Genomic DNA, 115,343 nt, shown 5'->3' with positions numbered 1-115,343 from the left:
GCCAATACTAACAAGGATATTTTTCTTTAGAAGGAACTCCTTTACTAAAACTTCAACAAAGCCCTTGACCCTAAAATTGTTTTATTGTTATAGTCAATAACGATACGTAATAAATCATTTTATAATTAATGTGATTTGTAGCAACCTATGAATTTTTAATCCTCCTCATAACTATAAAGATACCGTTACGCGGTAGTCTCGCAAACAAGATAAGGATATCTTATGCACCACGTTCAGCAGCTCATCAATGGTCAATTTGTTGATTCTAATACCAGCGAATGGATTGATATCACCGATCCTGCCACCCAAGAAGTCATTGCCAAAGTCCCTCAGACCACAGATGATGAAATCAATCAAGCCGTTGCTGCTGCCCAAGCGGCTTTTCAGACTTGGCGCAAAACACCGATTACCACTCGTGCTCGTATCTTTTTAAGATACCAAGCGTTGATACGCGAGCATATGGATGAATTGGCAGCAATCTTGACCGCGGAACAAGGCAAAACGATTGCAGACGCGCGCGGTGATGTATTCCGTGGTTTAGAAGTCGTTGAGCATGCCGCAGGTATTGCGAATTTACAGGTTGGCGATTTCGTTGAAAACGTGGCCTCAGATGTGGATACCTACAGTATTTGGCAGCCACTTGGTGTCTGTGCAGGCATTACACCCTTTAATTTCCCAGCGATGATTCCGCTTTGGATGTTCCCAATGGCGATTGCCACGGGCAATACTTTTATTTTAAAGCCTTCTGAGCAAGATCCAATGGTCACCATGCGTTTGGTTGAGCTGGCAGTCGAAGCGGGCGTACCCGAAGGCGTGCTAAACGTGGTACATGGCGGCAAAGCGACCGTTGATGCTATTTGTGACCATCCCGATATCAAGGCGGTTTCTTTTGTTGGATCAACCAACGTCGGCAAACACGTCTACGAGCGTGCCAGCAAATCAGGCAAGCGTGCCCAGTGCATGATGGGTGCCAAAAACCATGGCGTTATCTTACCTGATGCCAATAAAGAGCAAACGCTCAATCAACTAGCGGGTGCCGCCTTTGGTGCTGCTGGTCAACGTTGTATGGCGCTGTCAGTCGTGGTGTTAGTCGGTGCTGCGGGTGAGTGGATTGATGACATTAAAGCCAAAGCAGAAGGCTTAATCGTCTCAGCTGGTAAGCATGATAAAGACTTAGGCCCGCTGATTTCTCCTGCCGCCAAGGCTCGTGTTGAGCATTTGATTGGTACGGGCGTAGAAGAAGGCGCTAGTCTGTTGCTTGATGGTCGCGGTATCACCGTCGAAGGCTATGAAAAAGGCAACTTCGTCGGGCCAACTATCTTTGATAATGTCACAAGCGATATGCAGATTTATAAAGAAGAAATTTTTGGTCCAGTGCTTTGTATTATGCGTGCCGCCAGCCTTGATGAAGCGATTGAGCTGCTTAATGCCAATCCACATGGTAATGGTACGGCTATCTTTACCCAGTCAGGCGCTGCTGCACATAAATTCCAGCAAGACATTCAGGTCGGTCAAATCGGTATCAACTTGCCGATTCCTGTGCCACTACCGATGTTCTCATTCTCAGGCTCACGTGCCAGCAAACTTGGTGATCTCGGTCCTTATGGTAAGCAAGCCGTTCAGTTTTATACTCAGACCAAGACGGTAACTGCACGTTGGTTTGATGATGAGGCGAGCCGCGGCGTCAATACCACTATTTCAATTTAATCGTTAATCCGCTATACGTGTGGTATAGCGCCACTCATGTTTAGTATGTTTTTTAATATCAAAGCATAATTTTGTGATGGTCGTTATGCCACTGCTATACTGTATAAACGATATTAAACGAATGACTCATCAAACCTGAGTCACCATATTTGCTTTGCAAGCACAAGGATGATCTTATGGATTTCTCATTGACAGACGACCAAATTGCCTTCCGCCAAACTGCCAGACAGTTTGCGCAAAAAGAGCTAAAGCCAAATGCCGCTGAGTGGGATCGCACCTCACATTTCCCAGTCGATGTTATCAAAAAATCAGGTGAGCTTGGGTTTTTAGGTCTCTATACCAATCCAGACTATGACGGTTTAGGGTTGCCACGTCTCGACTCTGCAATGGTTTTTGAAGAGTTGGCATGGGGTGATACGTCTGTGGCGGCTTATATGAGTATTCATAATATGGCAAGTTGGATGATCGGTGAATATGGTAGCGATGTCCTATGCAAGAAATATTTGCCGAAGATGGTCAGCGGTGAATGGCTTGGCAGCTACTGCTTGACAGAAGCTAATGCTGGTTCTGATGCGGCCTCATTGCGTACCAAGGCTGATAAGCAAGGCGACCATTATGTGCTTAATGGGGAAAAAGCCTTTATCTCCGGTGCTGGTGAGACTGATGTACTAGTAGTGATGGCACGGACAGGTGGCGCAGGGCCAAAGGGCATCTCAGCATTTGTTATCGATGCGCATAGCGCTGGTATTGAATATGGCAAAAATGAGCATAAGATGGGCTGGAAAGCGCAGCCAACGCGAACCATTAGCTTTAAAGACGTCAAAGTGCCAGCAGAAAACTTAATAGGCGAGGAAGGTCAAGGCTTTCGTATCGCTATGAAAGGCTTAGATGGTGGACGTATCAATATCGGTATCTGTGCAGTTGGTACGGCACAGTCAGCGCTAGAGACCGCAACCAATTATGTGCAGGAGCGTAGTCAATTTGGTAGCCAGCTTGCCAGCTTGCAATCAGTACAGTTCAAGCTTGCTGACATGCTGACGCAAACCATTACTGCACGGCAAATGCTGTATTTGGCGGCTAGTAAAGTCGATAACAATGATGGGCAAGCGTCTACCTACTGCGCCATGGCAAAGCGTCTCTCGACTGACCTTTGTTTTGATGTCGCCAATGAAGCACTACAGCTACACGGTGGTTATGGCTATCTAAATGAGTATCCACTTGAGCGCCATGTACGAGATTTGCGTGTGCATCAGATTTTGGAAGGTACTAATGAGATTATGCGAGTAATTGTCTCGCGTCAGCTATTACAGGACGATGCGTTGGATCAATTACGTTAACTGCATTAGTCAGCTAATCTGGCTTAGCTATGATGAGCTGCAGCTTTTGTACCTAGCGCCTAACCAATAAACCATACCAAATTCAGATAAAATAAAGGACTATTTATGACGGATTATACCAATCTCAAGTTATCGATTGACGGTCATACTGCTACTGTGACATTGAATAACCCGCCAGCCCATACATGGACAATGGATAGTCTGCCGGCGCTAAAGCAGCTGGTGACTGATCTTAACGCCAATGATGATGTTTATGCCTTGATTATTCATGGCGATGGTGAGAAATTCTTTTCAGCGGGTGCGGATTTAAATAATTTCTCGGATGGTGACAAGGGTCGAGCAATTAGCATGGCCATCGCTTTTGGCGACGCGTTTGAAGCGCTATCAGCGTATCGCGGTGTCAGTATCGCGGTCATCAACGGCTATGCCATGGGCGGCGGACTTGAGTGTGCATTGGCATGTGACATTCGTATCGCAGAAGCACATGCGCAGATGGCCTTACCAGAAGCTGGTGTTGGTTTATTGCCATGCGCGGGTGGCACACAGAATCTAACAGCTTTAGTGGGTGAAGGCTGGGCAAAGCGCATGATATTGTGCGGCGAGCGCGTTGATGCAGAGACAGCGTTACGTATCGGCTTGGTTGAAGAACTCGCTGCTAAAGGGGAAGGGCTACAAGCAGCACAAAAGCTTGCGCAAAAAGTCGCTAAGCAATCACCCGTTGCCGTTAGTTATTCTAAAACACTTATTCAAGCTGCTAGAAATACCCCGCCTGCGCAAAACCTTATCCATGAGCGTGAAGCTTTCGTGAAATTGTTTGACACCAACGATCAGCGCGAAGGGGTACAAGCATTTTTAGAGAAGCGCAAACCTACGTGGCAAAATAAATAGTCTGTAGGCATGTCTTGATATTTACTTTACTCATTTTAATTTTGGTAGGTCTCTTTTATGACAGCAGCAACAGAAAACACAGAACAAGAAGCGCCTGTATTGTTTAATACTGAACCGACAGAGTGTGGCCATCTTATTGGTATCATGACGTTAAATACCCCAAAATCACTCAATGCCTTAAGTGTTGAGATGTGTCAATTGTTATCACAACAGTTAGAGCAATGGAAAAGTGATGGGCACGTAGTGGCGATACTATTAAAAGGGGCAGGCGATAAGGCGTTTTGTGCTGGCGGGGATATCCGCAAGCTTTATGACAGTATGTCGGAAACTGCGCCAATGCCAAACCCTTATGCGACTGAGTTTTTCAGCCATGAATATCGTCTATACCGCCAAATGCACTTTTATACTAAGCCATTAATACTATGGGGTGACGGCATTATTATGGGCGGTGGCATGGGATTGATGTCAGGTTGCAGCCATCGTCTGGTCACCGAGCGTACCCGCTTTGCGATGCCAGAAGTGACTATTGGGCTGTTCCCTGATGCTTCTGGCAGTTGGTTTTTGCAGCGTATGCCAGCTAAAGCAGGTTTGTTCTTGGGACTAACGGGTGCGATGTGTAATGGCAACGACGCAATGTTGGCTAACCTTGCAGAGTATGCTGTCGCCAGTAGTGATTATGATGCCGTCATACAAAGTTTAAGACAGAGCGATTGGCAGGTTGCAGCTAGTAGTACGGATAAATGCGATAACAATAGCGCCTACAGTATCGTTAGCCGCGCACTGGCAGCACAGCCTGTTGCCGAGTTGCCTGCTAGTAAGCTAGCAACATACTGGCAGCCTATCCAGGAGTTGATGAATAGCGGCGGTCTAGGCGATATTGATGCGCTCCTACAAAGCGACGAGGCATTGGTAAATCTAGATGCAGATTTTGCTGATGATAGCTGGACGCAGCGAGCAGTGACCACTTATCGCCAAGGTTGCCCAGTGACCGTTGCTTTGACCTATGCGCTTTATCATAAAGTCACAGATTTATCGATAGAGCAGGTTCTATATTTAGAGACCAATGTGGCGGTACATTGTGCGGCCAATCCTGACTTTAGAGAAGGCGTACGTGCACTATTGATTGATAAAGATCGCAATCCGCAATGGTCGCGTTCATTAGCCGACTGTCTCAGTACCGAAGGTCAGAATTACATTCATCAGCACTTTGTGAACCCTTATTCTAGAGGCGAGCATCCCTTGGGCGATTGGTTGGGTGATGAGGCAGCAGGCAATCAGCTGGTGCGTTAAAGACTGGATGTGTCAATTCAATATAAATTAAACTCAAATAAACAGCGTACAACTATATATGTAGCATTATATGTAGCAAGCAATGCCTGCACGTATGATCAATACTTAACCATCAAGGAATGATGAGATGAATACAAAGGATGTAAATGCCACCGGTAGTGATACTACTAAGCCAAATATCGCCTTTATTGGGCTTGGTAATATGGGCGCACCAATGGCGGAAAATTTATTAAAAGCAGGTTATGCACTATCTGTCTATGATTTGTCTGAGGACGCGACGCAGCGTTTACAGCAAGCGGGTGCTAGCGTGGCGGATAGCCCGAAGGATGCTGCAAACAATGCCCAAGTCGTCATTAGTATGTTACCAGCTGGCAAGCACGTCCATTCTGTCTATCTTGGAGATAGTGGTCTGCTGGCGAATTTACCAAAAGGCACCTTGGTCATCGATAGCAGTACGATAGCCGCAGCTGATGCAAGGACAGTGGCAGAGGCGGCAAGTGAGCTTGGCATCGATTTCCTAGATGCGCCAGTCTCCGGTGGTACGGGCGGCGCTATTGCAGGCAGTTTGACTTTCATAGTTGGTGGCAGCGACGATGCATTTGCCAAAGCAGAGCCAATACTAGCAGTGATGGGCAAAAACATCTTTCATGCAGGTGACCACGGTGCCGGACAAGTCGCGAAAATCTGTAATAATATGCTGTTAGGTATTCTCATGGCAGGGACAGCAGAGGCAATCAATTTGGGTGTCAAAAACGGCTTAGATCCAAAAGTGCTGTCAGATATTATGCTACAAAGCTCAGGTCGTAACTGGACACTAGAAGTCTATAACCCTTATCCGCAAGTGATGGAAAATGTCCCATCCAGTAATGGTTATAAAGGCGGCTTTATGAGTAAGCTGATGCAAAAAGATCTGAATCTTGCGATGCAAACCGCTCAGGACACCAATGTTGAGACACCAATGGGTGCCAAAGCGACAGAGCTGTATGAAGCTCACACAGTAGAGAATGGTGATAGGGATTTTTCTAGCATCATGGGTCGTCATGACGCATCGTTGCTGTCTTAGAAATACCAAGACTTATAGATAAAAAAAGGTCTGCGCTATAATACTAGCGCAGACCTTTTTTTGAGTTTGGTTTTGATTGTCAATGTTGTTAACTTTGCAGGTCATATACTAGCGTCTGTACGTCCTGCGCGGCTTTTCGCAGTCGTGGTACATGGGTCAACAGCTCGTCTAGCGACACGCGTATGGTTGGTGCATGCAAATAGAGAGAAGCCAGATAGCGTGACTTCTTGTCCAATATAGGCACAGCGACTGCCACCATCTCAGAGATAAACTCCTCATTGTCGATGCCGATACCAGTATCAGCGATACGATCAAGCTCAGCATTCAATGCATCAATATCGGTGATAGTGTTTTTGGTGAACTTATCTAGTGGCAAACCTTGCAATATTTTATGACGGCTAGTATGAGACAACTGGCTCAAATATAGCTTACCTGTCGCTGTACACCACATGGGTGATTTTGCCCCTACAGGGAGGTAAATCTGCAATGGTAAGGTCGTTTGTGCACGGTTGGTATAAATCATATCCATATGATAGGGAATACCAATCCCGCAACTTTCTTTAATTTCGTTAACCAGCTTTTGCAGGATCATCTGCCTTTCATTAAAGAACAGTCGTTGTTGCCAGAGCTCAACACTCAGATTACGTACCCGCTTACCAGGAATAATACCGCCACCAATATCAACGGTCAAAAAACCATCATCAACTAAGTTTTGAATTAATCTATGGATGGTCGGTTTAGGAATGTCTAGTTCCTGTGAGAGCTCAAGTGGAGAAAGCGGTTTTGAAGCATAGGACACCGCTTCTATGATTTCTAGTACACGGGTAATCGACGATACTTTAGGCATATGTATGGCTCAGTAGGAGTAAAGAAATAAAGCAGACAGCATCACAAGATTTTCATAAATAAGATAAATAGTGACATTACTGACGTTCTATAACAAATCTATCATAACAACTAATTTAGCATAATATTCGGTTGAGGCAAGCGTTAGTCTCGTTATATGAGATCATTTATATCGTTTTATTTGTTAGCGTGAATTTTTATATAAGTAACAAAAGATACGTCAACTCACAAATCACAACAAACGGTAGTAATAAGCTAACTAACTACTATTGAGTTGGTTCAGCGGCTCATTCATCATAATGACATATTTTGTAATACCATCACATGAATATTAAGCCAGCTGATATTCATGTCTGTGCTCTTGAGTTACTTTGAGAGCGTTGTGTAACAGGAACATGAAGTTTTGCGGGTTAGTGTAGTAATTATTACAATTTCTATGCAATCTTTACATAATGGCAAATAAAAAGCGCGTCAATAGGGGTGACTTTTTGAGTCAAAATTGTTTTAATCTGCTCAACAAAATGGTGGTTTAAAAAAAGCTAAATTATCATTTTTTACGGGCGAGTTATTTCACACTTTAGGAGAGTAATTATGAAACTTATTAAATTATCTGCAATCTCTGCTGCTATCTTAGCATCAACTGCGGCTCTAGCTGCTGAACCTGTTATCGTTGTTGATAGTGCTGATGCCGTCGTATACGAAGCTGAGCCTGTAGCTGTTGCTTACCAAGCTGAGCCTGCTTATGCATACAATGCTGATGCTGGCATAGTACGCAACACGACTGGTGCAGTTGTTGGTGGTACTAAAACTTTCTTTCAAACAGCTGTTAATCCAGCCGCTGTTAGTGCTGAAGTTGGTACACTAGGTTATGGCGCTAACGTTGCTTGGGCAATGAATGACAAAACTGAACTACAAGCCGGTTGGGCAGGTGGTGATGTAGCTGACCTTTTCGGCGGTGATTTTGACGCTGACGACGTAAACTATGAAGTTGATGCAGATTTCAGCAACCCGTACCTAGGTGTTCAATACCGTCCTGTAGCTAACTGGTTCACTATGGGTGCTGGTATCATCGTTCCTGACAACGATATCGACGTAACTGCTAATGCTGATGGTGACTTCTTCGAGCTTGACGGTATTCAATACAATGCTGCTCAAACTGGTAACTTAGAAGGTAGCTTAGAGCATCGTAACAAGCTAGCACCTTATGGTACTATCGGCTTCCGTCCTAACATCGGCAACAACTGGGGTGTATTCGGCGAAATCGGTGCAGCATATATGGGTAAAACAGATGCTAAGGTTCGTTCAACTAACCCAGATGCAGACGTAAATTACACAGATGAGCAAGGCGTTACTCAAACCATCAAAGGCAGCGAAGTTGCTAATATCGCTGAGCAAGAACTTGAAGATAAAGATTGGTTAGAGTGGTTCCCAATTGTTAAACTTGGTGCAACTTACCGTTTCTAATCTAATCACAGTCTAAGCACTGTATTTAGATTAAGCGTAAAAAAAGGCGACCTTCGGGTCGCTTTTTTTCGTTTAAAATAAAGAGGAAGTCTTATCTGTGGAGATTGTTGCAAATATTATTTAAAAAACAATAACAGTTTGCTGAGAGGGCAAAACGACAATATGATAGTTAGCCTTATTATCGCTGATAACAGATAAAGCAGCGTTTTCATTGATGATGTTGATCAGGCTAGGTATTAAGTAGGAATAATTTATTCCTAAGCCTTGTGCCAACTTATACTGATAAACCTTGATAAAACTTTCTTTTATTTGCCATAGCAGTTTAGTGAGAGCATTACGCTCACTTTTGGGTAATGCTTGTAATGCAGCAGTTTCATGAGGATGATAAAAACGCTGCGCCACATGCCATGCAACCTCATTGGTCTCTATATCGATCCCCACGGCATGGTGACGACTGATGACTACTGCGATATAATTGCTTGGGGTTCTACTGTTGTTATGCTCAGAATCTTTACCGATATCACTTCGATGACCCATATCTGTATGACTGAAACATACATAATGTTGACTCTCAACCAGTCGATAGGGGAAGCTTGATTCATTTAAGATATCAGTGATTTCTAACTTATTGAGTAAGGCTTTTAGCAGTAACCGAACGCCTTTACGCTGCCGTTGACGTTGGTTGTGAGCAACTTCTTTTACGGATAACTGGCTTTGCAAGGGATAGTAATACCAGTTAATACGAGGTATCTTATGAAAATCCGTATCTAAGGTATGGGAAACTGATAAGCGTGTCGATTTACCCCATATAGCTTTAGTGTTTACATACAGCGGTTCGCTCACCTGTGCGGTTGCGCACCATGTCATCGGATCGAGCTGGGTGTACTGAATATGAGTTAACGGTAAGGTTGGCATTGTTTATATTTAATAATCATTAATGGGTTAGCTATTTTTAGCACAAAAAGCTTGGAAATGAGTGATTCCATTATTTTAGCGCAATAAAAACTCAAAAGCCCAGCAATATTAATATTACTGGGCTTTTATAAAGCGAATGACGCTTTATTGATTGTTATCAGTTGTACCGGTCTTAGTAAGACAATTCAGCACGGCGATTCTGTGCATAGGCGTCTTCAGTATTGCCGGCAGCAGCAGGACGCTCTTCACCATAACTGATGACACGGATATTGTTAACAGCAACACCTTGAGCAGCAAGGTAGTTACGTGCTGCTTGGGCACGACGTTCACCAAGGGCGATATTGTATTCACGACTACCGCGCTCATCGGTATGACCAGCGATAACAACACCAGCGGCTGGGTTTGAGCTCAACAAGCCTGCGTGTTGGTTCAAGACGCTTGCCGCTTGTGAGGTGATTTCACTGCTGTCAAAGCCAAAGTAAACAACCGCTTGCAGATTCTCAGCACCGGTAATAACCGCGCTTGAATTATCTACAATCACGGCACCGTTGTAGCCGACTTGGCCACCTGGGATGCCTAATGGTGCAACCACGACTTCAGAGGTAGTACGTTTAGTCGCACAACCAGTGGTTATTGCAACGGCGCTTGAGAGTACAGCGAGGACAGCGATCTTAGAAAAACTGATTGACATGATGAGCTCCTGAAATTTTAATAAAATTTGTTGTTTTGAACTGCTAATGATAAAAATTAGGCAATTATCATCTATCATATACTAAATGTTACTTTATGTAAGTAGTATTACTGTAAACAATCTATAAATTACATAACCGGCTCTACAGTATTCAAATAACCTTTCGACTTCTACCAGCGATGCTTGCCCCAATTTTCAGGATTGGCCCAGTAGTCAGCGTTCAGCCAGTTGGGTAATTGCTTATAATCGTATAGATTAAACTGCCATAGTGTTGGTAAAGAGTCAGTTGAAGAAGAGGTATGAATAGCACGTCTACCAGCGTCTTTCAAAGAAGGTTCGCTTAAAATATCAAATGGTGTAAAACCATAAGCTTTTAAGTCTAGGGTGCTATCGAGTGCAATCAGTAGGTGCGCGGCATAAAGATCACGATAGCGCATAAGCAATGGGATATATTGGGGTAGCAGCTCTGCTGATAAGGTGGGTAGCCAAAAGCAAGCGAGCTCATAACGTTCAGGGAATTGCTGCTGGGTGAGTTCTGACAACGTTGATAAATGTGTTTTCCCTTTTTTATTATCGAGATTTTTTAGGGATGTCTGTAGTGCCAAACGTTCAGTTTTATCTTGCACAACCCATAACAGCTCGGAGCTACCATCAGAGCTATCACTAGTCTGTCTAATAGCAGTTTGCTCAGGTTTTTCTGGTGTGGCTACCTGTATTGCTAACGATGGCAATAGTACATCAATGTAATCCATCAAAAGTGGTAAGGTAATGGTTGCGTGACTAGTAGGTTGCGTTGTCATAAAATAGGCCGTTTATCGATTGTTGGTGATCAGTGCCTCTATTAAATCATTTTCATTAATACTATCCAATTGATGATTGACGTTTTTGATCTTTGTTTTGGATGATAGGCGTAATAACCTGAAGGGTGGCTCTTGAAATTTGGTTGTTTAGGTCAATGTAGCTAGGGTGTGTCATCATTTAGGTTGTGAGGCTTAAACTGAGGAAAATTGCAGTCAAACAAGAAAGGAATTGCCGTAAATATGAATATATCGACAAGATTGCTGACAATGTTTGGCAAAATCTAGCCATTTTAAGACCACTAAATGTATCAATGTGCTAATTGATGATACGTTCTAAATGTCGCTATCATTCTAACAATCATAAAAATTGTGCTAATTGATTACCCGTTACAATGTAATTTATCATGCTTTTTACCATAAATAATAATAGGAATCCCTATGTCCACTGCTGAAACCGATGCTCAAATTATCAATCCTGACATGCCAGATGTGCCGCCGCATGCACCAAGTAAAATCAACTTAAAAGATTATAAAAAACCAAGCTTTGATGTGGAAACGGTTGATTTAGATATTAAGCTGTTCGAAGATCATGCGCAGGTAGACAGCACCCTAAAGATGGTACGTCAAACAGCAGGAGATCTCGTATTATTCGGTGAGGAGTTGGATCTAATCGCCGTTACGATGAATGGTAAGCCATTAACGGTTGAAGATTATCAACAGCAAGCAGGCACGTTGACGATTGCTAATGTACCTGATGAGCTTGTTTTAGAGATTCAAGTACGCATCTGCCCGCAGACCAATACCGCCCTAGAAGGACTTTATATGGCGGGTAGCGGCGACGACACCATGTTTGTGACTCAATGCGAGCCAGAAGGCTTTCGTAAGATTACTTTTTATCCAGATCGCCCTGATGTGCTCGCGATATTCACCACCCGTCTTGAGGCGGATAAGCGCTATCCGACACTACTAGCCAATGGTAATTTGGTTGAAGCAGGCGAGGTCGCAGATGCGCCAGACCGTCATTATGCAATTTGGCACGATCCGACTAATAAACCAAGCTATCTGTTTGCCTGTGTCGTCGCTGATTTGGATGTATTGACGGATTCTTATACTACCAGCGAAGGTCGAGACGTTTTGCTGGAAATATACGCTAAGTCTGCCGATATCGATAAGTGTGATGTCGGTATGCAAGCCCTAAAAGATTCAATGAAATGGGATGAGGTCAATTATGGTCGAGCTTATGATTTAGACCGCTATATGATTGTTGCCGTTAGTCAGTTTAATATGGGCGCGATGGAAAACAAGGGTCTCAATATTTTTAACACCGCTTGTGTGTTGTCTAGCCCTGAGACCACGACGGACTCGCGTAGCTTTAGTGTGAAAGCCATCATCGCGCATGAGTACTTTCATAACTGGACAGGCAATCGCATCACATGCCGCGATTGGTTCCAGCTGTGCTTGAAGGAAGGCTTTACCGTCTACCGTGATCAATCTTTTTCAGCCGATCAACAGTCAAGTGCGGTACAGCGTATTGATGATGTCGCGACTTTGCGTGCACATCAGTTTGCTGAGGACGCAGGGCCGCTTGCACATCCTGTACGCCCTGAAAGTTTCGTCGAGATTAATAACTTTTACACGACGACCGTCTATGAAAAAGGCGCTGAAATCGTCCGTATGATTGCGAATACCTTGGGGGCAGATAACTTCCGTAAAGGTACGGATGAGTATTTCCGTCGTTACGATGGGCAAGCGGTTACCGTTGAGGACTTCTTGTCTGCGCTCAGTATTACTGATGATAAAATTGAAGACTTTATTGATTGGTATCGTCAGCCCGGTACGCCAGTGGTGTCTGGTCATCAAGATTACGATAGCACCACGCAAACGTTAACCATTACTTTAAGTCAGCAAACCCGTCATGTTAGTGGTTTTGATGCGCCTAAACCTTTACCTATTCCCGTAGCGACCGCGTTATTTGACAAAGATTCTGGTGACATCATTACCGAGCGTATGCTGCTGCTCGATCAAGCAAAGCAAACCTTTGTCTTTGAAAATGTGGCTGGTGAGCCAGTCGTATCGCTGCTACGTGATTTCAGTGCGCCAGTCCAGCTTAATTATGATTATCAAGATGAAGATTTGGCATTTTTGCTTAAGCATGAAACCAATGGTTTTAACCGCTGGCAAGTGACACAAATGCTGGTAAATCGCATTTTACTACAGGGACAAGGCTCGAAAAGCAGTCCTGACGTCTATCTGCAAGCAGTCGCCAAGACATTACCTGCATTGGCTACTGACGATGCAATGTTGGCGGCGCGTTTGCTCGATATCCCATCAGCGCCAGAGCTGGCATCTGCCATTCATACAGATTACGACCCAGAATTGGTTAAACAACAGCGCGAAGGCTTATATCAACAGCTGGCAGATGCTTTAAAAAACCAATGGGCAACACTTTATAAACAGCTGCCCATGCAGTCTTATGAAGATAGCGCCGAAGCTCGCGGTATGCGTGCCTTGCGCAATGTGGTATTAGACATGGCATTGACGGCTAACGTTGATGGTGCCAATGAATGGGCACAGCAGCAGTATAATAATGCCAGCTGTATGACAGAGCGTTTTGGTGCATTAAAAGTGATGGTCAATCATCAATTGGCAGATGCAGATGCCTATTTGGCAGACTTTTATAATCGCTTCCAAGCAAATGACTTGGTCATCGATTTATGGTTTAGCGTGCAAGCATCAGCTGATACGGTCACTACTGAAGCTATCCAATCGCTGCTCACTCATACTGATTTTGATTGGAATACGCCCAATCGTGTGCGCTCAGTCATCAGTGCCTTTACCTCGCAGCCGACCGTCTTATGGACGGCAGAGGGTTTAGATATCTATATTGCTGTGATTAAAAAGTTGGATGATGCCAACCCTGTCTTAGCATCGCGTTTGTTGCAAGTGCTGGCACGCTGGAATACCTTGGCTGAGCCACGTCGTCAGATGGCGCATGATAAGCTGTTAGATTTACAGCAAGCCGTGTCTTCTAAACATGTGCTTGAAAGCTTAACGAGCGTACTAGGTGCCGCGAATAAGTAGGGTGGCTAGCTTAGGGCATATCCTCAATTTATCTCGTTTTCAAAGTGAGGACACGCCCTAAAAAAGCACATGATTTTATAAGTTAAAGCATAAAAAAGCCCGTTTGACACTAATTATGTCAAACGGGCTTTTTGCTGAGTGGCTTAATAATGATTCATTATGGCCAATCGCCATTAACGGTTAGGCAATACATCTTTTACCATGTCACGTAGACTGTATAACGCAGTGACTGTGCTATCCCAATCTAAGCAACCATCGGTGATAGATTTACCATACTCAAGCTGGCTCAAATCAGCAGTAAGCTTTTGACTGCCGCCTTTTAGGTGACTCTCAATCATCATACCGATAATGGATTTGTTGCCATTTTGAATTTGCTCGGCGACGTTATTAATAACCATCGGCTGCAAGTACGGGTCTTTACCCGAGTTGGCATGGCTTGAATCAATCATAATCTTGCTATTGGTTTTGCCTTTTGCCAGCTCGTTTTCAACTTGCGCAACGGCTGTCTCATCATAGTTGGGCTTGCCATTACCACCGCGAAGTACCACGTGAGCGTAAGGGTTGCCTTTAGATTTGATGATAGAGACTTTGCCATCTGATGATAGCCCTAAGAAGCTATGGCCTTCTTTAACCGCTTGCATGGCGTTAACTGCGACTGTCATACCGCCATCCGTACCGTTTTTGAAGCCAACTGGGCATGATAAGCCAGAGCTCATTTCGCGATGCGTTTGGCTTTCAGTGGTACGAGCGCCAATTGCTGACCAGCTGATCAAATCTTGCATGTACTGCGGGGTGTTTGGATCCAATGCTTCAGTCGCGCAAGGTAAGCCTTTCTCATTCAAATCAAGCAGTAACTTACGAGCGGTACGCAGACCCTTTTCGATATCAAAGCTGTCATTCATGTCAGGGTCGTTGATCATACCCTTCCAGCCGACCGTGGTACGTGGTTTTTCAAAATACACGCGCATCACAACAAATATGCTGTCTTCGATCTCTTTTGCCAATATAGCTAAGCGGTCGGCATATTCGTGGGCGGCTTTGATATCGTGGATAGAGCAGGGGCCAATGACTACAAATAGACGCTTGTCTTTACCGTCCAAAATATCTTGGATAGTGTTACGACCTTTTAAAACGGTTTTGTAGGCTTCTTCTGATAAAGGCAGCTCAGTTTTTAGCTCATCGGGAGTGATCAAGGGAATAAATTTTTCAATATTCACGTCGTCAATATCTGCATTATGGGTAGCTGTAGTTGTCATGATTATATATCGTCTAGCTGATTTATAGGAATAATCATTATGAGGACAAAAGTGCTGGTTGACAAGGGCAGTCGTGCAGTTAATTGACTGATAACTGGAATGTCCAAACCAAAACTTAGTTATACTTGTATACACTTAGCGCTATATTTGAATTTTCAAATGCACGTTTAGCCTTTCGTTTTTCCGTCTATTAATAACGGTCAGTTAGATTTATAGGTGCTTAACGCTCAGCTTTTATGCGTGAATTTAGCTATTTGTATCATCGTCACGTATGATAGCAACATCAACGATAGAAGGTTAAAGCCATGCAGGATAATAATGTGTATCGATCAAAAGGCAGTATCGCTGATTTGTTACGTTATATTTTATAATAACGGTTCATTTATTTTATTTGTATATTTCTAATATTGAGAGCTTGTCATGACAGATTCTGCTACGTCTCATCGCCAGACTGACCTTATTCATCAAACAGAGACGGATTCTCAGGTACCTAATATAAATGCTGCGCCGCTGGTGATAGCCATCGTTGCAGGTGAGGTATCTGGTGACAGTTTGGGTGCAGATTTTATGCAGCAGATGAACAACCTGCGTGATGATATCGTCTGGGTAGGTGTAGGTGGTACAAAAATGCAAGCGCAAGGATTGCAAAGTATTTTTCCATTAGAACGTCTAGCAGTGATGGGCTTGGTGGAAGTCATGGCACAGCTGCCAGATTTGCTGAAAGCACGGCGCGAGCTATTGAGCGCATTTAAGACGGCCAATATTGACTGGTTTATCGGTATTGATGCGCCTGATTTTAATCTACGAGTCTCTAAAAAGTTAAAACCAAAAGGCGTCTTCTGTGTACAGTATGTGAGCCCTTCTATTTGGGCGTGGCGCGAGTCACGTATTCATAATATCAAAGCAGCGACCGACCTTGTGCTCTGCCTATTTCCGTTTGAGCTACCAGTATATGAGCGCCATAATCATCCAGCGATATGTGTGGGTCATCCTTTATTACGCACCATTGATCAGGCATTGATAGAGACGCCCATCAATCAGAGGCGCAGTGAGTTGGTCTGGCACAACGATGGTTTGCAGCAGTTTTTTATCGAGCGGTTCGATGACGTTAGCCAGCTTATTTGTGTGATGCCAGGCTCTCGTCGCGGTGAGATAACGGCTATTTTACCTCTTATGCTGGATGGTATTCAAAAGCTCATATTGTTAGATCCAAAGCTGTGCTTTATCATTCCGACGGTCGATCAAAATCATCAATATATTGTCCAAGACGTCATTGACCAGCGCTCAGAGCAGCTGCGTGCCGCGATCGTTGTGGTCTATGATGACAGTCAACCAGCATTCAGTCAGCAGGCCATGGCTGCATCGGATATCGTGATGCTGGCGTCAGGTACGGCAACGTTAGAGGCGATGCTGCTTGAGCGTCCAATGGTGGTGGTGTATCAATTAAATCAGCTAACCTATCAGATCGCCAAGCGTCTGGTCAAAGTTCCTTATGTGGCGCTACCCAATATTCTAGCCGACACTGCCATCGTACCTGAGCTGATACAAGAGCAGGCGAGTGGCGATAATATCTGTCGTACCGTCATGCGTCTCTTGCAACCGCGTGCTTACGCAGAGCAATTGAAAGCGCTTGTCGCAACCAAACAGCTATTACAGCAGCAAAGCAATCATTACCCTGCTGATAGCGTAATTGAGCAATGGTTTGTGCAAGAAAAGACCAGCATAAGCAGTAAGGGATAATTGCTCATCATCTATCTTAACCACTCTAGTGCGTGTCTTCAATTCACTTGATAGTCATCTAAATGGGCTAAATCTTGCACAAACACCGTCAAATAGCTGGTTAATATCCCGATATTATCTGCGCTATTTTTCTTGTTTGACGGCAATTTATCTCATTTTTATCACCATTTTTGAAATGAAGACACGCCCTAATCAATAAGACAGCAAAAAATCATGAGCATTCAGAACGAAGTCAAAGATCTTATTATTCCGATTGACAGAAAAATTCAACAGATTGATATAAAATCTCAGTACATTGATTTAGCCGAACCTATCCATTTATATGGGCAAGTCAATGTGACTAAGCTGCTCGCTGAATATGGGATAAATAAAGAGCCACACTTAAATACCCAACAGCATGTAGAACGCTCAACGCTACAAATAGGTGTGGATGAGGCAGGGCGTGGTCCACTGTTGGGTAGTGTCAATGTTGCGGCGGCAATACTGCCTATGACTTGGGCAGGACTGATTGAGGCGCAACCGTTAAAAGACACGCCTTTATCTATATTGACGGATTCTAAGCAGCTAAGCGAAAAAAAACGCGATATTCTTTATCCGTTGGTGCAGCAGCATGCCATAGGTTTCATCATCGCTGACATTCCAGCAGCAGTCATTGATCAGGTCAATATTTTACAAGCAACGATGCTCGGTATGCGCTTATGCACGGAAGTGTTGTTAGAAATTATTGCCAAACATATGGCTACCTCTATGATGCAATTCGAGGTTTTGTTTGATGGTAATCGCTGCCCTAATATAGACTATGTGATGCTGGCCAAGTTAGGTATAGAAACCTCTGCAATTGACTGTCAAGCATGGGTAAAAGGAGACGCACGTCATACCAGCATTGCTGCAGCCAGTATATTGGCAAAAGTTAGCCGTGATACTGCCATGTATATGCTTGATACTGAGCATCCAGAGTATGGTATTGCCAAGCATAAAGGCTATCCGACCAAAGCGCATATGGAAGCAATTGAAAAATATGGTGTGTTGCCAGCTCATAGACGTAGCTTTGCACCAGTGCGAAAAGCGCTAGACAATTGATATTAATCAAGAATAGCAAGTTATTAAAATAGTCTAAGTGTAAAAGACTAATGGAATCTAAAAATAGAAACTGCTTACTGTGCTGGTAAGTAGACGGGTTTTTGATAAAATAACGAGCGAAAGTTTATAAATTGTAATACAATATATCTTTGTTAATATAAAATCCTTTTAAATCAATAACTAATATTTAATTCTGGGTTTTATTTTTGCTAGTAAGTTATATAAATATTACTATTTTATAGGATAAGAGATGACGGCTAATACTCCTCAAAAAAACCTTGCTGCAGTGCTTTTCTTGGCAGTGTTTTTAACGGCCTGTGGCGGTGGTAGCGACTCTGACAGCAGTGCTACGTCCAATGATTCACCAAGCCAATCACAAGAAGTCATTTCAGAACCAATAACTTCGGCACCAGTAACTTCGGCACCAGTAACGGCGACGCCTGATGATCAGGACAATGAACCAACCAATAATGTCTCTGTCAATACAAGCGACGAGCCTACTGAAAATAACGCGCAAGCAGCATTAAGTGCTAATAACCAATTTAGTCTCGCAAGAACCAGCTGTGGTCTAGGCGGTTTGTCTATGGATACTGCGCTTGATGACATTGCTATTCAGCATGCAAACTATATTAAATATGTATTTGCCAATAGCTCACCAACCAGTTTTAATGCACATGTTGAAAATAAAATAAGTGATATTGCTAGTGTGACAGGTAGCAATAATCCGTTTTTTGGTGGGCTAAGCTTTACTGATCGCTTATTGAATGCAAACTATCGTAATGCACAATATGGTGCTACTGAAAATATTGCTCAGTCTGACTATTACAGCTCAGCAGGTAATTTTTTGAGCGTAGATACAGTAGCTACCTCCATGGCCAAATCATTGTTAGCAGCACCTTATCATCTACGTTCTTTGATGCTTCCAACTTCAAGTTTGGTAGGCACGGGAATGGTTACTTATAAACCTAATGGTAAAAGTACAGCTAATAACCAAGGTTATGTCTTGGTCAGCCATGCTTCAGCGACACAAACGACCAAAGACAAATCAGTTTCAGGTATTTTTACCTATCCATGTCAGGGTATGACTGGAACAGTGACCGCACTATACAACGAGACACCAAACCCTGTTAAAGGTACTGGACGCAATTTGCGCACTGATCCTATCGGACAACCCGTTTATATTAGTATGCCGTCAGCTAAAAATATTAAGGTCAGTAACATCAATTTTAGAGATACGCAGCGCAACGCAGATATGCCGATTCAGTTAATTGATTTTGATAACGATCCGTATGCCAATACCAATTACGCGCTACCAGCGAACGAAGCTTTTATCTTACCGCTGACCGATGCACTAAAAAGCTGTGAAACCAAGCGCGCGGCAAATCAAAGCCAGCAATGTGGTCTTTATGGCAATACTAAGTATCAAGTGAGCTTTGATATTCTAGTCGATAATAAAACCTTACAAAATAAGTCATTTACTTTTACTACGGGTGAAGTGAATTACTAGTTAATCTGATTGACTGATATTGTAAAACAAGGGCTGAATCAGGTAACTGCTTCAACCCTTGTCATATAAAAAACCTGTAAGACTATTAAAAGGTATAAAAACCTAAAAATAATCTCTCTTAGAATGATGAGTTCGGCTGTTTTAAAAATACTTTTTCGTCACTAGTTGTTTCTCTACCTAGCGTTTCATTACGATGCGGATAACGACCGAACTGATCGATAACGTCTTTATGATGATGTTCAAAGTCTAAAGTAGTCGCGTCATTTAGTTGCTCAAACAACGTTAAATAGCGCTCATGGATAACGGCTGATTCAGAATGCATAAACGGTATAATCGTAAATCGACGCCACTCTATCGGTAACGTGTCAAAATGCGGCTGTTGAATGGCTTCTTGTGCTAATACCACTGCCATACTGTCTTGGGCAAAAGCGCACGCTTGCCCGCGGCATAGATTTCGTGAAAACTGATCTAAGACGATAATTTCTGCCAGACGTCCTGCCAAATTGGTCATTGAGCTATTCACATCATTTTGATTTTCAGACCATCGCCAAGGCGCACATTCACCGTGTTTCGCTGCCTGCCAGATTTTGCCAAACTTATCGTGAATACGCTGATCAAAATCATCATTTTTTGCAAACCAATGCTGCTCATTATTTTTATCAAACCAAAAATCCAACACTGCACGTGCATTAGGGTCGAGATGGGTCAAATCAATATTTTTGGATTCAAGTTTGGATAAGTTGGTTTGGCTGGCAGCGCTGGAATAATCGGTTGATAGTGACATAAGATATTCTAATTATGATGGATTTAGTCTACTATAGCGCACTTAATTAGCGATGTCACAATGCTAAGAAAGCACAGTACTAAAAAACGCTCATACTACAAACAAGCATTGTTATCACAAGCTTTACTACCGCATATACAAGCCATTAGGTTGTCTCTTATGAACTCAACAAAAAATACCAAACCAGTTTCGATGCCCACTTCGATACCAACGCCTTATTATCTGCTCGATGAAGCAGCAATCGTCGCCAATATGCAGATAATTGCGCGACTTTGTGAGTTGTCTGGTGCAAAAGCGTTGTTGGCGCTCAAATGCTTTGCTACGTGGGGCGTGTTTGATGTCATGCAGCCTTACTTACATGGCACTACTTCGTCGTCACTCAATGAAGTGCGCTTGGGCTACGAGACCTTTGGCAATAATAGCGCTGATAAGAATGATGAAGATAAAAAAGAAACCCATGCCTATAGCGTTGCCTATAGCGCTGATGAAATCGATGAAGTATTGAGCTATGCCGATAAAATTATCTTTAATTCTATCTCGCAACTCAATGCGTTTAAAGGTCAAGCTGGCGCAAAAAATATTCCAGTTGGACTACGTTTAAACCCAAAGACTAGCAACTCATCGTTTATCATCGCTGATCCTGCGCGTCCTTTTAGCCGTCTTGGTGAGCATGATAAAGATAAGATTGCAGCAGTGCTTGCTGACATCACTGGAGTCATGATTCATAACAATTGTGAAAATGACAGTTTTGAGGCCTTTAGCGAGAGTTTGGCGGATATCGAAGACAGGTTTGGTGACGTTTTAGCACAGCTTGAGTGGGTAAGTTTGGGCGGTGGCATTCACTTTATCGCGCCTGATTATCCATTAGAAAAACTCGCCATGCGATTGAAAGCGTTTAGTGAAAAATACGATGTACAAGTCTATTTAGAACCAGGTGAGGCGAGCATTCATGGTGCTGGATCATTGGTCACGACGGTCTTAGATACGATGCACAACGGAAAAAACCTAGCCGTTGTTGACGCTTCTATCGAAGCGCATATGCTGGATTTGTTGATTTACCGTGAGTCAGCACCCATTGCGGCTATTAACGAAGCGTTGATTGATATTGTACCTGCCGATATGGCTAAAACAGTGGACATTTCAGACAACACTATTATTTATGGTCGTTCTTGCTTGGCAGGTGATATCTTTGGCGAGTATGCCTTACCTAACCATTTACAGGTAGGCGATAAGATTGGCTTTGGTAATGCGGCTGGCTATACCATGGTGAAGAAAAACTGGTTCAATGGCGTCAACATGCCAGCGATTGTTATTCGTCGTTTGGATGGCAGTATTGATGTGCAGCGTGAGTTTGATTATCAAGATTATAAGGCGAGTTTGTCTTAGTATTCGCCGTTCGATGATGCTTGAGCACAACCAGATTGTATCTTAACCATTAATTATTGCCGAAAAGCCTGCAAAAATTGTTATAATCGCCACGGGCAAAACCAGCTATTTTTGCCCGACGGGTGCGTGGGTTTTCCTCGGTCTTCCTTTTTAATTCACGCATATCATTCACTCGTTTCTGTTTTGACTGGCCATTTCTTAGGCGATGACAGGGACACAAAGGAGGATTGTTGCATTGAATACCAACCAACAAGCTAAGCCCAACAAAAAAGATGTACTCATCATCGGAGCAGGCGGTGTCGCTCAAGTAGTCGCGCATAAATGTGCGATGCATAATGATGTGCTCGGCGAAATTCATATCGCCTCTCGTACTCAAGATAAGTGTGATGCTATTGCGCAAAGTGTCAAAGACAAAGGTAGTTTTAAACAAGCAGCTATTTTGCACACGCATCAAGTTGATGCCATGGACAGCCCAGCACTTATACAGTTGATACAAAGTACTGGTGTGCAAATCGTTATCAATGTCGGCTCGTCATTTATCAATATGACGGTGCTCGAAGCTTGTATTGAGACAGGTGTTGCTTATATTGATACCGCTATTCATGAAGACCCACGCAAGATTTGCGAGACACCGCCATGGTATAACAACTATGAATGGCAGCGTAAACAGCGCTGTGCGGACAACAATGTCACGGCGATTTTGGGTGCAGGCTTTGATCCCGGTATGGTCAATGCTTATGCGCGTCTTGGCTATGACATGATGGATAAAGGCTCGGTGACTGATATTGATATTATTGATATCAATGCTGGCAGCCATGGTAAGTATTTCGCTACTAATTTTGACCCTGAGATTAATTTCCGCGAATTTACCGGCACGGTCTATTCTTGGCAGGACAGCAAGTGGCAATCTAATAAAATGTTTGAAGTAAAGCGTACTGATGATCTGCCCGTCGTTGGTGTGCAAAATAGCTATTTAAGTGGTCATGATGAAGTGCACTCGTTGTCTGCTAACTTGGATGTGCCCAACATCCGCTTTTGGATGGGCTTTGGTGAGCACTATATTAATGTGTTTACGGTATTACAAAGTTTAGGTCTACTCTCTGAACAGCCAGTAATGACCGCTGAAGGACAAGAAGTCATTCCGTTGAAAGTGGTCAAAGCAGTGCTACCAGATCCAAGCTCGCTTGCGCCAAATTATACGGGCAAGACTTGCATCGGTGACAAAGTCAAAGGCACCATTAACGGCATCGATACTGAGGTATTTATTTATAATATCTCAGATCATGAAGACGCTTATAATGAAGTCGGTAGCCAAGGTATTTCTTATACCGCAGGTGTGCCACCCGTTGCTGCCGCTATGCTGGTCGCGACTGGCGAATGGGACGCTGGCAAGATGGTTAATATCGAAGAGCTAGATGCTAAGCCGTTTATCAACCTACTCAATAAGATTGGTTTGCCAACACGTATCAAAGATAGCGAAGGCGATAGAGCACTAGCGTTCGACATTTAATACGTTATCTGCATTCAAAAAAAAGCCCGTTTAACTTCTCAGTCAGAGAGTTAGACGGGTTTTTTTGTGTGGTCTGTGTCGTTTAAATTGAGATGTGTCTAAAATTGATATCAGCAATGCGTGGTGTATTGATATTACTTTTCACTGACTATATTTAATGAACGTCTCATGATTGGGAAGATTATCATTATTTGTATGGTGATTTGCCTATTTGGTCGTTGAATCTGACCACCATGTGATTTGATGTGTTAATTGGTAGCCACTCTTAATAATCATTATCATGAAGTATCTAACAGGCACAAAAAAGCTGAGACATGCTCAGCTTTTTTATTTTTCTAGATATTTAAAAACTATGAGCTAGGCTCAGTAGTTTCTGAAAAATTTAGTCATTTTCAAGGAAAGAGCGCAAGTGCTCAGAGCGTGAAGGATGACGCAATTTACGTAGTGCTTTTGCCTCGATCTGACGAATACGCTCACGTGTCACATCAAACTGCTTACCGACTTCTTCCAGCGTATGATCCGTTGGCATATCGATACCAAAACGCATTTTTAGCACACGCGCTTCACGTTCAGTCAAGTTACCCAACACGTCACGGGTAGCTTCACGTAGACCAGCAGACGTCGCATCATCGACAGGACTTGAGATAGTACCATCTTCGATGAAGTCACCTAGATGCGAATCTTCATCGTCACCGATTGGCGTCTCCATAGAGATAGGCTCTTTAGCGATTTTTAGTACTTTACGGACTTTGACTTCGTCCATCTCTAAGCGTTCGCCTAATTCCTCAGGCGTCGGCTCGCGTCCCATTTCTTGTAGTAGCTGACGTGAGACACGGTTGATTTTGTTGATAGTCTCAATCATATGCACAGGAATACGGATGGTACGCGCCTGATCCGCGATAGAGCGGGTAATCGCCTGACGAATCCACCAAGTGGCGTAGGTCGAGAACTTATAACCACGACGGTATTCAAATTTATCGACCGCTTTCATCAGACCAATATTACCTTCTTGGATAAGATCCAAGAACTGTAGGCCACGGTTGGTATATTTTTTGGCGATAGAAATAACCAGACGTAGGTTGGCTTCGACCATTTCTTTCTTAGCGCGGCGAGCTTTTGCTTCACCAACAGCCATACGGCGTGCCACATCTTTCATGTCGTGGATTTTCATGTCGAGCTGCTGCTCGTAATCCCGAATTTTACGCTGTAATAAAATCACGTCATCGGTGACTTTTTCTAGGGTGCCAGCAAATGCAGGCTTACCTTTGATACGCTCAATGAGCCAATCAACGTTGGTTTCGTTACTAGGGAAGGTCTTGCGGAACTCATCACGCGGCATACGACCACGGCGAATCACCAAACGCATGATTTGACGTTCTTGTTTACGCACATCGTCATACACGTCATGCATAATAGCCATGACTTGATCTGACAAGCGGTTGTTTAGCTTTAGCATCATAAAGCGCTCAGCAAGTAGAGCATACGCTGTGTCAGCCTGTACGCTACCACGGCCATAATCGAGCAAGGCTTGCTTGGCTTTGATAAATAGATTTTCGATCTCTTCTAGACGTAGGCGTACTTCTTCTGGATCGATGCCGCCAGTTTCTTCTTCCTCTTCCTCAGTGTCATCAATATCATCAGAGTCGTCGTCATCGAGATCGTCTTTAGCATTGGCTTTTGGCTTGACTGGTGGTGGGTTTTCTTTTTCTTCTTTGATGCGTTCTCTTTCTTCTTTTGCCGCCTCTTTGGCTTCTTGTGCGGCTATTTTGTCTTCTTCGGTTTCAGGATCCAAAAAGCCAGTAATAACATCAGAGAGCTTTTTGTCACCATCTTGTACTTTTTGATATTCATCAAGGACGAATTGTACTGTACCAGGCCAATAAGACATGGCATGCTGCACGTCACGAATACCTTCTTCGATACGCTTGGCAATAACAATCTCGCCCTCACGGGTTAGCAAATCGACCGTACCCATTTCACGCATATACATACGCACAGGGTCGGTGGTACGACCTGGATCGGTTTCAACTGCGGCTAATACGGCGGCGGCTTCGTCTGCTGCTGACTCATCATCACTCGAATCATCGTTCATCAAGATGTCATCGGCATCAGGTGCAGATTCAAAGATTTTAATACCAACGTCGGTCAGCATTTGCACAATATCTTCGATCTGATCGCTTTCGGTAATAGAGTCGGGCAGTTGGTCATTCACCTCAGCATAGGTTAAATACCCTTGCTCTTTACCCATTTGGATTAAGGTGGCCAGTTGAGATGTGGACTTAGAAACTGACTTATCGTTCATAAATACTCGCTTACTTGCATCGGACATTTTTATATTGTGACGCGCTATCGCTGGCTGGGTGCGTTGATCTTATCAATCGATTGATCAAAATATGGCGTAGAGGTTGTCAATAATATCAAAAATGAGTGGATATGAATAAAGGCTCAAAACACTACAATAACAGGGCTAAAAAACCACTAAAAAACTGTTAAAAATATATCAAAAATAGTAATACCTAAAAATAATACTTAAAATTCGTGCTTAACGATGCATGCTTATCATCATTTCGTAAGCCATGCCATAAATAGTTAGCGACACAGTTTAACACAGACCAGTGTAATCAAGCACGAGGTAGTGAATGCTCTCTACCATTTTTTACTATCTGCTTAATGATAAAGAGACGGTCTGAGCGACTGGCCATAATTATTATTAGTGGGGTCAATCATCATACTTTTAAAGGGCTGGCATTTTATAAAATATAAATAACACCAAATATTAAGACTGAACCGTGACCATCTGCGCTGATTGTTCGGCTTGCTGTGCACGTAGCCAATCATTTAATAACTGTGACTGCTTACGAACAATAGCCAGCTTAATGTGGTCAGGATTTTTAATCAAATCTTGCATCTTTTTTTGCAAATGTAGCTTAAGCAATTGCATGACTAAATTTTCGACCAATTCATCGAGGCTTAAAATATTTCTTGCCGTTAACGTTTTATAAAATCCACCCCAACTACGGCTGAGTGTCTCTTGAGTCATCGGCTGTACGTTAGACAATATAAAGTGCGCTGCTGCGTTAGCATCTGTTGGTAGATGCTTTAGGCAACGCTTGATCGTACTGACAATATCCAACAGGTCGGTATCTTGCAGGTCTTCCCAAGCAAGTGGACGCAGGGTATCGCTCGCAGCTTTCTGTTTGATATGCGCAGGCAGCTGTAAGTCACTGATACCTGCTTGTTGCCAAATCGATTCAATAGGGTCTTCGAGTAAGGCGCGCGGTTGGAATAAAAAGCACAGCTGCAACTGCTGGCTGATGGTCATGTCACCATCAAAATCTAGCAGGGCGTCTTTCGCTTCGATGTTTTGACTGCGTTTGCCACCAAGCTTTTGATAAATGTCATTATTCAGCAGGTAACGAAAGCTACTGCCTTTGGGAAGCGCCATGGTTAGTGAGCGTACCTGTGACATCAGCTTGGCTTTGCCTTCTACCAAGGTCAAATCGTAGCGTTCGCTTAAGTAGGCAAAAATATACTGTGACAGCGGCATGGCATTTTTGATTTGCTCCCGCATGGCGTCACCGCCCTGACTCTTGATAAAGGTGTCAGGGTCATGATTATTCGGTAAGGTCAAAAACCGCAGCTCTTTATCATCAGCCAGTACAGGCAGAGCAACTTCTAGCGTGCGCCAAGCGGCTTTTTGTCCAGCACTATCACCATCAAAACTCAGTGTGAGGGTTGGGTTGAGGGTCAATAGCCGTGATATTTGGCTCTCATTAATCGCTGTACCCATAGAAGCAATTGCGCCATAGATACCGGCTTGGTAAAGGGCAATCACATCCATATAACCTTCGACCACTAACCAGCTGTCTGCGCGCTGCTGGCGAGATTCATAATAGCCATACAGTACGTGCTGCTTATGAAAAACGGGCGAGTCGGAGGAGTTAATATATTTAGGCTTTACTTCATCATCTAATGCGCGACCGCCAAAGCCAATGGTGCGGCCTTGATTGTCTCGAATCGGAAAGATAACTCGATCACGTAGTAGATCATAATCGCGTCCGGATTCTGATTGGCGAACCAGACCTAATGCTTTCAGTCCTTCAATGTCCTGCGGGAACTGATGCTCAAGATGCTGCCAACCAAATGGCGCATAGCCTAGACCGAAAGTCTCAAAGATGTCTTCCGTGATACCACGCGATAAAAAGTAATGTTTGGCATGCGGGTGGGTCGTCAGACTGTGCTGATAAAACTGCTGAATTTGCTCTAACAGATCGTATAGGTTGCCGTCTTTATCAGAGACACTATTATCACTAGGTAAGCCTGCACTAGCATTGGTATCGGTCAACCATGCAGGTGGAGCACTATTATCAGCTGTGTCTTGATAGTCGGTGGGATAAGAATCTGTTGGGTAAGGCGCTGAATCGTAAGTGTCTAACGGTGGATAACCGTCGTAGCTGTTTTCATAACTGGTGTCATAACTGGTGTCATGGATACTGCTGTCATTATAAGTAGGCTGGTCTGCATAATTTTTCTGCTGATAATCAGGCGCTATGCTTGATGGTAATTGCTCATCGGCTGCTGGCTGAAATTTAACGGTTTCAGCCAGCGCACGCGTGGTAGGTTTTATAGCAGGTTGTTTTTTGGTGCGCTGATAACTGACGTTTTGCTGCTCTTCTTTTGGGACTTCAATACCGGTTTGTTTTGACAGTTCATTAACCGCTTCAATAAAGGTTAGGTTCTCATAATCACGTAAAAAACTGATGGCATTGCCGCCGACACTACAGCCAAAGCAGTGGTAGATGTTTTTTTGTGGATTGACATAAAAAGAAGGCGATTTCTCACCATGAAAAGGGCAGCAGCCCTTAAACTCACTTCCAGCACGTTTAAGCGTCGTGTGACGCCCAATAATACTGATTAAGTCAGCTTGGCTATTTAATTGTTCGAGAATGTGGTTTGGAATGCTCATAAGGACGAATATTTTACCACAAGGTCTACATACAATTCATAAATGGGGACTACCGATACCTAAAATAGTTTCAGACTAGGTGAGAAACCGCTTAATTTGTCATGAAATTCGGTGCAAGATTGTAACAGAATTGTGTTAGTGTGTTCGTTTAAACGCTCTCTCACTGCAATGAGGATTCATTTTATAGGGAAGTTATTAAGAGAGCGGTATGAGTTCAATGAGCCATGGAGTGCGCGTACTTCACGAAGATTTGCGTAAAAAAACCATGTCTGCTGATTCTGCTAGAGGTAAAGAACAGTGAAATAATCGGCGCCGTTGGTGACCGAGATCTACCCCATGATAGGTAAACATCTGGACGACAGCTAAGGCGGCAATAGCCGCAGCCAAATAGCCATAAAAACACCAACCGTAATAGGATTTGATTATGAACGTCCGTAAAGCCACAGCAGCAGGGTTGGTCACAACCTATCTCATGCTGACAGCGTGTACAACAATGCAGTCCGTGCCGCAAGCAGTACAATCCACGCCGGAAAAAGCCAAAAACGTCATTATGATCATCGGTGACGGTATGGGGCCACAACAAGTTGGTCTACTATTGGCGTATGCTAAGCAAGCGCCAAATTCGGTAATCACCGACGGCACGACAGCCTTTGACAGAATCGCCGCCAATGGCCGTATGGGTATTTCCATGACCCACGCCGACAATAACCTAGTGGTCGATTCTGCCGCTTCCGCCACACAACTGGCAACCGGTCAGCTAGCTGGCGCTGAGATGGTTGGCACAAATAAAGACGGTAATAGCGCAGAAAGCATACTGGAAAAGGCCAAAAAACTAGGAAAATCTACCGGGCTGGTGTCCGATACCCGTATTACTCATGCCACCCCAGCAGGCTTTGCCGCACATCAGAGCCATCGCAGTCTGGAAAATGAAATTGCGGTTGATCTGCTGAACAATAACGTAGATGTCATGTTGTCCGGCGGTCTGCGTTACTGGATTCCTGAATCCGCTAATGACGAGCAATCAGCTGTCCGCCAAGAATTGGAAGTGCTATCAGAAGGTAGCGTCGTTATTAAATCTAAGCGTAAAGACAACCGAAACTTGATCGCCGAAGCACAGCAGAAGAACTATGACCTAGCATTCAACCGCTCACAGATGGAAAAGGCCAACGGCAAGATACTCGGCCTGTTTGCTTACTCAGCGTTGCCAAACGGTATTACCGAGCACCAAACTAAGAATGACCCCGCACGCACTATACCAACACTGAAAGAAATGTCAGAAAAAGCGATTAATTCGTTGTCCAAAAACGATAAAGGCTTTTTCCTGATGATCGAAGCTGGGCAAATCGATTGGGCAGGGCATTACAACGACACTGGCACTATGCTGCATGAAATGCTGCGGTTGAACGAAACACTTAATTACGTATTGGATTGGGCGGAAGGCCGTGACGATACCCTTGTTGTGGTGACTGCCGATCACGAAACAGGTGGCTTTGGCTTCAGCTATTCTGCTAACGATCTACCCCATGGACGTGATCTACCGGGCAATGTATTCAAAGAGCAACAGTTTCAACCACTCTTCAACTTCGGCGACGTAGCAACCCTCGATAAACTGTACGAGCAGAAGTCCTCCTACGGCGATATCTTCTATAGCCAGTTCGATGCATTAGAAGCAGACCAGCAAACACCTGCTAGCTTAGCCCGTATTGTAAACGCTGAAACTGGCTTCGATATCACTGAAGCTCAGGCCAAGCGAGTGCTCGCAACCGAAGACAATCCTTTTTATACCGAAGGCCATCCTTATCTGAGCACCAAAACTGTCCCGAAAATGAACGCTAACGGCGCCTTTTTCGCTTACCAAACTGACGACAATCGCCAGAATCTGCTGGCTCGCGAAGTGGCAGAACAGCAAAATGTAGTCTGGGCTACCGGCACCCACACCAATACACCGGTACTAGTATTCACCCAAGGCCCGGGAGACACTACCGCACCCTTTGGTAAGGTGCTGCATCACACAGAAGTAGGTCAACACGCTATTGAAGCATTAGAAGACTAATGTACTAATAACCGCCTGAAGACCTTTTAAATATCTTACCGGCCCTCGATACTTATCGGGGGCCGGTCTACTTTTAATATCTTTCTTATCTTCTGCGAACTAAGGATATAGACTCGCTGCGGTTCATGTTGCCCATGTCCTCGATTTCTATAATATTATGCCACTACAGTATGATTGACTTTAAGAAATAAAAAAGTCACGCGATTACATGATGAGGGTTGGAAACGTTGGGCATAAAATGAGGGGACACGTAGAGAGTTTCTAGGCTGAGCTTGTAAGTGTCGTTATCGGTGCAATGAGATGCGATCATCATGCGAGTGGAAATGCTGTGATCAATATTTTTAGTCCATTTAGGTGCTTTCGTTCAGATTGAGGACACGCCCTAGTATGAACTAAATAAGGCCAACATGAGCGTTGGCCTTATTTTTTCATACTGTTTTTTGATATGCTAAAAAGAAAAAATGCTATCTTAATTAATTTAGATAAGCCATCTTAATTCTAGAGCATTTATTCATCATCCATATCGGTACTATCGACATCTGAATTTGATGGCGTAATACCAACACCTTGGTTAGATAGCGTTGTACGGCGTGTAGGGTTGATATTTTGTGGATCTACATTCGCTTCTCTAGCGGTAGAGCCAGTGCTCGATTGGCTAGTCACGCGCTCAGTTGACGCCTCAGGCAGACCCAAGCCTACATTGATGCCATTACCACGTGTAGGAGAAGTATTGGCTATCGGTGCGTTGGCAGACGTAGTGTTTTCGCTAGGCAATCTTAATTGACTGGCATTACGAATAACTTGAGTTTTGGTCGCGCCAGTATAATTGCCTTCAGAAACCGAGCTGTCTTTAATACCTGAACGGCCAAGCTTGCCAAAGGTTAGCTTATTAAACCAAGTGCGGTCACGTTTGGTGTTGAGCTTAACGCGTCCATCACTGGTCAGCCAATTTGGATAGTTGATCTGTAACAAGGTTTTGTATTCTTTTGCCAAGTCCGTTAGCCCCAGTTTTTCATGGCTATAGGCCAAAATGGCGATGGCTTCGGGTACAGATTCACTCAGTGGATAGTATTGAAACACCCATTTGGCACGGTTGACAGCAGCGACATAAGCCTCACGCTCAATATACCAACTAGCGGCACTCAGCTCACTTTCGGCAAACTGGTTGTAAATGAAGGTCATACGCTGTGCAGCATCTGGCGTATAAGGGCTATTTGGGTATTTATTAATGAGCTCTTGGAAGTTGGCAAAAGCGATACGCAGATAGGCAGTATCACGTTCAGCTTGGTTCAGCTTGAACAGTTTAAGGCCTTCAGATGAGCCTTGCATGTTGGCGACACCGCGCACGTAATAGGCGTAACTGACTTGCGGGTTAGAAGGGTAGAGACCGATAAATTGATCCGCACTAGCCGCTGCCAATTCGAACTTACCGCTTTCATACTGGGCATACATCATATCGAGCAGGGCTTGCTCAGCATATTGTCCGGTAGGATAAAAGGTACGCAGATTGGTCAAGTCTTCAATCGCTTGGATATAACGAGATTTATCAATCTGAGCGATGGCATCGTTATAGTAGCCTTGCTCTGACTTTTCCGCAGTTTCGACTGCATCGACGTCTTTGTTGGTCAGGTTCTTAAAAGTTTGACAACCCACCAAGTTGACACTTATTGCAAGCAGGGTGATTGAGGACAGTTTGATAAACGTATTGCCAACAGCGTGCATACTTCTTCTCCGACACAAGGCGCATAATAGCAGCGACGCTATCATACTATATATAAGGTTAATAATAAAAACGATGCTTATCGCACCAGTTAACTGTCTATTATTGAGAGTGCTAGTGGTTAAGACGACTCGTAATTGACATGATTTTTATCAAAGGCAGTTTTTGCTATGACCTATTAAGAGGGACGTTTTTAAAAATACCGTGCCATAGCATACAGTAAAATAACGCTTACTTTATAGAATAACCACCGTTTCGTCTATTTTTTCGTCATCTATTTTGCAGTTCATTTATCTAAGCTGCTTCGAATTTTAGCAAGCATGCAATATTTATCTTAGTGTATAACAGTTTGACCCGCGGATATAATCCTGAACGTCTTTGTCTATTATGTTTCATCTATCACGTTTCAGCTTTGCAGTTTAGCATGAGCCGCCGCAACGAGCGATATCGAATGTCACTGACATCGACAAATATACAGTAAATTACAGCAATGTCATATTTTAGAGAGTTAATCGTCAATGATTTAGGTATCAAATGATATGCATAAAGTGACAGATAACAGTCAGCTTCTATAGGGCTTGAGCACTTGGCATGCTACACTATGGCAGTATTGCCTCTGCTTTTTTGACCATGATAGGTTTTAATCATCAGGGCACGGCACTGTTTTTCTTATGCAGCACTATATTTTCTTATTATATTCTCTTATAAAGTGCCTTACAAAAACCTGTTAGCGACTTTGCTATATATAAATATAAATCTGTTATGAATAATAATACTATGACCACCCATTTATCACCGAATCAATCGCTAGATACTGATTTATCAGCGCCACATTTATCAGCGCAAGAGCCTTCCATGCCAAATAAAGTTTTAAAAAGTAATGAGTCATCTGATGCTAAGCAGCTAGAAACTGAAGACCGCATCAACGCAAAAACTGTGTCCAATGAAGCCCTCTCAGACGATGCTATGTCACAAGCGTCAGAAAGTATTGTTTCAGAAGGTGCTGTCTCAAAAGATGACGCCTCAAAAAATAGTGATATGCTCGATGACGAGATGATTGAGGACTATGAAGCCGATGAGGCTGATGAAGGGATTGATGACAGTGACGACGATGACGCTGATTATGAAGCGCCAACTATAGGCCAAGCGGTGCCAGTCATTATCGATGCCACCTACACGGTCACCGAAGAAGAAGCTGGTTTACGTATCGATAAGCTGGCATCGCTGGTGTTTACCGACTTTTCGCGTGCGCAGTTGCAAGGCTGGATCAGCGATGGTAGCTTGCTGTATAACGATAGCGTGCAAAAACCAAAAATTCGAGTCAAAGTAGGTGATGTCATACATCTATCAACGACGTTGCAGCAGCATAGTGAAGATCAGCCAGAAGACATCGATATCGATGTGGTGTATGAAGACGATGATGTCTTGGTGATTAATAAGCCAGTTGGCATGGTGGTTCATCCTGGCGCTGGCAATCAGACGGGCACCTTGGTTAATGCTTTGCTGTATCACTATCCACAGCAGCATCATTTGCCGCGTGCCGGTCTGGTGCATCGCATTGACAAAGACACTTCTGGATTGCTGCTTATTGGCAAGACTAAACCGGCACAAATGGCGTTGATGGATCAGCTAAAAGACAAGTCAGTCTATCGTCATTATCAGTGTGTGGTGGCAGGGGATGCGGCAAGTTTATTGCGTCATCGCCGTATCGATGCACCGATCGGTCGTCACCGTAGTCAGCGTACCAAAATGACGGTCATGACGGCAGGTCGTGAAGCAGTCACGCACTTATTAAATGTGACCGCGCTCAATGGTAATTATTGTCTGTTAGACGTGGGTCTTGAGACGGGTCGTACGCACCAGATTCGTGTGCATTTAAGTCATATTACCTATCCGATTGTAGGCGATCGCGTCTATGGTGGTCGCCGTCAACTGCGGGCAGGTCTGACAGAAGTACAGCGTCAGGCGATCAGCAACTTCCCGCGCCAAGCACTGCATGCCTATACGTTGGGTTTTGTTCATCCGACGACAGGTGAGGATGTCGAAGTCACAACGCCAATCCCTGAAGATATGCAGCAGCTAATGACAGTGTTAAGTGATGGCTACGATGAAGAGTAACCGTACTGTGTAAGCAGTCGCGTAAATACGCTTATAATAGACAGATAACAGCAGTAAATAGCTATCAGTGACGTAAAGACGACTCATTAAGACGGTAAATCAGCCATGACTCATAAGCTTCCTATGACATTACTAGCGCAGCTAGAGGATGTGGCGGTTTTTCAGACAGCCGCATTCACCAGTAAGGATGAATGCGAGGCTGATATAACCAGCCAGCTGAGACAAGCGAACTATGGCACGCTCAATTTAGGCTTGCACGTCAATGATAGCGCTGCCAAGGTCTTAGACAATCGCATGCGGCTCTTAACGGCGATGAATGAGCAGTTTACTAGCTTGCCATCAATCAGCGCGCGATATACCCCTATTGAAAGACTGCATTGGGTCAATCAAGTTCATGGCAATTGCATTCATGATACTGACGCCACAGCGCTAAGTATGCGACCGGTGGCAGCTGATGCTATGTTGAGCCAGCAAGCAGGGGTGGGTCTAGCGATAATGACTGCTGATTGTGTGCCTATCGTTCTATACCAACCAGCCAGTGGTAAAATTGCCGCTATTCACGCGGGTTGGCAAGGGTTGGCATGTGGCGTCATCAAAGCAACGACTGAGTGTTTTACTGATTCAGGGCAAATCATGGCATGGATTGGTGTCTGTATCAGCCAACAAAATTATGAAGTGGGCAGTCAAGTTCGCGATAAGCTACTGGCAGGTTGTATAGACAGTCAGTCATTGACGTCAGCCAGTATTGAAAAATTTGATGAGCGCTACGTGATGGCTTCTAAGAATCAGATCGCTGATGACAGTCGTACTGATATGAGTAAAGAGTCGAATATTGATCCTCGATACTTACATAAGTCAGTTGATAAACTATCAAATTACGCTAAAGTAAACACGGATAAAATTAAGCTGAACTTACCAAGACTTGCTGCTGATCAGTTAAGCACTGCTGGTGTAATATTGTGCAACGAGTCACCTATAGACTGTAGCTATGCCGATGCTCGTTATTACTCTTATCGACGTCAGACGCATTTACGGCAGCCAGCGACAGGACGGATGGCACTGGTGATTGCGCGCCGCTCTGCTACCCAGTCAGAATAAACCTACCGGACACTGGTAGATACTAAGCGCCCTGAATCCATTTTATTTCTATTCAATTATTTATAGCTATTATTAGAGTTTGTATGAATACATCTGCCACAGCATCTTTGACATCTACACTGACTGACAACACGCAAAGTGTATCGATTGCCGTCATCTATCATAGCAACTACGGTCATACCAAGCGTGTGGCTGAAGCAATCGTCATGGGCGCGCACCAGCAACTTCCAGAAGCACAGGCAAAAGCCGTCGATGTTCATGATGTCGACTGGGATTTTTTAGATCAGGCAGATTTGCTGGTTTTTGGTAGTGCCGTCTATATGGGCAGCGTGACTGCTGAATTTAAGACTTTTATGGATGAGACCTCAAAGCGCTGGTATCACAGAAAATGGGAAGGCAAGTGGGCAGCCGCTTTTGCTAACTCGGGTGGACTGAGTGGTGATAAACTTGCTGTGCTACAGCAGATTTCTCTATATGCCATGCAGCATGGTATGAATTGGATCGGTTTGCCATTAATGCCGACAGGTCATGAGGCTCATGACTTGAACCGTCTATCTAGCTTTTTAGGATTAATGACGCAATCCCTTGATGGTCCACCTGAAGAGACCCCAGGGAAAGGCGATATCGATACAGCTATTTGGTTCGGTGATCATTTGGCTAAGACTATCATAAAGCATCAACCAGCCACATCAACTTGCTAAAGTACGATTATGATATGGTCAATCCCATATAAATTAGATACGGTGTCAGGCTCGCTTAGTCTGCTATTTGTAGTACTTTCATTCGCCTTCTTTGTATCCAAATTATATTGAACCGACTATAGAACATGCTGATAATATCAATATCATTAGACCTTAGCGTTTATTAAATAAACCAAAAAAGCAGATATCAATTTGATATCTGCTTTTTTTATTGTCATGAGTAAAGCTATTTATCAATGACCTTGGTTGACAACGCCGTAACAGGAATAGGACTGTCGAAAAATTGAAAAGATTGGCATGCGGTTAATAGCATCGTCGCCGAAAGTATATAAGTCATAATGAGGGGTTTCATAGGGATATCTCAGGACACAGTTGGCATTGTTAAAACAGCGTTCATCATAAACAAATTACCGTGTTATACAACGACTAATACCATAAATATAGTAAATATTGGAGCAAGTATAGACAGTATGCTGATTCTGCACTGTGTATGTATTATGTACAGTGGAAATTAAAAATAACAGCTAAATTATGCGTCCATTAAGTTTTTTTTAACTGGTTCGTCACTAGAAAAAAATGAATTGAGAGATTCATAATGATGAGTAGTTGTTTTTCATCAGAATTTTAAAACATCAGTAATAATAATATAAAAACATATTAATTAATTAAAAACTCAGTGCTGATTATAGGAACTTTTATTTTTGTAAAAAAATAGGAGGATTAAGTTACTAATCTAACAATTTTAGCAAAATAGTTTTACCTTAGTAAGGAGGACAGACATTCTACGGTAACTAAGCTTGATAATTGCCTTATAAATAATAAAGAAAAATTCGTTATCGACTTTTAATATTTAGTACGAATAACACACAGCGAAAGTATAGATAAATAGTGGAAGACTTTGATTTTTTGAATGTAGATACGGTTGAATGATAACTGTCACGAATTAAAAATACTTAAAACACCCTAGGTGCCAGCTATATGAGGATATTATGAAGCCACTTTCTATGATGTTATCGATGCTCGTCATTGGTATGACCTCCAACGCTGCGATGGCTGAAGGTGCAAGCAGCGTTAATACAAGCCTAGCCAATGCCAGTTTACCTAATACTAGTTTACCTAATACTAGTTTACCTAATATTAGCCCTGCCAATAGCGAGCTTGTCAATCGCGGTGCCTACATCGCCCGTGCGGCCGATTGCATGGCATGTCATGGTGAGGACTATACCGGTGGGACACCAATCGAGACCCCAATGGGGGAGATTTACTCCACCAATATCACGCCATCCAAACGTTACGGTATCGGCGACTATACCGAAGCAGATTTGAAGAATGCGCTGCAAAAAGGTCGTGCGCCTAATCATATGCTTTATCCTGCCATGCCATATCCTTCCTATAGTGGTATGAAAGAAGAAGATATCAGTGCGTTGTTTGCTTATTTACAGACAGTACCAGCGGTTGACGAAGCTCCTAAAGAAAAAACAGACTTGCCATTTCCTTTTAATATTCGCAGCTTAATGTTGGGTTGGAATTTACTCAATGTACCGTCTACTGAAAAGCGCGACGGACTGAACGAGACCCAAAAACGCGGTGAATATCTGGTCAATAATCTGGAGCACTGCGGTACTTGTCATACTCCGCGTAATAGTACGATGGGTTTTGATAAGAGTATGTACTTATCTGGTGCCCAGCTCGGTCATTGGCATGCACCAAATATCACGCCTGATGAGTCGAGCGGTATCGGCAGCTGGAGTGAGCAGGATATCGTCACTTATCTGCGTACGGGTGAGCTTGATCAACGTGCTTACGCTGGTGGTCCCATGGGCGAGGCAGTTGCACATAGTACGCGCTACTTAAAAAACGAAGACTTGAGTGCCATTGCTTCTTATCTGAAGGCAGTACCTGCTGTCCAGACCGACGATAAAGTGTCTGCGGTAGATGTGTCGCGCCTACCAACGCCAATCAACGAATCTATCACTCATGATCTACTGGCGCAAAAAGAATATTTGAAACAGGCAAAAGCCGCAGTAGGTAATGGCAGTAATTCCCCCGAATCATTATATTTAGCCACCTGTGGTAGTTGTCATGGGGTTGACGGCTATGGTCAGCCTGATGCACGTTATGCCCCTATCGTCGGCCTGAGTAGTATCCGCCGCGAAAGACCTGATGCACTGGTTAATATGATTCTTCATGGGGTAGAAGGGGCAACCAATACATCGCCCATCATGCCAGGGTTTTCAGATGAGTTAAATAGCGAGCAAATCGCTGGTATTACCAATTACGTACGGGTGAATTTTGGTGGTCTTACCAGCAGTGACGTGAATGCTAGCGATGTCGATCGTATCGCAAATACTGGCATTGATAAGCCTTTCTTGATTAAGTACGCAGGCTTACTGGCGATAATCGGTATTATGGTCGCGATTGCTATTATTGTGTTTATCATCCGCGCCATCTTACGCTCTAGACGCCGCGCTTAGTTTGACTATATTTAGATAAACGGTCGCATAAAGAACTTATAAAGGCGTACTAGACGCTGATTACAGTACGAGAATTAAGGTTAAAACGGTAATGCATTAAGGCTTGGCAAGACAAAGGTTCGATATAAACTGAGCCGATAATAAAAGCAAAATGCCAAAGACGATTGCCTACCGTTATACACGACGTCTACTTTAAGGACATTATTATGAAAGACATGCTTCAATCACCAACGCGGCGCCAACTACTCTCGATGATTGGTAAAACCGCAGGCGCGACAGCGATGTATCAGGCAATGACGACGTTAGGATTTGCGTCAGAGTCGAGTTTTAAAGAGACCATGGATCTTAAAGGTGCACCTCCGGGCGCTAGTATCGTCATTCTTGGTGCGGGTCTTGGCGGACTGACCGCGGCTTATGAGTTACGCAAAGCGGGCTACGATGTCAAAGTGCTCGAATATCAAAATCGTGGCGGCGGTCGTAGCTGGACATTGAACAGCGGTGATAAATATACCGAGCTTGGCGGTGAAGAAGTCACTTGCGATTTTGAAGAGGGCAATTATTTTAATGGTGGGCCGTGGCGTTTACCAAGCCATCATTATGCCATCTTCCATTATTGCAAACAGTTTGGTGTTGAGATGCAGCCTTTTATTCAAACCAATGATCGCGCTTATTTGCATCGTACTGATCATTTCAATGGCGTACCTCAGCGTTTGGGTGATGTGAAAAATGATATTCAAGGCCATGTCGCGGAGCTGCTATCAAAATCAGTTAACGTCGGTGGTCTTGATCGTTCGGTCAATACTGAGGACAAAGAAAAGCTATTAGAAGGTTTAAAAGGCTGGGGTGTGCTGGATAAAGATTATCGCTATCGCGCCAGTAATGAAACCAGTAAACATCGTGGCTTTAGTGTCTTTCCCGGCGGTGGCTTGATGCCTGACGCAAAACCGTCAAAACCTTTGCCAATCAGTGAGATATTGGATTCGGGGATGTGGGCCGATATTTATGGCAATCATATGACTTATGCTCATCAACCAACCATGTTTCAGCCAGTAGGCGGCATGGGGAAAATCGGTGATGCGTTCACCCGTGAATGTCGCGATATGATTGAGTTTAATGCAAAGGTCACTAAAATTCATCAAGATGACAGTGGCGTCACCGTCGATTATGTCGACAGCAACAGTCCAGATGGTGCCACCAAGACCATTCGTGCAGATTGGTGCGTGTGCAATATTCCGCTAACGGTGCTGACGCAGATGGATATCAATGTCTCAAAACCGATGAAGCAAGCAATGGCCGCTGTGCCTTATGAGACCTCTTATAAAGTTGGTCTAGAGTTCAACCGTCGCTTTTGGGAAGAAGATGAGTGGATATTTGGTGGTCTGACTTATACCGATATGCCCATTGCGCAAATTGCCTATCCGTCACAAAATATGTTCAAAGACGGTACGGGCGTGTTATTAGGCGCGTATGGTTATGGTCCTACGTCTTATAAGTTTAATACCTTAACGCCGAAAGAACGCATCAATGTCGCGCTTGCTTATGGTAAATATATCCATCCCCAGTATCCAAAAGAATTCCGCGCAGGGACATCAGTTGTCTGGCACCGTATCCCATGGACGCTTGGCTGTTATGGGATTTGGAATGAGTCGACCCGTCGTCAGCATTACGACACTTTGTGCAGTATTGATAATCGTATTGTGCTGGCGGGCGAGCATTGCTCACATATTCCAGCATGGCAAGAAGGCGCTATTTTATCTGGTATGGATGCCGCGAAGCGCCTACATAAAAAAGCAAAAATGCTTGTTTAATAACGCTTGGTTAATATGAATAACTACAAAATTCAGAGGCTATTATGGACAATGCAATCGTGAAAAAGGCAATCTTGAAGAAAAAAGTCATGAAAGACATGACACCCAAATTGCTGACGGTGATGCTGCTGAGTGGGATAAGCAGTGCAGCACTGTTAGGCTGTAGTCAACAGTCAGATGATGAAGTGACGGTTTCCAGTGTGCAAGATCAGGATTCCCTAACAACCAATGACTATCAAGAAAGCCGAAATACGGGTGCGTGGGGCGGTGTTTATATGAGCCGTGAGGAGCTTACGGCACCTCCTATCAATATTGTCGACGACAGCTCGTTGCCCAATATGGAAGATGACCCAAATATTACTAAGTGGAACGCAAAGTTTGAAGGTACAAATGGGTTTGTGACGACAGATGGCAAAAAGCTGTATCACGACTCTTGCGCGGCGTGTCATATGCACAAAGGCGAGGGTGCTGATGGCGCAGGCTATTATCCACCACTGGCGAATAACAGTAAGATGCAATCAAAGTATTACATCATTGATATCTTGATTAATGGCTTTCGAGGTATGCCGTCATTCCATGGGATGATGAACGATGCGCAGATGGCTGCGGTTACTCAATATGTGCTCAGTGACCTCAATGGTTTTACCGATACCGTTACCGCTGGAGATGTGGCAAAACTGCGGCATCCCAATCCATCAGCGGGTGATCCGAGTGACGAATAACACTATTATTTAAATTCTTAGCTAATAGTTTTTTAAGCGAAAATGGTTCGTACAAAAATGACTTAACCATTCTCTGCAACATAAAAAAGCGCCTAATTATTTATTAGGCGCTTTTTTATAGGCAAGGCTTAATGGATTAAGAAAGATAATGAGAGAAAGGGTTTATTTAGGGCTGGATGACCAGACTGGTGAGCGAATAGTGCCTTGACCAGACTTACCGAATGACTCGCCACCGTTCAGTGATTTGATGGTTAATATGCCTTTGCCGCCTTGCTTTGAGGCGTAAACGACACGCTTACCGTTAGGCGAAAAGCTCGGCGCTTCATCGATACCCGTATTGCCCAAATTCGTAGTGATAGCACCGCCGCTATTCATGATCGCCGCTGAGCGACCACTTAAAAAGGCAATTTGTGAGCCATCGCTACTAAACTGCGGGCTAGTGGCATAACCGCTATTTGATACTTTGGTCGTATTTCCTGATCCAAACTCATAACGGTAAATCTGTGGTTTATTAAATCCTGATCGGTCACTGACGAATACAAAAGATTTGCCATCTGGTGCATAGCTTGGCTGTACTTCGCTGCTTGGCCAATTGGTGATTCGTCTAGGTTTACCGCCGCTGGCACTCATCTCATAAATATTAGCACTGCCTTCAAAGCTGCTAGAAAATAATATCTTGCTACCATCAGGTGAGAATGATGGGCTTAGGTTGCTACCAGAAAATGGCGTCAAAGCACTTGCACTGCCACCGCTCACGTTTTGTACATAAATAACAGGATATGATTTATCGGGCTGCACAGAATAGGCGATGCGATTACCATCTGGTGACCACGATGGGGAGAATATAGAACCAGCAACTTCAGTAATAGTCTTAGCGTTTTCGCCATCAGCATCCATGACTTTTAAGCGCGATACTTTTTCTTTACCAGTACCAACTTCTTCGATATAGGCAATACGTCCGGAGAAGTCACCTGGAATACCAGTAATCAGCTCATAAACTTTGTCAGCGATGACGTGACCGGCATAGCGCAGGCTTTCTTTATTATTGTCAGCCGTTAAGCTTTGCTTGCCTTCAATCACTCGGCCAGATTTGATATCAATCACTTCGTAATCGGTGACTACTTTACCGCGGTTGCTGCGGGTACTACCGACCACTAGGTAAGGAATCCCCATACTTTGCCAAACCGGTAATGTGCCTGACAGCTCGCTAATACTGCGCGGCTGCTGTGGCAAATCTTTGCTGGTCACCTTTAATTCAGTTTTGCTTAAATCATTGAGAATAATCGGCGATAACACAGAATCACCTGCAAACGGCACAAAAGCCACTTGGTTTTGTTGGACTGGAATATCATAATCCAATTCTAAGACGACAGGCGCCGCCAACAAGTTGGAAGACATAAGCAAGGTTGAGGTGCTGGCAAGTAAAGAAAGGCATAACTTCTGATGAGTACGCATGACCGAATTGAACTCCTGAAATAGTCTAATCGTTATTTTTTATAGGGGCTAAGTTTACCGTTACGGTATGGCAATATTACACGCAGTGCAAGCATTTTAAGGTAACGTTATCAATAATATAGGGACTGGGTAACTGATTAATTGCTACCTTTAAACTGTATGGTAAAAGTAGGGTACTTAGGATCATCAGCATCAATCGGTAAGCTGCCAGTATTCAAAACTGCTTGTTTGGCTGCTTCATTGACCGCGCTATCAGGTCCTGAAGCGGAGACGTTGACCACATTGCCGCTCGCATTGACAGTGATGGTTAAGGTGGCGCGCTGAGTCGAGCCTTTGGCAGCGGTTGGCGGGCTATAATTGCGTTTGATTAAATTGATAATTTCACCATTGCTGGCACCGCGACTGCCACTTGAGGCAGAGCGACTACTACCTTTTGCCGTACTAGAGGTAGAAGAATCGCCAGAGAGGGTCGACTCACCATCTTCTGATAAGCTAAAGTTTTTATTGGCACTGCCAGAGCTGCCAGTATCAATTTTTAAATTTTTATCAGTAGCAGTAGGGCGTGTAATTTTAGGCGGGTTGTTTTGTTTATTACGGTAATCCCTAAGCTGTTTTTGTTCTTCGATGAGCTGTTGTCTTTTATCTTGTTCAACTTGATTGTGTTCTTCTACTACCGACTCATCTAGCTGTGCTGCCCATTCAGCCATATTGCGCTCATATTCTTGATTTTGCTCAAGCAGCCGCTGATGCTGTTCTTCACTCATCAGCATCGGGCGACTGGCAGGATCGTCAGAGCGTGTAAAGACAGGCACGCGCTGAGAGTTTGGTTGGTTGGGGTTTTGAATGCTAGCGCTACCGTCAACCGTGTTCTCTGGCATATCACTGAATGAGCCGCTCGTACCACTATCAGCTTGCATAGCACTGGCAGCAGCGGCACGATTGGCAAGGATTTGCCCTTGCATCTCAGCCAGCTGTTCAGGGGATACCATGACGGTCTCTAAACTACCTACCGTTTCAACTTCTGTATTTTGATAGGTATAAATAAGTATGCCAATCACCAGACCATGTGCAAGCAAGCTGAGCAGCGTAGGCAGTGTCAGCCCATTGCCTTCAGGTTGGGTCGGCACATAAACAGCAGGCGCATTATTCATGGCAGTGATACTCATGGACATGATATTGGAGGATGAGGTTCATCAGATTATCTACTTTATTATAACAAGCGGTGCTAACAATAGGATTCATTATGATGAGGGTGTGGGCAAGGGTGCGCCCGTTAATAATCCCACCTTTTGGATACCTGCTTGCTGCAAGCTTGCCATCAAGGTCATGATAGCGCCATATTGATTGTTTTGATCGGCATTGATCATAACCTGTAAAGGCTGTGCGCCCGCATCGCTGCTTTGCGCCTGCAGATTAGACAAGGTGTTAATCAGCTCTGGCTCACTAATCGGTAAGTCGATATTGCTCTCATAACTGATAAAAATCTCGCCACTATCGGTTAAGGAGACAATCACGGGTAACTGGCTTTGACTCATGGTATTGGTTTGCTCTTTTGGTAGCTCGACGTCGACGCCGGTGATCAGCATCGGCGCAGTTACCATAAATATCACCAGTAGCACCAGCATCACGTCGATATAAGGAACGACGTTCATCTCCGCATTCAGCGCTTTTTTCTCACGGCGATAGGGGTTTGGTTTCATAGCCCTGTCACCTGACCATTAAGTGCGCTGTCTCTATCTACCACGCTTTGGACGCTTGTCTCACGCTGGAGCATACCTGTCATCTCATCGCAGAATAGTGCGCGTGAATCATACAAACGGCTTGATTTGGCCGTAAAGTGGTTGTACGCGAGTACAGCAGGAATAGCCGCAAACAAACCCATGGCCGTGGCGATTAGTGCTTCAGCGATGCCTGGCGCGACAGAGGCTAGGGTCGCCTGCTCAGTTTGGGATAGTCCCAAAAAGGCATTCATAATGCCCCATACGGTGCCAAATAAGCCGACATAAGGTGCAACTGAGCCGATGCTGGCTAGGGTAGTGAGCCCAGATTCTAGTAACTGCTGCTGACGTCCTAAGCCGACCCGAAGCTTACGCTCAACCCCATCGATAATGTCATCTTTTGGCTGACGTTTTTTGTGCATTCTGAGGTATTCAGAAAAGCCCACATAAAATATCTGCTCAAGTCCTTGGCGCTCAGGCGAGCCTTGCACGCCTTGGTACAACTTTGCCAAATCTTCACCCGACCAAAACCAAGTCTCGAACTGTTGATCAAAGTTCTTAGCCGTACCGAGCCGTGCACTCATACGAAAAATAATGACCCAGCTGAGCAAAGACGCTAGCAATAAGAGCGCCATCACAATCTGTACCAATAGACTGGCTTGGGTGATAAGGTCGATAATATTTAATGATTCAGGCATGTATTGGACTCACGGGTAATTAACAATAACTGGTATACGCGCCATACGTAGACCAGATAAGACCTCTAAACTATAGAATATAGGGCATCGAAACTAAGCTAGTAATAGCTGGTAATACAAGCTAGTAATAATAGAAGGTATTCAACAAAATACACTTATATTATGCACGAATAATATTTTTCATATAGCACAGCGTGCAGAAACGATCATACTATGAAGCGTCAATGCATTATGCACACTTATATCAACCGACTAGTGTACTGCTAAATGAAGAAAAGGTCATTTTTTTAAAAGGTTAAAGCGAAAAAAACTGCATTTTATTGATAGAGGTGTAACTTTCGTCGATATAAGGTGGGTTTAAAGGTAGGGTTGGGCAGTAATACAACTATTATCCAGTATTTGAACGCTGAGATAGCCTTATTTCCGTTTTAAACCAGCAAGGCACGGGTAATGATTGAATTTGTATCTCATTTTCTCTAAAATGTTGCTCTTTGTTACCGCTGCCTTTTGATTATGACGTCGCAACTTGCTTGTTGACGTCATCTTTATTTTAGGCACCAATAAATTTGTTCTTTCACTAGCAAGCTGGGCGCGACACTTATGAATGCAATTGAACGCTATTTTGGGATCAACGGTGAAAACACCACGGTCAAAACGGAAATTCTTGCTGGTATTACTACCTTTTTGACGATGGCTTACATCATCTTTGTGAACCCCAACGTATTAGCAGAAGCGGGTATGGACAAAGGAGCGGTGTTCGTTGCTACTTGTTTGGCAGCGGCAATAGGCTGCTTTATTATGGGTATTTATGCCAGATTGCCGGTGGCATTAGCGCCAGGTATGGGCTTAAACGCCTTCTTTACCTACGGTGTGGTGCTGGGTATGGGCTATGCATGGCAGACAGCGTTAGGAGCAGTATTTCTATCTGGTTGTTTGTTTATCCTTTTAAGCTTATTCAAGATTCGCGAATGGATTATTAATGCCATTCCAACGAGCCTTAAGCAAGGTATCGTTGCTGGTATCGGTGCATTTTTGGCATTTATTGCCCTGCAAAGCTCTGGCATCATCGTAGGTCGTGATGCGACCTTGGTCATGCTCGGTGATATGACTGCATTTGCCCCTATGATGGCTGCTCTTGGTTTCTTTATTATCATCGGTTTGGTGTATAAAAAAGTCCCAGGTGCGGTAACCATTGGTATTTTGCTGATTACCTTGATCAGTTTGGTTACTGGTAACACTCAGTTTACGGGTATTATGTCGGCACCGCCATCGATTGCGCCAACACTCATGCAGCTTGATATCGCAGGCGCGTTTGATATTGGCATGATTAGTGTTATTTTTGCTTTCTTATTCGTTGATCTGTTTGATACAGCAGGCAGCTTGGTTGGTATTGCCAATAAAGCAGGCCTCATTGATAAAGACGGCAATATTCCTAATATGGACAAAGCGCTATTGGCTGATTCAACGGCTACGGTTGCTGGTGCCATGCTAGGTACTTCGTCAACGACCAGCTATATTGAAAGTGCGTCAGGAGTTGCGTCAGGTGGTCGAACTGGTTTGATGGCTGTGACGGTGGGTGTGCTATTCTTGCTTAGTATTTTCTTTGCGCCATTAGCTGGTATGATTCCCGCTTATGCGACCGCAGGGGCGATATTCTATGTGTCGGTATTGATGCTGTTCACCCTCAAAGATATTAATTGGGAAGACTTGACGGAAGCGGCACCAGTAGCAGTGGTATTATTACTAACACCGCTTACGTATTCTATCGCTGATGGTATTGCGCTTGGATTTATTACCTTTACAGCGGTGAAGTTGATGACAGGCAAGTTCTCTGAAATTACGATTCCAGTATGGATTTTGACAGCTATTTTATTGGCAAAGCTAGTACTTCTATAAGTCGCTAACATGATGTGGCTAGTCTATATCATGTAGCTAACCATACTAGCATTAGGCATATTCTGACCCTCTTTATTATGGATTAATAAGGAGGGTTTTTTTTGTGTTTCAAGTAAAGTGCCTTGCGATAACTAACCGAAATTCTATGCTCTACAAAACAATTAATGACCAATAGTAAACAAAAAATTATAACTAAAGCGTCATTGCTGTTATGACGGTTATAACTAATTGTTTTTAAAGTAGATATTTATTGTCTTAAATTCTAAATATCGTTAGTTTGAAATTTTTTTTCATGATACCATAGCCAGGTTAAGCGCATCACCTCAATCAACGCCGTAGAGGTTTTTCTTACAGTGAATTAGCGTCATATAAGATGGTAGATTTTGGCTTATTAGCATGATAATCGATAGATTATTGTCCTAATGATATTCAGCCTTGAACCATTAATCGAACTCCTTTCACTACTAACAAGAAGAAGGCACTAATGCCGCTTAACTGTTCGTTGTTGCCTTTATATTGTTAACGTAGCCCGTTTAACACTCGAACGACCTACTTAAACGTTTCCAGCTTATGCTGGATTTGCTCGTTTTACGATGGCGCCGTTTGGTCTTTTGATTATTGCTGTGAGTCACAGTCAATAATTCCTATTAAATATGGTAGGGTTATAGACAGTGAACCAGAGCGATCAGTTTTCCTCATGGACCATTTATCATGGTTTTTAGACGATAGTGATGGAGTTGGTATGAACCCAGTAGAGCAGTTTACCCCGAAAGAGCCGATTTTATTTAATCCTGTCGATATGCTATCGCCAGACTATATTGACCTGTCTGCAGATGAGCTGTATGCACGCATCTCACCGTTATATAGTGTTGATGAGCAGCGCTGGTTGTCTGACTTATTACCACTTGCCAAACCGAGTGACGAAGAGCGTGAAGCTGCGAGTGACCAGACGCGCCAGCTGGTTGAGTATGTGCGTAATGATGGCAAAGCGATCAAAATGGTCGATTCATTATTACTTGAATACAGCCTTGATACGCAAGAAGGTATTTTGCTGATGAGTTTGGCTGAAGCCCTGATTCGGGTGCCAGACAACTATACAGCTGATGCGCTGATTCGTGACAAAATGAGTGTGGCGGATTGGAAAAAGCATTTAAAAGATGACAATGGTTTTATGGTCAATGCCTCGACGTGGGGCATGATGATGACCGGCCGTGTCGTCAGTATCGACAACGGCACGACTGCCTCAGGATTTTTGGATCGAATGACCAAAAGAATGGGCGAGCCAATGATTCGGGCGGCGATGCAAAAAGCCATGCGTATTATGGGACATCAGTTTGTCCTTGGTGAGACGATTGAAGACGCCAACAAAAACAGTCAGCCGTATCGTAATAAAGGCTATACCTATTCGTTCGATATGCTGGGTGAAGCGGCGATTACCCATAGAGACGCTGAAAAATACTTCAACGACTATCTACATGCGATCAAAGCGACTGCCAATGTCAAAGTTCAAGAGGGTATGCCAAAGCCGTCAGTTTCTATCAAGCTGTCTGCACTGCATCCACGCTATGAAGCCACGCAAGAAGCTCAGGTGTTGGGATTATTGCGTCAGCGTTGCTTATTGCTGATCGAAGCGGCACGCGAAGTGGATGTGGATTTGAGCATCGATGCCGAAGAAGCCGATCGCCTTGAGATATCTCTAAAGCTGTTTGAGTCGCTCTATCGTGATTCGCTAACCGCTGGTTGGGATGGATTGGGCATAGTGGTGCAAGGTTACTCTAAGCGCGCCATTGCTATTTTTGCTTGGCTTGCACGCTTGGCAAAAGAAGTTGGCGATCGTATCCCGTTACGCTTGGTTAAGGGCGCTTATTGGGATACTGAGATTAAACTTGCCCAACAAAAAGGCTTGTCAGGATATCCCGTTTGGACACGTAAAGAAGGCACGGACACCGCTTATTTAGCCTGTGCGCGCTTTTTGTTGTCTGAGCATCTGCGCGGACTTATTTGGCCCCAGTTTGCGACCCATAATGCTCATACCTTGGCATCAGTGATGACCATGAGTGCGCATAGAGATTTTGAATTTCAGCGTTTGCATGGCATGGGTGATGCGCTTTATGACCATATCTTACAAACATACAAGATCCCTGTTCGTATTTATGCCCCAGTTGGTGCGCACAAAGACTTACTGCCATATCTAGTACGTCGTTTACTCGAAAATGGTGCGAATAGCTCATTTGTGCATCAGTTGTTAGATAAGTCTTATCCGATTGATAAGCTGACGGTGCACCCGTATGACAAGCTAGTAGCGAATGATACGTTAAACAATCCAGAGATTCCGTTGCCTTTAGAGATTTATGGCGATCGCCGTGCCAGCTTTGGTCCCAATATATTTGTAGAGTCGCAGTGGCTATTATTCAAAGCCGCGATTGACAGTCATTTAACAAAGACATGGTCAGCGTCTCCTATCATCAATGGGCAAGCAATTCATGACTCTTCAGTGGATGGTAAAGCTCAAAAGCTTGATAGTCATACAGTGCGTGCGCCGTGGAATCATGAAGTTATCGCAGGCGACGTACAATACGCCAATGCAGACTTGGCGCGTCAAGCCATTGATGCCGCAGTAGCCGGACAAAGCGCGTGGCAGGCAGTGCCAGCGGCAAAACGTGCGGCAATATTGCGCAAAATCGCTGATCTCTACGAAGAAAACTATGCTGAACTAATGGCCTTGTGCCAAGTTGAAGCTGGCAAGACCATGCAAGACAGTATTGATGAGATCAAAGAAGCCGTTGATTTCTGCCGTTTTTATGCGGATGAAGCGGAACGCTTAGACGCAAAAGCGCATGAGTTTACTGATTTATCTGGCAAGCAATCGTGTCAAGTGTATAAAGCGCGCGGCACCTTTGTATGCATTAGCCCTTGGAACTTCCCATTGGCTATTTATACCGGTCAGATTGTGGCAGCACTTGCCGCCGGTAATACCGTTGTCGCAAAACCTGCTGAGCAAACCAGTTTAATCGCGCATTTCGGTGCGCAGCTGATGTATCAAGCTGGGGTGCCAGTCGAGGCGCTACAGTTTGTCACTGGAGCAGGTGAAGTGGGTGGGGCATTAACCGCCGCTGACAATTTATCTGGTGTCATCTTTACTGGTTCGACCCAAACCGCGCAACGTATCAATCAAAGTCTAAATGATCATGCGCAAGCCAGCGGGGAGTTGCCTGTGTTTATCGCTGAGACAGGTGGTCAGAACGCCATGATTGTCGATTCAACAGCCTTGCCTGAACAAGTGGTCAGAGATGCCGTACTGTCTGCCTTTGGTTCGGCAGGTCAGCGTTGTTCAGCTTGTCGCATACTATGTGTACAAGAAGAAGTGGCTGATGAGTTGATTGAGCTACTGCAAGGCAATATGGCTGAGCTAGTCGTGGGTAACCCGCTGTATGCAGCTACCGATGTCGGCCCAGTCATTGATAATGATGCCAAGCAAGGTCTTGAGGCGCATATCGAACGCATGGTCGCTGAGCCAACGGCGAATATCTTGGCGCAGACACCGATGAGTGCCAGCTCGGTTGTGAGTCAAGAGCAGTCTACCTTTGTGTTACCAACTGCGATTGAAGTCAAAAGTATCGACGTGATTGGTGGTGAGCATTTCGGCCCGATATTACATGTGCTACGTTATCAAGCCCGTGATTTAAACAAGCTTATCGATGCTATCAATGCTACTGGCTTTGGCTTAACGCTAGGTATTCACAGCCGTATTGAAAATATTGTTGAGCATATTGAACGTCGTGCCTTTGTCGGTAATACCTATGTCAACCGTAACCAAATCGGCGCGGTCGTAAACGTACAGCCGTTCGGTGGCTGTGGTCTATCGGGTACGGGTCCAAAAGCGGGTGGTCCACATTACGTTGCCCGTCTCATGCAGCTAAGCTCTGAGTCAGTCGCTACTGAGCAAACAAGTGCTACTGAGCAAAACACTGCTACTAATACTAAAACTGAATCACTTACTCAACCAGAAATCGCATAAGGAGCAGCAACATGGCGACTGAATTTAAAAAAAATCATGCCCAGGTTTGTGAAGCTTGGCGATTACTTGGCGCAGTCAATCGTGCAACGTATCTACAAGCAGCCATCCCAAAACTGGCGCTGCTGACTGGTGATGTCAACAAGGCAAAGCGTCTATTCCATCATTTATTGAGCGCCGCGCCCAGTCTGGATGAAGTACAGCGTATGACGGGTGCAACGGGTGAGTCCAACGACTTATATGTCACTGGTCGTGGTAAGACGATGGTTATCGGCGGTGAGTCTGCGCGTGCAATGGCAGTACTTGGACAGCTAATCGCTGCATTATTGACGGGCAATGAAGTGATATTGCATTGTCCTAGTCAGGCTGAGATGTGTGATGAAGCAGCAAAAGTACTCTATGAAACTGGCATTAGCGATGATGTATTGAGTGTGGCTAATGATTCGCAAACGATCACGCTGTTATACATTGACCGTCTCGCGCAAGTTGCTGTTGCAGGTAATAACAGCGAAATACAGACAATCAGTCAAGAGCTTGCCAATACAGATGGTATTTTGACGCAAGTAATTGCTGTGACTGATATGGAAGGCATGTCAGAAATGCTAACGCCTGATTACCTTCATCGCTTTGTCACCGAGCGGGTAAGAACGATTAATACCACTGCTATTGGTGGTAATGCGAGCTTGCTTGAGCTTGGTACTTAGCCAAGGATTTAAGTAATGTCTGATGTCACAATAAAGACTCTAACTTAAAAAGTAATATGAATAAAAAACCGATATCTGAATCAATCAGGTATCGGTTTTCTCATGTCTAGATAAGCAAATTACGTGCAATTTTGTGCAAAGTTATTCAGCCGCGTCGATCCACACCCAGCCGTTCTCTAGCCATTCGCTCAAATCATCTGCATCAATATCCGTCACATCTTGGCTATTTAGGTGTTCGCCATTAGCCAAACGCACCAATACAGCGCCTGCTGCCTCGTCAAGCCCGTCAATGCGCTGACCATTTGCATATAGCGTAGTGCCCTCACTAGTCTGGCTATAGAGTAGACGATTGCTATAGTCCGCTTGCAACGTGGCACCTTCTGCTAGAGCTTGTATCAACTCATCGGTGTCTAACGTCTCTTCTGGCATCAGTGCATCATACTGGCGCTTGCTGACGACTTCAGACACTGCTTGGCGAATGATATCATCACCACGCTCAGACTGTAGCATTTGTAATAGCTGATCTTTGATGGCATTGATACTATCTGCTTGCAATTCACCTGATGCTTGCAGCGCTTGTGGCAACAGCATTGGGACAAATAAGTCGCTATCGTTGGTAGCGATATCAGCCAAGCTATCGATGATTTGCATTAAATTTGGACGACGACAGCCAAAAGAGAAAGTCAGGCAATCATCTTGTGCGACACCAAAGTGAGATAACTTAGGCGGCACATAAAGCACGTCACCGGCTTCTAGTATTTCATCAAATATAATCTCGCCCATATCATCAAACAATCGAATCGGCTCATCAGCGACGAACTCAGTATTTTTATCACAGAATTTACCCAGCTGCCAACGTCTAGACCCAAATCCTTGCGCTAAAAATACATCATAATCGTCATAATGTTTGCCGACTGAACCACCTTTTGGCGCATAGGAAACCATGATGTCATCACGTTGCCATTGCGGAATAAAGTCAAAGGCTTGCCACAATTGACCAAGTTCTGGTGACCACTGTTCCATATTCTGTACCAGCACGGTCCATTGATCGGGCAAGTTGTCAAAATCAGCCTCAACCAGTGGGCTTTTTTTGAGTTGCCATTGCGCTTGACCTTCTTTTTTACTGGCTGCTTGGGTCAGCAGACGCGCGCTGGCGTCTTCTTCAAGGGCTAGACCAAGCATGTCGTCAGGTTCAAACATGCCAATAAGTTGTGGTAAACCTTGCTTGATAAGCAATGGTTTTTTTTGCCAATACTCGCTCAAAAATTGCTCAGGAGTAATGGCGTCGGGCAAACAAAGGGGAATTGAGGTCATTGATAAGTCCATATCTGAAAATGGGTATAAGATTAATCGTGAGGAGTGCTTTATAGGAAGGTTCTAATAGTTTATGATTATCGCTTATCTGATAACCAGTCTTATTGACGTTAATTGCTACTTGTTAATGGTCAATATCAGAGCACCCCATCAATCGTAGGAAGTTTATGAAAAAATTACATTTTATCGTCATTATCGCTAGTATTTTTTTACTACAAGCCTGTGTACACAAGATAGTAACCGTACCAGCTAAAATCGCTTATAAAACCACTAAAGGTGTGGTTAAAGGTACCGTCGCTGTAGGTAAAGCCATCATACCGGGCGACAGTGATGACGACAAAAAAGATGATTAGTTTATTATTTGGCTGTTGTTTCTGGCTACTTGATCACGACATTATCGTGACGAATTTGAAATAGAGTAATCACCGCAGCAATCAGCCCACCGAGTAGTGCTAACGCCATGTCTTTGTGGGCATCCCAACTATCACCTTGCTGACCATTGTAAGCCTCTGCCGCTTCTGGCGATAAAGTCGCTGCAATTCCCCATTCTAATAGCTCGTAAAGCAGGCTTGATGACATATTAATCATGAGTGCAATGGCCATCAAAAGTTTGATGGATGATATCTTAAAAATAAATTTTGAGCTCTCAACCATCGCACTGAATAGCAAAAGCCCATAGCTAAAATGTACGAGCCTGTCATACATATTACGCTGCCAACCAAACAAATCGTTTAAGCTGACACCAAATATGAGCTGTGTCCAATCATCATAGGGCACATATGAATATAGATAACGTGCGCCTATAATATGAACGAATAGGAACATCGAAGCGAGGACATAGGAGCATGAGCTAATATGCCAGTAGCGATATGAGAACAGCATCAACCCTAAAAAAATCAAGGTACCCAACTGATGTAGTAGGTAGCTTGACCATTCTAGAGGCTCAATACTTGCCAGCACCATTACGATGAATACCGCAATGGTACTGACAGCTACTGATTTAAAGTTTTGCAATCCAATCTTTAATGGTAAGGGCTTGCTCAGTAGCATTACCAATATAAGTCGCTGGTGTCATGTCACGTAGGCGTGCTTTATCCGCATCGCTAACGGCAGACAACTCATCACTTTCAACAAACGTTAGCATGGCTTCGCGAGTCATGGCGTTCCCACGGGTCAATGCTTTAAGCTTCTCATATGGGTTTTCCACACGGTAGCGACGCATCACGGTTTGAATCGGCTCAGCCAATACTTCTTGTGCATTGTTTAAGTCATCATTCAAACGCTGCGCATTTAATTCAAGTTTACCAACGCCTTTTAGACAAGCATCAAAAGCAATCATACTTTGAGCTAAACCAACACCGATATTACGCAGTACGGTTGAGTCTGATAAGTCACGCTGCATACGTGAGATAGGCAGTTTTTCGCCCAAATGTGCCAACATCGCATTCGCAACGCCCAAGTTGCCTTCTGAGTTTTCAAAGTCAATCGGGTTGACTTTATGCGGCATGGTAGAAGAACCCACTTCGCCATCTTTTAGACGCTGTTTAAAATAGCCTAAGCTGATATATTGCCAAATATCACGGTTAAAATCGATCAAAATGGTATTGAAGCGTCTTACTACATCAAACAACTCAGCGATGTAATCATGCGGCTCAATTTGCGTGGTGTAAGGATTAAAGGCTAGCTCTAAACGCTCATTAATAAATTGCTCAGCATGCGTTTGCCAATCAACATCAGGATAAGCTGAGAAGTGCGCATTATAGTTACCGACAGCGCCATTGATTTTACCTAATAGCTCTACTTGGTTGATTTGCTTGATTTGACGGGCTAGGCGATAGGCCACGTTTGCCATCTCTTTACCAAGGGTTGTTGGGCTAGCTGTTTGACCATGGGTACGCGACAACATAGGCTGGTCTGCATGAGTAATGGCCAAATCAACGATGCTATCGGTCACTTGCTGCATTTTAGCAACCACAATCTCGCGGCTGTCTTTGAGCATCAACGCATATGATAAGTTATTGATATCTTCACTGGTACAGGCAAAGTGAATGAACTCAAGAGAATCAACCAAGGCTTCCTGACCACGGAATTTGTCTTTGATGAAGTACTCAACGGCTTTTACATCATGATTGGTCGTGGCTTCAATGTCTTTAATGGCTTGGGCATCTGCTTCACTAAAGTCATCAACGATTGCATTCAAAAAAGCATTGGTCTGGTCATCAAATGCTGCTAATTCACCAATTGCGCTGTTGTCAGCCAATGACTGTAACCAGCGGATTTCAACTGTCACGCGAGCTTTGATTAGACCGAATTCAGACAAATAAGGACGTAAACTGTCAGCTTTTGATGCGTAACGGCCATCAATCGGGGAGAGTGCGGTAAGTGGAGTCATGGTCATGCCTCATTGGTTATGAAAGTGAACGAAGTTAAAAAATATTAAAATACAAGAAAAAAATATGCTTAGAATCCGCAAGGCGCATCAATTGACGCAATCACGCCACCGCCTAAACAAACCTCATCAATATAAAAGACTGCTGATTGACCCGGAGTGACTGCGCGTTGTGGCTCGTCAAACACCACTTTTACCTCTAAACCTTTATCATCAATAGCAAATACATGACAGGCTTGATCTGGCTGGCGGTAGCGTGCTTTTGCCATACAGAGTAAACCCTCTGTGGTAAAAACTTCCGCAGGTGGTAGACCATCAACCCAATCCATTTTATAAGCGGTTAGCTCATTACTGAGCATCATTGGATGTTCGTGCCCTTGACCAACGATCAAACGGTTTTTGTCTAGGTCTTTTGCCAATACAAACCAAGGCTCTTCTGGGCGATCTTTGACACCGCCGATACCGATACCGCCACGCTGACCCAAGGTATAATACATCAAGCCATCATGAGTGCCGATGGTATGCCCATCGTCAGTCACGATATCGCCTTTTTGGGCAGGCAGGTATTGTTGTAAAAAGTCCTTAAAACGACGCTCACCGATGAAGCAGATACCTGTAGAGTCTTTCTTTTTGGCCGTCGCCAAATCATGCTCTTCTGCAATCTGACGTACGACAGGTTTTTCGAGCTCGCCAACTGGAAATAGCGTCTTGGCAATTTTATCGCCACCAACCGCATGTAAGAAGTAGCTCTGATCTTTATTATTATCCAAGCCGCGTAATAGCTGAGCGACCTCATCACCATTGGCGTTGGTGTAATTCATACTGCGGCGCGTATAGTGACCAGTGGCAATGTAATCGGCACCAAGGGTCAAGGCATAGTCTAAGAACGCCTTAAACTTAATCTCTTTATTACATAAAATATCTGGATTGGGTGTACGTCCAGCTTTATATTCCGCTAAAAAGTGCTCAAAAACCCGATCCCAATATTCCATGGCAAAATTGGCCGTGTGCAGCTTCATACCGATTTTATCGCATACCGCTTGCGCGTCGGCCAAATCGTCCATCGCTGTACAGTATTCGGTACCGTCATCTTCTTCCCAGTTTTTCATAAACAGACCCTCGACCTTAAAGCCTGCTTGCTGAAGCAAGACAGCCGATACGGAAGAGTCGACCCCGCCTGACATACCGACAATCACATGCTTGCTGCTAGGATTATCGATATCGGCAAGCGTCAAAGTACGCTGGGCGTTAAAAGAATCAGAAACGGGTATGCTTGAAGTGTTTGGCATGACTGACATAGAGCGGCTCAACTTTTTATACCTTATCCAAATTTGAACGACTACTGAAATTAATGTAACCCCTAGGGTTAACAGGCTTAGCGATTTGATAATCTCAGCTTATCTTTTGGACTTATCTCTTAGACTGGGTATTATGATAAAATAAGCGTCATATTATACCAGTTAATTAAAACTGGTGGCGAGCTAAGCGGTCTTACCGTTAGAAAATAGCTTTAAAAATTCAGATAGTGGTTTTCAATTATTTTAATCACGCTCAATTTGGAATAATAATGATAAAAATTGGTCAAGGTATCGACGTTCATGCTTTTCATAATAATGGTCAGCAGCAGCAATATGTCATCTTAGCAGGCGTGCCTATTGAGCATACCCACAGTTTGCTTGCGCATTCCGATGGAGATGTAGTGTTACACGCCCTCGCGGATGCGCTGCTTGGTGCACTGGCACTTGGTGATATCGGTCAACATTTTCCTGATACCGATGCGGCACATGCAGGCTTGGATTCACGAGTCTTGCTACGTTATGTCTATGGTAAAGTACAAGAAGCAGGGTATCGGCTAGGCAATGCTGATATCACCGTAATGTGCGAACGTCCAAAGCTGGCACCGCACAGTCAAGCCATGCGTGACAATATCGCCAGTGATTTACATACTGATATTGGAAATATCAGCGTTAAGGCGACCACCACTGAAAAACTAGGCTTTACCGGTCGGCAAGAAGGCATCATGGCTAATGCCGTGGTATTATTAGTTCCTGCCATCTAACCTAACGTCATCGAACCTAGCTAGAGAGCGATTGACTAAAAGAATGATTGGCTGAACCGATATGTAGATTTTGCTTGTAATACTATGACGATTGCCCCATATCTTCATATAATTATTTTGTTATATAAATAACCGTTTTAATGAACCGCTTTATCAATAGGAGCTTTTATGAGTGAACAAACCCCAAATACTGCTGCAAACAATGTTGAACAATTGATCCGTGATCAAATCAAAGATAATAAAGTTATCTTATACATGAAAGGCACGCCGCAATTTCCACAATGTGGCTTTTCTGCTAAATCGATTGAGGTTCTTACTCAGATCGGTCGTCCGTTTGCCTTTGTAAATATTTTAGAAAACCCAGAAATCCGTGCAACGTTGCCAAAAGTTGCCAATTGGCCAACGTTCCCGCAGTTATGGATTGATGGCGAGTTGATGGGCGGATCAGATATCATTTTGCAGATGTATCAATCAGGTGAGCTTAAGCCGTTGGTTGAAGCAAACAGCCCTGCTGCCTAATATTTAAGCGCTTTTATTGGACTGTATTAATGTCTAAATAATCGTCGCATAATAATGACGCACAGCGAATCCGAGTAGCCTCTCTTAAAAGATTGGACTGGCTGCTCGGGTTTTTTATTGTCTATGCAATTAATTGTTTTTATAGGTTTTAACCCCATATAGTGTTCAAGATAAACCCAGTTTACATAATAAGAGAGCCTTATGAATACTAAATTAAATAATAATGAACTCACTGAACCACAAGCGGCTGATCAAGAAAATGACCAAAAAAATAAGCAGCAAGAAGTCGCCGAGCAAGCTGCGATTGAAAAGCGCCGTGACTATTTAAAAAGTGAATCGACACGCATTACAGAAATTGCAGGTAACGAGTCAAATTCAGCACTCAAATGTATTCATCAGCTCAGTGTGGCGGGTGGTGCGACTGAAGGCACTTATATTGCTATCGAACAACGTGTCGTTGCGGATCAAGATACCGCGGGTGCTTACCATCTAGCTTTGATGGCACAAAACACGCCAGATCTACCGATTGATGCCCGTCAGCTTATTGAGCTGGTTGTCAATAAAGGGGATAACGATCAGCGCTTGGCACTACTTAAGAACTTACCACTGCCGCCAGTAGATATGATTAAAGAACAGATTTTAGCCAGTGACGATGGTGATGCCATTGGTTTGATGAATGCATATTTACAGATCAATCCAGAGGGTTATGGTAGCCATCATATGCTGGGTAGTGGTCAGGCAGATCGTATTGTACCGCTGAGTCCTGGTAACAGCTTAGACCTGAAGTAATCATGATAATTTAGTATTTGCGAGAAAGTGCTCATGGGTTAAAGGGTACTGCGAAAGCTTAATTTCAATAGTTTTTGCAGTAACGTTTTTTAAGCATCAAAAAATTGTTATAATGATGGGTTATCTAACCAATGACTAACGACTTATCTGAGTCGTTAACTTTTTTAAATTCGACTGACGTTTATTTGCTGATTGCTATTGATAATAGACTTTGGCTGACAGTAGCGTTATGAGTCAAGCGAGGCATGCATGCAATATCCAAAACATTACGACGTGGTAGTTATCGGTGGCGGTCATGCCGGTACGGAAGCTGCCTTGGCAGCCGCACGTATGGGCGCGCAGACCTTGCTGTTGACGCATAATATTGAGACGTTGGGGCAGATGAGCTGTAATCCAGCGATTGGCGGAATTGGTAAATCACACTTGGTACGTGAGATTGATGCGTTGGGCGGTGCCATGGCGCTAGCAACTGATAAAGCGGGTATTCAGTTTCGCGTATTGAACAGCCGTAAAGGTGCTGCCGTACGCGCGACACGTGCGCAAGCGGATCGTATTCTTTATAAGGCTTCTATTCGCCATACATTAGAGAACCAGCCCAACCTAGATTTATTTCAGCAAAGCGCTGATGATATTTTGGTAGAAAATGGTCGCGCAACGGCGGTTGTCAGCTCGACAGGCATTATCTTTAAGACTGAAACAGTGGTTTTGACTTCAGGCACTTTCTTGGGCGGTGTGATTCATATCGGTTTAGAAAACTCAAAAGGTGGACGCGCAGGAGATCAACCATCTATCAAGCTGGCTGACCGTTTACGTGAATTGAAATTACCCGTTGGTCGCTTAAAGACTGGTACACCAGCGCGTATCGATGCGCGTAGCGTTGACTTTAGTGTGATGACCGTACAGCCGGGTGATACGCCGTTGCCAGTGATGAGCTACATGGGTGATGTATCGATGCATCCAGAGCAGGTCAACTGCTATATCACGCATACCAATGCGCGCACCCATGACATCATCCGTGAGAATTTAGACCGCTCACCGATGTTCTCTGGCAAAATCGAAGGCGTGGGTCCACGTTATTGTCCATCGATTGAAGACAAAATCCATCGTTTTGCGGATAAAGACAGCCATCAAATCTTTATTGAGCCAGAAGGTCTGACCACGCACGAGCTATATCCAAACGGTATCTCAACCAGTTTGCCGTTTGATGTGCAGTTAGACTTTATTCATAGTATGAAAGGGTTAGAAAACGCGCATATTACTCGCCCAGGTTATGCGATTGAATATGATTACTTTGATCCACAGAATCTGAAGCCAACGCTTGAGACTAAGTCTATTGATCGTTTGTACTTTGCTGGTCAAATTAACGGAACGACTGGCTACGAAGAAGCGGGCGTGCAGGGTCTACTAGCAGGTACTAATGCGGCACTCGTCACCACTAATAATAGTGAGTTTGAGACGTGGACACCGCGCCGCGATGAAGCGTATCTTGGTGTGCTTGTTGATGATTTGATTACCCATGGCACGACTGAGCCATATCGCATGTTCACGAGCCGCGCAGAATATCGCCTACTGCTACGTGAAGACAATGCGGATCAACGCTTAACTGAGACGGGTCGTAAGCTTGGCTTGGTAGATGATGTGCGCTGGCAGGCTTATCAAGAAAAAGTGGAAGCGATTACGACAGAGACTTCACGTCTAAAAGACATGTGGGCAACACCTGCCAATGCGTTAGGCAAACAAGTCACTGAACAAACTGGTGAAGTGCTCTCTAAAGAATCGACAGCCTTTGATTTGCTTAAGCGTCCGCAGATTCACTTTGCTGATATTGCTGCTATTACAGACTCAAAAGTCGACACACAAGTGGGTGAGCAGATAGAGATTTCTGTCAAATACGCAGGTTACATTGATCGTCAGCAAGAAGACATCGATCAAATGAAGCGTCTAGAGAATACTGCACTGCCACTAGACTTTGATTACAGTGTGGTATCAGGATTATCAAATGAGATTGTGCAAAAGCTCACGCAAGTTCGTCCTGCCACGCTGGCTCAAGCTGGACGTGTGAGTGGCGTTACGCCTGCTGCCATACAGCTTTTGGCAATGACGGTTAAAAAACACAAAAAAGCGAAAGCGGCTTTGGGCTCTTAAACTTAGCACAATCACGCATATAGAGTACAAAAAAGCCCGTGATAATACGTTATCACGGGTTTTTATTTGTCAAAAATACAGTTGCCATTAAAAGAAAACGACGCAACCTTGTTTTACAGGCTACTTTGTCTCTATACTGGGTTAGAGAGTTTCATTATTACTTGTTAATTTATCTCGTTGATGTCCATATTATGATGGGCTTGTCATCGAATTGAGCCTATTTATGATTGATGCTATTGTCTTTGCCATTACTATTGTCCTGCCCAACCTTGCCTTGATGTGGTTGGGTTTTTTTATGCAAAGACGTGGTGAGGCGAGCCAGACGTTTATTGACCAAGCATCGAGCTTTGTTTTTAATTACTGTTTGCCGTGTTTGCTTTTTTTTAGCGTTGTCGATAGTGATGTCGATTACAGCAAACAAATCACGCTGATAGTGGCTGGTATTTTAGTGACATTCATTTTGTTTATTGGTGCAGAGATTTACGCCAAATATTTTGTGAGCAAACCGGCTGATCAAGGGGTGTTTGTACAAGGCATATTTCGGAGCAATATGGCCATTATTGGACTGGCAACGGTGGCTAATGCCTATGGGGAACGGGGCTTAAGCATCGGCGCAGTCTATATGGGTGTGGTCACGATATTGTTTAATATCTTAGCAGTTATAACCCTCAGTCGTGTGTCTAAAAGTGTGGATGATACGTGGGTTAGTCGCAGTACCATGATTGTCAAAAAGCTGTTTACCAACCCATTGATCATCGCATTAGTAGCGGCATTTGCTTATAAGGCATTACCGCTACCACCTATTACAGGTGTGATTCATACGACTGGTGATTTACTCGCCGCGGTGGCATTGCCGTTAGCGTTGATTTGCGCCGGTGCCAGTATTGATTTGAAGTCAATGTTGCACCCTTCTGGATTGTCCATGCAGGCCAGTATCGGTCGTATTGTCATTGCGCCATTGATTGCCATCGCTATTGGATTGGGTTTTGGTCTATCAGGTGTGCATATGGGTGTATTGTTTTTGATGGCAGCAGCACCCACAGCTGCCGCCAGCTACGTAATGGCAAAAGCCATGGGTGGTAATGATGTGTTAGCCGCGAATATCTTAGCTTTTACCACTGTCGTAGGCATGTTTGGAATGGCGATTGGCGCGGCAATATTACGTGGTATAGGTCTTATTTGAACTATATCATCCTTAATTACATGGGAACCTAATTGACTCTAATTTAGTATTAATGAAATTTAGTCAGGTTTTTATTGAAATATTTAAATCTGTGATGTATTGTTACCTAAAATTACTATCTATAACAATATAAAGACACTGTTGAGTCTAACTTCAGGTAACTAAATGCTATTTATTATATTAAAGAATTTAATTGCTGTTGCTTGTGTTTATGCCGCTTATAAAGTTTCCAAGAATTTCTTTAATGATAACCAAAAATTGTTGCGTATTATAGTTGCTTTTATACTGACGATCGTTTTTTTTGGTATTACGAATGGAATACTTAATTTAATAACGCCAAGCGTTAATGTTGAAAAGCAACTACAAAAAGAAAAGATATTTGTTACCTTGAAGCAAAAATATCCTAAAGAGTACCAGTCGATAGTTGAAGAGGTTAAGCTTGAATCAAAAATAAATAAACTCAATGAAAGTGAAGTTGTTTTATCTGCTGATCAACTATTAGCTCCTTTAGCCTTAAAGCTTGTTATCGATGCAAGTGATAACTCTCGTTATAAATTCACTAAATCCTATTCTCAAACAATCAGTCTGCTCAAAAATAAGGGTGGAACTTTATGCTACGACATGATGCATAATCAAGATGACATTACCCATGCTGAGATGAATATAGTAGATGAAGTGTTTACAGAAAGTGGTATGCAAGAGGCTGTTTTGACTATTATTAACGACAATAAAATAGGCAAAGCAGTCGCTTCTCAAAGAGATATGGATAAAATGGAGAAGAAAATATTTAAACAATTAATGAGAAAACATGGTGAAGATATAACGTTACTCATAAATCCGAAAAATGCTGTATCAGTTGAAGATAAACAAACAGTTTGTCAGATAGTTATTGATCTGTATGGGCTAATGAATGACCCTAATAGCAAAGTAAAAATGGCAGTACTACGACGAAATATGCAAAGTATGTCGCCCAGCATGACTAGCCTAAACACGAAAAATAGTAGTACAAAAATCGCTGCACCAGTGCTCACGCCAGAGCCAGAAATGGCGGCACCTGCATTTTAATTGATTATAAATTACGTATGACTATCTTTGCTTTTAATTAATTTTGTTGTGAATTTTGAAAATGCTGCTATTGTCTTGCCTGATAGATAAAGGCATTATAAGACGTACATGGGTATTGTATAAATGGATGTAAAAATAACTCTATAATAAATACAAATATAAGTTCATAAATTAAATAAGCAAGGAGCGTTCAAGTGCAATTATTAAATCAAGCGGTAGTGACCGAACATCTCAATATGCAAGCTGCGATCGAGGCGATTGAAAGCTTGTTAACTCAGCAAGCAGCACATCCTAATTGGGTTAAAGCACCTGAGCGCTTGGTTATTGAGACCTTTAGTGAAGATAAGAATCACAGCTCAGGCTCACATCTATCAATGCCAGCGACTATTTATGATGGTGATCAAGAGTACACCACGGTGAAGCTAGTCACCATTTGCCCTGATAATCCCAATCGTAATATGCCAACGACCACCGCTATCATCACTGTCTCCAACAATGATACGGGTGAGATATTAGCGATTATGGATGGCATTTATATTACGCAAGTGCGTACGGCGGCATTGTCAGGTATCGCAACCAAATATATGGCAAAATCTGATTGCCAAAGTGTGGCGGTTGTCGGTTGTGGCGGTATGGCTTATGAGCAGCTGCATGCTGTAATGACAGTGCGCCCTGATATTAAAAAAGTGTATTTATGGAACAGAAACAATGAAGGTGCTGAGCAATTTAAGACTAAATTTGCTCGTGATTATGCGCAGTGGGACGTTGAGATTCAGGTTTGCAAAGAGATCGGTGAAGCTATCCGTGATGCCGATATTATCAACGTAGCGACTCGCGCAACCGAAGGTTTATTTGGCATCGAACAAATTAAATCTGATGCACATATCAATGCCGTTGGTGCTTATCAGCCCTCGATGAAAGAGATTAGCAATGATGTGGTAGCAGGTAGTAATATGGTCGTCGTGGATGATTTGGCTGGTAGTCGTCACGAGGCTGGCGATTTGATTCAAGCGCATGATGCTTCTGACTGCGCATGGACATGGGATGACCTTAGTGGCGATTTACAAGCGCTGGTAACAGGCGAGCTAAAAGAAGATACGACTAAGTCTAAAAAAGGCATCACCCTATTTAAATCAGTAGGTGCCGCCAGTTTCGATGCGGCAGTCGCTCTGTATATTGCCAAGCAGGCTGTACAAAAAAATATCGGTTCATCAGTGGATTGGTAATACTGTTTATCACAGAACAATTGGCAAAAGTGCTACATCTTAATCAGCAATAAAAAAGCCCCCTTTTCAAATAAGAAAAGGGGGCTTTTGACATTAGCTTTAGTTATCTCTATCGCGCTTATCTTCACGGCGCTGTTTGCGTTTTGGACTGGTACGATACGTTAAATACCCACCAACGACCATAACAGCGATGAACGCTATAATGTACAAAAATATCGACGAACCAATAAAGGCAGACGGTTCCATAACCATAATCTCATTAAAAGTTATGAATGATTATGCAAGTGCGGCTGCCGATTGTAAAGTAAACAAGTTTAGCTCAGGTGTAAGTTCAAGTGAACGCAAACGTGCTGCTTGATCATAGACGTTTGCAGTGACAATCAACTCATCTGGCTGATATTGGGCAAGGAACTTAGCCAATTTGGGCTTGACCGTTTCAACAGAGCCAATGAACGAGATCGATAGCGCATTGTCCACCATCATTTTCTCTGCTTGACTCCAGATGCTATCCATATCGTAAGTTGGTTTTGGCATTTGACCCGTTTCACCACGGCGCAAACGTACGAAGCTCTGCTGCGCTGAGGTAAAGTGATAATGGGCAGTCGCATCGTCATCAGCCAATAGTAAGTTCGCTGCTACCATCACATATGGCTTGTCTAAATAGGCTGAAGGCTTGAACTGTTCACGATAAGTAGAGATTGCCTGACTAAGCATTTGCGGTGCAAAGTGGGAAGCGAACACGTAAGGCAGTCCTAAATGTGCGGCCAAGGTCGCCCCAAAAAGCGATGAGCCTAATATCCAGATAGGAATATTTGATTTAGCGCCAGGGAATGCTTGGACAGGACTGTTGTCAGTCGTATTGCCTAAAAAGTACATTAATTCCTGTACATCTTGTGGAAAACGATCAGCATCTTGCATTTGACGGCGTAGTGCCTGAAAAGTCGCGCCATCTGTACCAGGAGCACGTCCTAAACCTAAGTCGATACGGTCGCCATAGAGCGCTTGTAACGTCCCGAATTGCTCAGCAATCACCAGTGGGGCATGGTTAGGAAGCATTACGCCGCCAGCTCCGATACGTATGCGCTCGGTTTGACTACCAATATGCGCTAGTAGTACTGAGGTCGCCGCACTCGCAATGCCAGGCATGTTGTGATGTTCTGCCATCCAATAACGGTTTAAGCCGACTTTTTCTGCAAGCTGTGCGGTCTCAACCGTCTGGGCGATACCTTCAGCAATGGTATGACCTTCAGGAACGGGGGCTAAGTCTAAAAAAGATAAGGGAATGGTATTACTCATAGATCACCTGTTTTATAAAGTTAAAAGCATTCATGGTCGTTCTGACAGTCTTATATAGGCTGTTTATTAAAAACCATTGAACGCTTGTCACTTCATATTATGGGGTAGTTATTATGGATATAAAGGCAGATGTAAATAAGGATAACAAAAAAAGGTATCGCTATTTGATGATAGCGATGCCTTTTTCTTCTTTAAGTAAATGTCATTTTAGCTGAGCTTATGGAACTGAATTTACTGTGCTGAGCCTACTGGCTGAACTGCTTTTGGCACAGCTCCATAAAAGCACGCCCATATTGGCGAATTTCGGCATCGTCACGTACGGCCATCCAACTGGTAAAGCGGCCAAAATGATCTACTGGAATAGCTGTCAAGTTCTGATAATGACTCGGCTCAAACGCCATCTCGGCGATAATACCAATCCCTAAACCAAGACCAACATAAGTGCTAATCACATCGGCATCGAGTGCTGCCAAAACAATGTCTGGCTCAAGACCTGCATCTGTAAAGGTTTTATCAATCGCACCGCGTCCGGTAAAACCACCGTGATAGGTAACAATTGGATAGCTGGCGAGGGTCGGCAAATCAATAGATTCGTAACTGGCAAGCTCATGATCGCTTGGCACGATAACGCGATGCGTCCAGTCATAATAGCGATAACAGCGCAGATAGTTATTATGGAGCAACGACTCGGTTGCAATACCGATGTCAGCTTGCCCGCGTATCACCATTTGGGCGATGGTCTCAGGATCCGCCTGTTGCAAGATTAGATTCACTTTAGGAAAGCGTTCTTTAAACTCTTTGACCACTTGCGGCAACACGTAACGCGCCTGCGTATGGGTGGTGGCAATGGTTAAGGTACCAACATTGGGGTTGTTAAAATCGAGGCTCAAGTTCTCAATCGTACGGATTTCAGCAAAGATGGACTCGATATGCGGCATGAGCGCTGTGCCCATGGTCGTCAGACCGGTCAAGCGCTTGCCTTGACGCACGAACACCTCAGTTTTTAGTTGGTTTTCAAGCGCTGCGATATGCTTGGATAAGCTTGACTGACTGGTGTGCAGTACCGTTGCCGCTTGACTTAAGTTATAGCCATTGATCACCGTATGCCACACCGTCTCCAACTGCTTAAGTTGAATTTGCAAGTGCCGCTGATTGACCACTACGTCGATTGCCATAACTGAATCCTATTGTATAAATATACAAATCCTGTCTGTATATAGAAATAAAAACGAACAAATATGCCGTAAGCGACCAGTGTAAATCAAATCTATTATTCTTGTATATAATAAATAGCTATGAATTAATAATAATTAGGAATATATAAGTTATAATCTAGTTGCTACAGTCAGTGAAAAGTAATATCAATACATCACGCACTGCTGATATCAATTTTTCTTGCTTGCTGTGCCTGTGCCGATAGAGGCTACAAAAAATTAATATCAGCAGTATCGTAGCGTTTTTGGGGTATTGTGACTATAACTAGTTTTGAAATTGCAATAAAAGCGCATTATTCAACAAAAAAACAGCCACCTTTTAAAAGATAGCTGTTTGTAGAGCTTGGATTTAATTCGTACCGTCAACCTTAATAAATAGCGTCAGACTAAGTACAAAAGGCTAGTCAGCGATATCAAAACGATCGGCATTCATGACCTTGTTCCAAGCACGAGCGAAATCACGAACGAATTTCTCTAAGTTATCATCCTGTGCATACAGTTCAGCATATGCGCGCAAGATAGAGTTGGAACCAAACACTAAGTCCACACGGCTAGCTTGCCATTTTATCTTGCCAGTACTGCGTTCGCGTATTTCATAGTTACCGGCAGTATCATCACCTGTTTTTAAAGGGTGCCACGTGTGGTTCATGTCTGTTAAGTTGACAAAGAAGTCGTTGGTAAGTACGCCAGCACGGTCAGTAAAGACGCCATGTTGGCTTTGACCATGATTGGTATCGAGAACTCGCATACCACCAACCAATACCACCATTTCAGGCGCGGTCAAGCCCATTAGTTGAGTGCGATCAAGCAGCATCTCTTCAGGCGATACCGCATAGTCTCGCTTGACCCAATTACGATAACCATCGTGTAAAGGCTCCAAATCTGCAAAAGATTCAGCGTCGGTCATGTCACCATCAGCATCACCACGGCCTGCTTTGAACGGTACAGTAACGTCTACGCCTGCCTCGTTCGCTGCTTGTTCGATAGCGGCATTACCAGCCAACACAATAAGATCAGCCAAACTGACGTCTTTGTCAAAACCAGACTGAATGCGTGTCAATGTCTCAAGCACACGTTGTAATTGCTCAGGCTCATTGCCTGTCCAGTCTTTTTGCGGGGCTAAGCGGATACGTGCGCCATTGGCACCGCCGCGATAGTCTGACGCGCGGAACGTACGTGCGCTGTCCCATGCTGTAATGATTAACTCACGACGACTAAGGTCACTGTCTAATATTTGCGATTTTAGCGTCACAATATCATCAGCGGTCAATTCCGTATTGCCTGTAGGAATAGGATCTTGCCATACAAAATCTTCGCTTGGCACGTCTGCACCTAAGTAGCGAGTTTTAGGACCTAAATCACGGTGAGTCAGCTTGAACCATGCTTTGGCAAATACTTCGTCAAAGTACGCAGGCTCTTGATGGAACTTTTCTGAAATCTCACGGTAGATAGGGTCTTTGATCAAAGCCATATCTGCATCAGTCATGATTGGGTTGCGGCGGACACTTGAGTCATGCGCGTCTAATGGTCGATCTTCTTCTTTGATATCAGTCGGCTCCCACTGCCATGCACCTGCTGGGCTTTTGGTCAACGCCCAGTTTTGGTTTAATAGCAACTCAAAGTAGCCATGATCCCACTGGGTAGGATTGGTCGTCCATGCACCTTCGATACCACTTGAGACGGTATCACCTGCATTGCCATTGCCTTTAGGATTGCGCCAGCCTAGACCTTGTTCAGCAACATCGGCGGCTTCTGGCTCATCTTCTAATATCGTCGCATCGCCATTACCATGACATTTACCAACAGTATGTCCGCCAGCCGTCAGTGCGACAGTTTCTTCATCATTCATCGACATACGAGCAAAGGTCGTACGCATATCTTGCGCTGTTTTGAGCGGATCAGGATTGCCATCGACACCTTCAGGGTTCACATAGATCAAGCCCATTTGTACTGCTGCTAGTGGGTTTTCGAGTGATGCACGGTCTTCATCGCTGTCATAACGGTTTTTGGTAGCAGCAAGCCATTCACGCTCAGAGCCCCAGTAGATGTCTTTTTCTGGATGCCAGATATCAGCACGACCACCAGCGAAACCTAGCGTTTTAAAGCCCATAGATTCATAAGCCATATTGCCTGCCAAAATCATCAAGTCAGCCCAAGACAGTTTATTGCCATATTTTTTCTTGATCGGCCATAATAGACGACGGGCTTTATCGAGGTTAACGTTGTCCGGCCAGCTGTTTAAGGGTGCAAAGCGTTGGTTACCTGTGTTAGAGCCGCCGCGACCATCAGCACCGCGATACGTACCAGCTGAATGCCATGCCATACGAATCATCAAGCCACCATAGTGACCCCAATCGGCTGGCCACCATTCTTGTGACTCAGTCATTAGGGTTTTTAAATCAGTTTTGACAGCTTCTAAATCAAGCTGCTTAAAAGCTTCAGCATAATCAAATTCTTCACCCATTGGATCAGTTTTTTTGTCTTGCTGATGCAATATGTCTAGGTTTAGGCTGTTTGGCCACCAATCAGTTGCAGCAGAGGCAGTGGTAGTATGTGCTTGATGCATAACTGGACAGCCGCCCATACTAGGTCGCTGCGGCGCATGCGTATGATCGACGTTTTCACTATGAATCGTCGGTCCCTTATCATCACCTTGGTCATAAGTTGTATTGGTTGGTGCATCGTTGTTGTCACTGCTGTCATGATCCATGGGGCAACGTCCAGCATCTGGTGTTGCGTTCTTATCAGCTGTGGTGGGGGTCGAGTTGGACATTGTATAGCTCCTAGGCTTTGTTGATAGATGTGTTGATAAAGAGGACAAACAGTTAATCGTGTTGACCGTTGCTTATACACAAAGCATAACCAAGTACTATGTATTTATAAAACTAATATATAAGAATCATAAGTTTTAAATAACCAATCATCAAAGTCTTGAAGTTGTCTATAGTCCGATGCACGGTTAACGCCATGACTGGGTATCAAGAATCCAACCCATGCTGATTTTATCTTGGTCTGTATAGCAAAAAAAGAATGGTTAGGTACTCTTAAAAACAAAGAGAATGTATGGAAAGATCAGGAAATTTTTACCCTTAATTACAGATTATCATATCCCCTGTTACGACTGTGAAATAGATGTCCCAGTGGAGTGCTGTCCGTGATAAGTTAATTCAGAAATATCTAGTCAAGGTAGGCGTTCTCAAGTACCATAATTGAATTTTGTGGTAATGCTCGTTTTGTGCAACGCTGAGCAATTTTTATCAATCCTTTTTGGCGACAGCTGATAGCGGATTTTTGTTATAAATGATTGATAAAAATTGTGCGCAGTTGTGTTTTTTGTCTCAAGTTTCGGTGAGTTATTATGTCTGCTGTTAAATCTGTGCCACCCAATCAGCCACTTGTCAAAAAATCCTGGGGAGAGGCTGCCAAAGCTTATCTAGATCCCCGTGTCATTATTATGTTGTTTTTGGGTTTTTCAGCGGGTATTCCGATATTGCTTATTTTTTCAAGCTTATCATTATGGCTTCGAGAAGCAGGCATCGACCGAAATGTTGTGACCATGTTTAGTTGGGCAGCATTAGGGTATTCGTTTAAGTTTATTTGGGCGCCATTGATTGATGCGCTTCCTGTGCCGTTTTTGACAAAATGGCTTGGGCGTCGCCGCAGCTGGATGGTCGTGTCGCAGCTACTCATTGTGTTGGCGATCATTTTGATGGCAAAAGTAAACCCTGTCAGTGAGGATGTTCTGGTCTATATGGCAGGCGCTGCCGTGCTGCTTGGCTTCTCTTCTGCCACACAAGATATCGTGATTGACGCTTATCGTATTGAGCTGGCACCGCCCTCTATGCAGTCGATTTTGTCTTCTATCTATGTGTCAGGCTACCGTATCGGCATGATTGTGGCTGGGGCGGGCGCATTGTATTTGGCGGATTACTTTGGCTCGAATGAGACTTTTTATAGTTATGAGGCATGGCGTAATACTTACTACATCATGGCAGGAGTCATGACATTAGGGGTGCTAACGACGTTTGCCAGCTATGAGCCAACTGCTGAGACGGTACAAACCCAAAAGCAAAAAAGCAATTTAAAAATATTCCTTGTGTACTCTGGTTTACTGCTCGTACCGGGTTTGCTGTTTGGTGTTATCTACCTGATCAATATTTTGATCAATACAGTGTTTGATAGCACGGTGGCGTTGATACCACTAATGCTGATGCCAGCTATTAAGTTTTACTTTTTGGCATTGGTCGCGTGCGCACCGTTGTTGCTACTTTACTTCATTATTAACCAGCCCAAAATCATTAATAAAGCGCCATTGGTCGCCGAGACTCGTGAAGACTACGTTAGATTAGTAGCATTGTTTGTATTTTCAGTGATTGCGTTTATCGCCGCTTATATAGTGATGGGACAAGTCCTGCCAGAGTTTGAAGGGGCGTTTGTCAGCTTCTTTGTAGAAACCTTGCATCTGCTAGTGAGCTTAGGTGTGGCAATGGCGGCAGGCTATGTGTTGGTACAAGTGGGTCTGGTCAAAAAAGAAGTGGCCATGGCCACTTGGATTGAGCCAATTTTAGATTTCTTTCGCCGTTATGGCAAAAAAGCGCTATTATTATTGTTGTTGATTGGTCTATACCGTATCTCAGATATCGTGGCAGGGGTTATCTCAAACGTCTTTTATCAGGATATGGGCTTTAGTAAGACTGATATCGCCAATGCCGTGAAACTGGTCGGTGTGATCATGGCGATTGCAGGTGGTTTCTTAGGTGGGCTATTGGCTCAGCGTTTCCGTATTATGCAAGCTATGATGATTGGTGCTATTTTAGCCTGTGCGACCAACTTACTGTTTGTGTTATTGACGTATAATCCAGGCAGTTTGCCATTCATGTATTTGGCAGTAATTTTTGATAATTTGGCCGCAGGACTTGCAAGCGCCGTATTTATTGCCTTCTTATCCGCATTGACATCCATTCGTTTTACCGCGGTACAGTATGCAATTTTTTCCTCACTGATGACGCTGATACCCAAAGTGATGGGTGGTTATTCTGGTGCCATCGTTGATAATATGGGCTATCCATTTTTCTTTATCTTTACCTTTGCTATTGGTATTCCAATTTTGGCACTGATTTACTTTGTCGATAAACACATTGTCATTGGTGATAATGATGATATTTATGGCGATGATGATAACGACAGCAATAGTGGTGGTAAGCCCTCATTAAGCAAGGTAAACCCTAGTTTAACAGATACTAAAGAGCCGCCACGTGCAACGGAGTAGTGGCAGCATCAGGTTTTTTATCTTATTTAACATGCATAATATTTTTAAGAGTTACTTATGACAGCATCGAGTATTCGTCAAATAAAGCAGCAAATTCAGCAATTGACGAATGGCGATATAGATAATCCGCTACCGTCATTTTGGTTCACTGACTGGTTGCTGTATGTCATAGATAAGCCTGCGATAGCGTTGATGACGGATGAAGATTATCAGCTGACTGATAGTGAGCTTGCTCAGTTCAACGCTGGTGTGGTGAAAATGAAGCAGGGCACACCTTTGGCTTATTTGACTGGTCATAAGGAATTTTGGTCGCTTAATTTTACTGTTAATGAGCACACGCTGATACCTAGGCCTGATACCGAGGTATTAGTAGAGCAAGTATTAAATTGGATAAATGCTCAGCCAACACATAACAGTAATAAGCGATTGTTAGATTTAGGGACAGGTTCAGGTTGTATTGCTATCAGTCTTGCCCATGAGTTAAAGCAAGCTAATTGGAAAGTCGTGGCGGTCGATTTATCGCAAGAAGCATTGAAAGTTGCTAAGCACAATGCCGTTATAAATGGTGTTGCTGATATTAAATTTGTTCAAAGCAGTTGGTATCAAGCGCTGCCTATTTGCGATCAGCCGCAGTTTGATATCATAGTGTCAAACCCTCCTTATATTGACGAGGAAGATGAGCATTTGGCAGGTCTAAAAGCTGAACCGATCAGCGCCTTGAGTGCACCCAATCAGGGTTTGGCTGATATCGAGCATATCGTCCAGCAAGCAACAAAGTATTTACGTACAGGTGGGCTACTGGCTATCGAGCATGGATATGATCAAGGTGATGCTGTTCGACAGTTATTTTTGAATAGTAATTTTGAGTCAGTAGATACCGTAAAAGATTACGGTGGTAATGATCGCGTCACGCTAGGGCAAGTTCAGTAGACAGGTTTTTTATTAGTAAACTTATTTGATTATAGGCTTTGAATGACTATGGTAGAAGCGCTGGTACAGCTATCAGATGACGAGCTGCTCCGTTACGCACGGCAGGTATTATTAAATGGTTGGGATATGGATGCTCAGCTACGATTGAAATCAGCACGCGTGGTGATGATAGGGGCAGGCGGCCTTGGTTGTCCTGCTTCTGAGACATTGGGACGTGCTGGAGTAGGCCATATCCATCTGATCGATGATGATGAGATTGAGGCCAGTAATCTACAACGTCAGACGCTGTTTTTGCCTGACGATATCGGTAAGCCCAAAGCATTGACCGCAGCAGCCATGTTAGAGCGCATCAATCCTTTAATAAAGACTCGCGGCACAGTTGCACGGTTAGATGAAGACAATGCCTATGAATTGCTCGATATAGCCTCTGGTAAGCCAGACTTGCTCTTAGACTGTACGGATAATTTTGACACACGTGACATTATCAATCGTATCAGCGTGCGCTACCAAATCCCGCTATTGTCCGCCTCAGCGATTGCTATGCAAGGTCAGCTCGCACTGTTTGAGCCTCATTTGAACACTGGTTGTTATCACTGCGTATTTGGCTCAGTGGTGCTTGACGAAGCGGCTGACGAACGTACGTGCGCCAATTCTGGTGTGCTCGCGAGTACCACTGCTGTTATGGGCAATCTTCAAGCGAATGCTGCCTTACAGTACTTAGGATTAACCAAAAATCCACTGACAAATAAGCTGTTAATATGGGATGGTAGTCAGATGCAGCAACGGCTCATGGGCTATCGTCAAGATCCACAATGTCCCGTGTGCACCAGTCATTAGCAATGACTCGATACTTAGCTTTTGTAACCATCTATCCCCAAACATTCCTTTTATTACCATAGTTGTTTCTTATGAAAATTCATCGTCCGCATTTATTAAAGCATACTTTTAATGTCGTCAATCGTGTTCGCCAAACAGCTAGCGTGGCAGGTTTATCTGCGCTGAGAGTGGCAAAAGGTGAAAAACCTGATGCCATGCTACTTAAAGAAACCTTTGAGCAGTTAGGTACGACTTATATCAAAATTGGCCAGTTTATTGCCAGTACGCCGTCATTGTTTCCACGCGACTATGTCAAGGCGTTCCAAAGTTGTTTGGATCAGACGACGCCATTATCTTTTGCATATATTGAACAGGTGCTCACAGAAGAGCTGGCGATTGATGGCATGACGCTTGATGACAAGTTTGCTCATATCGACTCAAAGCCACTAGCGTCAGCCTCCATCGCTCAAGTTCATGCAGCGCGTTTGCACAATGGTGATGAGGTGGTGCTAAAGGTGCAAAAGCCGGGCGTTGAGACCATCATGCAGACGGATTTGGGCGTATTGCATGGCGTCACTAAGTTAGTTGAGCTACTCATGCCATCGATGAAGTTTGCGAGCATTGCACCTATTATCGATGAGATTCGTTTGCGAATGCTTGCTGAGACGGACTTTATCGCCGAGGCACAAAACATCCGTGATTTTCAGCAGTTTTTAGCAGTATCAGGTAACACTCGCGTGGTCGCACCCAAAGTATATGAAGCGCTGACCACCAAGCGCGTGTTAACTATGAGCCGTTTATATGGCGTCTCTATGGTCGATGAGTCGCTCATGCGCCAATACTGCGCTGATCCTGCGCAAGTTATGGCAGATACGTTAAACACATGGTTTGCCAGCCTCATGCTGTGCAATAGCTTCCACGCTGACTTGCATGCGGGCAATTTGATGCTGCTGACTGATGGCCGTATTGGCTTTTTGGACTTTGGTATTGTCGGTAAGCTTAAAGCCGAAAGCTGGCGGGCTTGTATGGGCATGATGCAAGCCATGCAGGACAGTGACTATCAATCAATGGCACGCCATATGATTGATATGGAGATGACGCACGGTGGTAATAAAGTTGATGTGGTGGCATTGGGTAATGATTTGCAGCGTATGATGAAAACCATCATGGCGGAGGACAAAGCCTTTACCAGCGGTGTGCCTTTCAACAGCAAAGAGCAAGCCGATGAGATGAATAAAATGATGCTAGAAATCGTAGAAGTCGGTAAGCGTCATGGTATCCATTTTCCACGTGATTTTGCCTTATTGACCAAGCAGATGCTCTATTTTGACCGTTTTATGCGTACGCTTGCGCCTGATATGGATATGTTTAGTGATCAACGTGTGCAAATGCTGGGACATACAGAGATAGATGCAACCATGCCACCGGCATTAAATGTATCGTAAGTTTTTATTGTATGTTTCATTACTAACTTATCGCTGCTTTTGAATGCTTTAACACAAAGGATTGTGTGCTAATGGTCGCAAAAATGGCTCTGTCATGATGACGGCTTTTAAAAACCGTATTTTTCCTACGATTACCAACGAAGCTGCCATTGCCTGTATCGGTCTCTACTGCATGGCAGTGGTTATGGGCTATGGACGTTTTCTCTTTACCGCCACCTTACCTAATATTATGGTGCAGCTATCGTTATCGACGACGATTGCAGGCTGGTTGGCTTCAATCAATTATATTGGATACTTTATCGGCGCGCTCATTGCCATGTTCGTACCTCAGCGCGCGACATGGCAGGTCATGACGCTTTGGGTCATGGTAAGTATCGTCACAACGATGCTGCTGGTTGTGCCATCTATGTCGTTAAATTTATGGTATATCATTCGCTTGCTGGCAGGCATTGCAAGCGGTGTGGGAATGATCTTAAGCTCTTCGTTTGTGATTCAAAATCTCAGCCCTGAGCGTCGCTCTGTACTTTCGGCAGTACATTATGCAGGTATTGGTGTTGGCATTAGCGCCTCCGCCATACTGACGTGGTGGCTATTAATATTGGGTTATCATTTTGATGTGATTTGGCTAGTAGCAGGTCTTACTAGTCTGCCGCTTTTGTGGCTGCTCTATGCTATAAAACCAAGACAGTCACAGCATACTGAATCTCAGCACATTCGCGCTAAACAGCACATATCAGTGCATCAAACCTATTTAAATTTTAAGCATTCCTTATACGAAGCCGTTGTTGGTCACCATAAAGCCCTTGCGCTACTTTCTGTGAGCTATGTACTTGCTGGGTTTGGTTATATCAGTTCTGCGACTTTTTTGCCAGTGATGGCAGCGCAGCGGTTAACAGCGCAAACTTATGCTGGACTATTGATTTGGCTGGTTGTTGGTATTTTTGCCATGTTATCAAACCCCTTGTGGGGGGCACTTGCCAAGCGAATTGGGGAAACAAAAACCTTGATGGGTTTGACGGTATTGCAAGCATTTGGTATGTGCTTACCCATATGGTTCGACGGTGCGATTGGCTTGTATGGTAATGCCGCTATCTTAGGGCTAACTTTCGTTGGTATGGTATCGATGACACTCACTTTGTTTAAAAATATCAATCCTGCCTATTCTAATTTGCTGATTGCATTGGCGACACTGGCTTATGCATTGGGGCAGTTTTTAGGGCCATTGGTGACGGTGGCCTTGGCAGGGCAGGACGACAATTTCAATGCAGGGTTGCTCGTTGCTGCTATTGGACTTATTATTGGATTAATATTGCTGATATTGTTCCACCGACAGTCACCCACAAGTGCTTAAATCCTTTAGACCACGCTGCGGCTAAACACTTCTCGTAGCTCAAAACTGGTATGCACTTGAGCCACGCCTTCGATACGATTGAGCCGGTGTAATAAAAACTCCTCGTAATGCGCCATATCGCGCACTCTCACTTTAATAAGATAGTCTTCCGTGCGTCCTGTGACGATGCTACAGCTAATAACTTCCTCAAAACTCTGGACCTTGCGCTCAAACTGATCGAAACGCTCAGCCGTATGACGATCCATACTGACTGCGATAAATACGGCGAGCGGGTAGCCAAGTTTTTGCGCATCTGTTTTGGTATGATAGCCAGTGATGACACCGGTATCTTCTAAGCGTTTGATGCGGCGTGCACAAGGGGTCGCAGATAAATTGACACGCTCGGCAAGCTCAGTGATGCTCATTCGCGCTTCAGTCTGTAATAAACACAATAAACGTCTATCGGTCTCATCAATATCAGTCAATATGGGACTATCAGAATGACTACTAGGCATGGAATAGTTACTCGCTAGTGAAATAATCTAATTATATCTACAAAAACGCTTTATTTCACTAAATAAACTCTAATTATAGTGTAATAAAGCGGGTTTCTCTCTCATAAACTTTGCTATTATTAGAGTATAAGTTTTAGTTATCTCGTATGCTCAATACTGATCTAATCAGCAGCCTTATTCGCTAAAATATAAATTTCATATTACCTAAGGATTGATTATGTCTGACCAAGCCACACGCACTGTAGCCACGCCGACTGCCAAAAAGACACCAAAAAGTGCCGCTTTTGACTATCAAAAATATCGTCCATTTGCGTTTGCGCCCTCATTACCAGATCGCACATGGCCAAGCAAAACGATTGAGAAATCACCAATATGGGCAAGTGTCGATCTGCGTGATGGTAATCAGGCTTTGATCGATCCGATGACTATTGAACAAAAAATGCGCTTTTTTGAAACTTTAGTCGATGTAGGGTTTAAAGAAATCGAGATTGGTTTCCCATCAGCGGCGCAAGTTGAGTTTGATTTTGCCCGCAAACTTATTGAAGAAAACCATGTGCCTAATGATGTGACGTTGCAGGTCTTGGTACAGGCACGTGAGCATTTAATTGCCCGTACGTTTGAATCATTAAAAGGCGCAAAACGTGCTGTCGTCCATGTCTATAATTCAACCAGCCGTGTCCAACGTGAAAAAGTCTATGGCAAAGACAAAGCTGAGATTAAAGAAATTGCTATCGTAGGTGCCAAGCTATTGAAAGAATATGCGGCAAAATACCCTGAGACAGAATGGGTGTTTCAATACTCGCCAGAAAGCTTTAGCCAGACAGAGACTGAGTATGCGGTAGAAGTCTGCGATGCGGTTTGTGAAGTTTGGCAGCCGCAGAATGGTCAAGAAGTAATTTTTAATTTACCGGCGACCGTTGAAGCATCTATGCCCAATGTCTTTGCCGATCAAGTTGAGTATTTCTGTCGCCATCTTGCTATGCGCGAGCATGTGATCGTTAGTTTGCATACGCACAATGACCGTGGCTGTGCCGTTGCCGCTGCTGAGCTAGGGGTGCTTGCGGGTGCAGATCGTATTGAAGGGACGTTGCTTGGTAATGGCGAGCGTACCGGTAATATGGATATTATGGTCATGGCGATGAACTTATTTAGCCAAGGTATTGATCCTGAGCTTGATTTTAGCAATATGAGTGAAATCGTCCAAGTGGTCAGCGAATGCAATAACTTGCCGCTGCATCCACGTCATCCTTATGTTGGTGAATTGGTCTTTACTGCCTTCAGTGGCTCACATCAAGATGCCATCAAAAAATCTCTCGATTATAATGAGCAACATACAGACCAAACCGATAACGTTTGGGATGTGGCGTATCTACCTATTGATCCAGCGCACATTGGTCGCAGTTACCAAGATGTGGTACGTATCAACAGCCAGTCTGGCAAAGGTGGGGTCGCTTATATCTTGCAACGCAATTATGGCTTTAACTTGCCACGTTGGATGCAAATTGACTTTAGCCGCGTGGTTCAGCAGCAAGCCGAAACAGTGGCGCGCGAATTACAAAATGATGAAATCTTACAGACCTTTGAGGACACCTATTTGCGTCAAGGCAGCTTTGAGCTACTAGACTACAGCGTGAACAATAAAGGTGGGCAGGTTTATTTTAACGGTCAAGTACAGATGAATGGCGATACCATTACTATCGATGGCACGGGTAATGGTCCATTATCCTCATTTATCAATGGTCTTGCTCAGCATACTGGCAAGTCGCTACATATCATCAATTATGCTGAGCACGCGATCAATCCGCAGCACAATAGCGGTAATGGCATCGATGATGATAACAATCGTGATAACAAAACCAATGCCAATGCTGCCGCTTACATTCAATTGAATGTTGATGGCGAGGTGTACTCTGGTATTGGCACCTGTAGCAGCACGGTATCAGCGATGTTGAAAGGGGCATTATCTGCCTTTGCTCAAGCATTAAATACTACGGCTGCTTAATAGCTCAACAGTAGTACATAGCGCGCTAGTAGCGTTAATACTGCCCACGCATAACGTCATGGTTCTTTACGATTCGTCAGAGAGAACCATGGCGTTATTGTTTGAGTGGTTAAAACAGACACGGGTGATAAAATAATTAATAAGCTATTAGATTCCGTGTGTCATAAACCCAATAGCATAATGTTACTTGTGTTTTTGGTGTCTAAGACTTACGCTAATGTGCGTATTGCTCAATTATTATAAATAAAAAGGTTGATTATGGAACCGATATCATTTGCTTCATTTACATTGGCCTCTATTCTGGCTTCCTTGCCAGTGAATGGCGAAGTAGTTAGTAAGCCGACGATTACGACGCATATTAGTCCTGCCATTGCTGGACAATGGGAAATAGACTTAGACAGTAGTATGACCATGACTAAAGAGGCTGAGGCTAGGCAAGCGGCATTGGTAGACACGCCAGCAAGCAAAGGTGATGAGCCAAAAATAAATGCTGGTACAGACGGTGGGATTCTTACACAAAGCGAAGAGCGTGTTCTTAATATTCAGCCGAACTCCCGCAATAATTTAATGGCGTCAGCGTTGGCTTCCAATCAATGCCGTGAGTTATATAACTTTGGTGCCGACAATGAAATGTGGGCTGTCAGTGGTGAAGAATGGACGTACGGTCGCTATCTGGTCACTCATCGCGAAGAAGGTTTACCCGTTATTGCCATTCGAACGGTATATGACAATAATGAAGTAGACTGCTCTGGTAATAAGATTGATCAAACTGATGAAGCGCTGATAGCATTTTTGAACCATGATGGCAACCAAATGCAGTGGTGCGCTGACCCTGATGGCAGAGAATGCTTTATGAACTTCAACAGAGTATTGCCATAATGTTTGATACATTCTATTGACATTATTATCTATAAAGAAAATTAAATTTTATGTGAGCCCATTAAAAAACCCGCTATCTTAATAGATAGCGGGTTTTTTAATTCTATTTATCAGGTCTGTTTACCAAGTCTATTTATCGACGCTAAATGATGATTTTACTCATTATCGTTATACAAAAATAAAGTGGCAAACTAAGACTTTGATTTGGCTTTGTGTGCTGTTAATAATTCTCTTTCTAGATAGTGAATGTTTTGTGCTTCTTGTACAAAACTATCATCCGCTAATATCACGTCACGATGTAAAGGAATATTGGTTTTGATGCCCTCAATCACCAATTCATCAAGCGCGTGTAGTGTCTTAGAGATGGCTTGCTGGCGAGTTTGACCATGACAGATAAGCTTGCCTATCAACGAATCATAATACGTCGGTATCTCATACCCAGGATACAAATGCGAATCAAATCGAACGCCAGCACCACTTGGGGCAAACAACTGATTGACGGTACCAGGACATGGCATAAAGGTCGCTGGATCTTCAGCATTGATACGGCACTCAATCGCATGACCTTGAATTTCAATCTCGCTTTGGCGGTAAGACAAGCCGTAACCTGCGGCAATTTTTAGCTGCTCAACGACGACGTCGATACCCGTAATCATCTCAGTAACGGGATGCTCTACCTGTACCCGAGTGTTCATTTCAATAAAGAAAAACTCGTTGTTTTCGAATAAAAACTCAAACGTACCGGCACCCCGATACTTGACCAGCTCGCAAGCTTTGACACATGCCCTTAAGATAGGCTCGCGCACATCATCAGGGATATCGGGCGCAGGTGCTTCTTCTAGGACTTTTTGATGACGACGTTGTAATGAGCAATCACGGTCATACAGATGAATCGCATTACCATTGCCATCGCCCAGCACTTGTACTTCGACATGACGTGGGTTTTGTAGATAGCGTTCCATATAGACGGTATCATCACCAAACCATAGCTCAGCTTCTTGTTTTGCTGCTTGTACTTGTCCGATGACCTCTTCAAAGCGCTCAACCACACGCATCCCACGACCACCACCACCAGACGCCGCCTTGATCAATAGGGGAAAACCAATGTTGCGTGCTTGTTCTTCCGCATTGTGCAAGGTCACCGCTCCAACAGAGCCGGGCACGGTAGGTACACCTGCTTTTTTCATGGCATTAATAGCGGAGACTTTATTGCCCATGAGTCGGATATGATCGGCATTAGGGCCAACAAAGGTTAGGCCTGCTTCTTCAACACGCTCAGCGAATTCGGCGTTTTCGGACAAAAAACCATAACCGGGATGGATAGCATCAGCACCAGAGATTTCTGCTGCGGTTAAAATAGTATTGATATCAAGATAGCTTTGATTGGCATTTGGCTTGCCGATACAAATGGCCTCATCAACAAAACGCAGGTGCATCAAATTGGCGTCAGCCGTTGAGTAGACGCCTACGGTTTCGATTCCTAGCGCTTTACACGCACGAACGATGCGTAGTGCGATTTCACCTCTATTGGCGATGAGCAGTTTTTTTATCATGGGGTCATCCTTGTCGAAGCGGTAGTTAACGATTCACTCGCTATGCCAGTCATCGATTGCCATCATCAAATGCAATGGTGGGGCGCGATGAGCAATAACGAGATATCAATCATAACGAAGTAAAGGTTGGCGAATATTATTACGCTTTGTAGCGAATCATAGGCTGGCCAAACTGTACGACTTCAGAGTTATCTACCAAAATTTCGTCAACGACACCACTTTGAGTCGCTTCAAGAGGGTTCATGATTTTCATGGCTTCGATAATGCCAAGCGTATCACCCGCTTGCACCTTTTGTCCGACTTTCACAAATGGTGGATCATTCGGGCTAGGCGCTGAATAATACACGCCAACCATTGGTGAGGTTTCAACGCTACCAGCTTTTATGGCTGGTTTTGTGTCAGCAGCAGCAGGCGCTACTCCAGCAGCAGGCGCAGCCATCATTGTTGGTGCTGGCGTATCATAATGCCTTGTCAGACTAATATGCTCATCATCCGAACTGATTTCTAAATTGACCAGTTCACTTTCTTCCATGAGGGCGATTAGGGTACGTATTTTTTCAATATCCATAGTTTTTATAATGCCTTGTACTAAATTCAAGAAATAGTGTAACGAAATATTGTCTAAGTAATTGCTAATGATACCTAGATTCATGGCAATGAGCAATCAATGTACAGTTGTTAACTGAGAAATTTTACATATTTTGACGTAAGCTTTTCTTATGAGTAAGAAATCATCAGTGATTTATCATAGTCTATGTGGCCAAGTAGTGCCAGCATTGGTTACTAGACACTACGATTAGAGAAGAATGATATAGTCAATCCTATATAAGTTGGATACGGTGTCAGCCTTGCTTAGTCTACTAATTGTAGTACTTTCGCTAGCCTTCCTTGTATCCAAATTATATTGAACCGACTATATTGAACCGACTATAGCAACTTTAAGCCCAAAGTATCGTGAGGCGCTTTTGTTGATAGCGTAGACGAAGGGTGAGCAGGATAGAGGATAAAAACAAACCCGTGATCAATGCCATCCAAAACCCTTGCGCGCCCACATCCGTGAAACGCACCAAATAGATGCCAAGTGGCAAGGCAACCAACCAATAGCAAAATAGCGTCACCCACATCGGTATCGTGGTGTCTTGCATACCGCGTAGTATCCCCGCAATGTTGACCTGCCAGCCATCAAATAGTTGGTAAGCAAGGGCAAAGATGAGGAGGTGCATGGCTTGCGCTCTGACTTCTACATTGTCCGTGAACGCGGCTGCCAGTTGTGGGCGGAATAGCCAAATTCCAAGCATACAAACGATGGCAATGAGCACGGTCCAGATAAGTCCAGTCGCTTGTACATGGCGCAGCGCCAGCAGGTTCTTTTCACCAAAGCGATTGGACACCATAATGGTCAGAGCCATGGCAACCGAGATGGGTATCATAAACAGCTGCGATGTCACCGCCAGCGCCACTTGATGCGAGGCAGTTGCCAGCTCACCCAATGGACTGATGACCAGTGCGCCTAAGCTAAATAGACTGGCCTCAAAGAAGATTGAGATGCCAATCGGGATACCAAGCTTGAGCAGTTTTTTTATCTGTGTGCGATTGGGTCTGGCAAAACTATAAAAGAAGCGCGTACTGGCAAATTGCTGGCGCTTAGTAAAGCTGGTATAAGCGACGAGCAATAAGACGTTTATCCATAATACTAATGCCGTTGCGACCCCGCAGCCAGCGCCGCCCATTTCTGGCATGCCAAACAGACCATGGATAAAGATATAGTTGAGCGGGATATCTGCGATCAGGCCAATGATACTAATCACTGTCACCGGCTCAGGGCGCCCAAGCGCCTCGCAATAACTGCGTAGGACGGCATAGACTGCCAGTGCAGGAAAACCAAACGACACCCCATGTAAATACTGCGACGCTATCGGTTGGATATTTTCGGGGACGCCCATGACACCAAGGACATTGGGTGCAAGGTTGACAATAATAAACCCAAGAATCCCAATCACACCTGCTGTCCACAAGGATTGCTGAGTGATATGTGGTACTTGGTTGTGTTTATTCTGTCCTATAGCTTCCCCAATGAGAGGGGTGGTGGCGATTAAAATACCCGTGGCTAATAAGAACAGTGGCAGCCAAATACCAGAGCCAACAGCGACCGCTGCCAAGTCGAGGGCAGAAACTTGACCTGCCATGATAGCATCGACGACACCCAGTGCTGCTTGGCAAAACTGAGTAATCAAGATGGGTAAGGCGAGCACGCCCAAACGTAAACTGTAGCTTTTAAAATCGGTAAAGGATATTGGCAAAGCCATAATTAGCAACTTTTCATAATTCGCGGTGGTTAGTGTTGATAGACAAATACTGTCATCGACCACTCAATAACGAGACAGCAACAGTGGCGTTGTACTGACAATAAATAAGACAAGCAATTCGATAAGTAAAGCTACTTAAATAAAAATAACCCGTCAATCCAAGTGATAGATTGACAGGTCATAAGTAGATAAGATGGTAAAGAAGCCAGACTGGGATGTCAACGTTTTAGAAAGGTTTTATGGCGCTTAGTAACATCCATCACGTGGGTTAAACCTAGGGCGTGTCTTCAATTTCACTCGATAGTCATCTGAATGGGCTAAAAATGGCTAAATCTTGCCAAACATCGTCAAATAGCTGGTTAATGTCCCGATATTATCTGCACTATTTTTCTTGTTTGACGGCAATTTATCTCATTTTTATCACCATTTTTGAAATGAAGATACGCCCTAGGCTTCTACAAGAAAGTCTATTATATGGCCAAAATCTATCGGGATTCTGGCAAATCTTGTACCACTGCTTGATAGCCGATCAAGGTGTTATTAGCATCGAACGCTTGCACTACGATGGCGTAGTTGGTCGAGCTGTTTGGAATCACCGGTGTAAATTGCGTTTCAAGGTTGCTCAACACAAGGTTTTGGACGTAACCGTTAGCACCAGACTCGGCTTTATTAACATCAATTTGACTGACCAATACATGCTGAGTATCGATCGGATTCTGCCAAGTAACGGTTTTTTGGCTACCATTGCCCGTTACATCGAGGTTCATCTTGCCAAGGTCGTAATCGAGCGCGTAAGTGGTGAAATTGGAGCGATTGCTTAGGGTATAAGTCACCTTGCAGTTGTCTTCACCGCTGGACAGTTTTTGCCCGCCTAAACCGTCTAGGTATTCAAAACTGCCTTTCCACGGTGAGCCAGCTTGTTTTTCCTCAAAGCTCCCTGCAAAAGTAGTGAGTAAGTTTGGCGTCTCTAACCCTAAGTCACTGACATACTTGACATCCAAAAACTCTAAGGTATCGAGGCTACCCGTGACTTTTCCAGCGATATAGTTGTCGATTTTGAGCGCTGAGTTTATGCCTAAAGCATTATTTTCTTGGCAAGCTTGCTGCTGATAACTAAAGCTGCCATCGACGCTACCCGCACCTTGATTACTGATGTCGAAGTAGACCGCACCGATATCGATGTCATTATTATCACCGTCGTTTAGCTCGACGAAGTGTCCGACATAGAGACCGCCGCGTCCGCCTTCTGGAGTGAGCTTGTCTAAGAAGTTGTCAAATGACTCCTCTGGTAAAAATACAGATTCTAAAATCTCTGCCATACTCTTTTCGTCATCGGTCAGCTTATCTTCGGCCTCTTTATACTTTTCTTTGACCTTGTCTTCTATACGATCGTATTCATCTTTAACCTGATCTTCTACACGGTCATACTCTTCTTTGATCTTATCGCTATCACTGCCGCAAGCACTCAGCGTTAGGCCGAGCATACTAACGGTTAATAAAGACAATACTAGTTTGGGTGCGCTCATAAACGAGTCCTGATGATTAAAATATGACGGTTACAAAAAGGTAGAATATTGCTGTTGGGTATATAGTTTTTTATTTGGGCTGATAAATATAGCAAAATTTAAAAGGCAAACGCATGAATAAGTGTTAATTGATGTCATAGAAAACATACGCAATGGTTACAGTGCAAGATTGTTATTGTCGGATATCAAATTAAGCGTTTCTGCCATATCGATGATAGCCTGCCAGTGTTTGGGTTCTAGAGGAATAACGGTTAACTGCTGACAGCCTTTTCTAAGCAGCAATGAGTCCTCAAGTGCGGGCAAAAACTTGAGCTCTAATAAGGGTAAGACCTCTATAAATGCCTGCTCAAAGGTGACATCTACCATGTACCATCGTGGCTCATCTTCGGTGGCGATAGGGTCGTAATGACGATGTTCGGGATGAAACTGGGTGGGGTCGGGATAGCCCGCTTGACTGACGGTCATAATGCCAGCAACGCCAGAGGGTTTGGCGCTAGAGTGATAAAAGAATACCTTATCACCGACTTGCATGTCATCGCGCATAAAATTACGGGCACGATAGTTGCGCACACCATCCCAACCTTCTGTGCCTAAACGCTGCAAGTCCTGAATACTAAAAAACTTTGGGTTTGATTTCATAAGCCAATAGGCCATATCTTGTATTCCTTTATTGGTATCGTCAGTTCAGAATAAAATCGATATATTGCCAGTTAGGTGTGACTGGTATAAATTTTCCTTGCTTGCTGCTATTACAGAGGCGACGAAAAATTCAGCCCAGTCACACTGTCTCTTTTTTAAAGTGAATCTACTATAGCGGTGGTTTATTAACGACCAATTTCTGTGAGTAATGGTTATATTGCCTGTCAGATGCCAGTATTAACATAGATTTTGTGAGTGGTTTTGTGAGTTATTTTGTTGTCATGATGCTTTTCATTAAGGCCTCTAACCGTTATCCTAGCGATACTTTTTATAGCTATAGTCAATCCTACATACCAAATAAGACTAATGCCTTCGATTTTACCAATAGCGATGCTCATATGACTGATATAAACGTGATGAATATTCCGTTAGCACTTTACATTCACATTCCATGGTGTGTAAAGAAGTGCCCTTATTGCGACTTTAATTCGCACGAGCTACCGATAGACAGTCAGCTATCGATGTATGACGAATATGTGGATGCCTTGTTATTAGATGCTCAAATGCAGCAGTCGTTGACTCAAGGGCGTGAGATTGGCTCGATATTTATTGGCGGTGGGACGCCGTCGCTGCTGCCGATTGAGCAGTATCAACGTTTATTCGCTGGATTGCGTGCGTGTTTTATATTCGCAGATGATATTGAGGTTACGATGGAGGCCAATCCGGGTACGCTTGAACACGCGCCATTTGCTCAGTATCTGGATGTCGGTATCAATCGCTTGTCAATTGGTGTGCAAAGCTTCGCTGCGGATAAGCTCAAAACCCTCGGGCGCATACACGATCCCAAGCAAGCATTATCAGCGATTAAGGCGGCACGGAGTGCTGGGTTTGAACGCGTCAATGTCGACTTGATGCATGGCTTGCCGCAGCAAAATTTGGTCGAAGCATTGAACGATATTCAAACCGCGCATAATGCTGGTGCGACGCATATCTCTTGGTATCAGCTAACGATTGAGCCTAACACGGTGTTTTATCGCAGTCAGCCTATTTTGCCAGATGAGGACAGTCTCGCTGATATTGAGCAAGCCGGTCAGGCATTGCTACAGCAATTGGGTTATGACAATTATGAAGTGTCGGCATGGTCTGGTGCTTCCGATAAGCCATGCCGCCACAATGTCAATTACTGGCAGTTTGGGGATTATTTGGCGATTGGGGCAGGTGCTCATGGCAAGGTGACTGTAAAAAAACATGAAGGGCAAGTCAGTGAGTTAGTAGCAGAATCAGGTATTTATCGTTTTAGTAAGTCACGTTTACCCAAGGATTATATCGACTATCAAGATATAACTGAGACATCTCATGACAGCCAAAACTTTCCAAAAATGATTGGTTGGCAACAGATTGCTAGTGACGAATTGGTGAGCGAGTTCATGCTAAATGCACTACGTCTGCACGATGGTGTGTCGTGGGCACTGTTTGAGGATCGAACAGGACTTTGCTATGACAGTGTCGCTGGGCAAGTAGATAAGCTAGTCAAGCAAGGGTTACTCGTAGATGATCGTCAGCAGCTAAAGCCAACAGTATTAGGCAGCAGGTATCTAAACCAAATATTAAGAGCGTTCTTATAACAGGACTTTGCTCGTTTTAAAGATGCTGCAAAATGATTGCTCAACAAGATAAAATATGGAAACAAAAAAAGGCTTACCAAATAAATGGTAAGCCTTTCAAAAACAAGTCTAATGAATTAATAATTAGATTTTGTTTTGAACTTCTTGAGCACTACCAGTTACAGCATCACCGGCGCCAGATACGTCTTGACCTAGACCTTTAAAAGTGTTGCAACCAGTCAATACAAACATAGCCGTCAAAGATGCAATGATTAATTTTTTCATAATAATTCCTCAAAATAAATGGGTAGTTATAAGTAACAGCAGCGACGCTAAGCAGATTGCTTAAGCCTCACTGAAGGATTACAGGATACGATAACAATGTGTATATATTATCTCGCAATCCAGTAGAGCCATCATAAAGAAAGTTAAAATATATGCCCAGTATCAAAATGTAATTTTTGCCAGTAAACTGTAACTTTTAATTACGCTTGATATATATATTCTATTCAAGATAACTTTCATATAAAGACAACGAGCGAAGCTACTAACAATAGTAGACTAAGCCAGCCTGATACCAAGTTCTATTTATATAAAATTTGCTAGAGAATTAAAATAATGTTATTCAGACAATTGATGGAGTGATAATGACTATTCATATCGTGCTGGTAGCACCCAAAATGCCTAGTAATACTGGCAATATTATTCGTTTATGCGCCAATAGTGGGGCGCAGTTACATTTGGTGAAGCCTTTAGGATTTGAGCTGGACGACAAGAAGCTACGCCGTGCAGGATTGGATTACCATGAGTATGCCCACCTGCAGGTACATGACGATTGGGCAGCTGCTAGGCAAGCGCTCATAGCATCGGACTGTCATATCATCACAGCATTGACTACCAAGCTGAGCAAGCCATTTTATGATTATAATTTTAGTGGGCAGGTCACTGGTGATGATGGTGGAAAAAATGCGCTGACATCGCCACCTAACATCGCCCTAGTCTTCGGCTCTGAGACAGCAGGGCTGGCAGATGACATTCGTGAAAGTATTGGTGCCGATCATTGGTTACGCTTGCCCATGCTGGCAGATTCACGCAGTTTGAATCTGTCCAATAGTGTGGCGATATGCTTATATGAGATATGGCGTCAGCAGGGTTTTGTGGGTGATGAAGGTCGCAGTGTTGGTTATGACACTCTGACAGTATACGACCCTAAATAGCGGTTAATATACTTATTGATTCTGATTGGAAGTCATGTTTTAAACCTCCAAATTCGGATAGCAATCAGTGTGACTCTATAAACAGTTAGGCGGTTTGGGCAATCCAGCGAGACGATTGACGTGACGCGCGACCAATCCAGTATTAAATAGTTGCTGCAACTTTTGATTGCTTATATCCTGCTCAGGCAAGGTTTTCTGTAGCCATTTAATGAGCGGACGCGTGGCAGGCGCGTGATTGAATTTGACAAAAAAGGCGCGCACCTGTTGTAAAATCTCTAGATGTTCAGCAATCAAGTTGATATCCAGTGTATTTGCCAGCTGCTGCGCAATCGCAGGCGACCAAATAGTGTGATCACATAAATGACCGTCTTGATCTAAGGCGATATCGGTTGTCGCCATCGTAGTAGGTATAGGTATAGGCATAGTCATAAGGCAGTGGTCACCACTTTATCAAATTGGCTGTCTTGAGTCAGCTCGACCCATTCTTCATCCGTTAAAATACGGGTCAATTTGCTCTCTAAATTTAGCTTGCCAGTAGTGTTTTCTGTTAACTGCGCTATGTCATCTGCTAAGGCATAAATACCCGCAATGCCATCTATCTCACTGTCATTCAAATAAGCATTGAGCCAGTCAATAAAAGCGACAGTTGTGCCTAGTAGTAGAATACTGTCACCTGTGTGCCAAGTGCGTGATATCTCTTCTGTGCTGCGTCTGAGCTTGTCCATGCTGCTATGTAATTGATATAAAGTTGCCATAAAAGTATCCGATTACGTGCTTTGTTATTTTATAAGTCTAAATTCTGTAGCGATTTAAAAGGCCAGTATCTGCTCAAAGTCTTGTGAATTGATGACCTCTGGCACTAGTGTAAGCTGTGATGCCAAATCAGTCGGCAACATACCGGTGAGCCAGCCACTGAATACATCCTCAGGTAGCCAAGCGGCTGGCATATCATACAGCTCAAGCGACTGAATCATGCCGTGCAGCCGCGAGTCAGATTGCATCAATAAGCCAAAAACAGGGGCATCTAAGTACAGCTGGATGTCGTGTCCAAACGTTGCCAAGGTTAAAGCGAGGGCACAACCTTCATAACTTGCCATTTCTGTTGGTGTACGCAGCTGAATCAATAATTTCATGGTCTATTCCAAAAGTTGTTCGTCACAAGCAGTCGTCGTCAAAGCAGTCGCTGTTAATAATGCGCTGCTAGAATTGTATGAGGCGACAATTGCTTTGCATCATCATTGCCAGCTCACTGAGTCCCACTAACGTAAACTCTTTCGCAAGATTGTCACCGTCAAGCCGATGGCGAGTACCGTTTTCGCTATCACTAATCCCACGACTGAGCGCAGTACTGACACAGACGGGCAAGGGTAACTGATAATGGTCAGCCAGATTTTTCCATTCTTGGGTCAGGTTAATTTGCTCAGCTGACTGCCAGCGCAATCGATTGGCTATATGAGCTGAGTCCCCATAAAAAAAGACATTGAGCAGTGGTTGTTCAGTGGTAGCATTATCGCTGCTGCCTGTACTATTAGTGTCATTGTCTTCAATATCATGACTATTGGCTGCGCTCTTTAAGTAAGCGCGTGCGTAACGTAACGCCAAGTGTGCCAATGGATGACTAGGGTCAGCAGTAATCAGTAATAGTGGGGTAGTGGTCGTCATAAGGCGCGGTATCACATATTATAAATAAGAGTTTAAAAATTATGGCCGAGTTGTTATAAATGCTTTGTATAAAGAAATTTGGTCATTATTATTATAGTGCTTGTGTGCAAATTTGCGTGACAGAAAACAGAGTTTATACTGATAATGCGACATACAGCGGATCATACTGTCACATCTAGGGCTTGTCATCCTTTAGATTGTGCGTCTTAAAATGAGGAAAATTGCAGCCAAACAAGGAAGAAATTGCCGTAAATATGAACATATTGACAAGATTTCTGACGATGTTTGGCTAAATTTAGCCATTTTAAGACCACTAAATGTATCCATGTGCTAATTGATGACATGCCCTAATATCGTTATATCATAAAAGACAGGTGAGTCGTCTCTATCAAAGATGTTTATGCTAACATAAAGCGCCGCAAACCAAATAGAGTCACTGTTATTTAACGTGGTTTTATCTCAAGTGTAGGCACATTGAGTATTATTATTTAATGCTGTGACTGCCTCGTAAGAAAAAACAATAAACTTATGAGCTAGGTTCACGTAGTCTTACCATTCTATGTAAGGAGTTTTCGTCACTATGTTACCTGCTATGCCCTCACGTGTGAACAATGGTACAGATTATCAGCCTACCGTAGAACAACTTCAAGTCCTGCAAACGGCAAGTGAGTTTGCTTATCAGATTTGGGAAAGTCGGACCGTTTCATGTCAGACGTTTTTACGCAGTTATCCTCTTGATCATACCTTAACACGTCAGCAAATTGATGATCTAATCCAAGATTACACGCTAGATGAAAATTACCAACTTGCTGATGAAGCCAAGGTCATGAGCGGCCTCCGAAACTTACGGATGCTGTTGATGATGCGCTGGATTTGGCAAGATGCCCTAGGCATGATTGCCCTTGAGCAATTAACCGATGAGTTATCTGAGTTTGCGGATGGTTGTATTTCATTTGCCAAGGAGTATACCTATCAGCACTTAGTTGCTAAATATGGTGAACCAACCTTTGTCAATGAGCTAGGCAATGTGCAGATCGATGACATGGCAATCATGGCCATGGGTAAGCTTGGTGCTCATGAGTTAAATCTATCGAGCGATATTGACTTGATATTTGTGCATCAAGCGCGCGGTGAGACCAATGGTGACAAAGCGAAGGGCACTCGTAGTATAGACAACAAGCGTTTTATGACTCGGCTTGGTCAAGGGATTATTAAACTACTGGATAATAAAACGGCAGATGGTTTTGTCTTTCGGGTAGATATGCGCTTACGCCCATGGGGTGATGGAAGTGATTTGGCCATCCATCTCTCAGCCTTACAGAAGTATTTTGCCTTGCATGGACGTGCTTGGGAGCGTTTTGCTTGGCTAAAAGCACGTGTGGTTGGGCAGATAGAGCCGCCATTTTATGATGAGATTCAGGCACTGATTAAACCGTTTGTCTTTCGTTATTATGTTGACTACAGTGCTTTTTCAGCACTCAGAGAAATGAAATCTCTGATTCAAAATCAAGTTGCACAGCGTGAAGACTTAGATAATATTAAGCTTGGCGCGGGCGGTATCAGAGACATTGAGTTTATTGTACAAGCTTTTCAGCTGATTTACGGTGGTCGGCATCCGCAACTACAGATTAAGCCTTGTCTACAAGCAATGCAAGTGTTGTGCGAACTTGGATATCTAGAGCAGTCAACGTACGCGCAGCTGCAAATGGCTTATCGCTTTTTGCGTCGGCTTGAACATGCTATTCAGGCGATCAATGATCAGCAGACTCAGCGTCTACCACATGATCCTTATTGGCAGCACAACCTAGCAGTCACGTTAGCGTTTGACGACTGGAATGCTTTGCTCAGCCAGCTCAATCATCATCGAGACAATGTCAATGTGCCATTTGAACGTATGGTCACTGAGCGCCAAGTACCTGATAATGAAGATACCGACCTAGAGCCAGAACATTTAGAAGAGCAGATTGCGCGCTTAGACGAAGTATTAACAAAAGGCAATCGTGAGTTATTACAGAAGTTTTGGCAGTCAAAAATGGTCGCTAACTTGAGTGATGAGGCCAGAGAGCGCTTGGATGATGCTTATCCTGTCATCGTACATGCGCTACTTGCCCATCAAGAACAGCAGCAGCTAGCCAATACTGCTTTGCCACGCTTGATTGCATTGCTAGAGGCTATTTGCCGCCGCTCTATATATTTGGTGATGATTGCAGAAAACCCCAATGCCACCATTGAGCTGATACCGATGCTATCAGCCAGTCCTTGGATCGCAAAAGAGCTGGCGCAGTATCCTGTGTTGTTGGATACCTTTTTGCAGCAGCGCTATCGCCATTTGCCAGATAAGCGTGAGCTGCGCGATATCCTGCGCCAACAGTTACTGCGCGTCGAGCCTAACGATGAAGAAGAGCTACTAAGCGTTTTGCGACTGTTCAAAAAGAACCAAGTATTGGCTGTCGCGGCTAGCGATGTATTGGCTGAACGTCCGATAATGAAAGTGTCGGACTCATTGACATATATTGCTGAAGTAGTACTAGAAGCAGCGTTAGAGCGCGCCTTTGCTGAGATCGTCAACCGTTATGGTTATCCCATTGGCCAAGATGGCGACCCGGTCACTGAAGCAGATTGCGGTTTTGCCATTATCGGTTATGGCAAGCTTGGCGGGTTAGAATTGTCGTATTCTTCAGATTTGGACTTGGTCTTCTTACATAAGATAAAAGAGCAGGGCATGACTACTGGCGAGAAGTCAGTGAGTGGGATGAAATTTGCCGCTCGTCTGGTACAAAAGCTAATGAATTATCTCAATACTCAAACCCGTGATGGCCGCGCTTATGAGATTGATATGCGCCTGCGACCTTCGGGGAATGCTGGCATGATGGTGGTATCTTGTCATGCGTTTGAAACCTATCAAATCGATAAAGCGTGGTCATGGGAGCATCAGGCGCTGGTACGTGCTCGCGCGATTTGCGGAGATAGACGAGTCACTGTACGCTTTTGTGATATTCGCCGAGATGTGTTGTCACTGCCACGGACACTGGATCAAGTACGTAATGAAGTCACCAGTATGCGTATCAAAATGCAAAAACACTTGGGCACCAATCAATGGCAGCAACAAGCCGGTAAGTTTCATCTTAAGCAAGATGCAGGCGGTATTGTCGATATTGAGTTCCTAGCGCAATTTGCGGTATTGGCTTATTCGCATGAATACCCAAGCTTGACTAAGTGGAGTGACAACGTGCGTATTTTTGAGGAAGTTGCATCACTTGGTATTTGGGAGGCGCAAGTCTGTCAAGATTTGACAGATGCCTACCTCAGGATACGTGCAGCCACTCACCAGCTTGCCTTGTCAGAGCAGTCACTACTCGTTGATGAGTCGCTATGGCAAGAGACGCGAGCGTTAGTACAAGCGCAGTGGCAACACCTTATGGGTGTAGAATCAGCAGAGCAAAAATAATAGTAACTTCTTTACTTATCGTCTGCTCATATAAGGCAATGTGTTCAAACTCAATATTTTAATATAAACAAGAGCCACCTAAGCACAAACTAAAACCTTGCATTTGCCAGCATGGCCAATGATATAATCGGTCGCACATCATCATAACACTGTCAGTCGTTCGTCATAATAATGCTGTGTTTTAAGCAATAAAAATTGACGCTGTAGTGTTATCATACGATGTTGATCGATACTGTTAGGGTCTGTTGAACATTCAAATATTAGGACTGCTGATCGCTAAAATCACCCCAAACTAGGCGTAAACCGACGATAATGTCGAGACCTGAGCTAGGTTTACAACAACGTTTGGGGTGATTTTAGCATCAGCCTTTCAGGGCAAGGCTATTTTTTGCCAATACATGGCGAAATTGTCTAACCTAGAATGACTAGGCATCAAAAATTTCACTGCGTATTGTCTAAAAAGTAGCCACTGCCAGTTCCACATTTGAATGTTCAATAGACCCTAAATAAAACCTACCTAAAAAAAGTTAGACGTCAGTGCTAGCATAAGGACTATAAAATGAATATGGCAACACAAGATGGTAAGCTTTGGATGAATGGCACGATGATTGACCAGCCAGATGCTAAAGTTCATGTGCTTACGCATAGCTTGCATTATGGCATGGCTGTGTTTGAAGGCGTACGTGCTTACCAAACAGCTGACAATCGCACCGCTATTTTTCGCCTAAAAGAACATACCGAGCGTCTACTGGGCTCAGCGAAAATCTTTCAAATGGATGTGCCGTTTGATGCTGAAACCCTAGAGCAAGCGCACAAAGACGTGGTCAAACAAAACAACTTAGCAGAAGCCTATATTCGTCCACTCATCTGGGTCGGTGCAGAAAAACTTGGCTTGTCTTCACGTGATAACAGCATCAACGCGATGGTTGCTGCATGGCACTGGGGCGCTTATCTGGGCGAAGAAGGTATCAAAAACGGTATCCGTGTAAAAACCTCTTCATTTACCCATCACATGACCAATGTGACCATGTGCAAGGCCAAAGCCTCTAGTAACTATCCTGTGTCTATCATGGCCAACCAAGAAGTCACTCGTAATGGCTACGACGAAGCTATTTTGATGGATCCGCAAGGTTACGTCTGCCAAGGTGCTGGCGAAAACTTGTTCTTAGTAAAAGACGGCGTGCTGCATACCCCAGACTTAGCGGGCGGGGCACTCGATGGTATTACTCGTCGTACTATCATTCAGTTCGCTGATGATTTAGGTATTAAAGTCGTTGAGCGTCGTATCACTCGTGATGAGTTTTATCTCGCGGACGAGATATTCATGACCGGCACGGCTGCTGAAGTCACACCTATCCGTGAATACGATGATCGCACGGTCGGTAATGGCGGTCGCGGACCTTTGACTGAGAAACTGCAAACCTTGTACTTTGATGTGGTACATGGCCGCAATGAGCAGTATATGGATTGGTTAAGCTTTATTGACTGATAAAGCAGTTACTTTGAAGACCAAAAAGGCTGAACATAATTGTTCAGTCTTTTTTTTGTGCTAATATAGCCATCATATTTATTCATAATATTAAAGTGAGCAGTCAATGCCAATAGATTCTAGTACAGCAGATAATAAGAATATCAAACAAATCATCTGTATTAAATGGGGCGCAAAATATGGTGCTGATTATGCCAACAAACTATATGGCATGGTGTCTCGTAACATTACACCACCATTCCGCTTTGTCTGCTTCACTGATGACACCACCGATGTACGTCCAGAAATCGAATGTCAAGCACTGCCGCCACTAGATGTTGCTATGCCAACCAACACACTCGGTAAATGGCCAAAATCTCGTTTGTGGGGTGAGACGCTTGGTGATTTGACGGGTACAGTACTGTTTGTAGATTTGGATGTGATTATAGTAGACAGCCTCGATCCTTTCTTTGAATATGGCGAGCCGGATGATATTATTTTATCTTATAACCCAAGTAATCCATTAGAGCGGTTGGGACAGACGTCTTGCTTTAGATTTCAGATAGGGGCGCTTGTTTCATTGCAAGAAAAATTCAAAGCAGATCCGCAAGGTATCGCTGATGAGTACCGTTTTGAGCAGCGTTTTGTCACTCGTAATGCCCCCGGCGGCGTCAAGTTGTTTCCAAAGGCATGGGTGGCACACTTTAGACGCAAATGTCGTCAGCCATTCCCGCTTAACTACTTTAAAGAGCCAAAGATTCCTAAAGGTGCTCGTTTGGTTATCTTCCCTGGTGACCTATATCCTACGCATGCGATCGAAGGCAGATACAATAAAAATGCTGCCAATAACGCCAAGGAACATTTGAAACAGCTTACTGAGCCCAAAAACTTAAAAAGTCCACTACGTCATTTGCGCCATTTTATCTTACCAGTAGGGTGGATTGAGAAGTACTGGAAAGAATAAGCACAACACGGCCTAGTAAAAATTAGTATCGATGTTTTAACCCTTATAAATATGAGGGTTAGAGCATTCCCTAGTGAACGGATAGAGTTATGAAAACAAACGATACCATCAGAGTCTTTGTGGGCTGTGATCCAAATAACTGTGATCTAGAGCAGATGATGGTTCTAGATTATAGTATTCACAAACATACCAGTGTACCTGTTGAGATAGTATGGATGCAGCTATCGCGTGACCCTGATAGTTATTGGTACTCGGATCCTGAAAATGGTAAAGGCTGGGATACCACCAAGTGGTCAACTCCTTTCTCTGGTTTTAGATGGGCGATTCCGGAGTATTGCAATTACTCTGGACGTGCGATTTATATGGATGCTGATGTCGTAGTTTTAGATGATTTATCAAAGTTGTGGCAGCATCCTATCGAAGGGCAGTCTATAGTAGCGGCCAAAACAAATGCTGACATGACTCGGCTATGTACTTGTGTTTGGGATTGTGAGGCCGCAAAAACTGCTGTTTTACCTATTGAAAAACTCAAAAAAAATCCGAAAAGTCATCAAGAAATGATGGCGCTATTTAAGAAAAATGCTCAGTTGATTGAGCCTTACCAAGACAGTTATAACTGTATAGATGGTGAAGAGTTAGTGATAGAAGAAATTAAAATTCTACATTATTCGGATATGGGCACACAATTTAGTCATCAATACGCAATAGCCAGAGTGAAGAAAGAAGGCTTTGAGCATTGGTTTGATGGTGAGATAATGCCGCACCCAAGACAAGATTTGTCCGAATTTTTTGATGTCTATTATAATGAGGCGCTTGCCAATGGATATCATTTAGATAATTATCGAGTAGAGCCTTTTGGAGATTTTCCAAAAAAATCTCAACAAGGCTACAGTGGTAATAAAGTCACTCGTCCGAGCGTTTCTAAATCATTGTTTTCTAAGTCATTGTTTTCGAAGTTATTTAAGCGCTAGCTGTTTCGATAAAATAATTGCAGGTTTTTTTAAGTGACTAAAGATTTAATCCATAGGTTGTAGTTTATGAATCAGCACAAAAAAATAGCGTTACTCGTTATTAATTGCCTACAAGGTGGCGGTGCGGAGCGTGTAGTATTAACTTTAGGTCAAGGGTTTGATCAATTAGGCTATGAGGTACACGTCTTAAGGTTCAAACCCTTGGTAGAGTATGACTTAAGTCCAAATCTTAATTACCACGTACTCAAATTCAAACCCTATAAGCTCATACCTGGATGTGAAAGGCGTGATAAAATTTTTGCGCGTTCTGTCGATAAATATATTTCACAAAATATCGGTCAGCCTGACATCATATTGTCTAACCTTGATCGAACGGATAGTATCCTGAGTAACAGTAAACTGCCCAATATCATCTATATTATTCATAACACCGTATCACTGCTCTACAAATTCAATAAAAATTGCGATGCTGAGCAGTTGAAGAAAAGAATGGTGGAGATATATACTAAACATCCGTGTGTATGTGTCAGTGAGGGCGCTGAAAAAGATTTTATCAAAAGCTTTGGTCATATTACGCCAACGACTGCAATCCACAATCCAATTGATAAAGACAGCATTCAAAAGCAGGCTGATGCTTTCATTCCTGAATATCAAAACTATATAATCCATGCGGGTAGCTTTAAAGATGCGAAGCGTCACGATATATTGATAAAAGCCTACGCAAAAACTGATCAATCTATGCCGTTATTGCTCTTGGGTCAAGGTAAACACAAGAGCGAGATAGAGAGATTAGTCACAGAATTAGGTTTAGAAAAAAAAGTGGTGTTTTTAGGTTTTCGTGACAACCCTTTTCCCTATATTAAGCATGCGCAATTTAAGATACTGACTTCTGACTGGGAAGGCTTTGCTTTGGTCATTGCGGAGGCTCTAGCGCTAGGTACTCCAGTTATTAGCACCAACTGTCCGTCAGGTCCAAGTGAGCTACTGCCAGAAATTAACTTGATGCCAATGGGCGATATTGATACGATTGCCGAAAAAATGCGTCAAGCAATGAATAATCCACAAAAATTTCATGCGCCATTTAATGAGTCACTTATGCCAGCCAGAATAGCTGAGAAATATCTTGATTTTGCTCAAAGACTGGATTCTACAAAGTAGGGTCTATTGAACATTCAAATATTAGGACTGCTGATCGCTAAAATCGCCCCAGACCTTTTATCAAATCAGGCGTAAACCGACGATAATGTCGAGACCTTAGTTAGGTTTACAACAACGTTTGGGGTGATTTTAGTATCAGCCTTTCAGGTCAGGGCTATTTTTTTCCAATACATGGCGAAATTGTCTACCCTAGAACGACTAGGCGTCAAAAATTTCACTGCATATTGTCTAAAAAATAGCCACTGCCAGTGCCACATTTGAATGTTCAACAGACCCTAATAAAATCACGTCACCTTTAAATTCATAACAACTATTTCTAAGAATATTTAATAAATGATTAATAATACTACCCAGATAAAAGAAGATTTCAATAAAAAAGAAAAAGTGCTACTGGTTATCAATTGTCTTCAAGGTGGCGGCGCTGAGCGGTCTGTTTTGACTCTTGGACAAGGTTTTTATGAATTAGGTTATGAAGTCCATATTTTACGATTCAAATCTAAAGTAGCCTACGAGCTCAGTGATAATCTCTTTTATCATCAGTTTGATCTGAATGCCTATAAATCTGTACCTACTAAGCCTCTTAGACACTGGTATTTTGCAAAAATGTTAGACAAGTATGTGACTAAGGAAATTGGCATACCGATATTGACGTTATCAAATTTAGATAAAGCCGATATGGTCATGCGTCACAGTAATCTACCTAATATTGCACATATTATCAGGAATACTATTTCTAAAAAAATCGAGTTGTTTAGAAGCGAAGGTAAAAAAGTAGGAGAGAAAAAATTAAGTAATATTTATTCTCGGCATCCTTGTATCTGTGTCAGTCAAGGTGTTGAAAAGGATTTTCAATCTACCTTAGCTGTTACAAATACAACGACAATATATAACCCAATTGATCAAATACAAATCATGGAGTCGGCATCAGAATTTAAACCAGAATTTGATGATTATATTATTCATGTTGGCAGTTTTAAGACACAGAAAGCTCATGAAGTATTACTTAAGAGTTATGCAAAAACCAGTAAGACACTCCCACTTCTATTACTGGGCGAGGGTGCCTTACTAGCATCAATGAAAGAGTTAACCACTTCTCTAGGTCTAGATAACAATGTGCATTTTCTAGGTTTTCAGAAAAACCCATATCCTTATATTCAAAAAGCAAGGTTTATGGTTTTATCTTCAGTATTTGAGGGGTTTGGACGTGTTATTGCTGAATCATTGGCTTTAGGAACACCTGTTATTAGTACAGATTGCCCATCAGGTCCAAGAGAGTTGTTACCGCCATATAACCTTGTTTCTGTAGGAGATATTGACGCTTTAGCTAAGAAGATGGATGAGGCGATGGCTAATGCTGATATATATCAGTCTTCGTTTGATGATGAGCTATTGCCAATTAAAATTGCTCAACAATATATAGCGTTCATGACTAAAAGTGATTAGCTGCTTCTTATTTATTAATTTAAATTCAACTACATATAAAATTTACTATAGATCAGAACAAAAGAGCTCTGTATTAATCCAACCACCATTTAGACCAATCATCTTTATGTAGTTGTCGTAGCGTGGCAAAAGCACTACCATTATTTTGCAGTTTTTCAAATACCGCTAATAGCATGCTTGTAGCCAATTTATCAATTTTTTGAAATTTACTATATCGCTTTCGCATATTCCTTAAGCTGTCATCAGTGCCGATACGAAAATAGGTGAGACCATCATATAGAGACAAATCGCCGGCATACAGTATGTCGGTTTTTTCATCTAATAATGGTATGGGTTCAGCACCCGGAGGTGTTTGTAAAAAGTTTTTGGTCTCATAGGTTCGCAAGGTATTCATTAGAGTCACGACATTCATCAAAATAGCCGCTCTATGAGCATTGTCTGAATGGTCAACAAACGTATCGCAGGCGGAAACAATCCAGCGTAAAGATAGGTGCTGCAATAGATAATTGCTTTCAGCCTCCCAGAGCCTCTCAAATTCAGTAAATGTTTTATCTATTTTGTATTTACGGCGCATCAATATAATGAGCGTATTGTGATAAAAGCAGAGTTCAGACTCTCCTAATGATTGATATTTTAAATTGTTTAAATGGGTTTCTAAGTCTGTACTTTTACGCTTATCTGTTAGTGCCTCAATATCGCACAATGACTCAGTAATAATCGTTGCTTTCATCTCATTGAAGCTTTTGCCCCTATAATTTTTGACAACCTTACTCGCATTCAATCTTTTTTCACTTCGAAACATGAGTAGCAATTTTCTTTGCCAATTAGAAGGTGTGGTCATGTCATCAAAATCCTTTAAGAAAATACAACGATATTAAAGCTTTAACATCTATAACACGGGTTTTAGAGATAATTACTTATTCAAACTGAATAATATTGTTTATACCAAGCGACAAATTTTTCAATACCGTCTTCGATACTGGTTTCAGGCTTGAAGCCAATATCATCTACCAGCTCATCTATGTCCGCATAAGTAATCGGCACGTCACCTGCTTGCATCGGTAATAGATTTTCCTGAGCTTTTTTGCCACAAGCGTCTTCGATAGCACTTATAAAGCGCCGCAAAGTGACTGGTTGATTGTTACCAATGTTGTAAATCTTGTATGGGGCAGTCGCTGTAGTGATAGTAGAATACTGGGGAGAGGGTATTCTATTCATTATGCGAATGACGCCTTTGACGATATCATCAATATAAGTAAAATCACGCTGCATATCACCGTTATTGTAGATATCAATGGGTTCGCCAGCCAGAATTTTTTTGGTAAAAGAAAAATAAGCCATATCAGGTCTACCATAGGGACCATAAACCGTAAAGAACCTTAATCCTGTCGTAGGGATGTTGTATAAATGACTGTAGCTATGCGCCATTAGCTCATTGGATTTTTTGGTAGCGGCATATAGGCTGATAGGAAAGTCAACACAATCAGCAGTCGTAAATGGCTGTTTGATATTCATACCATAGACAGAGCTAGAGCTGGCATAGATTAAATGCTTGATATTGTGGTGACGGCAGCCTTCAAGAATATTAGCAAAGCCAACTACGTTTGAATCAATATAGGCGTTCGGGTTTTCGATAGAGTAGCGTACGCCCGCTTGGGCACCCAAATTAATAACCGTATCAAACTGATAATCAGAGAAAAGGTTTGACATAGCATCGCGATCAGCAAGATCTAACTTAATGAACGTAAAGTTTTCTGGCGCTGATATTTCACTTAATATCTTCAGGCGCTCTTCTTTTAAATCCACATTGTAATAGTCGTTGATATTATCAATACCAACGATAAAATGGTCTTTACCAGATAAGTCTGTTTCCAGAAGCGCTTTGATTAGATGAAAACCAATAAAGCCTGCAGCACCCGTGACTAAAACTTTCATCAGTCGCTCCCGAATAGGTCTCTTGTAAATACTTTATCAGAGACATCTTGTATGTCAGCAGATAGGCGGTTTGCCACGATGATATCACTCATCAATTTAAATGCTTCTAAATCTTGAATAACTCGCGAATTAAAAAATTCACTCTCTTGTAGTGCAGGCTCATAAACAACGACTTCGATACCTTTTGCCTTGATGCGCTTCATAATACCTTGTATCGCAGAAGCTCTAAAATTGTCTGATCCACTTTTCATGACCAGTCGATGTATGCCCACGATTTTTGGCCGTTTTTCGATAATTTTATCAGCAATAAAGTCTTTACGAGTTCTATTAGAATCGACAATAGCCTTTATAAGGTTGCTTGGCACCTCATCATAATTTGCCAATAGCTGCTTAGTATCTTTGGGTAGGCAGTAGCCGCCATAGCCAAATGACGGATTGTTATAATGGTTACCTATACGTGGGTCTAAGCCAATACCTTCTATGATTTGTTTGGTGTCAAGCCCAAAGGTTTGTGCGTAAGTATCGAGCTCATTGAAATAGGCCACGCGCATGGCTAAATAGGTATTGGAAAACAGTTTAATGGCTTCAGCTTCAGTTGATTCTACAAATAGTAGCGGTACTTCTTTTTTGATAGCGCCTTCAAGCAATAACTCAGCAAACTGCTGTGCCTGTTCAGACTGTGCGCCCACAATAATTCGAGAAGGGTAAAGATTGTCGTGTAGTGCTTGGCCTTCTCGCAAAAACTCAGGCGAGAAAATAATACGATCAGTGGCATAGCGCTCTCTGATACTTGCTGTATATCCTACTGGCACCGTAGATTTTATAATAATAGTCGCTTGCTGATTGACTAGAAGTACTTGTTCAATCACTGCTTCTACCGTTGATGTATTGAAATAATTGGTTTTGGTATCATAATCGGTCGGCGTTGCGACGATGATGAAATCAGCCCCTTCATAGGCTGTCGCAGCATCAAGTGTCGCAGAAAAGTTGAGATTTTTATGCGATAGAAAGTCTTCAATATCTTCATCTTCAATTGGAGATTGTTTTGCATTTAATAGGTCTATTTTTTCAGGAATAATATCGACAGCGACGACTTCATTGTGCTGTGCCAATAGCATTGCATTTGATAAGCCTACATAGCCTGTACCTACTACTGCTATTTTCATAATATATCCAAGGTTGTCTTTTGTTTATTATTTTAAGTTTATTGCTATTTATTGCCATTTAACAATAATGACGAGGGTAAATAAGCTGAGAATTTTTGCACCATAGCAGTGGTAATTTTTTGATAGGAGTTCGCTTCAAGTAAATCCAGACTTTGTATGCACCCATATTTGATAGATTCTTTGTGCAAATCAGTTATAAAGTCCTCGACACCCTTCTCATTTTTTAGATAGTTGATAGACGTATCGGGTTTCAACTCGGCTTGGCCTTTTTGGATTTTTAAATGATTCATCAGTGTTATGGGGTTTACTTGCGCAACATTCCTGAATTTGTACTTTATTTGCTCTGTCAATAATTGAGGATTATCCAACAAATGGGCTTTTAAAATATTTTTATCGACAATATGAGGATAGTGATGAATCTCAAAAAATTTATCCATATCAAGTATTTTAGCACTTAACATTTGCGCTATCGTGTGCCTCGGTTGTATCGGTGTTCCAAACAGTTTGAAGCGAGATTTTCGAAAATTAAGCTTGGCATTTAACGCAGCACTTTTACGCCACTGCCCATGAATGATAATTTTTTCACCGTCCAAAAAGTCATTGATCCTCACAGGCTGATTAAAAAAGAAATCGTCATTCATATAGATGAAATAGTCAGACAGTCCCTTAATATTCCATATCATCGTCTCAATCGATCGGGTGTTGAAAGTGGGTAAAAACTGCTCGTAACCAACGAAGATCTCTTTATGATCCACAATACGTATTTTATCTGCTGAACAAATATTTTGCTTGGCAAAATCATCGATGAATGCTGGTCGTTGTTGGTCGGTGACAATATATATATGACGACAAAAAGGCACGTATTTAATGATAGACGCTATATTATAGTATATCTCGTCATCACTAGCGAAACGCGTGGCCGTGATCGCATCTGAAGCGACTGCTTTGCCTGATTTATAACCTTCTCTTTTTTGTTTGAGCATGGGATCTGCACCATCCACCCAGGCGATGACAACATCTAATGTTTTCTCGTCAGGTTGCTTCATGACTGATCCTATTTTTTGTAAACATGTTCTATCAACACGCTGATGTTTGCAGTAGCTACATCAATCCAGCGATGATATTTGTTGATATGAGTATTGACAAGGTTTAGTGGGTTTATACAATAAAAATTGATGATTATTTTGCTATGCTATGGTTTCCCATGCTATGGGAATTCAGGCAAGCCATGACTATCCTTCAATCAATAAAAGCAAAGGTCTAAAGGTAGATGAGACTAGCATATAAAGTCAGAACGCTGCAATAATTATGACTATTGATACACTCATTTGGCTGATCCTTCCTACTTATACCTCAACAAAACTGTGAGCTGAGACCCTGATGCCACCTATTATTCTACTAATGCTAAAGGCGCTGGAAGGTCGCGGTGCTGAGCGCATGGTCACGACTTTGGCACGTGCTTATGCTGATTTAAATTATAATGTTCATGTGCTTTGTCTCGAATATACTCAAGATATGCCATTAGATTCACGTGTTCAACATCATGTAGTGCCATATGACGAGGTGTTTTCTGAGCAAAATATCGAGCCAAAATCTAACCAAGCACAGGCCTATGAAGCAGTCGCTAGGCGTATCGATGATTATGTATTGAGTCAAATAGGAACACCAGATCTGATATTGACCAACATCTATAAAATAAACTGGATTATGGCATATAGTCGATTACCAAATATCGTAAATGTACTACACACGGCGCTATCTAAGCAGTTTCAGAATCCATTATTAGATGCGCCGGTACAGACTATAAATCATCTAAAAATGGTCTATGGCGCCCATCCGTGTAGCTGTGTCAGCGATGGGGCGCGTCAGGATTTATTGGCACTGATAGGCGATGTGAATAAAACGACGACCATTTATAATCCTTGCGCTGTCGATAATATACAAAAAGCCGCCAAGCAATCGTTAACTCTCAGCCAATTCGGTATAACGTATAAAGACTATATGATTCACGTTGCCTCATTCGATAGCATGAAAGGTCATCACGACTTACTGCATGCCTATGCCAAAACAGCACGGCGCTATCCTTTGGTGTTGGTCGGTAAGGGAAGGCTGGAGAGTGAGATTAAACAGTTAGCTACGGCGCTTGGCATTGACGATTGTGTGAAGTTTCTTGGGTTTCAAGCCAATCCTTATCCATTAATTGCCTCAGCAGCCTTGCTGATAATGACCTCTAAGTTTGAGGGTTTTGGGTATACCATCGTTGAGGCGCAAGCGTTAGACGTACCTGTAATAAGTACTGATTGCCCGTTTGGTCCAAGGGAGCTGTTACCCGCTAAGAGCTTAGTACCAGTAGGTGACATCGATGGGTTGGCTATACTCATCGATCAGGCAATAGACGATCCAACACACTATATAGTACCGCTAAATCAGCAACTACTGCCGAATCACATCGCCCAGCAATACTTAGCGTTTGGTTCGGTGTTGAATTCATGAGTATTAGAAATCATCGAATAGTGTTTTGGAGACAGGGGAGTGATTAATGACAGAGACACCATGCGACTTATAAGTTCTACTTAGCAAGTTAAACGAAGGTACAATGCGCTCGCTCATGACCTTACTAAGCATACTTGGGGCGCTGTTGTTCTTGTTTTCGTAGAAGCGTGGCTGCTCACTGTTGAGCAAATCGATGCCGTATAAGTGGATAGTAGCCGCATGACGTGAGAAAGCCAACTGCGTGGCCACATAAGCGACAGTTCCTGCCTCTACAAAGCCATGCGTAATATTTAGAGATACGCCGATATTAACTGCTCTATAGCTGTCATCAATAATAAAATCTGGATGGTTGATAAAGTATGATAACGGCATTTTCTTATTTAGTAGCTTTTTCTTAAAAATCAGCTTACTAAATGACAGCTTATTTGATTTGACGCCCCAGGGTCTGTCTACTGGATACAATACACGCATGACATGATGGTAAGTCCGCATGATATTGGGGAGGGCTGTTGCCATCGCTTCAAACACAGCTAGCGTTGCATACAGAGGTTGACCAGTATAATACTGCTGTAAAATCTCAGGTTGATGATGAATGAAGCGTGCATCGCTAATGACATAGCCGACGATATCGGTGAAGCAATGTTTCTCAGTTAGACTGATGCTACCATTGACAAAGATAGTAGGCGTGTCCAACAGCTCTGATAATGGTAGTTGTTGTATAGAGGGGCCTGAGGCGATAATGTTAACGTTTTTCTTGTGCAGGCTTTGCTCTGGCTCATTGGCATTAAAAGCATCGATAACGATAAGCTCATTATCAATATTAAACCTAGCCGTAGCAGGTAACCTCAAGTATAGCGCCATACTATTTCCTAGTAGTTGACTTCTTCCCAGTAGTTGATTTCAAATATCGTCGTGATGCATTGCCTTTAAATGATTTGGACTGTCTTTGAACCATTCAAATATTGTTATTATTTAAACGATCATTGCCAGTGATTTTTTAACCATGGGCTTGGTTTTACATGTCGATACCATTTACCGCCGCCGCCAGCAATGGCGTCTGGTGGATTGATCTCACCATGAAAAATAACGATTTTTGCATCATCAGGCAAAGTAGGTTTACGCACTAGGTTAAAGGGAATGGGCGCGATACATTGGTATTTGAAGCTAACGCACCATGTCTTATCCCAATACTCTAAGTGGTGATATTCATGCAAATAGTTGGATAGATAGGCTTGCTCGTGACGAACTTGGGTACGAATGGTCTCAAAGTTACGTTCAAAGTTTGCCAGCAAGTCGGGATAGGTATTCATACCAATATTAAAGCGATAGACCGAGCTGTTACCAATCATCCGCCATGGTTTTTTCCAGTCACGGATAATGACGACGCTATCATTATATTTGGCTTTGTAAGTAAAAAAACTATCAATATTATCAACGATAACGATATCGATATCTAAAAATAGCGCGACCCCTTTTAGATCATATAAATTTGGCTTAAAGGTCGTCAGTTTTTTCCAGCCACGTTCAGGACCATCTGGTAAATCCATTTCAGGTATAGGGTAACAGGCAATAGCAGTGTCGATACCTGTACTATCATCGGTTAGGCAGATCATCTGAAAATCTAATGTTAAATGGCGATTGACCATGTTATACAGACGATTGACGTATTCAGGGCCGTACTTATCGCCCCATTTCATACAAATAATATACCGTTGTCCAGCACGCATGGTGTCTTTTTGCGGGCGATTTGTCGATAAATTTTCGGCTACGTCAGTTACCATAGTGCACTCGTATTGATGTGAATGAAAAAATGTTACTCTCAAAAGCAAAAGGCATAAAAGTATGAGTCAATGTTAGCACAGCTATCATTGACGATATGTTTAAACGTTCAAAAATTTGTATGGTTATTACTGCTGATTCTCGTTTAGTACGTTTTTGTGATTAGCGTCACTATCAGGAGGTAATGATTTGGTCGCTAACGAGGCAGCAGACAAAGATAAATGATCTCGATTGGCACGAATGAAATCTGCCAATACTGTTTCATTAGCACGGTAGGGATTGCCTAAAGTTGGGATGCGTTTAAAACGTCGATAGCCCCACATATAGTGGCTACAGTTGTCTTTAATCATGTGCTCCATAGACTGATTGAGCGCATGAGCTGCTGTTTCGGTATTACGGTCATATAAGGCCGGACTATCGAGTTTATAACAATAAATATCAAAACCACGACCATCGTCACGGCGAATACAAGATAAGCCGACCAACGCACATTTGGTCTTGCTAGCGAGTTTGGAGGCGAGAGTACTGGTTAACGTTTTAACACCAAAGAACGGTACGACAACACCGCCTGAAGGGTCAGGAACATGATCGGGCAATACAATGCTAAAGCCCCCTTGTTTGAGGGTTTTGAATATGGCTTTGACGCCGCTACCATCAGTGGGTACTAGCGTTGCATTGAGGCGTGATCGACCTTGCAGTATAAAGTCATCAGTCATATTGCCCTTAACGGGCTTGTACATGATGGTTGGTGAGCCAAATTGATTGAGCCAAGCATTCATCATCTCCCACGTACCCAAATGCGGTACGATGGCGAGCATACCATTCGGGCTAGCCAGTCCTTCTAAAAGAATGTCTTTATTATGGACATCCCGAATCTGAGCGATACTCCACTCAGGTGGCATTGCCCAGCTTTTGATAGACTCAATACTGGTCATACATTGGTGGTAAATAATATCTTTGACTAAGGATCGTTTTTCATTGTCTGGTAACTCGTGGCGGGTCAGTGCTATATTAATATTGACGGTACGCATGATACTCAGACTGGGTATTTTTATAATCACCCACGCAACAAAACGTGCCAATATCTGCAACACAGATAATGGCACGAATTTGAAAATATGATACGGATTCATGACCATTCGCATGGTGATGAATCATGTAACAAACAATGTAAAACAGATCTGAGCATCATGAGACCAATTATTGAGCAGGTTATTTGGCATCAGCCTGAGCTTTTTCGCGCACACGAATACCAAGATCACGTAGCTGCTTGCTATCAACTTCAGCAGGGGCTTGGGTTAATGGGCACTCAGCAGTTTTAGTTTTTGGGAAGGCAATCACGTCACGAATAGACTCAGCGCCTACCATAAGCATAATTAAGCGATCCAAACCGAAGGCTAAACCGCCATGTGGTGGCGCACCAAATTTTAATGCATCAAGTAAGAAACCAAACTTGTCTTCAGCTTCTTGCTCGCCGATACCTAAAGCTTCAAGTACGGCTTGCTGCATATCAAAGGTATTGATACGTAAGCTACCACCACCAACTTCAGTACCGTTTAATACCATATCATATGCGATAGATAGGGCCGATTCTGGGTTGTTTTTCAACTCTTCAACTGAGCCTTTAGGCTTGGTGAACGGATGATGCATTGACGTCCAACGACCATCGTCAGTCTCTTCAAACATTGGGAAATCAGTGACCCAAAGTGGTGCCCATTCACAAGTCGTCATTTCAAGGTCTAGACCAATTTTTTGACGTAGAGCGCCGATTGCGTCATTGACGACACTGGCTTTATCCGCACCAAAAAAGATAATATCGCCGTCTTCTGCACCAGTACGCTCAATCAAGCTTACTAATACATCATCGGTCATATTTTTGATGATAGGAGATTGTAGACCAGATTCTTGGTCAACGCCATTGTTGACGCTGCTAGCGTCATTGACTTTGATATAAGCCAAACCGCGTGCACCATAAATACCGACAAATTTGGTATAGGCATCGATTTGCTTACGGCTAATCGAAGCGCCACCAGGGATACGTAGAGCAGCAACACGACCTTTAGGATCGTTAGCAGGACCTGCGAACACTTTGAAGTCAACATCTTTCATCAAATCTGCAACGTCGACCAGTTTTAGTGGAATACGTAAATCAGGTTTGTCTGAAGCATAGTCACGCATTGCTTCTGCGTAAGTCATGCGAGGGAACTGCTCAAACTCAACGTCCATCATAGTTTTGAACAAATGCTTGATCAGACCTTCGTTGATGTTCATGATTTCTTCTTCATTCAAGAAAGAAGTCTCAATATCCACCTGAGTAAATTCAGGCTGACGATCGGCACGTAAATCTTCATCGCGGAAGCATTTAGCGATTTGATAATAACGGTCAAAACCTGACACCATTAACAATTGCTTAAACAGCTGTGGCGACTGCGGTAATGCAAAGAAGTTACCTGGACGGGTACGTGAAGGCACAAGATAATCACGAGCACCTTCTGGCGTCGCACGAGTCAAAATAGGCGTCTCAACATCCAAGAAACCATGATCGTCTAAATAACGACGAATCGCTGAGGTCGCTTTGGCGCGGAAAACCATACGCTCTTGCATTTGCGGACGGCGCATATCAAGATAACGATATTTTAGACGCAAGTCTTCTGAAACTGTGGTTTTTTCATCATTCAATGGGAATGGCGGTGTTTCAGATTTCGCCAATACTTCAATTTCTTTAGCCAATAGCTCAATTTGACCACTGGTCATGCTATTGTTTTCAGTACCTTCATAACGGCGACGTACACGGCCAGTAATTTTTAGCACATATTCAGGACGTACGGCATCAGCAATCGCAAAAGCTTCTGGGGTATCAGGGTCAATGACGACCTGCAAGATGCCCGCGCGGTCACGCATGTCTAAGAAAATTACGCCACCGTGATCGCGACGACGATGTACCCAGCCTACGATATTAATGGTTTGCTCAAGTAAGCTTTCGGTTACGGCTCCGCAATATTCGTCTCGGTATTCGCTATGCGTCATAATATAATTATCCAGTTGTCAGCCCAATTCGAAATAAAATAATGCAGCCATTGTTGCACGATTCAAGCGATGCGCAAAAAAAAGCACAAACAACGCGATTAAGACAAATGGTCATCACGTTGGCTGCAGAAAATATGATATAAACGCATATTATGCCTAATCTGCCCTTGTTATACAACCAGCTGAGTCCAATCAAAACGCAGGAATGCTTCGGTATAGAGGGTATTTATCCCGTAACATCTTCATTGGGTTAAATATTGTCATATTGCTTGAAAACATGAGCCACTGTGCACATATCAAGCTCACTTATAAAATCCTATTGATCCTATTAAATTTATCTCAATAAAGTTATCTCAATAATGTAAGGAATACTGCTCATGCTTTTTCATCCTGCCAAAAATCCTGTTGAATTGCGGGTTATTCATTTGAATAAAAACCAAGAACAACGCCGTGAAGACTTGATGGAAGCCACGCAAGGTAAAGCGGCGCTTAAGCAGTTCAGAAAAACGATGGCTAAAACAGCCAAACAGGCATTAAAAGCAAAAACCAAAAATAAGAAAAAAAATGCCGATGATAAGTCACAAGTTTTCGTTCTAGATTTTGATGGCGATATTAAAGCAACAGCGGTCAAACATCTTCGCGAAGAAATTAGCACGTTAATCAGTGCGGCTAACAAAGGCGATGAGGTAGTCGTGCGCCTTGAATCCGGCGGTGGTTTGGTGCATGGTTATGGGTTAGCGGCAGCGCAATTGGTTCGCTTAAAAGACGCTGGTCTAAAGCTAACTGTCTGTGTCGATAAAGTCGCAGCGAGCGGTGGCTATATGATGGCGTGCGTCGCAGATAAGGTAGTGGCGGCACCATTTGCCATTATTGGCTCAATCGGTGTGGTATCACAATTGCCAAACTTCCATAAATGGCTCAAAAACCATGACGTCGATTATGAGATGTTTACCGCTGGCGACTACAAGCGCACAGTCACTGTCTTTGGAGAAAACGATGCCGAAGATCGTGCCAAATATCAAGAAGAGCTGGAGCAGACGCACGAGCTATTCAAACACTTTGTGAATAACTATCGTCCAACATTGGATGTCGCAAAAGTGGCCACTGGAGAGCATTGGTATGGCGAAGATGCACTAAAACTTAACTTGATCGATAGCTTGCAAACCTCAGACAGCTATATTTTAGAGCGTATGGAAGATAATGAAGTATATGCACTGCATTCACGCCAAAAACCAACCCTCGCTGAAAAGTTAGGATTGGCTCAAGCGGCAGAAGCGACCGTAAGCTTAGCAATTAATAAGCTGCCAGATGCGTTAGCACGTTTTGATTTTAATAGTCGTTTAAATATTTTAAAATAGCGTTAGATATCATTGTATTAATGGATATATAGTATTTTAGGGTTTTGATTCTTATCGATGCATTGTTTGTGTTTTGTAAAAGGCGTGTCCTAGCTGGTCGCGCCTTTTTGCTGTTTAATAATAATTGCTGTGTTATAAATGATGCATACAGAAGACAGTATACGTACGTACACTATAAAGATTCCATCAACTTTTTAATCAAAGTCTGATGAAAATAATCAACAAAGAAAAGGATGTCACCTATGTCTGACAATACATTGATGTTTACGGCAACAGAACATGGTCAAGCCATGCACGCCAAAGTCAAAGCATTTATCGAAACCCAAATCGAGCCGATCGAAGCGCAGTTTTGGCAAGAATGCCATGCGCAAAATCCGGATGGCAATTGGAAAAACTGGCAGTGGCCAGAAAAGTATGAAAGCCTACGTAAACAAGCACGCGAAGCGGGTTTGTGGAATCTATTTTTGCCCGATGATACTTTAGGTGCTGGACTTTCAGTGACCGATTACGCACCCATTGCAGAGTTGACCGGTCGCAGTTTACTTGCGCCTTATGTATTTAACTGTAATGCTCCTGATAGCGGCAATATGGAACTATTGTGGCGCTATGGCTCGCAAGAGCAGCAAGAAAAATGGATGATGCCGATTTTAGAGGGCAAAACCCGTTCGGTTTTTTGTATGACAGAACCTGATGTTGCTTCAAGCGATGCGACCAATATGCAAGCCACAGCCGTAGTTGACGGTGATGAGATCATCATCAATGGCAGCAAATGGTGGTCATCTGGTCTTGGCGATCCTGCGGTCGATGTACTGATTGTGATGGCTTACACCCCTGATGAGAGCAAAGGTCGTCATCAGCAGCATTCTATGGTATTGGTGCCAGCGAAAACAGCGGGTGTCAACATCGAACGTATGCTCAAAGTATTTGGCGATTATGATGCACCGCATGGTCATGGCGAAGTCAGCTTTAATGATGTACGCGTGCCGGTCAGTCATTTTATCGGTGGACCCGGTATGGGCTTTGAGATTGCGCAGGGTCGTCTAGGGCCAGGTCGTATTCATCATTGCATGCGTTGTATTGGCGCTGCTGAAAAATCTTTAGAGTTGGCAGTTAAGCGTGGCATGTCACGTACGGCCTTTGGCAAACCATTATTACAGTTGGGTGGCAATTTTGAGCGTATCGCTGAAGCGCGTATCAAGATTGACCAAGCACGTCTGCTGACTTTGTATGCCGCGCAAAAAATGGACGCGCAAGGTACAAAAGCCGCATTGACTGAAATTTCTGCTATTAAAGTGGTTGCGCCGACTGTGTTGCAAGAAGTGGTTGATATGGCGATTCAAATTCATGGTGGAATGGGCGTTTGCCAAGATACGATGCTGCCAAGCTTTTATGCGCAAGCACGTGTATTACGTTTAGCGGATGGCCCTGATGAAGTGCACAAAACCATGATTGCTAAGTTAGAGCTCAAGCGCCAAGGTTTTAGCCGTCCGTCTAAACCTGCCAAAGCATAATTGTGCTTGCTAACCAACGTAGTCATCGGCTTCAATCGCCATTCGTTTAATAATAGGCCTGACGTAAAACCCAATGAAAAATTCACTATCAATATTTGATAGTGAATTTTTCATCACTCATATATGTTATAAAAATAAATGACCACATGATAAGGAATGTCTCATGGCAACTGATAACCATGCCAACAATACTGGCATGACAAACAGCGCAACTAATAATAAAGTACTTGATAAAGGCGGTGATGTCCGTGAGGGCGAAGAGCTCGACGCCCAAGCAGTCAGCAATTGGCTACGTGAGCAAGGTGTCGATATAAAAGGCGAGCCAACGGTCACGCAATTTTCAGGCGGCGCGTCAAACTGGACGTATCGTCTGCAATATGACGGTGAAGGCGAGAGCCAAGATTTAATCTTGCGTCGTCCACCAAAAGGCACTAAAGCCAAGTCAGCGCACGATATGGTACGCGAATATACCGTACAAAAAGCATTAAAAGATGCTTATCCCTATGTACCCAAGATGATTGCCTTATGTACCGATGAAACTGTCATTGGTGCCGATTTTTATGTCATGGAGCGCATGGAAGGCATCATTCCTCGTGCTAATTTGCCAAAAGGCATTGATTTAGACGAAGCGCAGACCCGTACATTATGTACCAATGTCGTCGACGCTTTGGTTGAATTGCATCAAGTGGATTATACCGAACATCCTGATTTGGTCACGCTGGGTCGTGGTGACGGTTATTGTGAGCGCCAAGTCACGGGCTGGGATAAACGTTATGTCAAAGCAAAAACGCCTAACGTACCAAGCTTTGCACTGGTACGACAATGGCTTGGCAAGCACACGCCTGCTGATAGCAAAACTTGCGTTATTCACAACGATTGGCGCTTTGATAATGTGATCTTGGCAGCTGATGACCCAACCAAAGTGATTGGCGTACTCGATTGGGAAATGGCAACCCTTGGCGACCCTTTGATGGATTTGGGCAGCGCTTTGGCTTACTGGATTGAAGCAGATGACAACATCGTCATGCAGCAGTCACGCCGTCAGCCAACACATTTGAAAGGCATGATGACCCGTGATGAAGTGGTCGACTATTATCTTGAAAAAACGGGCTTAGAGATAGCCAACTGGACCTTTTATGAAGTGTTTGGTCTCTTCCGTTTGGCGGGCATTGTCCAGCAAATTTACTATCGCTACTATAATAAACAAACGACCAATCCAGCTTTTAAGAATTTTTGGCTTATCGTCCATGTATTGCACGCTAAATGTCTAAAGCTGATAGCTCAGTATGAAGGTGAGATGCTGTTCAATACTCATGTACAGCCGCATCTAAAAGACATGGGTGTCGACGCACAAACGATTGAACAGCTACCAAGCCCAGTACAAAAAGTAGTCAAAGGTATTTTACCAAAAGGCTATTTTGCTAAAAGTACGGATGCCTCTGACAATTAATTTTCTCAAAAGTAGCCATTTAGTGAATACAATCAAAAGGGATTATTTATGACAACCATACTTTTGGCACGTCATGGTCAAGCATCATTTGGACAAGAAAATTATGATCAGCTCTCAGAGCTAGGCAGTATTCAAGCGCAAATGCTCGGTCAGCATTATGCGACGACTCAGCGCAGAATCGACGCTATTTTTAGTGGCAGCTTAGTACGGCAACAAGACTCGGCACGACATTTTTGGGAGAGCTACCAGTCCTCTATGGATAACAGCAACGAGGCACCCATTTTAGCCGCACTCGATATAAATGAGCCTGACAGCTACATCATTCCGCAGTTTGATGAGTTTAATCATAAAGATGTATTGGTCAAATCCAATCCTGCTTTTGCTAGTAAAGCAGCCATTGCGATTGAAATTGCAAAAGCAGATGTTCCAGCGACACGTCTAGCTGAGCTGTTCGATCGAGCGATGCAGCGCTGGCATGCGGGTGATGATGACCATGACTATCTTGAGAGTTGGTCACAGTTCAGCAGCCGTGCCCAACAAGCAGTTGAGCAAATACGTATGCAAGTGGCGAGCTTAAGCTTAGATCACCATAGTACGGTATTGGTCTTTACCTCAGGCGGCGTGATCGCTGCCATTACTGCGCAGCTATTGCAGCAAGGTAGCCAGACTGCTTACCAGCTCAATAAAAGCTTGGTCAATACAGGGGTGACGTCTATTACGCTAAAAGATCAGAGCACACGTCTAATGTCTCTTAATGAATATAGTCACTTGTTTGCTGACGGAAAACGC

Annotated in this window: 90 protein-coding genes (1 of these 90 cut by a window edge); 50 read left to right on the top strand and 40 right to left on the bottom strand. The window is 43.4% G+C overall.

Annotated features, from left to right (window positions below; all coding sequences use genetic code 11):
* Nucleotides 1-222 precede the first annotated feature (222 nt).
* The 5 genes from IOD06_RS05995 to mmsB all read left to right on the top strand — a co-directional run bounded on the left by IOD06_RS05995 (nt 223) and on the right by mmsB (nt 6,285).
* Nucleotides 223-1,707, top strand: coding sequence for a CoA-acylating methylmalonate-semialdehyde dehydrogenase (locus IOD06_RS05995; protein WP_189584786.1), 1,485 nt, complete (start codon nt 223-225; stop codon nt 1,705-1,707).
* Between the two features lie 176 nt (nt 1,708-1,883).
* A complete protein-coding gene (locus IOD06_RS05990; protein WP_194619918.1) occupies nt 1,884-3,044 on the top strand; it encodes an acyl-CoA dehydrogenase family protein in 1,161 nt (386 codons plus the stop codon).
* A 105-nt stretch (nt 3,045-3,149) separates the two neighbouring features.
* Nucleotides 3,150-3,932 (top strand): enoyl-CoA hydratase, encoded by a 783-nt coding sequence (locus IOD06_RS05985; protein WP_194619917.1) that lies wholly within the window; start codon nt 3,150-3,152, stop codon nt 3,930-3,932.
* A 57-nt stretch (nt 3,933-3,989) separates the two neighbouring features.
* Nucleotides 3,990-5,222, top strand: a complete 1,233-nt coding sequence (locus IOD06_RS05980; protein ID WP_194619916.1) for an enoyl-CoA hydratase/isomerase family protein — start codon at nt 3,990-3,992, stop codon at nt 5,220-5,222.
* A gap of 127 nt (nt 5,223-5,349) precedes the next feature.
* Nucleotides 5,350-6,285: a 3-hydroxyisobutyrate dehydrogenase gene (gene mmsB / locus IOD06_RS05975; protein WP_194619915.1), complete on the top strand. Its 936-nt coding sequence runs from the start codon at nt 5,350-5,352 to the stop codon at nt 6,283-6,285.
* 88 nt (nt 6,286-6,373) lie between these two features.
* Here mmsB and IOD06_RS05970 read toward each other — a convergent pair whose 3' ends face one another.
* A complete protein-coding gene (locus tag IOD06_RS05970) occupies nt 6,374-7,132 on the bottom strand; it encodes an IclR family transcriptional regulator (RefSeq protein WP_194619914.1) in 759 nt (252 codons plus the stop codon).
* 590 nt (nt 7,133-7,722) lie between these two features.
* Here IOD06_RS05970 and IOD06_RS05965 point away from each other — a divergent pair.
* Entirely contained in the window at nt 7,723-8,595 is an 873-nt protein-coding gene (locus tag IOD06_RS05965; RefSeq protein WP_194619913.1) for a hypothetical protein, read from the top strand.
* Nucleotides 8,596-8,715: 120 nt separating this feature from the next.
* On the opposite strand, the gene IOD06_RS05960 is transcribed toward IOD06_RS05965, so the two are convergent.
* The 3 genes from IOD06_RS05960 to IOD06_RS05950 all read right to left on the bottom strand — a co-directional run bounded on the left by IOD06_RS05960 (nt 8,716) and on the right by IOD06_RS05950 (nt 11,001).
* Entirely contained in the window at nt 8,716-9,510 is a 795-nt protein-coding gene (locus IOD06_RS05960) for a 4'-phosphopantetheinyl transferase superfamily protein (protein ID WP_194619912.1), read from the bottom strand.
* Nucleotides 9,511-9,682: 172 nt separating this feature from the next.
* On the bottom strand, nt 9,683-10,201 hold the full coding sequence (gene pal / locus IOD06_RS05955; protein WP_194619911.1) for a peptidoglycan-associated lipoprotein Pal: 519 nt from the start codon (nt 10,199-10,201) through the stop codon (nt 9,683-9,685).
* A gap of 170 nt (nt 10,202-10,371) precedes the next feature.
* Entirely contained in the window at nt 10,372-11,001 is a 630-nt protein-coding gene (locus IOD06_RS05950; protein ID WP_194619910.1) for a DUF6231 family protein, read from the bottom strand.
* Nucleotides 11,002-11,481: 480 nt separating this feature from the next.
* Between IOD06_RS05950 and pepN the strand changes: the two genes are divergently transcribed.
* Nucleotides 11,482-14,082, top strand: a complete 2,601-nt coding sequence (gene pepN / locus IOD06_RS05945) for an aminopeptidase N (RefSeq protein ID WP_194620423.1) — start codon at nt 11,482-11,484, stop codon at nt 14,080-14,082.
* Between the two features lie 173 nt (nt 14,083-14,255).
* Here pepN and IOD06_RS05940 read toward each other — a convergent pair whose 3' ends face one another.
* Nucleotides 14,256-15,338 carry a 3-deoxy-7-phosphoheptulonate synthase gene (locus IOD06_RS05940; RefSeq protein ID WP_010201135.1) on the bottom strand — a complete coding sequence of 361 codons (1,083 nt, stop codon included), beginning with the start codon at nt 15,336-15,338 and terminating at the stop codon, nt 14,256-14,258.
* Nucleotides 15,339-15,758: 420 nt separating this feature from the next.
* On the opposite strand from IOD06_RS05940, the gene lpxB reads away from it, so the two are divergent.
* The 3 genes from lpxB to IOD06_RS05925 all read left to right on the top strand — a co-directional run bounded on the left by lpxB (nt 15,759) and on the right by IOD06_RS05925 (nt 19,665).
* A complete protein-coding gene (gene lpxB, locus IOD06_RS05935) occupies nt 15,759-17,078 on the top strand; it encodes a lipid-A-disaccharide synthase (RefSeq protein WP_194619908.1) in 1,320 nt (439 codons plus the stop codon).
* A gap of 213 nt (nt 17,079-17,291) precedes the next feature.
* Nucleotides 17,292-18,158 (top strand): ribonuclease HII, encoded by an 867-nt coding sequence (locus tag IOD06_RS05930; protein ID WP_194619906.1) that lies wholly within the window; start codon nt 17,292-17,294, stop codon nt 18,156-18,158.
* A gap of 250 nt (nt 18,159-18,408) precedes the next feature.
* Nucleotides 18,409-19,665: a CAP domain-containing protein gene (locus IOD06_RS05925; RefSeq protein WP_194619904.1), complete on the top strand. Its 1,257-nt coding sequence runs from the start codon at nt 18,409-18,411 to the stop codon at nt 19,663-19,665.
* A gap of 118 nt (nt 19,666-19,783) precedes the next feature.
* On the opposite strand, the gene IOD06_RS05920 is transcribed toward IOD06_RS05925, so the two are convergent.
* Nucleotides 19,784-20,449, bottom strand: a complete 666-nt coding sequence (locus IOD06_RS05920) for a DUF924 family protein (RefSeq protein ID WP_194619902.1) — start codon at nt 20,447-20,449, stop codon at nt 19,784-19,786.
* A gap of 159 nt (nt 20,450-20,608) precedes the next feature.
* On the opposite strand from IOD06_RS05920, the gene IOD06_RS05915 reads away from it, so the two are divergent.
* Nucleotides 20,609-21,835 carry a carboxynorspermidine decarboxylase gene (locus tag IOD06_RS05915; RefSeq protein ID WP_194619900.1) on the top strand — a complete coding sequence of 409 codons (1,227 nt, stop codon included), beginning with the start codon at nt 20,609-20,611 and terminating at the stop codon, nt 21,833-21,835.
* A gap of 235 nt (nt 21,836-22,070) precedes the next feature.
* Nucleotides 22,071-23,345: a saccharopine dehydrogenase family protein gene (locus IOD06_RS05910; protein ID WP_194619898.1), complete on the top strand. Its 1,275-nt coding sequence runs from the start codon at nt 22,071-22,073 to the stop codon at nt 23,343-23,345.
* A 382-nt stretch (nt 23,346-23,727) separates the two neighbouring features.
* Here IOD06_RS05910 and rpoD read toward each other — a convergent pair whose 3' ends face one another.
* Both rpoD and IOD06_RS05900 read right to left on the bottom strand, forming a co-directional pair.
* On the bottom strand, nt 23,728-25,647 hold the full coding sequence (rpoD, locus tag IOD06_RS05905) for an RNA polymerase sigma factor RpoD (protein WP_189584832.1): 1,920 nt from the start codon (nt 25,645-25,647) through the stop codon (nt 23,728-23,730).
* A gap of 474 nt (nt 25,648-26,121) precedes the next feature.
* Nucleotides 26,122-28,311 carry a DNA primase gene (locus IOD06_RS05900; protein ID WP_194619896.1) on the bottom strand — a complete coding sequence of 730 codons (2,190 nt, stop codon included), beginning with the start codon at nt 28,309-28,311 and terminating at the stop codon, nt 26,122-26,124.
* A 424-nt stretch (nt 28,312-28,735) separates the two neighbouring features.
* Between IOD06_RS05900 and IOD06_RS05895 the strand changes: the two genes are divergently transcribed.
* On the top strand, nt 28,736-30,364 hold the full coding sequence (locus IOD06_RS05895) for an alkaline phosphatase (protein WP_194620422.1): 1,629 nt from the start codon (nt 28,736-28,738) through the stop codon (nt 30,362-30,364).
* Between the two features lie 507 nt (nt 30,365-30,871).
* Here the strand turns inward: IOD06_RS05895 and IOD06_RS05890 are convergent.
* Nucleotides 30,872-32,086: an outer membrane protein assembly factor BamD gene (locus tag IOD06_RS05890; protein ID WP_194619894.1), complete on the bottom strand. Its 1,215-nt coding sequence runs from the start codon at nt 32,084-32,086 to the stop codon at nt 30,872-30,874.
* A gap of 760 nt (nt 32,087-32,846) precedes the next feature.
* Here IOD06_RS05890 and IOD06_RS05885 point away from each other — a divergent pair.
* The 6 genes from IOD06_RS05885 to IOD06_RS05860 all read left to right on the top strand — a co-directional run bounded on the left by IOD06_RS05885 (nt 32,847) and on the right by IOD06_RS05860 (nt 41,005).
* Nucleotides 32,847-34,202: an RluA family pseudouridine synthase gene (locus IOD06_RS05885; protein WP_227669936.1), complete on the top strand. Its 1,356-nt coding sequence runs from the start codon at nt 32,847-32,849 to the stop codon at nt 34,200-34,202.
* 105 nt (nt 34,203-34,307) lie between these two features.
* Nucleotides 34,308-35,300: a polyphenol oxidase family protein gene (locus IOD06_RS05880; protein ID WP_194619892.1), complete on the top strand. Its 993-nt coding sequence runs from the start codon at nt 34,308-34,310 to the stop codon at nt 35,298-35,300.
* A gap of 83 nt (nt 35,301-35,383) precedes the next feature.
* Complete coding sequence (locus IOD06_RS05875) at nt 35,384-36,001, top strand: flavodoxin family protein (RefSeq protein ID WP_194619890.1); 618 nt, start codon at nt 35,384-35,386, stop codon at nt 35,999-36,001.
* A gap of 989 nt (nt 36,002-36,990) precedes the next feature.
* Nucleotides 36,991-38,475 (top strand): cytochrome c, encoded by a 1,485-nt coding sequence (locus tag IOD06_RS05870; RefSeq protein WP_194619888.1) that lies wholly within the window; start codon nt 36,991-36,993, stop codon nt 38,473-38,475.
* Between the two features lie 206 nt (nt 38,476-38,681).
* A complete protein-coding gene (locus tag IOD06_RS05865; RefSeq protein ID WP_194619886.1) occupies nt 38,682-40,283 on the top strand; it encodes a flavin monoamine oxidase family protein in 1,602 nt (533 codons plus the stop codon).
* A gap of 89 nt (nt 40,284-40,372) precedes the next feature.
* Nucleotides 40,373-41,005, top strand: a complete 633-nt coding sequence (locus IOD06_RS05860; RefSeq protein WP_194620420.1) for a cytochrome c — start codon at nt 40,373-40,375, stop codon at nt 41,003-41,005.
* Between the two features lie 162 nt (nt 41,006-41,167).
* On the opposite strand, the gene IOD06_RS05855 is transcribed toward IOD06_RS05860, so the two are convergent.
* The 4 genes from IOD06_RS05855 to tolQ form a co-directional block, all read right to left on the bottom strand.
* Nucleotides 41,168-42,460, bottom strand: a complete 1,293-nt coding sequence (locus IOD06_RS05855) for a PD40 domain-containing protein (protein ID WP_194619884.1) — start codon at nt 42,458-42,460, stop codon at nt 41,168-41,170.
* A gap of 137 nt (nt 42,461-42,597) precedes the next feature.
* The gene (locus IOD06_RS05850; RefSeq protein ID WP_227669935.1) at nt 42,598-43,626 is read right to left on the bottom strand and encodes a cell envelope integrity protein TolA; all 1,029 of its coding nucleotides are present in this window, start codon (nt 43,624-43,626) and stop codon (nt 42,598-42,600) included.
* A gap of 75 nt (nt 43,627-43,701) precedes the next feature.
* Nucleotides 43,702-44,160, bottom strand: coding sequence for a protein TolR (tolR, locus tag IOD06_RS05845; protein ID WP_194619882.1), 459 nt, complete (start codon nt 44,158-44,160; stop codon nt 43,702-43,704).
* The gene (gene tolQ / locus IOD06_RS05840; protein ID WP_194619880.1) at nt 44,157-44,876 is read right to left on the bottom strand and encodes a protein TolQ; all 720 of its coding nucleotides are present in this window, start codon (nt 44,874-44,876) and stop codon (nt 44,157-44,159) included. The genes tolR and tolQ overlap by 4 nt, the downstream gene beginning before the upstream one ends.
* A gap of 600 nt (nt 44,877-45,476) precedes the next feature.
* On the opposite strand from tolQ, the gene IOD06_RS05835 reads away from it, so the two are divergent.
* The 3 genes from IOD06_RS05835 to IOD06_RS05825 all read left to right on the top strand — a co-directional run bounded on the left by IOD06_RS05835 (nt 45,477) and on the right by IOD06_RS05825 (nt 51,491).
* Entirely contained in the window at nt 45,477-46,772 is a 1,296-nt protein-coding gene (locus IOD06_RS05835) for an NCS2 family permease (RefSeq protein ID WP_010201193.1), read from the top strand.
* Nucleotides 46,773-47,514: 742 nt separating this feature from the next.
* On the top strand, nt 47,515-50,790 hold the full coding sequence (putA, locus tag IOD06_RS05830; RefSeq protein ID WP_194620416.1) for a bifunctional proline dehydrogenase/L-glutamate gamma-semialdehyde dehydrogenase PutA: 3,276 nt from the start codon (nt 47,515-47,517) through the stop codon (nt 50,788-50,790).
* Nucleotides 50,791-50,801: 11 nt separating this feature from the next.
* Nucleotides 50,802-51,491, top strand: a complete 690-nt coding sequence (locus IOD06_RS05825; protein WP_194619878.1) for a 1-pyrroline-5-carboxylate dehydrogenase — start codon at nt 50,802-50,804, stop codon at nt 51,489-51,491.
* Nucleotides 51,492-51,632: 141 nt separating this feature from the next.
* On the opposite strand, the gene IOD06_RS05820 is transcribed toward IOD06_RS05825, so the two are convergent.
* Nucleotides 51,633-52,805 carry a cupin domain-containing protein gene (locus IOD06_RS05820; RefSeq protein ID WP_194619876.1) on the bottom strand — a complete coding sequence of 391 codons (1,173 nt, stop codon included), beginning with the start codon at nt 52,803-52,805 and terminating at the stop codon, nt 51,633-51,635.
* A gap of 167 nt (nt 52,806-52,972) precedes the next feature.
* On the opposite strand from IOD06_RS05820, the gene IOD06_RS05815 reads away from it, so the two are divergent.
* Nucleotides 52,973-53,158, top strand: coding sequence for an NF038104 family lipoprotein (locus IOD06_RS05815; RefSeq protein ID WP_010201200.1), 186 nt, complete (start codon nt 52,973-52,975; stop codon nt 53,156-53,158).
* Between the two features lie 25 nt (nt 53,159-53,183).
* Here the strand turns inward: IOD06_RS05815 and IOD06_RS05810 are convergent, their stop codons facing one another.
* The 3 genes from IOD06_RS05810 to mnmA form a co-directional block, all read right to left on the bottom strand.
* Nucleotides 53,184-53,819: a DUF2238 domain-containing protein gene (locus tag IOD06_RS05810; protein WP_227669934.1), complete on the bottom strand. Its 636-nt coding sequence runs from the start codon at nt 53,817-53,819 to the stop codon at nt 53,184-53,186.
* Nucleotides 53,806-55,197 carry an adenylosuccinate lyase gene (gene purB, locus IOD06_RS05805; protein ID WP_194619874.1) on the bottom strand — a complete coding sequence of 464 codons (1,392 nt, stop codon included), beginning with the start codon at nt 55,195-55,197 and terminating at the stop codon, nt 53,806-53,808. Before purB ends, IOD06_RS05810 begins: the two co-directional genes overlap by 14 nt.
* Before the next feature lie 68 nt (nt 55,198-55,265).
* Nucleotides 55,266-56,492, bottom strand: coding sequence for a tRNA 2-thiouridine(34) synthase MnmA (gene mnmA, locus IOD06_RS05800; RefSeq protein WP_194620414.1), 1,227 nt, complete (start codon nt 56,490-56,492; stop codon nt 55,266-55,268).
* Between the two features lie 269 nt (nt 56,493-56,761).
* Here mnmA and ispF point away from each other — a divergent pair, with 269 nt between their 5' ends.
* The 7 genes from ispF to IOD06_RS05765 all read left to right on the top strand — a co-directional run bounded on the left by ispF (nt 56,762) and on the right by IOD06_RS05765 (nt 64,180).
* The gene (gene ispF, locus IOD06_RS05795; protein WP_194619872.1) at nt 56,762-57,253 is read left to right on the top strand and encodes a 2-C-methyl-D-erythritol 2,4-cyclodiphosphate synthase; all 492 of its coding nucleotides are present in this window, start codon (nt 56,762-56,764) and stop codon (nt 57,251-57,253) included.
* A gap of 168 nt (nt 57,254-57,421) precedes the next feature.
* Nucleotides 57,422-57,772, top strand: coding sequence for a Grx4 family monothiol glutaredoxin (grxD, locus tag IOD06_RS05790; RefSeq protein ID WP_194619870.1), 351 nt, complete (start codon nt 57,422-57,424; stop codon nt 57,770-57,772).
* 201 nt (nt 57,773-57,973) lie between these two features.
* Complete coding sequence (locus IOD06_RS05785) at nt 57,974-58,561, top strand: hypothetical protein (RefSeq protein ID WP_227669933.1); 588 nt, start codon at nt 57,974-57,976, stop codon at nt 58,559-58,561.
* A 249-nt stretch (nt 58,562-58,810) separates the two neighbouring features.
* Nucleotides 58,811-60,706, top strand: a complete 1,896-nt coding sequence (mnmG, locus tag IOD06_RS05780; RefSeq protein WP_194619868.1) for a tRNA uridine-5-carboxymethylaminomethyl(34) synthesis enzyme MnmG — start codon at nt 58,811-58,813, stop codon at nt 60,704-60,706.
* 223 nt (nt 60,707-60,929) lie between these two features.
* Entirely contained in the window at nt 60,930-61,889 is a 960-nt protein-coding gene (locus IOD06_RS05775; protein WP_194619866.1) for an AEC family transporter, read from the top strand.
* Nucleotides 61,890-62,054: 165 nt separating this feature from the next.
* Nucleotides 62,055-62,954 (top strand): hypothetical protein, encoded by a 900-nt coding sequence (locus IOD06_RS05770; RefSeq protein WP_189584897.1) that lies wholly within the window; start codon nt 62,055-62,057, stop codon nt 62,952-62,954.
* A gap of 194 nt (nt 62,955-63,148) precedes the next feature.
* Nucleotides 63,149-64,180: an ornithine cyclodeaminase family protein gene (locus IOD06_RS05765; RefSeq protein WP_194619864.1), complete on the top strand. Its 1,032-nt coding sequence runs from the start codon at nt 63,149-63,151 to the stop codon at nt 64,178-64,180.
* A 99-nt stretch (nt 64,181-64,279) separates the two neighbouring features.
* On the opposite strand, the gene IOD06_RS05760 is transcribed toward IOD06_RS05765, so the two are convergent.
* The 4 genes from IOD06_RS05760 to katG all read right to left on the bottom strand — a co-directional run bounded on the left by IOD06_RS05760 (nt 64,280) and on the right by katG (nt 69,274).
* The gene (locus tag IOD06_RS05760; RefSeq protein ID WP_189584903.1) at nt 64,280-64,426 is read right to left on the bottom strand and encodes a hypothetical protein; all 147 of its coding nucleotides are present in this window, start codon (nt 64,424-64,426) and stop codon (nt 64,280-64,282) included.
* Between the two features lie 30 nt (nt 64,427-64,456).
* The gene (locus IOD06_RS05755) at nt 64,457-65,476 is read right to left on the bottom strand and encodes an LLM class flavin-dependent oxidoreductase (protein ID WP_194619862.1); all 1,020 of its coding nucleotides are present in this window, start codon (nt 65,474-65,476) and stop codon (nt 64,457-64,459) included.
* 245 nt (nt 65,477-65,721) lie between these two features.
* Entirely contained in the window at nt 65,722-66,651 is a 930-nt protein-coding gene (locus IOD06_RS05750) for a LysR substrate-binding domain-containing protein (protein ID WP_010201236.1), read from the bottom strand.
* A gap of 439 nt (nt 66,652-67,090) precedes the next feature.
* The gene (gene katG / locus IOD06_RS05745; protein WP_194620410.1) at nt 67,091-69,274 is read right to left on the bottom strand and encodes a catalase/peroxidase HPI; all 2,184 of its coding nucleotides are present in this window, start codon (nt 69,272-69,274) and stop codon (nt 67,091-67,093) included.
* A gap of 774 nt (nt 69,275-70,048) precedes the next feature.
* On the opposite strand from katG, the gene IOD06_RS05740 reads away from it, so the two are divergent.
* The 5 genes from IOD06_RS05740 (at nt 70,049) to IOD06_RS05720 (ending at nt 76,501) form a co-directional block, all read left to right on the top strand.
* Nucleotides 70,049-71,959 carry an MFS transporter gene (locus IOD06_RS05740; protein ID WP_194619860.1) on the top strand — a complete coding sequence of 637 codons (1,911 nt, stop codon included), beginning with the start codon at nt 70,049-70,051 and terminating at the stop codon, nt 71,957-71,959.
* 57 nt (nt 71,960-72,016) lie between these two features.
* Complete coding sequence (prmC, locus tag IOD06_RS05735; protein ID WP_194619858.1) at nt 72,017-72,889, top strand: peptide chain release factor N(5)-glutamine methyltransferase; 873 nt, start codon at nt 72,017-72,019, stop codon at nt 72,887-72,889.
* Between the two features lie 42 nt (nt 72,890-72,931).
* Nucleotides 72,932-73,726, top strand: coding sequence for a HesA/MoeB/ThiF family protein (locus IOD06_RS05730; protein WP_194619856.1), 795 nt, complete (start codon nt 72,932-72,934; stop codon nt 73,724-73,726).
* 71 nt (nt 73,727-73,797) lie between these two features.
* Nucleotides 73,798-75,150, top strand: coding sequence for an AarF/ABC1/UbiB kinase family protein (locus IOD06_RS05725; RefSeq protein ID WP_189584921.1), 1,353 nt, complete (start codon nt 73,798-73,800; stop codon nt 75,148-75,150).
* A 94-nt stretch (nt 75,151-75,244) separates the two neighbouring features.
* Nucleotides 75,245-76,501: a YbfB/YjiJ family MFS transporter gene (locus IOD06_RS05720; RefSeq protein WP_194619854.1), complete on the top strand. Its 1,257-nt coding sequence runs from the start codon at nt 75,245-75,247 to the stop codon at nt 76,499-76,501.
* 5 nt (nt 76,502-76,506) lie between these two features.
* Here the strand turns inward: IOD06_RS05720 and IOD06_RS05715 are convergent, their stop codons facing one another.
* On the bottom strand, nt 76,507-76,995 hold the full coding sequence (locus IOD06_RS05715) for an Lrp/AsnC family transcriptional regulator (RefSeq protein WP_194619852.1): 489 nt from the start codon (nt 76,993-76,995) through the stop codon (nt 76,507-76,509).
* 217 nt (nt 76,996-77,212) lie between these two features.
* Between IOD06_RS05715 and leuA the strand changes: the two genes are divergently transcribed.
* Both leuA and IOD06_RS05705 read left to right on the top strand, forming a co-directional pair.
* A complete protein-coding gene (leuA, locus tag IOD06_RS05710; RefSeq protein WP_194619850.1) occupies nt 77,213-78,997 on the top strand; it encodes a 2-isopropylmalate synthase in 1,785 nt (594 codons plus the stop codon).
* Nucleotides 78,998-79,255: 258 nt separating this feature from the next.
* A complete protein-coding gene (locus IOD06_RS05705) occupies nt 79,256-79,876 on the top strand; it encodes a hypothetical protein (protein ID WP_194619848.1) in 621 nt (206 codons plus the stop codon).
* Nucleotides 79,877-80,067: 191 nt separating this feature from the next.
* Here the strand turns inward: IOD06_RS05705 and accC are convergent, their stop codons facing one another.
* The 5 genes from accC to IOD06_RS05680 all read right to left on the bottom strand — a co-directional run bounded on the left by accC (nt 80,068) and on the right by IOD06_RS05680 (nt 85,915).
* Nucleotides 80,068-81,429 (bottom strand): acetyl-CoA carboxylase biotin carboxylase subunit, encoded by a 1,362-nt coding sequence (gene accC / locus IOD06_RS05700; protein ID WP_194619846.1) that lies wholly within the window; start codon nt 81,427-81,429, stop codon nt 80,068-80,070.
* A gap of 139 nt (nt 81,430-81,568) precedes the next feature.
* Nucleotides 81,569-81,997, bottom strand: a complete 429-nt coding sequence (gene accB / locus IOD06_RS05695; protein ID WP_194619844.1) for an acetyl-CoA carboxylase biotin carboxyl carrier protein — start codon at nt 81,995-81,997, stop codon at nt 81,569-81,571.
* A 370-nt stretch (nt 81,998-82,367) separates the two neighbouring features.
* On the bottom strand, nt 82,368-83,735 hold the full coding sequence (locus tag IOD06_RS05690) for an MATE family efflux transporter (RefSeq protein ID WP_194619842.1): 1,368 nt from the start codon (nt 83,733-83,735) through the stop codon (nt 82,368-82,370).
* A gap of 485 nt (nt 83,736-84,220) precedes the next feature.
* A complete protein-coding gene (locus IOD06_RS05685) occupies nt 84,221-85,261 on the bottom strand; it encodes a hypothetical protein (RefSeq protein ID WP_194619840.1) in 1,041 nt (346 codons plus the stop codon).
* Between the two features lie 156 nt (nt 85,262-85,417).
* Nucleotides 85,418-85,915: an EVE domain-containing protein gene (locus IOD06_RS05680; RefSeq protein WP_194619838.1), complete on the bottom strand. Its 498-nt coding sequence runs from the start codon at nt 85,913-85,915 to the stop codon at nt 85,418-85,420.
* A gap of 383 nt (nt 85,916-86,298) precedes the next feature.
* Between IOD06_RS05680 and hemW the strand changes: the two genes are divergently transcribed.
* Nucleotides 86,299-87,525 carry a radical SAM family heme chaperone HemW gene (gene hemW, locus IOD06_RS05675; RefSeq protein ID WP_194619836.1) on the top strand — a complete coding sequence of 409 codons (1,227 nt, stop codon included), beginning with the start codon at nt 86,299-86,301 and terminating at the stop codon, nt 87,523-87,525.
* A gap of 123 nt (nt 87,526-87,648) precedes the next feature.
* On the opposite strand, the gene IOD06_RS05670 is transcribed toward hemW, so the two are convergent.
* The gene (locus tag IOD06_RS05670; RefSeq protein ID WP_189584958.1) at nt 87,649-87,789 is read right to left on the bottom strand and encodes an entericidin A/B family lipoprotein; all 141 of its coding nucleotides are present in this window, start codon (nt 87,787-87,789) and stop codon (nt 87,649-87,651) included.
* Nucleotides 87,790-88,151: 362 nt separating this feature from the next.
* Here IOD06_RS05670 and IOD06_RS05665 point away from each other — a divergent pair, with 362 nt between their 5' ends.
* Nucleotides 88,152-88,721, top strand: a complete 570-nt coding sequence (locus tag IOD06_RS05665) for a tRNA (cytidine(34)-2'-O)-methyltransferase (protein ID WP_194619833.1) — start codon at nt 88,152-88,154, stop codon at nt 88,719-88,721.
* 75 nt (nt 88,722-88,796) lie between these two features.
* Here the strand turns inward: IOD06_RS05665 and IOD06_RS05660 are convergent, their stop codons facing one another.
* The 4 genes from IOD06_RS05660 to tusD all read right to left on the bottom strand — a co-directional run bounded on the left by IOD06_RS05660 (nt 88,797) and on the right by tusD (nt 90,383).
* On the bottom strand, nt 88,797-89,150 hold the full coding sequence (locus IOD06_RS05660; protein WP_194619831.1) for a TusE/DsrC/DsvC family sulfur relay protein: 354 nt from the start codon (nt 89,148-89,150) through the stop codon (nt 88,797-88,799).
* Nucleotides 89,147-89,476 (bottom strand): hypothetical protein, encoded by a 330-nt coding sequence (locus tag IOD06_RS05655; RefSeq protein WP_189584967.1) that lies wholly within the window; start codon nt 89,474-89,476, stop codon nt 89,147-89,149. The genes IOD06_RS05660 and IOD06_RS05655 overlap by 4 nt, the downstream gene beginning before the upstream one ends.
* A gap of 54 nt (nt 89,477-89,530) precedes the next feature.
* The gene (locus IOD06_RS05650) at nt 89,531-89,854 is read right to left on the bottom strand and encodes a hypothetical protein (RefSeq protein ID WP_194619829.1); all 324 of its coding nucleotides are present in this window, start codon (nt 89,852-89,854) and stop codon (nt 89,531-89,533) included.
* A gap of 67 nt (nt 89,855-89,921) precedes the next feature.
* Nucleotides 89,922-90,383, bottom strand: a complete 462-nt coding sequence (gene tusD / locus IOD06_RS05645) for a sulfurtransferase complex subunit TusD (protein ID WP_194619828.1) — start codon at nt 90,381-90,383, stop codon at nt 89,922-89,924.
* A 580-nt stretch (nt 90,384-90,963) separates the two neighbouring features.
* On the opposite strand from tusD, the gene glnE reads away from it, so the two are divergent.
* From glnE to IOD06_RS05615, 6 genes are all read left to right on the top strand, one after another.
* Complete coding sequence (gene glnE, locus IOD06_RS05640) at nt 90,964-93,831, top strand: bifunctional [glutamate--ammonia ligase]-adenylyl-L-tyrosine phosphorylase/[glutamate--ammonia-ligase] adenylyltransferase (protein ID WP_194619827.1); 2,868 nt, start codon at nt 90,964-90,966, stop codon at nt 93,829-93,831.
* A gap of 559 nt (nt 93,832-94,390) precedes the next feature.
* The gene (locus IOD06_RS05635; RefSeq protein ID WP_194619826.1) at nt 94,391-95,320 is read left to right on the top strand and encodes a branched-chain amino acid transaminase; all 930 of its coding nucleotides are present in this window, start codon (nt 94,391-94,393) and stop codon (nt 95,318-95,320) included.
* A gap of 106 nt (nt 95,321-95,426) precedes the next feature.
* Nucleotides 95,427-96,263, top strand: a complete 837-nt coding sequence (locus IOD06_RS05630) for a glycosyl transferase (protein WP_194619825.1) — start codon at nt 95,427-95,429, stop codon at nt 96,261-96,263.
* Between the two features lie 89 nt (nt 96,264-96,352).
* Nucleotides 96,353-97,234, top strand: coding sequence for a glycosyltransferase (locus tag IOD06_RS05625; protein ID WP_194619824.1), 882 nt, complete (start codon nt 96,353-96,355; stop codon nt 97,232-97,234).
* Between the two features lie 66 nt (nt 97,235-97,300).
* Nucleotides 97,301-98,392, top strand: coding sequence for a glycosyltransferase (locus IOD06_RS05620; protein ID WP_194619823.1), 1,092 nt, complete (start codon nt 97,301-97,303; stop codon nt 98,390-98,392).
* 333 nt (nt 98,393-98,725) lie between these two features.
* Nucleotides 98,726-99,835 (top strand): glycosyltransferase, encoded by a 1,110-nt coding sequence (locus IOD06_RS05615; RefSeq protein WP_194619821.1) that lies wholly within the window; start codon nt 98,726-98,728, stop codon nt 99,833-99,835.
* Nucleotides 99,836-99,908: 73 nt separating this feature from the next.
* On the opposite strand, the gene IOD06_RS05610 is transcribed toward IOD06_RS05615, so the two are convergent.
* From IOD06_RS05610 to IOD06_RS05595, 4 genes are all read right to left on the bottom strand, one after another.
* Entirely contained in the window at nt 99,909-100,676 is a 768-nt protein-coding gene (locus IOD06_RS05610; protein WP_194619819.1) for a hypothetical protein, read from the bottom strand.
* Between the two features lie 80 nt (nt 100,677-100,756).
* Nucleotides 100,757-101,770, bottom strand: coding sequence for an NAD-dependent epimerase (locus tag IOD06_RS05605; protein WP_194619817.1), 1,014 nt, complete (start codon nt 101,768-101,770; stop codon nt 100,757-100,759).
* Nucleotides 101,770-102,936, bottom strand: coding sequence for a nucleotide sugar dehydrogenase (locus tag IOD06_RS05600; protein ID WP_194619815.1), 1,167 nt, complete (start codon nt 102,934-102,936; stop codon nt 101,770-101,772). Before IOD06_RS05600 ends, IOD06_RS05605 begins: the two co-directional genes overlap by 1 nt.
* Before the next feature lie 44 nt (nt 102,937-102,980).
* On the bottom strand, nt 102,981-103,982 hold the full coding sequence (locus IOD06_RS05595; protein ID WP_194619813.1) for a capsular polysaccharide biosynthesis protein: 1,002 nt from the start codon (nt 103,980-103,982) through the stop codon (nt 102,981-102,983).
* A 334-nt stretch (nt 103,983-104,316) separates the two neighbouring features.
* On the opposite strand from IOD06_RS05595, the gene IOD06_RS05590 reads away from it, so the two are divergent.
* Nucleotides 104,317-105,429 (top strand): glycosyltransferase, encoded by a 1,113-nt coding sequence (locus IOD06_RS05590; RefSeq protein WP_194619811.1) that lies wholly within the window; start codon nt 104,317-104,319, stop codon nt 105,427-105,429.
* A 3-nt stretch (nt 105,430-105,432) separates the two neighbouring features.
* Here the strand turns inward: IOD06_RS05590 and IOD06_RS05585 are convergent, their stop codons facing one another.
* The 4 genes from IOD06_RS05585 to aspS form a co-directional block, all read right to left on the bottom strand.
* Nucleotides 105,433-106,290: a hypothetical protein gene (locus IOD06_RS05585; protein WP_194619808.1), complete on the bottom strand. Its 858-nt coding sequence runs from the start codon at nt 106,288-106,290 to the stop codon at nt 105,433-105,435.
* A 119-nt stretch (nt 106,291-106,409) separates the two neighbouring features.
* Nucleotides 106,410-107,156: a glycosyltransferase gene (locus IOD06_RS05580; protein WP_194620402.1), complete on the bottom strand. Its 747-nt coding sequence runs from the start codon at nt 107,154-107,156 to the stop codon at nt 106,410-106,412.
* Between the two features lie 180 nt (nt 107,157-107,336).
* On the bottom strand, nt 107,337-108,341 hold the full coding sequence (locus IOD06_RS05575; protein WP_227669932.1) for a lysophospholipid acyltransferase family protein: 1,005 nt from the start codon (nt 108,339-108,341) through the stop codon (nt 107,337-107,339).
* Nucleotides 108,342-108,420: 79 nt separating this feature from the next.
* Nucleotides 108,421-110,235, bottom strand: a complete 1,815-nt coding sequence (gene aspS, locus IOD06_RS05570; RefSeq protein ID WP_194619804.1) for an aspartate--tRNA ligase — start codon at nt 110,233-110,235, stop codon at nt 108,421-108,423.
* 377 nt (nt 110,236-110,612) lie between these two features.
* Here aspS and sohB point away from each other — a divergent pair, with 377 nt between their 5' ends.
* The 4 genes from sohB to IOD06_RS05550 all read left to right on the top strand — a co-directional run.
* Nucleotides 110,613-111,593, top strand: coding sequence for a protease SohB (gene sohB, locus IOD06_RS05565; RefSeq protein ID WP_194619802.1), 981 nt, complete (start codon nt 110,613-110,615; stop codon nt 111,591-111,593).
* A gap of 260 nt (nt 111,594-111,853) precedes the next feature.
* The gene (locus IOD06_RS05560) at nt 111,854-113,104 is read left to right on the top strand and encodes an acyl-CoA dehydrogenase family protein (RefSeq protein ID WP_227669952.1); all 1,251 of its coding nucleotides are present in this window, start codon (nt 111,854-111,856) and stop codon (nt 113,102-113,104) included.
* A gap of 163 nt (nt 113,105-113,267) precedes the next feature.
* Nucleotides 113,268-114,554 carry a phosphotransferase family protein gene (locus tag IOD06_RS05555; RefSeq protein ID WP_194619798.1) on the top strand — a complete coding sequence of 429 codons (1,287 nt, stop codon included), beginning with the start codon at nt 113,268-113,270 and terminating at the stop codon, nt 114,552-114,554.
* 48 nt (nt 114,555-114,602) lie between these two features.
* Nucleotides 114,603-115,343 carry the 5' portion of a histidine phosphatase family protein gene (locus IOD06_RS05550; RefSeq protein WP_194619796.1) on the top strand. It continues 18 nt past the right edge of the window, so only the first 741 of its 759 coding nucleotides appear in the window; its start codon is at nt 114,603-114,605; the stop codon falls past the right edge of the window.

Source organism: Psychrobacter sp. N25K4-3-2 (assembly GCF_015351755.1).
Taxonomy (GTDB): domain Bacteria; phylum Pseudomonadota; class Gammaproteobacteria; order Pseudomonadales; family Moraxellaceae; genus Psychrobacter; species Psychrobacter glaciei.
This window is presented reverse-complemented; position numbering and strand designations above follow the sequence as displayed.

Bases quoted from the DNA above. Each gene is read 5' to 3' on its own strand.
- IOD06_RS05995 (WP_189584786.1), top strand. From the start codon at position 223: ATGCACCACGTTCAGCAGCTCATCAATGGTCAATTTGTTGATTCTAAT.
- IOD06_RS05990 (WP_194619918.1), top strand. From the start codon at position 1,884: ATGGATTTCTCATTGACAGACGACCAAATTGCCTTCCGCCAAACTGCC.
- IOD06_RS05985 (WP_194619917.1), top strand. From the start codon at position 3,150: ATGACGGATTATACCAATCTCAAGTTATCGATTGACGGTCATACTGCT.
- IOD06_RS05980 (WP_194619916.1), top strand. From the start codon at position 3,990: ATGACAGCAGCAACAGAAAACACAGAACAAGAAGCGCCTGTATTGTTT.
- mmsB (WP_194619915.1), top strand. From the start codon at position 5,350: ATGAATACAAAGGATGTAAATGCCACCGGTAGTGATACTACTAAGCCA.
- IOD06_RS05970 (WP_194619914.1), bottom strand. From the start codon at position 7,132: ATGCCTAAAGTATCGTCGATTACCCGTGTACTAGAAATCATAGAAGCG.
- IOD06_RS05965 (WP_194619913.1), top strand. From the start codon at position 7,723: ATGAAACTTATTAAATTATCTGCAATCTCTGCTGCTATCTTAGCATCA.
- IOD06_RS05960 (WP_194619912.1), bottom strand. From the start codon at position 9,510: ATGCCAACCTTACCGTTAACTCATATTCAGTACACCCAGCTCGATCCG.
- pal (WP_194619911.1), bottom strand. From the start codon at position 10,201: ATGTCAATCAGTTTTTCTAAGATCGCTGTCCTCGCTGTACTCTCAAGC.
- IOD06_RS05950 (WP_194619910.1), bottom strand. From the start codon at position 11,001: ATGACAACGCAACCTACTAGTCACGCAACCATTACCTTACCACTTTTG.
- pepN (WP_194620423.1), top strand. From the start codon at position 11,482: ATGCCAGATGTGCCGCCGCATGCACCAAGTAAAATCAACTTAAAAGAT.
- IOD06_RS05940 (WP_010201135.1), bottom strand. From the start codon at position 15,338: ATGACAACTACAGCTACCCATAATGCAGATATTGACGACGTGAATATT.
- lpxB (WP_194619908.1), top strand. From the start codon at position 15,759: ATGACAGATTCTGCTACGTCTCATCGCCAGACTGACCTTATTCATCAA.
- IOD06_RS05930 (WP_194619906.1), top strand. From the start codon at position 17,292: ATGAGCATTCAGAACGAAGTCAAAGATCTTATTATTCCGATTGACAGA.
- IOD06_RS05925 (WP_194619904.1), top strand. From the start codon at position 18,409: ATGACGGCTAATACTCCTCAAAAAAACCTTGCTGCAGTGCTTTTCTTG.
- IOD06_RS05920 (WP_194619902.1), bottom strand. From the start codon at position 20,449: ATGTCACTATCAACCGATTATTCCAGCGCTGCCAGCCAAACCAACTTA.
- IOD06_RS05915 (WP_194619900.1), top strand. From the start codon at position 20,609: ATGAACTCAACAAAAAATACCAAACCAGTTTCGATGCCCACTTCGATA.
- rpoD (WP_189584832.1), bottom strand. From the start codon at position 25,647: ATGAACGATAAGTCAGTTTCTAAGTCCACATCTCAACTGGCCACCTTA.
- IOD06_RS05900 (WP_194619896.1), bottom strand. From the start codon at position 28,311: ATGAGCATTCCAAACCACATTCTCGAACAATTAAATAGCCAAGCTGAC.
- IOD06_RS05895 (WP_194620422.1), top strand. From the start codon at position 28,736: ATGAACGTCCGTAAAGCCACAGCAGCAGGGTTGGTCACAACCTATCTC.
- IOD06_RS05890 (WP_194619894.1), bottom strand. From the start codon at position 32,086: ATGCACGCTGTTGGCAATACGTTTATCAAACTGTCCTCAATCACCCTG.
- IOD06_RS05885 (WP_227669936.1), top strand. From the start codon at position 32,847: ATGAATAATAATACTATGACCACCCATTTATCACCGAATCAATCGCTA.
- IOD06_RS05880 (WP_194619892.1), top strand. From the start codon at position 34,308: ATGACTCATAAGCTTCCTATGACATTACTAGCGCAGCTAGAGGATGTG.
- IOD06_RS05875 (WP_194619890.1), top strand. From the start codon at position 35,384: ATGAATACATCTGCCACAGCATCTTTGACATCTACACTGACTGACAAC.
- IOD06_RS05870 (WP_194619888.1), top strand. From the start codon at position 36,991: ATGAAGCCACTTTCTATGATGTTATCGATGCTCGTCATTGGTATGACC.
- IOD06_RS05865 (WP_194619886.1), top strand. From the start codon at position 38,682: ATGAAAGACATGCTTCAATCACCAACGCGGCGCCAACTACTCTCGATG.
- IOD06_RS05860 (WP_194620420.1), top strand. From the start codon at position 40,373: ATGAAAGACATGACACCCAAATTGCTGACGGTGATGCTGCTGAGTGGG.
- IOD06_RS05855 (WP_194619884.1), bottom strand. From the start codon at position 42,460: ATGCGTACTCATCAGAAGTTATGCCTTTCTTTACTTGCCAGCACCTCA.
- IOD06_RS05850 (WP_227669935.1), bottom strand. From the start codon at position 43,626: ATGAGTATCACTGCCATGAATAATGCGCCTGCTGTTTATGTGCCGACC.
- tolR (WP_194619882.1), bottom strand. From the start codon at position 44,160: ATGAAACCAAACCCCTATCGCCGTGAGAAAAAAGCGCTGAATGCGGAG.
- tolQ (WP_194619880.1), bottom strand. From the start codon at position 44,876: ATGCCTGAATCATTAAATATTATCGACCTTATCACCCAAGCCAGTCTA.
- IOD06_RS05835 (WP_010201193.1), top strand. From the start codon at position 45,477: ATGAATGCAATTGAACGCTATTTTGGGATCAACGGTGAAAACACCACG.
- putA (WP_194620416.1), top strand. From the start codon at position 47,515: ATGAACCCAGTAGAGCAGTTTACCCCGAAAGAGCCGATTTTATTTAAT.
- IOD06_RS05825 (WP_194619878.1), top strand. From the start codon at position 50,802: ATGGCGACTGAATTTAAAAAAAATCATGCCCAGGTTTGTGAAGCTTGG.
- IOD06_RS05820 (WP_194619876.1), bottom strand. From the start codon at position 52,805: ATGACCTCAATTCCCCTTTGTTTGCCCGACGCCATTACTCCTGAGCAA.
- IOD06_RS05815 (WP_010201200.1), top strand. From the start codon at position 52,973: ATGAAAAAATTACATTTTATCGTCATTATCGCTAGTATTTTTTTACTA.
- purB (WP_194619874.1), bottom strand. From the start codon at position 55,197: ATGACTCCACTTACCGCACTCTCCCCGATTGATGGCCGTTACGCATCA.
- mnmA (WP_194620414.1), bottom strand. From the start codon at position 56,492: ATGTCAGTCATGCCAAACACTTCAAGCATACCCGTTTCTGATTCTTTT.
- ispF (WP_194619872.1), top strand. From the start codon at position 56,762: ATGATAAAAATTGGTCAAGGTATCGACGTTCATGCTTTTCATAATAAT.
- grxD (WP_194619870.1), top strand. From the start codon at position 57,422: ATGAGTGAACAAACCCCAAATACTGCTGCAAACAATGTTGAACAATTG.
- IOD06_RS05785 (WP_227669933.1), top strand. From the start codon at position 57,974: ATGAATACTAAATTAAATAATAATGAACTCACTGAACCACAAGCGGCT.
- mnmG (WP_194619868.1), top strand. From the start codon at position 58,811: ATGCAATATCCAAAACATTACGACGTGGTAGTTATCGGTGGCGGTCAT.
- IOD06_RS05775 (WP_194619866.1), top strand. From the start codon at position 60,930: ATGATTGATGCTATTGTCTTTGCCATTACTATTGTCCTGCCCAACCTT.
- IOD06_RS05770 (WP_189584897.1), top strand. From the start codon at position 62,055: ATGCTATTTATTATATTAAAGAATTTAATTGCTGTTGCTTGTGTTTAT.
- IOD06_RS05760 (WP_189584903.1), bottom strand. From the start codon at position 64,426: ATGGAACCGTCTGCCTTTATTGGTTCGTCGATATTTTTGTACATTATA.
- IOD06_RS05755 (WP_194619862.1), bottom strand. From the start codon at position 65,476: ATGAGTAATACCATTCCCTTATCTTTTTTAGACTTAGCCCCCGTTCCT.
- IOD06_RS05750 (WP_010201236.1), bottom strand. From the start codon at position 66,651: ATGGCAATCGACGTAGTGGTCAATCAGCGGCACTTGCAAATTCAACTT.
- katG (WP_194620410.1), bottom strand. From the start codon at position 69,274: ATGGGCGGCTGTCCAGTTATGCATCAAGCACATACTACCACTGCCTCT.
- IOD06_RS05740 (WP_194619860.1), top strand. From the start codon at position 70,049: ATGTCTGCTGTTAAATCTGTGCCACCCAATCAGCCACTTGTCAAAAAA.
- prmC (WP_194619858.1), top strand. From the start codon at position 72,017: ATGACAGCATCGAGTATTCGTCAAATAAAGCAGCAAATTCAGCAATTG.
- IOD06_RS05730 (WP_194619856.1), top strand. From the start codon at position 72,932: ATGACTATGGTAGAAGCGCTGGTACAGCTATCAGATGACGAGCTGCTC.
- IOD06_RS05725 (WP_189584921.1), top strand. From the start codon at position 73,798: ATGAAAATTCATCGTCCGCATTTATTAAAGCATACTTTTAATGTCGTC.
- IOD06_RS05720 (WP_194619854.1), top strand. From the start codon at position 75,245: ATGATGACGGCTTTTAAAAACCGTATTTTTCCTACGATTACCAACGAA.
- IOD06_RS05715 (WP_194619852.1), bottom strand. From the start codon at position 76,995: ATGCCTAGTAGTCATTCTGATAGTCCCATATTGACTGATATTGATGAG.
- leuA (WP_194619850.1), top strand. From the start codon at position 77,213: ATGTCTGACCAAGCCACACGCACTGTAGCCACGCCGACTGCCAAAAAG.
- IOD06_RS05705 (WP_194619848.1), top strand. From the start codon at position 79,256: ATGGAACCGATATCATTTGCTTCATTTACATTGGCCTCTATTCTGGCT.
- accC (WP_194619846.1), bottom strand. From the start codon at position 81,429: ATGATAAAAAAACTGCTCATCGCCAATAGAGGTGAAATCGCACTACGC.
- accB (WP_194619844.1), bottom strand. From the start codon at position 81,997: ATGGATATTGAAAAAATACGTACCCTAATCGCCCTCATGGAAGAAAGT.
- IOD06_RS05690 (WP_194619842.1), bottom strand. From the start codon at position 83,735: ATGGCTTTGCCAATATCCTTTACCGATTTTAAAAGCTACAGTTTACGT.
- IOD06_RS05685 (WP_194619840.1), bottom strand. From the start codon at position 85,261: ATGAGCGCACCCAAACTAGTATTGTCTTTATTAACCGTTAGTATGCTC.
- IOD06_RS05680 (WP_194619838.1), bottom strand. From the start codon at position 85,915: ATGGCCTATTGGCTTATGAAATCAAACCCAAAGTTTTTTAGTATTCAG.
- hemW (WP_194619836.1), top strand. From the start codon at position 86,299: ATGACTGATATAAACGTGATGAATATTCCGTTAGCACTTTACATTCAC.
- IOD06_RS05670 (WP_189584958.1), bottom strand. From the start codon at position 87,789: ATGAAAAAATTAATCATTGCATCTTTGACGGCTATGTTTGTATTGACT.
- IOD06_RS05665 (WP_194619833.1), top strand. From the start codon at position 88,152: ATGACTATTCATATCGTGCTGGTAGCACCCAAAATGCCTAGTAATACT.
- IOD06_RS05660 (WP_194619831.1), bottom strand. From the start codon at position 89,150: ATGACTATGCCTATACCTATACCTACTACGATGGCGACAACCGATATC.
- IOD06_RS05655 (WP_189584967.1), bottom strand. From the start codon at position 89,476: ATGGCAACTTTATATCAATTACATAGCAGCATGGACAAGCTCAGACGC.
- IOD06_RS05650 (WP_194619829.1), bottom strand. From the start codon at position 89,854: ATGAAATTATTGATTCAGCTGCGTACACCAACAGAAATGGCAAGTTAT.
- tusD (WP_194619828.1), bottom strand. From the start codon at position 90,383: ATGACGACCACTACCCCACTATTACTGATTACTGCTGACCCTAGTCAT.
- glnE (WP_194619827.1), top strand. From the start codon at position 90,964: ATGTTACCTGCTATGCCCTCACGTGTGAACAATGGTACAGATTATCAG.
- IOD06_RS05635 (WP_194619826.1), top strand. From the start codon at position 94,391: ATGAATATGGCAACACAAGATGGTAAGCTTTGGATGAATGGCACGATG.
- IOD06_RS05630 (WP_194619825.1), top strand. From the start codon at position 95,427: ATGCCAATAGATTCTAGTACAGCAGATAATAAGAATATCAAACAAATC.
- IOD06_RS05625 (WP_194619824.1), top strand. From the start codon at position 96,353: ATGAAAACAAACGATACCATCAGAGTCTTTGTGGGCTGTGATCCAAAT.
- IOD06_RS05620 (WP_194619823.1), top strand. From the start codon at position 97,301: ATGAATCAGCACAAAAAAATAGCGTTACTCGTTATTAATTGCCTACAA.
- IOD06_RS05615 (WP_194619821.1), top strand. From the start codon at position 98,726: ATGATTAATAATACTACCCAGATAAAAGAAGATTTCAATAAAAAAGAA.
- IOD06_RS05610 (WP_194619819.1), bottom strand. From the start codon at position 100,676: ATGACCACACCTTCTAATTGGCAAAGAAAATTGCTACTCATGTTTCGA.
- IOD06_RS05605 (WP_194619817.1), bottom strand. From the start codon at position 101,770: ATGAAAGTTTTAGTCACGGGTGCTGCAGGCTTTATTGGTTTTCATCTA.
- IOD06_RS05600 (WP_194619815.1), bottom strand. From the start codon at position 102,936: ATGAAAATAGCAGTAGTAGGTACAGGCTATGTAGGCTTATCAAATGCA.
- IOD06_RS05595 (WP_194619813.1), bottom strand. From the start codon at position 103,982: ATGAAGCAACCTGACGAGAAAACATTAGATGTTGTCATCGCCTGGGTG.
- IOD06_RS05590 (WP_194619811.1), top strand. From the start codon at position 104,317: ATGCCACCTATTATTCTACTAATGCTAAAGGCGCTGGAAGGTCGCGGT.
- IOD06_RS05585 (WP_194619808.1), bottom strand. From the start codon at position 106,290: ATGGCGCTATACTTGAGGTTACCTGCTACGGCTAGGTTTAATATTGAT.
- IOD06_RS05580 (WP_194620402.1), bottom strand. From the start codon at position 107,156: ATGCGTGCTGGACAACGGTATATTATTTGTATGAAATGGGGCGATAAG.
- IOD06_RS05575 (WP_227669932.1), bottom strand. From the start codon at position 108,341: ATGAATCCGTATCATATTTTCAAATTCGTGCCATTATCTGTGTTGCAG.
- aspS (WP_194619804.1), bottom strand. From the start codon at position 110,235: ATGACGCATAGCGAATACCGAGACGAATATTGCGGAGCCGTAACCGAA.
- sohB (WP_194619802.1), top strand. From the start codon at position 110,613: ATGCTTTTTCATCCTGCCAAAAATCCTGTTGAATTGCGGGTTATTCAT.
- IOD06_RS05560 (WP_227669952.1), top strand. From the start codon at position 111,854: ATGTTTACGGCAACAGAACATGGTCAAGCCATGCACGCCAAAGTCAAA.
- IOD06_RS05555 (WP_194619798.1), top strand. From the start codon at position 113,268: ATGGCAACTGATAACCATGCCAACAATACTGGCATGACAAACAGCGCA.